Origin of the sequence: Bradyrhizobium sp. 33ap4 (assembly GCF_032654765.1) — a bacterium.
Lineage (GTDB): Bacteria > Pseudomonadota > Alphaproteobacteria > Rhizobiales > Xanthobacteraceae > Bradyrhizobium > Bradyrhizobium australafricanum.
The window spans coordinates 1-115,343 of the sequence record NZ_JAUMTJ010000010.1; the positions used below are offsets into that span (position 1 = coordinate 1).

The 115,343-nt window shown below is 64.7% G+C and carries 89 protein-coding genes, 2 tRNA genes and 3 pseudogenes (1 of these 94 running past the window's edge); 44 read left to right on the forward strand and 50 right to left on the reverse strand.

Features of this window, described 5'->3' with window-relative positions:
- Window positions 1–345: 345 nt before the first annotated feature.
- Window positions 346–1,209, reverse strand: coding sequence for an alpha/beta hydrolase (locus tag Q2M23_RS09795; protein WP_316395429.1), 864 nt, complete (start codon window positions 1,207–1,209; stop codon window positions 346–348).
- Window positions 1,210–1,422: 213 nt separating this feature from the next.
- On the opposite strand from Q2M23_RS09795, the gene Q2M23_RS09800 reads away from it, so the two are divergent.
- Together Q2M23_RS09800 and Q2M23_RS43975 are read left to right on the forward strand one after the other, a co-directional pair.
- Window positions 1,423–1,512, forward strand: a tRNA-Ser gene (locus tag Q2M23_RS09800).
- A 96-nt stretch (window positions 1,513–1,608) separates the two neighbouring features.
- A pseudogene (locus tag Q2M23_RS43975) lies at window positions 1,609–1,911 on the forward strand (GNAT family N-acetyltransferase); the annotation flags it as partial.
- A gap of 66 nt (window positions 1,912–1,977) precedes the next feature.
- Here the strand turns inward: Q2M23_RS43975 and Q2M23_RS09805 are convergent.
- The 5 genes from Q2M23_RS09805 to Q2M23_RS09825 form a co-directional block, all read right to left on the reverse strand.
- Window positions 1,978–2,655, reverse strand: a complete 678-nt coding sequence (locus Q2M23_RS09805) for a hypothetical protein (protein WP_229191612.1) — start codon at window positions 2,653–2,655, stop codon at window positions 1,978–1,980.
- A gap of 112 nt (window positions 2,656–2,767) precedes the next feature.
- Window positions 2,768–2,968, reverse strand: a complete 201-nt coding sequence (locus Q2M23_RS09810; protein WP_057020971.1) for a hypothetical protein — start codon at window positions 2,966–2,968, stop codon at window positions 2,768–2,770.
- Between the two features lie 191 nt (window positions 2,969–3,159).
- Window positions 3,160–3,744 carry a protein-S-isoprenylcysteine O-methyltransferase gene (locus tag Q2M23_RS09815; RefSeq protein ID WP_057020970.1) on the reverse strand — a complete coding sequence of 195 codons (585 nt, stop codon included), beginning with the start codon at window positions 3,742–3,744 and terminating at the stop codon, window positions 3,160–3,162.
- Window positions 3,745–3,988: 244 nt separating this feature from the next.
- Window positions 3,989–4,528 (reverse strand): SGNH/GDSL hydrolase family protein, encoded by a 540-nt coding sequence (locus Q2M23_RS09820; RefSeq protein ID WP_229191613.1) that lies wholly within the window; start codon window positions 4,526–4,528, stop codon window positions 3,989–3,991.
- A 125-nt stretch (window positions 4,529–4,653) separates the two neighbouring features.
- Window positions 4,654–5,367 carry a thioesterase domain-containing protein gene (locus Q2M23_RS09825; protein ID WP_229191614.1) on the reverse strand — a complete coding sequence of 238 codons (714 nt, stop codon included), beginning with the start codon at window positions 5,365–5,367 and terminating at the stop codon, window positions 4,654–4,656.
- A 383-nt stretch (window positions 5,368–5,750) separates the two neighbouring features.
- On the opposite strand from Q2M23_RS09825, the gene Q2M23_RS09830 reads away from it, so the two are divergent.
- Window positions 5,751–6,980 (forward strand): hypothetical protein, encoded by a 1,230-nt coding sequence (locus Q2M23_RS09830; protein ID WP_057020899.1) that lies wholly within the window; start codon window positions 5,751–5,753, stop codon window positions 6,978–6,980.
- Window positions 6,981–7,102: 122 nt separating this feature from the next.
- Here Q2M23_RS09830 and Q2M23_RS09835 read toward each other — a convergent pair whose 3' ends face one another.
- The 4 genes from Q2M23_RS09835 to Q2M23_RS09850 form a co-directional block, all read right to left on the reverse strand.
- Window positions 7,103–7,741, reverse strand: a complete 639-nt coding sequence (locus tag Q2M23_RS09835; protein WP_229191624.1) for a flavodoxin family protein — start codon at window positions 7,739–7,741, stop codon at window positions 7,103–7,105.
- 865 nt (window positions 7,742–8,606) lie between these two features.
- Window positions 8,607–10,196: an ABC-F family ATP-binding cassette domain-containing protein gene (locus tag Q2M23_RS09840; RefSeq protein ID WP_316395430.1), complete on the reverse strand. Its 1,590-nt coding sequence runs from the start codon at window positions 10,194–10,196 to the stop codon at window positions 8,607–8,609.
- A 132-nt stretch (window positions 10,197–10,328) separates the two neighbouring features.
- Window positions 10,329–11,648, reverse strand: a complete 1,320-nt coding sequence (locus Q2M23_RS09845; RefSeq protein ID WP_316395431.1) for an Hsp70 family protein — start codon at window positions 11,646–11,648, stop codon at window positions 10,329–10,331.
- 245 nt (window positions 11,649–11,893) lie between these two features.
- Entirely contained in the window at window positions 11,894–14,269 is a 2,376-nt protein-coding gene (locus Q2M23_RS09850) for a glucose/quinate/shikimate family membrane-bound PQQ-dependent dehydrogenase (RefSeq protein ID WP_316395432.1), read from the reverse strand.
- Window positions 14,270–14,608: 339 nt separating this feature from the next.
- On the opposite strand from Q2M23_RS09850, the gene Q2M23_RS09855 reads away from it, so the two are divergent.
- Window positions 14,609–15,358, forward strand: a complete 750-nt coding sequence (locus tag Q2M23_RS09855; RefSeq protein WP_057020895.1) for a class I SAM-dependent methyltransferase — start codon at window positions 14,609–14,611, stop codon at window positions 15,356–15,358.
- Between the two features lie 6 nt (window positions 15,359–15,364).
- On the opposite strand, the gene Q2M23_RS09860 is transcribed toward Q2M23_RS09855, so the two are convergent.
- Entirely contained in the window at window positions 15,365–15,853 is a 489-nt protein-coding gene (locus Q2M23_RS09860) for an SRPBCC family protein (RefSeq protein WP_229191618.1), read from the reverse strand.
- A gap of 7 nt (window positions 15,854–15,860) precedes the next feature.
- Window positions 15,861–16,817 carry a LysR family transcriptional regulator gene (locus Q2M23_RS09865; RefSeq protein WP_076834588.1) on the reverse strand — a complete coding sequence of 319 codons (957 nt, stop codon included), beginning with the start codon at window positions 16,815–16,817 and terminating at the stop codon, window positions 15,861–15,863.
- Window positions 16,818–16,918: 101 nt separating this feature from the next.
- Here Q2M23_RS09865 and Q2M23_RS09870 point away from each other — a divergent pair, with 101 nt between their 5' ends.
- Both Q2M23_RS09870 and Q2M23_RS09875 read left to right on the forward strand, forming a co-directional pair.
- On the forward strand, window positions 16,919–18,100 hold the full coding sequence (locus tag Q2M23_RS09870; protein ID WP_028343803.1) for an MFS transporter: 1,182 nt from the start codon (window positions 16,919–16,921) through the stop codon (window positions 18,098–18,100).
- A 22-nt stretch (window positions 18,101–18,122) separates the two neighbouring features.
- Entirely contained in the window at window positions 18,123–19,157 is a 1,035-nt protein-coding gene (locus Q2M23_RS09875) for an aldo/keto reductase (protein ID WP_316395433.1), read from the forward strand.
- A gap of 19 nt (window positions 19,158–19,176) precedes the next feature.
- On the opposite strand, the gene Q2M23_RS09880 is transcribed toward Q2M23_RS09875, so the two are convergent.
- Complete coding sequence (locus Q2M23_RS09880; RefSeq protein WP_316395434.1) at window positions 19,177–20,079, reverse strand: AraC family transcriptional regulator; 903 nt, start codon at window positions 20,077–20,079, stop codon at window positions 19,177–19,179.
- 302 nt (window positions 20,080–20,381) lie between these two features.
- Between Q2M23_RS09880 and Q2M23_RS09885 the strand changes: the two genes are divergently transcribed.
- Together Q2M23_RS09885 and Q2M23_RS09890 are read left to right on the forward strand one after the other, a co-directional pair.
- The gene (locus Q2M23_RS09885; protein WP_316395435.1) at window positions 20,382–22,022 is read left to right on the forward strand and encodes an NAD(P)/FAD-dependent oxidoreductase; all 1,641 of its coding nucleotides are present in this window, start codon (window positions 20,382–20,384) and stop codon (window positions 22,020–22,022) included.
- A gap of 89 nt (window positions 22,023–22,111) precedes the next feature.
- Window positions 22,112–23,305: a serine hydrolase domain-containing protein gene (locus tag Q2M23_RS09890; RefSeq protein ID WP_316395436.1), complete on the forward strand. Its 1,194-nt coding sequence runs from the start codon at window positions 22,112–22,114 to the stop codon at window positions 23,303–23,305.
- Between the two features lie 27 nt (window positions 23,306–23,332).
- On the opposite strand, the gene Q2M23_RS09895 is transcribed toward Q2M23_RS09890, so the two are convergent.
- Both Q2M23_RS09895 and Q2M23_RS09900 read right to left on the reverse strand, forming a co-directional pair.
- Window positions 23,333–24,466 carry a threonine synthase gene (locus tag Q2M23_RS09895; RefSeq protein WP_316395437.1) on the reverse strand — a complete coding sequence of 378 codons (1,134 nt, stop codon included), beginning with the start codon at window positions 24,464–24,466 and terminating at the stop codon, window positions 23,333–23,335.
- A gap of 38 nt (window positions 24,467–24,504) precedes the next feature.
- Window positions 24,505–26,553: pseudogene (locus Q2M23_RS09900) on the reverse strand (acetoacetate--CoA ligase); the annotation flags it as partial.
- Window positions 26,554–26,733: 180 nt separating this feature from the next.
- Here Q2M23_RS09900 and Q2M23_RS09905 point away from each other — a divergent pair.
- Complete coding sequence (locus Q2M23_RS09905; protein ID WP_316395438.1) at window positions 26,734–27,735, forward strand: glycoside hydrolase family 3 N-terminal domain-containing protein; 1,002 nt, start codon at window positions 26,734–26,736, stop codon at window positions 27,733–27,735.
- Window positions 27,736–28,111: 376 nt separating this feature from the next.
- Here Q2M23_RS09905 and Q2M23_RS09910 read toward each other — a convergent pair whose 3' ends face one another.
- Window positions 28,112–28,507: a hypothetical protein gene (locus Q2M23_RS09910; protein WP_371852191.1), complete on the reverse strand. Its 396-nt coding sequence runs from the start codon at window positions 28,505–28,507 to the stop codon at window positions 28,112–28,114.
- A 585-nt stretch (window positions 28,508–29,092) separates the two neighbouring features.
- On the opposite strand from Q2M23_RS09910, the gene Q2M23_RS09915 reads away from it, so the two are divergent.
- The gene (locus Q2M23_RS09915) at window positions 29,093–29,695 is read left to right on the forward strand and encodes a response regulator transcription factor (RefSeq protein ID WP_316395439.1); all 603 of its coding nucleotides are present in this window, start codon (window positions 29,093–29,095) and stop codon (window positions 29,693–29,695) included.
- Window positions 29,696–29,830: 135 nt separating this feature from the next.
- Here the strand turns inward: Q2M23_RS09915 and Q2M23_RS09920 are convergent, their stop codons facing one another.
- The 3 genes from Q2M23_RS09920 to Q2M23_RS09930 form a co-directional block, all read right to left on the reverse strand.
- On the reverse strand, window positions 29,831–30,079 hold the full coding sequence (locus tag Q2M23_RS09920; RefSeq protein WP_253588544.1) for a hypothetical protein: 249 nt from the start codon (window positions 30,077–30,079) through the stop codon (window positions 29,831–29,833).
- A 156-nt stretch (window positions 30,080–30,235) separates the two neighbouring features.
- On the reverse strand, window positions 30,236–30,955 hold the full coding sequence (locus Q2M23_RS09925) for a Crp/Fnr family transcriptional regulator (RefSeq protein WP_057020884.1): 720 nt from the start codon (window positions 30,953–30,955) through the stop codon (window positions 30,236–30,238).
- Window positions 30,956–31,143: 188 nt separating this feature from the next.
- Window positions 31,144–31,857 (reverse strand): Crp/Fnr family transcriptional regulator, encoded by a 714-nt coding sequence (locus tag Q2M23_RS09930; RefSeq protein WP_316395440.1) that lies wholly within the window; start codon window positions 31,855–31,857, stop codon window positions 31,144–31,146.
- A gap of 550 nt (window positions 31,858–32,407) precedes the next feature.
- On the opposite strand from Q2M23_RS09930, the gene Q2M23_RS09935 reads away from it, so the two are divergent.
- The 6 genes from Q2M23_RS09935 to Q2M23_RS09960 all read left to right on the forward strand — a co-directional run bounded on the left by Q2M23_RS09935 (window position 32,408) and on the right by Q2M23_RS09960 (window position 39,199).
- Window positions 32,408–33,931 (forward strand): flagellin, encoded by a 1,524-nt coding sequence (locus tag Q2M23_RS09935; RefSeq protein WP_076834571.1) that lies wholly within the window; start codon window positions 32,408–32,410, stop codon window positions 33,929–33,931.
- Between the two features lie 390 nt (window positions 33,932–34,321).
- Window positions 34,322–37,054, forward strand: coding sequence for a hybrid sensor histidine kinase/response regulator (locus Q2M23_RS09940; RefSeq protein ID WP_316395441.1), 2,733 nt, complete (start codon window positions 34,322–34,324; stop codon window positions 37,052–37,054).
- Window positions 37,055–37,076: 22 nt separating this feature from the next.
- A complete protein-coding gene (locus tag Q2M23_RS09945; protein WP_253588546.1) occupies window positions 37,077–37,550 on the forward strand; it encodes a chemotaxis protein CheW in 474 nt (157 codons plus the stop codon).
- A 43-nt stretch (window positions 37,551–37,593) separates the two neighbouring features.
- Window positions 37,594–37,983 (forward strand): PleD family two-component system response regulator, encoded by a 390-nt coding sequence (locus Q2M23_RS09950; RefSeq protein ID WP_018269419.1) that lies wholly within the window; start codon window positions 37,594–37,596, stop codon window positions 37,981–37,983.
- A 37-nt stretch (window positions 37,984–38,020) separates the two neighbouring features.
- The gene (locus Q2M23_RS09955; RefSeq protein WP_076834729.1) at window positions 38,021–38,878 is read left to right on the forward strand and encodes a CheR family methyltransferase; all 858 of its coding nucleotides are present in this window, start codon (window positions 38,021–38,023) and stop codon (window positions 38,876–38,878) included.
- 3 nt (window positions 38,879–38,881) lie between these two features.
- Window positions 38,882–39,199 carry a pilus assembly protein PilZ gene (locus Q2M23_RS09960; protein WP_076834731.1) on the forward strand — a complete coding sequence of 106 codons (318 nt, stop codon included), beginning with the start codon at window positions 38,882–38,884 and terminating at the stop codon, window positions 39,197–39,199.
- A 138-nt stretch (window positions 39,200–39,337) separates the two neighbouring features.
- Here the strand turns inward: Q2M23_RS09960 and Q2M23_RS09965 are convergent, their stop codons facing one another.
- Entirely contained in the window at window positions 39,338–39,646 is a 309-nt protein-coding gene (locus Q2M23_RS09965; protein ID WP_316395442.1) for a hypothetical protein, read from the reverse strand.
- 154 nt (window positions 39,647–39,800) lie between these two features.
- On the opposite strand from Q2M23_RS09965, the gene Q2M23_RS09970 reads away from it, so the two are divergent.
- From Q2M23_RS09970 to Q2M23_RS09980, 3 genes are all read left to right on the forward strand, one after another.
- Window positions 39,801–40,433 carry a response regulator transcription factor gene (locus Q2M23_RS09970; RefSeq protein WP_018269422.1) on the forward strand — a complete coding sequence of 211 codons (633 nt, stop codon included), beginning with the start codon at window positions 39,801–39,803 and terminating at the stop codon, window positions 40,431–40,433.
- Window positions 40,434–40,608: 175 nt separating this feature from the next.
- The gene (gene araD / locus Q2M23_RS09975) at window positions 40,609–42,348 is read left to right on the forward strand and encodes an L-arabinonate dehydratase (protein ID WP_316395443.1); all 1,740 of its coding nucleotides are present in this window, start codon (window positions 40,609–40,611) and stop codon (window positions 42,346–42,348) included.
- A gap of 104 nt (window positions 42,349–42,452) precedes the next feature.
- Window positions 42,453–43,172 (forward strand): ribonuclease activity regulator RraA, encoded by a 720-nt coding sequence (locus Q2M23_RS09980; RefSeq protein WP_316395445.1) that lies wholly within the window; start codon window positions 42,453–42,455, stop codon window positions 43,170–43,172.
- 224 nt (window positions 43,173–43,396) lie between these two features.
- Here the strand turns inward: Q2M23_RS09980 and Q2M23_RS09985 are convergent, their stop codons facing one another.
- From Q2M23_RS09985 to Q2M23_RS10020, 8 genes are all read right to left on the reverse strand, one after another.
- Complete coding sequence (locus tag Q2M23_RS09985; RefSeq protein WP_316395446.1) at window positions 43,397–45,505, reverse strand: S9 family peptidase; 2,109 nt, start codon at window positions 45,503–45,505, stop codon at window positions 43,397–43,399.
- Window positions 45,506–45,697: 192 nt separating this feature from the next.
- Complete coding sequence (locus tag Q2M23_RS09990) at window positions 45,698–47,413, reverse strand: ABC transporter permease (RefSeq protein ID WP_057021084.1); 1,716 nt, start codon at window positions 47,411–47,413, stop codon at window positions 45,698–45,700.
- 215 nt (window positions 47,414–47,628) lie between these two features.
- Window positions 47,629–48,693 (reverse strand): ABC transporter substrate-binding protein, encoded by a 1,065-nt coding sequence (locus Q2M23_RS09995; protein ID WP_316395447.1) that lies wholly within the window; start codon window positions 48,691–48,693, stop codon window positions 47,629–47,631.
- A 22-nt stretch (window positions 48,694–48,715) separates the two neighbouring features.
- A complete protein-coding gene (locus Q2M23_RS10000; RefSeq protein WP_316395491.1) occupies window positions 48,716–49,768 on the reverse strand; it encodes an ABC transporter ATP-binding protein in 1,053 nt (350 codons plus the stop codon).
- Window positions 49,769–50,088: 320 nt separating this feature from the next.
- Complete coding sequence (locus Q2M23_RS10005; protein ID WP_316395448.1) at window positions 50,089–51,273, reverse strand: pyridoxal-phosphate-dependent aminotransferase family protein; 1,185 nt, start codon at window positions 51,271–51,273, stop codon at window positions 50,089–50,091.
- Between the two features lie 131 nt (window positions 51,274–51,404).
- The gene (locus Q2M23_RS10010) at window positions 51,405–52,238 is read right to left on the reverse strand and encodes an LssY C-terminal domain-containing protein (RefSeq protein WP_076834750.1); all 834 of its coding nucleotides are present in this window, start codon (window positions 52,236–52,238) and stop codon (window positions 51,405–51,407) included.
- Window positions 52,239–52,396: 158 nt separating this feature from the next.
- Complete coding sequence (locus Q2M23_RS10015; protein ID WP_016845489.1) at window positions 52,397–53,122, reverse strand: thermonuclease family protein; 726 nt, start codon at window positions 53,120–53,122, stop codon at window positions 52,397–52,399.
- Window positions 53,123–53,594: 472 nt separating this feature from the next.
- The gene (locus Q2M23_RS10020; protein ID WP_316395492.1) at window positions 53,595–55,322 is read right to left on the reverse strand and encodes a hypothetical protein; all 1,728 of its coding nucleotides are present in this window, start codon (window positions 55,320–55,322) and stop codon (window positions 53,595–53,597) included.
- Between the two features lie 372 nt (window positions 55,323–55,694).
- Between Q2M23_RS10020 and Q2M23_RS10025 the strand changes: the two genes are divergently transcribed.
- A complete protein-coding gene (locus Q2M23_RS10025; protein ID WP_316395449.1) occupies window positions 55,695–56,546 on the forward strand; it encodes a caspase family protein in 852 nt (283 codons plus the stop codon).
- A gap of 212 nt (window positions 56,547–56,758) precedes the next feature.
- Here Q2M23_RS10025 and Q2M23_RS10030 read toward each other — a convergent pair whose 3' ends face one another.
- From Q2M23_RS10030 to Q2M23_RS10045, 4 genes are all read right to left on the reverse strand, one after another.
- The gene (locus Q2M23_RS10030; RefSeq protein WP_316395450.1) at window positions 56,759–57,637 is read right to left on the reverse strand and encodes an efflux RND transporter periplasmic adaptor subunit; all 879 of its coding nucleotides are present in this window, start codon (window positions 57,635–57,637) and stop codon (window positions 56,759–56,761) included.
- A gap of 7 nt (window positions 57,638–57,644) precedes the next feature.
- On the reverse strand, window positions 57,645–58,538 hold the full coding sequence (locus Q2M23_RS10035; RefSeq protein WP_316395451.1) for an alpha/beta fold hydrolase: 894 nt from the start codon (window positions 58,536–58,538) through the stop codon (window positions 57,645–57,647).
- A 377-nt stretch (window positions 58,539–58,915) separates the two neighbouring features.
- Entirely contained in the window at window positions 58,916–61,354 is a 2,439-nt protein-coding gene (locus Q2M23_RS10040) for an adenylate/guanylate cyclase domain-containing protein (RefSeq protein WP_316395452.1), read from the reverse strand.
- A gap of 129 nt (window positions 61,355–61,483) precedes the next feature.
- Window positions 61,484–63,535, reverse strand: a complete 2,052-nt coding sequence (locus Q2M23_RS10045; RefSeq protein ID WP_316395453.1) for an AsmA family protein — start codon at window positions 63,533–63,535, stop codon at window positions 61,484–61,486.
- A gap of 211 nt (window positions 63,536–63,746) precedes the next feature.
- Here Q2M23_RS10045 and Q2M23_RS10050 point away from each other — a divergent pair, with 211 nt between their 5' ends.
- Complete coding sequence (locus Q2M23_RS10050; RefSeq protein WP_057021095.1) at window positions 63,747–64,421, forward strand: Crp/Fnr family transcriptional regulator; 675 nt, start codon at window positions 63,747–63,749, stop codon at window positions 64,419–64,421.
- Between the two features lie 244 nt (window positions 64,422–64,665).
- On the opposite strand, the gene Q2M23_RS10055 is transcribed toward Q2M23_RS10050, so the two are convergent.
- The gene (locus Q2M23_RS10055) at window positions 64,666–65,526 is read right to left on the reverse strand and encodes an AraC family transcriptional regulator (protein WP_028335183.1); all 861 of its coding nucleotides are present in this window, start codon (window positions 65,524–65,526) and stop codon (window positions 64,666–64,668) included.
- 185 nt (window positions 65,527–65,711) lie between these two features.
- Here Q2M23_RS10055 and Q2M23_RS10060 point away from each other — a divergent pair, with 185 nt between their 5' ends.
- The 6 genes from Q2M23_RS10060 (at window position 65,712) to Q2M23_RS10085 (ending at window position 72,846) form a co-directional block, all read left to right on the forward strand.
- Entirely contained in the window at window positions 65,712–67,289 is a 1,578-nt protein-coding gene (locus Q2M23_RS10060) for an ABC transporter substrate-binding protein (protein WP_168859148.1), read from the forward strand.
- Complete coding sequence (locus tag Q2M23_RS10065; RefSeq protein WP_168859147.1) at window positions 67,286–68,287, forward strand: ABC transporter permease; 1,002 nt, start codon at window positions 67,286–67,288, stop codon at window positions 68,285–68,287. Before Q2M23_RS10060 ends, Q2M23_RS10065 begins: the two co-directional genes overlap by 4 nt.
- A complete protein-coding gene (locus tag Q2M23_RS10070) occupies window positions 68,287–69,120 on the forward strand; it encodes an ABC transporter permease (RefSeq protein ID WP_057021099.1) in 834 nt (277 codons plus the stop codon). Before Q2M23_RS10065 ends, Q2M23_RS10070 begins: the two co-directional genes overlap by 1 nt.
- Window positions 69,117–70,805, forward strand: coding sequence for an ABC transporter ATP-binding protein (locus tag Q2M23_RS10075; RefSeq protein WP_316395454.1), 1,689 nt, complete (start codon window positions 69,117–69,119; stop codon window positions 70,803–70,805). Before Q2M23_RS10070 ends, Q2M23_RS10075 begins: the two co-directional genes overlap by 4 nt.
- Window positions 70,802–72,103, forward strand: a complete 1,302-nt coding sequence (locus Q2M23_RS10080; protein ID WP_316395455.1) for an ArgE/DapE family deacylase — start codon at window positions 70,802–70,804, stop codon at window positions 72,101–72,103. The genes Q2M23_RS10075 and Q2M23_RS10080 overlap by 4 nt, the downstream gene beginning before the upstream one ends.
- Before the next feature lie 107 nt (window positions 72,104–72,210).
- The gene (locus Q2M23_RS10085) at window positions 72,211–72,846 is read left to right on the forward strand and encodes a pyridoxamine 5'-phosphate oxidase family protein (RefSeq protein WP_076834761.1); all 636 of its coding nucleotides are present in this window, start codon (window positions 72,211–72,213) and stop codon (window positions 72,844–72,846) included.
- Between the two features lie 417 nt (window positions 72,847–73,263).
- Here the strand turns inward: Q2M23_RS10085 and Q2M23_RS10090 are convergent, their stop codons facing one another.
- The 4 genes from Q2M23_RS10090 to Q2M23_RS10105 all read right to left on the reverse strand — a co-directional run bounded on the left by Q2M23_RS10090 (window position 73,264) and on the right by Q2M23_RS10105 (window position 79,946).
- Window positions 73,264–76,416, reverse strand: a complete 3,153-nt coding sequence (locus Q2M23_RS10090) for an efflux RND transporter permease subunit (protein ID WP_057021104.1) — start codon at window positions 76,414–76,416, stop codon at window positions 73,264–73,266.
- Window positions 76,417–76,429: 13 nt separating this feature from the next.
- Complete coding sequence (locus Q2M23_RS10095) at window positions 76,430–77,347, reverse strand: efflux RND transporter periplasmic adaptor subunit (protein WP_028335192.1); 918 nt, start codon at window positions 77,345–77,347, stop codon at window positions 76,430–76,432.
- A 249-nt stretch (window positions 77,348–77,596) separates the two neighbouring features.
- Window positions 77,597–78,247, reverse strand: a complete 651-nt coding sequence (locus Q2M23_RS10100) for an OmpA family protein (protein WP_316395456.1) — start codon at window positions 78,245–78,247, stop codon at window positions 77,597–77,599.
- A 139-nt stretch (window positions 78,248–78,386) separates the two neighbouring features.
- Window positions 78,387–79,946: a caspase family protein gene (locus Q2M23_RS10105; RefSeq protein WP_316395457.1), complete on the reverse strand. Its 1,560-nt coding sequence runs from the start codon at window positions 79,944–79,946 to the stop codon at window positions 78,387–78,389.
- Window positions 79,947–80,333: 387 nt separating this feature from the next.
- On the opposite strand from Q2M23_RS10105, the gene Q2M23_RS10110 reads away from it, so the two are divergent.
- Entirely contained in the window at window positions 80,334–81,140 is an 807-nt protein-coding gene (locus Q2M23_RS10110; protein WP_016843242.1) for an N-acyl homoserine lactonase family protein, read from the forward strand.
- Window positions 81,094–82,095 (forward strand): NAD(P)-dependent oxidoreductase, encoded by a 1,002-nt coding sequence (locus Q2M23_RS10115; protein ID WP_274612942.1) that lies wholly within the window; start codon window positions 81,094–81,096, stop codon window positions 82,093–82,095. Before Q2M23_RS10110 ends, Q2M23_RS10115 begins: the two co-directional genes overlap by 47 nt.
- Window positions 82,096–82,358: 263 nt before the next feature.
- Here Q2M23_RS10115 and Q2M23_RS10120 read toward each other — a convergent pair whose 3' ends face one another.
- Window positions 82,359–82,919: a MarR family winged helix-turn-helix transcriptional regulator gene (locus tag Q2M23_RS10120; RefSeq protein WP_375167041.1), complete on the reverse strand. Its 561-nt coding sequence runs from the start codon at window positions 82,917–82,919 to the stop codon at window positions 82,359–82,361.
- A 169-nt stretch (window positions 82,920–83,088) separates the two neighbouring features.
- On the opposite strand from Q2M23_RS10120, the gene Q2M23_RS10125 reads away from it, so the two are divergent.
- The 5 genes from Q2M23_RS10125 to fahA all read left to right on the forward strand — a co-directional run bounded on the left by Q2M23_RS10125 (window position 83,089) and on the right by fahA (window position 88,886).
- On the forward strand, window positions 83,089–84,717 hold the full coding sequence (locus Q2M23_RS10125; protein ID WP_316395458.1) for an FAD-dependent oxidoreductase: 1,629 nt from the start codon (window positions 83,089–83,091) through the stop codon (window positions 84,715–84,717).
- A gap of 9 nt (window positions 84,718–84,726) precedes the next feature.
- Window positions 84,727–84,954 carry a DUF2783 domain-containing protein gene (locus Q2M23_RS10130; protein WP_225643236.1) on the forward strand — a complete coding sequence of 76 codons (228 nt, stop codon included), beginning with the start codon at window positions 84,727–84,729 and terminating at the stop codon, window positions 84,952–84,954.
- Between the two features lie 231 nt (window positions 84,955–85,185).
- Window positions 85,186–86,139: an MBL fold metallo-hydrolase gene (locus tag Q2M23_RS10135; RefSeq protein WP_168859354.1), complete on the forward strand. Its 954-nt coding sequence runs from the start codon at window positions 85,186–85,188 to the stop codon at window positions 86,137–86,139.
- A 2-nt stretch (window positions 86,140–86,141) separates the two neighbouring features.
- Complete coding sequence (gene hmgA, locus Q2M23_RS10140; RefSeq protein ID WP_057021113.1) at window positions 86,142–87,488, forward strand: homogentisate 1,2-dioxygenase; 1,347 nt, start codon at window positions 86,142–86,144, stop codon at window positions 87,486–87,488.
- 126 nt (window positions 87,489–87,614) lie between these two features.
- A complete protein-coding gene (gene fahA, locus Q2M23_RS10145) occupies window positions 87,615–88,886 on the forward strand; it encodes a fumarylacetoacetase (RefSeq protein ID WP_316395459.1) in 1,272 nt (423 codons plus the stop codon).
- Between the two features lie 99 nt (window positions 88,887–88,985).
- Here fahA and Q2M23_RS10150 read toward each other — a convergent pair whose 3' ends face one another.
- Both Q2M23_RS10150 and Q2M23_RS10155 read right to left on the reverse strand, forming a co-directional pair.
- Window positions 88,986–89,297 (reverse strand): DUF1272 domain-containing protein, encoded by a 312-nt coding sequence (locus Q2M23_RS10150; protein WP_253605318.1) that lies wholly within the window; start codon window positions 89,295–89,297, stop codon window positions 88,986–88,988.
- An 81-nt stretch (window positions 89,298–89,378) separates the two neighbouring features.
- Window positions 89,379–89,855 (reverse strand): Lrp/AsnC family transcriptional regulator, encoded by a 477-nt coding sequence (locus Q2M23_RS10155; RefSeq protein ID WP_050384067.1) that lies wholly within the window; start codon window positions 89,853–89,855, stop codon window positions 89,379–89,381.
- A gap of 123 nt (window positions 89,856–89,978) precedes the next feature.
- Here Q2M23_RS10155 and hppD point away from each other — a divergent pair, with 123 nt between their 5' ends.
- Window positions 89,979–91,097 (forward strand): 4-hydroxyphenylpyruvate dioxygenase, encoded by a 1,119-nt coding sequence (gene hppD / locus Q2M23_RS10160; RefSeq protein ID WP_316395460.1) that lies wholly within the window; start codon window positions 89,979–89,981, stop codon window positions 91,095–91,097.
- Between the two features lie 196 nt (window positions 91,098–91,293).
- On the opposite strand, the gene Q2M23_RS10165 is transcribed toward hppD, so the two are convergent.
- From Q2M23_RS10165 to Q2M23_RS10180, 4 genes are all read right to left on the reverse strand, one after another.
- Window positions 91,294–92,406 (reverse strand): CaiB/BaiF CoA-transferase family protein, encoded by a 1,113-nt coding sequence (locus tag Q2M23_RS10165; RefSeq protein ID WP_316395461.1) that lies wholly within the window; start codon window positions 92,404–92,406, stop codon window positions 91,294–91,296.
- Window positions 92,407–92,639: 233 nt separating this feature from the next.
- Window positions 92,640–93,440 (reverse strand): xanthine dehydrogenase family protein subunit M, encoded by an 801-nt coding sequence (locus Q2M23_RS10170; protein ID WP_316395462.1) that lies wholly within the window; start codon window positions 93,438–93,440, stop codon window positions 92,640–92,642.
- 13 nt (window positions 93,441–93,453) lie between these two features.
- Window positions 93,454–95,793: a xanthine dehydrogenase family protein molybdopterin-binding subunit gene (locus tag Q2M23_RS10175; RefSeq protein ID WP_057021119.1), complete on the reverse strand. Its 2,340-nt coding sequence runs from the start codon at window positions 95,791–95,793 to the stop codon at window positions 93,454–93,456.
- A 90-nt stretch (window positions 95,794–95,883) separates the two neighbouring features.
- A complete protein-coding gene (locus tag Q2M23_RS10180) occupies window positions 95,884–96,369 on the reverse strand; it encodes a (2Fe-2S)-binding protein (protein WP_028335209.1) in 486 nt (161 codons plus the stop codon).
- A gap of 404 nt (window positions 96,370–96,773) precedes the next feature.
- Here Q2M23_RS10180 and Q2M23_RS10185 point away from each other — a divergent pair, with 404 nt between their 5' ends.
- The 4 genes from Q2M23_RS10185 to Q2M23_RS10200 all read left to right on the forward strand — a co-directional run bounded on the left by Q2M23_RS10185 (window position 96,774) and on the right by Q2M23_RS10200 (window position 101,562).
- The gene (locus Q2M23_RS10185) at window positions 96,774–98,489 is read left to right on the forward strand and encodes a PQQ-dependent methanol/ethanol family dehydrogenase (RefSeq protein WP_057021120.1); all 1,716 of its coding nucleotides are present in this window, start codon (window positions 96,774–96,776) and stop codon (window positions 98,487–98,489) included.
- A 27-nt stretch (window positions 98,490–98,516) separates the two neighbouring features.
- On the forward strand, window positions 98,517–99,725 hold the full coding sequence (locus Q2M23_RS10190) for a c-type cytochrome (protein WP_316395493.1): 1,209 nt from the start codon (window positions 98,517–98,519) through the stop codon (window positions 99,723–99,725).
- 135 nt (window positions 99,726–99,860) lie between these two features.
- Complete coding sequence (locus Q2M23_RS10195; protein WP_016843264.1) at window positions 99,861–100,541, forward strand: response regulator; 681 nt, start codon at window positions 99,861–99,863, stop codon at window positions 100,539–100,541.
- Between the two features lie 280 nt (window positions 100,542–100,821).
- Window positions 100,822–101,562, forward strand: coding sequence for a response regulator transcription factor (locus Q2M23_RS10200; protein ID WP_316395463.1), 741 nt, complete (start codon window positions 100,822–100,824; stop codon window positions 101,560–101,562).
- Between the two features lie 105 nt (window positions 101,563–101,667).
- Here Q2M23_RS10200 and Q2M23_RS10205 read toward each other — a convergent pair whose 3' ends face one another.
- Together Q2M23_RS10205 and Q2M23_RS10210 are read right to left on the reverse strand one after the other, a co-directional pair.
- Window positions 101,668–103,041: a hybrid sensor histidine kinase/response regulator gene (locus Q2M23_RS10205; RefSeq protein WP_057021124.1), complete on the reverse strand. Its 1,374-nt coding sequence runs from the start codon at window positions 103,039–103,041 to the stop codon at window positions 101,668–101,670.
- Window positions 103,038–104,210, reverse strand: coding sequence for an FIST N-terminal domain-containing protein (locus Q2M23_RS10210; RefSeq protein ID WP_316395464.1), 1,173 nt, complete (start codon window positions 104,208–104,210; stop codon window positions 103,038–103,040). Before Q2M23_RS10210 ends, Q2M23_RS10205 begins: the two co-directional genes overlap by 4 nt.
- 466 nt (window positions 104,211–104,676) lie before the next feature.
- Between Q2M23_RS10210 and Q2M23_RS10215 the strand changes: the two genes are divergently transcribed.
- The gene (locus tag Q2M23_RS10215; protein ID WP_057021126.1) at window positions 104,677–106,710 is read left to right on the forward strand and encodes a methyl-accepting chemotaxis protein; all 2,034 of its coding nucleotides are present in this window, start codon (window positions 104,677–104,679) and stop codon (window positions 106,708–106,710) included.
- A 170-nt stretch (window positions 106,711–106,880) separates the two neighbouring features.
- Here the strand turns inward: Q2M23_RS10215 and Q2M23_RS10220 are convergent.
- Window positions 106,881–107,741: pseudogene (locus Q2M23_RS10220) on the reverse strand (IS30 family transposase); the annotation flags it as partial.
- Window positions 107,742–107,911: 170 nt separating this feature from the next.
- Window positions 107,912–108,280 (reverse strand): DUF3175 domain-containing protein, encoded by a 369-nt coding sequence (locus tag Q2M23_RS10225; RefSeq protein ID WP_168859275.1) that lies wholly within the window; start codon window positions 108,278–108,280, stop codon window positions 107,912–107,914.
- Between the two features lie 184 nt (window positions 108,281–108,464).
- Between Q2M23_RS10225 and Q2M23_RS10230 the strand changes: the two genes are divergently transcribed.
- The 4 genes from Q2M23_RS10230 to Q2M23_RS10245 all read left to right on the forward strand — a co-directional run bounded on the left by Q2M23_RS10230 (window position 108,465) and on the right by Q2M23_RS10245 (window position 113,084).
- Window positions 108,465–109,955 (forward strand): MFS transporter, encoded by a 1,491-nt coding sequence (locus tag Q2M23_RS10230; protein ID WP_316395465.1) that lies wholly within the window; start codon window positions 108,465–108,467, stop codon window positions 109,953–109,955.
- A 3-nt stretch (window positions 109,956–109,958) separates the two neighbouring features.
- Window positions 109,959–110,792 carry a trehalose-phosphatase gene (gene otsB / locus Q2M23_RS10235; protein WP_410469707.1) on the forward strand — a complete coding sequence of 278 codons (834 nt, stop codon included), beginning with the start codon at window positions 109,959–109,961 and terminating at the stop codon, window positions 110,790–110,792.
- A 202-nt stretch (window positions 110,793–110,994) separates the two neighbouring features.
- Window positions 110,995–112,446 (forward strand): trehalose-6-phosphate synthase, encoded by a 1,452-nt coding sequence (locus Q2M23_RS10240; protein ID WP_057021128.1) that lies wholly within the window; start codon window positions 110,995–110,997, stop codon window positions 112,444–112,446.
- Window positions 112,447–112,994: 548 nt separating this feature from the next.
- Window positions 112,995–113,084 (forward strand) — tRNA-Ser (locus Q2M23_RS10245).
- Between the two features lie 154 nt (window positions 113,085–113,238).
- Here the strand turns inward: Q2M23_RS10245 and Q2M23_RS10250 are convergent.
- A complete protein-coding gene (locus Q2M23_RS10250) occupies window positions 113,239–114,498 on the reverse strand; it encodes an arsenic transporter (RefSeq protein ID WP_253588572.1) in 1,260 nt (419 codons plus the stop codon).
- On the reverse strand, window positions 114,498–115,343 hold the 3' portion of the coding sequence (locus Q2M23_RS10255) for an MFS transporter (protein WP_316395466.1). The gene runs 438 nt beyond the window's last position; 846 of the gene's 1,284 nt are visible here — the last part of the coding sequence; its start codon lies beyond the right edge, outside the window; it ends in the stop codon at window positions 114,498–114,500. The genes Q2M23_RS10250 and Q2M23_RS10255 overlap by 1 nt, the downstream gene beginning before the upstream one ends.

The following is a 115,343-nucleotide window of genomic DNA, read 5'->3' on the forward strand; positions in this document are numbered from 1 at the left end:
GTACAGAAGCAAGTGCCCGGCGAGTGGATGACGCGAAAAGGGATTGACTAACCAAGGCCCGTTACAGAAGCCCGGATGCAGCCAACGGGTCGCGCGAATGCGCGCCCGATGACAGGCTCCGCGAAATCCGGGGCACCTCCATCCGCAGATCCAGCGGCCGCGGATTACGCACGGTAAGGTTGATCGGTTAGGTTAAGATCGGGTTCGCGTTGCCGTTTCGACGTCGGTCGCTACCGTGGACCGTGTCGCTCCCGCCGACCGGCGAAGCCGCACTTCCCGGCCAGCAATATTAAGAAGCGGCACGGGACCGCCAGTTTTTGTCGCGTCCTGGCGGTCCCACCACTTCTACTTCCAATTGATCCGCCCGAAGAAGCCGGCGATCTCGGCGGCCGCGCGGTCGGGGTCCTCGCGATGCGGGAAATGCCCGACATCGGGAAACATCCCAAGGTCCAGATTGGAGAAGGTCTCGCCTAATCGGTCGGTCCAGGCATAGGGAAACAGCGGATCGTGCTCGGCCCAGCGAATGCAGGTCGGAACAGTGATCGGCGGCAGCGCCGGGGCTTCGCCCTGCATCATCTTCACGCGCGCCGCATGCGACGCGCGATAATGCGCAAAGCCGCCGGCGAGATTGCCGGGCTTGAAGAAGTTGTCGGCGAAGGCCTCGATCACGTCGTCGAACGCAGCCTTGCGGTGCGACCAGTTGTGCAGGAAATGGCCGATATAGCTGCGGCAGCTGTCTCTGTTGGCGCCGACCAGCGCCGGCGCCATCTCCATCTGGTGGAACGACTGGTACCAGATGTGGTTCAGCCGGTCGGGCGCGGCCATCCGCGGCCCGATGCCGGGATAGACGAAATCGAAGAAAAACAATCCGGCGATGCGCTCGGGCGCCTTGCGGGCGAGGGGCTGCATCACGGCGCCACCGACGTCGTGGCCAACCACGCCGGCCTTGTCGATCCCGAGCGCGTCCAGCAGCGCCAGCATGTCGTCGGTATGCTGATCGGGGCCATAGGGGCCTTCGGGCTTGTCGCTGTCGCCGAAGCCGCGCAGGTCGGGGGCGATCAGGGTGTAGCGGCCGGCGAGCCGCGGCATGACAGGCTTCCAGGTCAGCCAGAACTCCGGCCAGCCGTGCAACAGCAGCAGCGGCTTGCCTGTCCCGGTCCGCGCGACGTGGAACGCCGCGCCATTGGCTCGAATCGTCACATGCTCCATGGCCCGCTCCTGCTCCGGCTGGTTCGCTCGCGCGCCGATCGAGCCAGAACCGTTCTGCTAGCGCTTTGTTTCCGCGCGCTTTCTCCGGCCGTCCTGGTGCTTTGGTGGCGCGAGGCACGGGTGACGGAAATATTATTGCAGCGCCTTGTCTGTCCCGCCATCCTCGCCTAGAACACGCCCCGACCGCGGGTGGCGCAAATCACCCGGGCCATCGGAGAGGTGGCAGAGTGGTTGAATGCACCGCACTCGAAATGCGGCATAGGTGCAAGCCTATCGGGGGTTCGAATCCCTCCCTCTCCGCCACCCTTCGCCCTGCCGGGCTTCGAGTGGCAGGCCACCCTGCCTAGCGGGCTCCGCTGCGCGCTGACATTCCACACGATCACGACCGCTCGCCTGACGCTGCGTCCGCAGGCGATTGACGAGTTCGCCGCCGATCAGGCGTTCCTGGCCTCGCTCCGATCGGCCGGAATGGGCGGCTCGATCGATGTGCGCGCGGCGTGGGGGATGTTTTGCAACGACCTAGCGTGCTGGCGCTTGTTCGGTCATGGCGCGTTGATGATTGAGGTCACGGCTTCGAAGCAGTGCGTCGGCCAGGTCGGCATCAACCATGGGCCGCTGTTTCCGGAGCAGGAGCTTGGCTGGCTGCTCTATGACGGACAGGGCTACGCCACCGAGGCGGCGCTTGCCTTGCGCAACCGGACCTTTGCGGCAGCCGCGATCCGCTACAGCCTCGACCTCCCGGTATTTCGAACAGCCTTAGCGGGAAAACTAGCGATCCGAATCAGCCAACTGCGCCGTTTGGCGCCCGCCGTTCAACTCTCTCAACTGATTTACGTATTCCTCAGGCTTCAACAAATGGAATGGCGCCTTCAGGCCCATGAAGTTGGCGATGCGACCAATAAAGGCCGTGCAATTGGTCGTTTCCGCATTCCAAACAGGCGAGGTCGCCTGGAGGTGCTTGATGTACGCAAAGACCTTCTTCGCGTCGGCCTCGCTCAAGTACACGCGATAGCTGGCCGTCAGATACTGCTCGTCAAGGTCGCCGTAGCTCGCTCCGGTCTCGGAGGGCACCCAAGTAAGATGTCCGAGCACATAAGGCAGGACATCGCCCGCCGGGTGCAGCCCGGCGACTTCGACCTGCTTCTCGCTTGTCTTGCCGTACCAAACAAACGCATGCCCATAAGAAGCCGCCGTGCGGGCACGAAAGTCGACGTAGTACGGCCCTTTGGCCGAGGACCTTCGAACCGGCTTCGCGGCTGCTCCGGAAGCGGGACCGCTTGAACCCGCGACGGCCGTTGCCACAACCGACCTCGTCGACGGCTTACGCGGCTTGTCCTGCCGCAGCGGCGCTTGATCCGTTTGCGCAGCCAATTGCTGCGCATGACCGATGCCGGCTCCCAAAGTCACGGAAGCCACAATGACACCAATTCCGGCAAGCAGCCACAAGCCGCCCCGTGTCCGATTGGATTCTGGCACGTTCAAGCCCTCACAAGGGTAGTCGGCCCCAAGCAGCGCCTTCAGCAAAACTAAAGCGTGCGCTGACTGAGCGATCCTCGAGCTAACCCTTCGTCACGATCGGAGCAGGAGCTTTTCCAACCGGGTACTTACCGACGGGGTACTTGCCAACCGGATACTTGCCGATCGGCATCTTGCCAACCGGAGCCGTAGCAGTAACCGGCTGCGGATGAGGAAGATCTGCCGCGCTGGCGGCAGCCACAAAACCAAACGTCGCAACTCCAGCAACCAGGAACTTCAACATCGTGATCTCCGAGATGGGTAGCGTGAACATGAACAGCCTACCCTCTAAAGGCCATGGCGTAATTAACGCTGTAGCAAAGCTGGCGCTTGCGCGGTCATTTCCTTGCCGAGTGTGACAAAAACGGCACGGCATTATTGCTTTGTGTGAGTATCCGGACGTGAGTTCGGCGAGAGGAGTCTCTTGTGGCCGGCTCAGAACAGCCTCGGTAAAAGGCGTCCGGTCCGGGCCATATATTCGCGATACTCGTCGCCGAAGGCTTCCAGCATCATCTGCTCTTCTCGGGCAACTCGCCCGAAAAACAAGGTTCCAAATCCGATCAGGCCTGCGAAACCGGCCACCCAGTTCGGAAGGAGCAATGCCTGAGCAGCAGCCCAAAGCCAGAATGCAGTATACATAGGATGGCGAACTGTCCGATAAATACCGTCTGTGATCAGGCGATGATTTTCCCGCACGTCGAGGCTTAAGGACCAATTCCGACCAAGAGCTCGGTGGGTCAGCCGGAACATGACCAGCGCCGCAACCGCGACGAAAACACCCAGCCAGGCTTGAGCTGGCCGGAAAGCGTATGATGCGAAATGAGGCATGGCCGTTGCGATGTAGACGAGCGGCACAATGCCAAGACCCGTGAGCGATATCAGCAGCAGGGTGTTTTCGCGCGAGCCTCGGGCGCTTCTCGCGACCTTTTCACGGCGAGCACGACGCGCGTGTCTGTAGCGGATGAGATACCAACCGACCGCCATCATCACGAACACGAACTTGGCAATACCGGGCGTCATCATGGACCACGCGCTTGTTTCGCTGGCGCGCCATCTTCGCCGATCATCGAAAGGGTAGCATCCTTGGCGAGCGTCTGAGATCTGACAGAAGCACGTCCACAGACCGGCATGAACCAATCATACAGGGCTTGCGGGTCGTTTCCACCGATTAGTTGGCAGTCCGACAGGTGGATCCTGGGTGGATGCGTCGCCCGGTTCGCTCTATCGAACCGGATAGCACAATGCCGGCATGGCAAGGCTTTTTCTATCTCGCGCGCGGCGGAGGCACGGTGGCTCTCCGGTCTATCTCCAACACTCGCGGGAGCAATTGCGACGCTATGAAAGCATGCCCGGCAGCCGTGAGGTGAATAAGATCGAAAGCGTAATACTGCGGAGGAATCTCTTCGTCGTACAAAATGACTTTGATGGCGCGATCACGGAGCCGTCGCTCCATCGCCGCGATGTTGGCCGCCCGCTGCTCCTTCGTGACAAGGAAGCGCCTATCGTTGCCTCCAGGCTGCAAGATGACGATGTCGGTTCCCTTTGGCACGTCGCTATCAATGCGCTTCAACATGCCGGCGGTGGTGTCAAAGGGAACTCCGGCATTGGCGACGGTCGCATTGACGCCCTTCTCCCTCAGCAGGGCTTCTAGCTTGGCCGGGTAAGCGCCTTGCCTCCCAACGTACCAGCCTTGGGTGTTGCTTGCGCCGACTGCCACGATATGAATCGGCTTTGTGAAGGCTGCACACACGGCCGCCACGCAACAAATGGCGATGGCGGCTGAGAGTTTTCTAAATGGCGTCACTGACTGTCTCCCGGCCTAAAGTGCCAAGCAAAAACAACACCGACACCGGGCTCCTGCAGGGACCTAATCTAAAGCCTCACATCTTGCGTCAACGCCAACTTCAAACTGTCCTTTTGGACGGTATGCTAAGAGTTGGTCGAAGCTCGGGCTGCAGATGAAACCGGGTTCGAAGGACTCTGATTTCTTCGTGGGCGCGCGACAGCCGATCCGATTGCCCTGATCTTTCGTAGAACCATGCTATGCAACGCCGTGTCTTTATCGATGTTGAAGTGAGTGACGTTTGCATTACGAACATAGAAATTCGTCAGCTCGCCGCGGAAGCCGGGTCCGCGACCTATTCTAACGCCTTCATTTTTGTACAGATTTAGAACGCGCCCTACGTTGGCCGATGCCATATGCGACGATGTTCCGTCGAATGGGACGACCAAAGCAACCGGCACGCCCATTTGGCCAAGGTGCTCTGCCATCGACATCACGGCATCTGCACCAAGAGAGTGCCCCACCAGTATGATAGGCCCGCGCTGGCCTGCCCTATATCTTACGATGATTTCGTCGGCGACGCTTCTCCATTGAGTGTGATTTGCGACAGCCGCGACAACGCCAGCCGCCTGCAACTGAGCGGCAAGGTCGTCCATGCCCAAAGAAAAGACGTTCAACAATCCGCGGAATAAATAAACGTGCGCCGCAGAAGAGTGCAGTCGAGCGGGCGAATTTGTCGATCTAAGCGCCACCGCCGTTCCGGGCTTCGCCTGAGCCCCATTGTTCAAAAGCAGACTGCTTGCCAAAAGAATCGTCAAGCTGGCGCACATCAGCGCCGTGCTGCAACGCAATCTCTCCATTGTCAGAATCCCCGCCACCTCAGGTCGAGACGCATTAAATCAGACTTACGAATCGTGACAATCCTGAACGGCTTCGAAAAACGCGTTGAGGCGCGCAATTGGCTCGCTGTCGCGGATTTGCCACACGAAGAAAGCGATCGTGCCGCGACCGTCAGGACCCTCTACTGTCAGTGACTCCGGCGCCCTGCGCTTTTTTGCTCAAAGCCAAACTCAACGAGTGCCACCCCGCGGACGAAGTGGTAATTTTACAAGCCGAGATCCGCATCATCCATGTCAGGTTCGCCAAGGGCTGCGGTCAACGAGGAGCAGCGCCAAAGTGTCCATGCATTTCCGTCTTACAGAATGAACGCCGATCAATATCTTTACAGAATTCGAGCTGCTGGATGATTCGACGACGGCACGTCTTTCACATTGGTGGTTACGATCCAATCACCCCCGAAGAGCAGGTCGAGCGCTTGCGGCGCTCGCTCTCGAGCTTCCAAAAGATTTGGGGCGCTTCTTCACGGCTGTCGGAGATATCGAACACGTCTGCAATTAGTGCTTCATGCAGCCTGGAAGCATGGGGGCCAAACTGGAAAACTCACGTCACCTTCGAAATACTCCGCTGGGATGATCTCATTCGGTGCGATTCGAAAGCCGGCTTCGTGTCTCGTCTCGTTCAATCCTTGAAAGCGCTATTCGACTTCATCGTGACGGGAACAATATTTAGATATGCGATCGCGAGCTGGAAGTACGCTGTCTTTTTCATCTTTCCATATTGCTGCTTGCTATTGATCGCATTTTGCAGCCTCGGGCTGTCATATCTGGTGATCAGGCTCATACACGCTACATTTTGGATCGAATTACTGCTTGGACTTTCTTTGTCGCTTGCCATCTTCGTCGGCGCGATGCTCTGGATCGGACCAAAGCGTAGGATAAATCACATTCTCGATGATGCCATTTTCTCCCACCAATTTCTTTACGGGCAGAAGAACAAACTTGACGAGCGGCTCGGCGCTTTTGCGAACCTGATATCAAGAACGGTTCGGGCCGCAGAAGTTGATGAAGTTCTGATTGTTGGCCACTCCCTCGGCGCAGCGCTCACAATTGCGGCGGTGGCGCGCGCGCTGACATCGGATCCTCCGCTCGAAACGTGTGGACCCAAACTATGCGTTCTCACGGTGGGCGCTACCATTCCTAAATTCGCGCTGCATCCGATGGGCGGCCAAATACGGAAAGCGGCGCAACTTGTGGCCGGAACGTCTGCGATAGGCTGGGTCGAATACCAGGCTCGAGATGACGCAATCAGCTTCTATCGCTTCGACCCCGTCACTCTGAAACGTGTCAGTCGAGACCATTCAGGTGGCCACCCAAGGATTCGGCGCGTCCAAATACATTCAATGATAAGTCCAATCCGCTTCAGACGTCATCGATTCGATTTTATGCAGATTCACTATCAGTTTCTAATGGGAAACGATCAACGTTCGGCTTACGACTATTGCATGATTACTTGCGGTCCGCTCGATTTCGACGTTTCGACTTCACCGTGCGGAGCGGTTGGCCTGTTCGACGCGGACGGTTCGGTGATGACGACCAAAGTTGATGATCGGCTGGATCCGTCATGCCGAGAATAGACGCGAGCCAGCGCAGCCAGGCGTCGTGCACGCGACCGAGCCCAGCATCCGATAGGCTAGCCGGATCAGGCGCGGACGCAGCTCGGCGAAGATTTCGGCCGCCGACGCTTCGGCTGCATCGTTCATGACGCTGCCCGAACGGGCACCGAGGCCGTGTCACGGCCGCGTACAAACTGAAGTGCCGTCTTTGCCACCCGCTGTCCCAGGTGACCGGCGGTTGCGAGATCGGATCCCGGCGGCGCGGTGTCCGCGCCCTCGTCGGTGTTCGATTGCGCGCCGGCTCCCAGCCAAAATCCCAGCCTGTTCGGATCGGCTTCCGATCCCGATGCGGAGTTGTTCCCTGGGGGCAGATCGAGATTGACCCAATGCATCCCATGCTGCGCGGCGAACAATGCAAGCTGGATCGATGTGGACAGCTTGTCGCCGGCGTGTGCCCCCGAATTGGTGAAGCCTGCCGCGAGCTTGTCTTTCCAGCGATAGCCTTTGGACATCACCGCGCGTGAAGTTGCTTCCTGAAAGGCTTTGAAGGCCGCGGAGGCGGCGCCCATGTAAGTGGGCGTGCCGAAGATCAGCGCTTCCGCATCCATCAGCCGATCCCAGTTCTGTTCCACGTTCTCGACGGGCACCAGAAGCGCCTCTGCGCCATCGATATCCTGGACGCCGGACCTGACGGCCTCCGCCTGCCGCCGGGTATGGCCGTAGGCGCTATGATAGACGATTGCGATCAGGGTGCGACCGCCGCCGGTTCCGAGTGTGTGCATGCTGTCCTCTGCTGCTGCCCTTGCAGAAGCCAAGACAAGACAGCGCGTCGAAACGTGACATGCCCTGCGAACTTTCGTCCGGAGGATGTTGCTCCAATTGACCGCCACGCAGGCCGGGAGCGGCGGCCGCCGGCTCCTTTGCATGGGGTTGTTTTCGATATTTTGGCGGGAGCCGCGGTCGCGTCGGGGGCGATCGACCTCGCCGAAGGTTGACCCCGACAATCCCATCCATCATCACCGGGTGTCGGCAGCGAGGTCGAACCTCGCGCGGTCGCGCCGGTAACCTTAATTTTTCCTTTCGATTGTCGATAAAGTTTTATCGATTATCCTCGTGGCCATTGAGCGGTGTGACGAACCGCACGATGAGCGGCAACAGCCGAGTGGCTGGACGACCGCTCTGAAATCGAAGGGTGGGCAGAGCGCAGTGCCAGCCACCTTTCGGGCTGTCCGGCGGCGGCCGGCGGGGCAAATCAATTTTGAAGTGCTTTTGATTGCCAGGTTGCGGCGCATATCGCTCCGTATGAAGCCTTTCAATTGGGATGTTCCAAGATGACGCTCGCGCATGTCTTGATCGCGGTCGGTGGCGGCTTTGTGCTGCTGGCTGGCTTCGTCGCATTTGCCCTTTGGAGAAACGCGCTTCATTCGACGGCGCGGATTTAGCAACAGACCAGATTCAGCTCCGACGGCCTCGCGCTTGGGGACAAGCGAGGCTGGCGGGATGGCCGCACCGCCGCGCGGCCTGACAGCCGAGCACCGCGCCTTACGACCTACCCCAAGGCGACGCGTGCTCGGCTGTTCACTTTCCTGACCAATCTTCGTCGTTCGAAACATTGATTGCGCAATGGCAATTGCTCCGCTCTCCGCGTCACCTCCACGACGCGAGATCCAGTCTGCGCGTGATCGCGATGGCCTCGAGGAAGGCCTCATCGTGGCTGACGACCAGCAGCGCGCCGTCATAGGCGCGCAAGCCGGCCTCGACCGCTTCCATGGATTCGATATCCAGGTGATTGGTCGGCTCGTCGAGGATCAGGAAAGGCGGCGGCCTCACGCCGCCCAGCACACAGGCAAGACCGGCGCGAAGCAACTGGCCGCCGGAGAGGCTCGCAACGGGCTGCAGCGCGGCATCGGCGCGGAACATGAATCGCGCCAGCGCCGCGCGACAGGCGTTCTCGCCGGCATCCGGATTGATGCGCCGGAAATTGTCCAGGATGGAGGCCGAGGCATCGAGCAGGCTGACCGCCTGATCGAACATCGCGAACCGGGTCATCACCTCGACGGTGCCGCGCGCCGCGGTCAGGTCGCCACCGACGAGCTTGAGCAGCGTCGTCTTGCCGGCACCGTTGGGGCCAGTGATCGCGACGCGCTCCGGACCCGACATGGAGAAGGTGACGTCACGCAGGATCGGCGCTTCCGTGCCGTAGCCGACATCGGCCGCGTCGATCCGCAGCACCATCCTGCTCGCCGGCAGATGCGTCGAGGGCAGCTGCACCGCGAACGGTTGCAGCACCTCGATGCGTTGCCGCGCCGCGGTGGCAAGTTCGAGCGCTTGCGTCCGCCGTCGTTCGGCGAGGCGGGCGTTCTCGCCGCCGCTGTCCTCGCTGCGGTCCTTGCGCAGCCCGGCGGCGATGCGCGGCAGATCGCCCTTGGCGCGCTTCCTTGCACCCGCGCCGTCCTTGCGCGCCTTCCGTTCGTTGGCTTCTCTTGTGTTACGGTCGATCTCGGCGACGCGCTTCTCGGCATCGGCCAGATCGTGTCGTGCTGCCGACAGCTCGATGGCCTTGCGTGCGCGATACTGGCTCCAATTGCCGCCGTACCGCCTGGCTTCCAGCGATGTCAGTTCGACGATCGCATCCATCGTCTCCAGCAGTTCGCGGTCGTGGCTGACGATGATGGCGCCTTGCCGCCAGTCGGCGAGCAGGTCGATCACCGCCTTGCGTCCCGCGCGGTCGAGATTGTTGGTCGGCTCATCCAGCAGCAGAAAGTCGGGTTGCGCGAAGGTCAGGGCGGCGAGGCACGCCCGGGTGGCCTGGCCGCCGGACAGCGCTGCCAGCGGCGCGTCGAGTGCATCGCTCAGTCCGACGCGCTCGAGCGCGGCCGCGATGCGCGTATCGAGCGTCCAGTCGACGTCGGCAATCTCCTCGGAGCTCGCAAGGCCCTGTTCGGCACGACGTAGCGCGGCCAATGCGCGGCGCGCGTCGAACAGGTCGACGACGCGTTCATCCGGCTTTAGCTGAACCGTCTGATGCAGCATCCCGACGCGTCCCTGAACCGAGACCGTGCCGGATTGCGGCGTGCGCACCCTCGCGATGAGGCCGAGCAGCGTCGTCTTGCCGACGCCGTTCCTGCCGACAAGGCCGGTGCGTTCAGGTCCGAAATTCAGATCGACATTGGAAAGGAGAACCCGGCCGTCAGGCGCGGACAGGGTCAGGTGAGAAAGCGCGATCGATGCAGGCATGAATATCCCCGAGGGCAAGGCTGATGGGCGTTGCTGTCAGGGTGAAATCCATGGCCGTCGGCATCCTCGTGGATTGATGATTGGCGTGATGTAGTCGTCTATTGAGCCGGGATCAAGGCGCGAAGCAAGCCGTCACGCGGCCTCGGCGAAGGTCCAGCGGTCTGGATCGGGCGTGTGGCCGATCAAAGCGAGGCCGTAGGCGATCGATTCGAATTGATCCGCCGAAGTCAGCCGTGCCGCGCCGAAGCGCTCGGCGAACAGCCGCTGCACGGCCGGCACGAACGAGGTGCCGCCGGTCAAAAACACCTTCTCGACGTCGCGCGCGGTGATGCTCGACTTGGCCAGCGCCTCGTCCACCGTCGCGCCGAGCCGCTCGATGTCGTCGGCGATCCAGGATTCGAAATCGTCGCGCGTCACGGTGGCGCCGATATCGATGCCTTCGCGGGCGAAGCGGAAATCGACGCGGTCGCGGCTCGACAGCGCGACCTTGGTGTCGGACACGGCGCGATAAAGCGCGAAGCCGAGATCGTGGTCGACGATGGTGATGAAATCGTGCAGCGGCGCCGGATCGAGCGCGGTGCGCGCGAGCTGCTGCAATTCGCGCAAATCGCCATTGCCCCGCATCATCGCGAGCTGATGCCAGCGGGCAAGGCTCGAATAATAGTGATTGGGGATCGGCAGCACTTTGTCGAACGAGCGGTAGCTGGTGCCCTTGCCGAGTCGCGGCGAGACGATGTGGTCGACGATGCGGTAATCGAAGGTGTCGCCGGCGATGCCGATGCCGGCATGGCCCAGCGGTTCGGCGCGCAGCACGCCGCCCTTGCGCGAGAACCGCATCACGGAGAAGTCGCTGGTGCCGCCGCCGAAATCGGCGACCAGCACGGTGGCATCGTGGTCCAGTGTGCGCGCGAAGGAGAACGCCGCGCCGACCGGCTCGTAGACATAGCGCGCATGGCCGGCGCCGAGCCGCTCGAATGCGGCGCGGTAGCGCTGCATCGCGAGCTCGTCATTGGGATTGCCGCCGGCAAATTTCACCGGACGGCCGACCATGATGGTCGGCGCGCCGAGATCGAATCCTTCGCCGGCATGGCGCGTCAGCGTGCGCAGGAACGCCGCGAGCAGGTCCTCGAACTTGTAGCGTTGCCGGAAGATCTGGGTGGTGTTGAAGGCCGAGCTTGCCGCGAACGTCTTGAACGACTGGATGAAGCGATGGATCGTGCGTCCCTCGAGGAACTGCTCGATCGCCCACGGGCCGCCCTCGGCGCGCGGATGCAGGCCCGCGCCCGGCCGCTCCTCCCAGAAGCACAGCGCAGACACATAGACGCTATGCGTGCGGCCGCCGTGGTCGAAGCGAACAGCCTCGACGCGGCCATCGCCGTCGGACAGCGCGACCACGGTGTTGCTGGTCCCAAAATCGACGCCAATCGAGACGGCGGGCGGGGCGCTCGACATGTCATGCTCGGATTGTCTGTGAAAGGGGGCGGACCTTTAGCGGCTTTGGCCGGATTTGCCAACCCGTCTGGACGCTATCCAGCTGGGCCAGTTCCACCTCCCCTTGGAAAGGGGAGGTCGCTTTGCTCGCCAGAGCAAAGCGGGTGGGGATCCGCGCCCTCCGCAGAGAGCATTGCCTGCGGCTACCCCCATCCCGACCTTCCCCCTTTCAGGGGGAAGGAAGATGACGGCCTCAATGACGCGGCTCAATCCTTCAACGCGTAGGCGATGACGTAGTCGCCGCGTTTGGTGCCGAACGAGCCGTGGCCGCCGGCCGCGGTGACGACGTATTGCTTGCCGCCAGCCTCGTAGCTCATCGGCGTCGATTGGGCGCCGGCCGGCAGGCGATCCTCCCAGAGCACCTTGCCGTTGCGCACATCGTAGGCCCGGATCGTGTACTCATAGGTCCCGGTGTAGAACGCAACGCCGCCGGCGGTGGTGATCGGCCCGCCCAGCATCGGCACGCCCATCTTGAATGGAAGCGGCAGCGGCGTGGTGTCCCGGATCGTGCCGTTGGGATGCTGCCAGACGATCTTCATCGTCTTCAGGTCGATCGCGGCCATCGAGCCCCATGGCGGCCGGTAGCACGGCACGGAGAGCGGCGAGAGGAAGCTCGAGATGCCGACGCCGAACGGCGTGCCGTACATCGGCTGCACCCCGACCTCGCTGCCGACCGGTTTCTCGGCCGTCGGCGCCGGAGGATTGAGCGGACCGCGCGGAATGAGCGTGGAGGCGAACGGCAACGACATCGGATTGGCGATGGCGATCTGCCTGACAGGATCGACCGCGATGCCGCCCCATTCGAACATGCCGAGATTGCCCGGGAAGACCAGCGTACCCTGCAACGAGGGCGGCGTGAAGGTGCCTTCGTAGCGCAAGCGGTGGAACATGATCCGGCACAGCAACTGGTCGAAGATCGTGCCGCCCCACATGTCGGCGCCGGTCAGCTTCGCCTCCGGGCGGAAGGTCAGTTCGGAAAACGGCTGGGTCGCTGCAGAGCGGTCGCCGGGCGCGGGCCCTTGCGGCACCGCGCGTTCCGGCGCCGGCACGATCAGCTCGCCGGTCCTGCGGTCGAGCACGAAGATGTTGCCCACCTTGGTCGGCTGGATCAGCGCGGGAACGACGCCCTTGGCCGTCGTCACATCGACCAAGCTCGGTTGCGAGGGAACGTCCATGTCCCAGAGATCATGATGCACGGTCTGGTACGACCAGACGCGCTTGCCGGTGTTGACGTCAAGCGCGACGATGGCGCTGGAATAGCGCTCGACCAGCGCATCGCGATTGCCGCCCCAGATGTCAGGTCCGTTGTTGCCGGTCGGGATGTAGACCAGATTCAATTTCGGATCGAACGAGGCCGTGATCCAGGAATTCGGCGACCCGTTGGTGTAATGACGCGTCGGCGACGGCAATGCGTTCTCGTCCGCCGCGCCGGAATCCCAGGCCCAAACCAGCTTGCCGGTATAGACATCGAAGCCGCGGATCACGCCCGACGGCACCTCGATCGCATAATTGTCGATCACCGCGGCGGCCACGACCAGGATCTTGTCGCTGACGACCGGCGGCGACGTCGGCTCGAAGAAGCCGGCGGTCTTGATTCCCATCCCTTGCTGCAGGTCGAGGATGCCGTGATCGGCGAAACCATCGCAGAGCTTGCCGCTGTCGGCATCGAGCGCGATCATGCGGCCGTCATTGACGGGCAGGAAGATCCGCCGCGGGCATTCGGCCGGCGCCGGATTGCCGCCAGAGTCGACGGCGCCCTGCGCGGTTTCGTGATAGGAGACGCCGCGGCAAGTCATGTGCTGGAACGTCTTGTTGTGCACGAGCTTGGGGTCGTAGCGCCAGCGCTCCGTGCCGGTCTTGGCGTCGAGCGCAAACAGCACCTGGTGCTGCGAGCAGAGATAGAGCGTATCGCGCACCTTGATCGGGGTGACCTCGAAGGTGGTCTCCCCGGAATCCTCTGGTGTCTTCACGTCGCCGGTGCGGAAGGTCCAGGCGACCTTGAGGTTGCCGACATTGTCAGGCGTGATCTGCTTCAGCGGCGAATAGCGCTGTCCGAACTGCGTGCGTCCATAGGCGCGCCAGTCGCCGTCCGGCTGCGGGTCGGCTTCGCTTTGCGGCACGGCAGAGCCGGACTCGGCAATCGTGCCGTTGATGTCGTGATAGCTGGACAGCAGCCCGGCGATGAGCACCGCCGCAGCAGCGACGACGCCGATCCAGAGTGGCGCCGTCGCGCGCATGTAAGGCACCGGCCCGCTTCGTGTCAGGGCACGAACGATCACCGGCGTAAGCAGCCAAAGCGCCATGGGGAAGATGATGTCGCCACGCGCCGCGAGCGGCCACCAGTCGAACCGCAGCTCATAGACGGCCCACGCCAGCGTGCCGAGCAGCACGATCGCAAACAGCCAGAGCGCCTGATGGCGCCGCGCCAGCAACAGCGCAGCCGTGGCGAGAATGCCGACGCCGAGGACAATGTAGAAGGGCGATCCACCTAGTGCGGCGAGCCAAATGCCCCCGCCCGCGAGGACCAGGCCGATCAGGGCGTAGACGATAGCCGTGATGAAGACTGCCCTGGATCGCTGCATGGTCGCTCCGGTGCGGGGGAGGGATCGGGCTTGTCCCGCACAAGCGCGACAGACCGCGTCCGCCATCGCGGACTGTCGTTCAGCCAACCGCAACTTGCAACCTGGAACTGCGATGTTGATGTGCCACAAGCGCGTAAGGTTGCTATGCGAAACCCGCCGAAGCAAATCATTCAAAATGCGCGCATCTTCAACGGGGAGCAGTGGAGCTGCGGGGCTGACGCAAAGGTGAGAGAATTCAGCGAATTTTGAATCGACGCGCTCTTCCAGTCCTGTGCAGGCGCTGCTCTATACCGTTCCGCGGATCGCACCGCGGATGGTTGGCGCGCAGGAGAAGCAACAATGACACTGAACCCCACTGCCGAGAATTATCGTGTCGCGGTCGCCGCCTACGAGGCGGGCCGGCCGAGCTACCCTGCGGAGATCGTCGCCGCGCTGCCGCTTGCGGCCGCGCGCTGCGTCGTTGACCTCGGTGCCGGAACCGGCAAGTTCACCCGCCTGCTGCTGCAGCATTTGCCCGCGGCTGCGCGCCTGATCGCGGTCGAGCCCGTCGCCGAGATGTCGGCCAGGCTGGCCAGGGAAGCCGGGGTGGAGGTCATCAACACGCGCGCCGATGCGATCAATCTTGATACCGGCAGCGTCGACCTCGTCACCTGCGCCCAGGCGTTCCACTGGTTCGACAACGAGGCGTCGGTGGCCGAGATCGCGCGACTGCTGCATCCCGGCGGGACGCTTGCGCTGGTCTGGAACAACAGGGACGACCGCACGCCGTGGGTCGACGCGTTGTCCGTCATGATCGAGGGTTATGCGGGCGACACGCCCCGGCAACGGACCGGACGCTGGCGCTGGATCCTGAAGGACCCGCGCTTCGTGCTTGAGAGGGAAATCGTGCAGGACCATCCGCACCGGATGAAGCGACAGGACGTCTTCGAGCGCATCGCATCGACGAGCTATGTCGCCAATTTGCCCGATGCGGAGAAGGCGATCCTGCGCGACAAGACCGACAATATCCTGCGCGAAGCCGGTCTCGGCGACGCCGACGAAGTGGTGTTTCCCTATGTCACGCAGCTCTTCTTGCTGAAGCGGGCATAGACCGCGCTATTGCGCGGCACGTCCTTGCTCGACCGCCTGCTTCAGGCGCGGCAGCGTCATGCGCCAGTAGAAGGCAACGTGTTTGGCGCCTGAGTCAGGCCCGATTTCCCAGCCGCTTCCGCGGCGGATCGGCGAAGGCGGCACCTGCTGGGTGACGGTCAGCACCGTTTCGCCGCCGTCAGGCACGAGCGTCATCGTGATCGTTGCATAGGATTGCGGAACATCCGGCAGGCCGGAGACCTGCGACCAATAGGAGTATTCGAGCCGCATCGGCGGCTCGATATGGAGGACGCGGCCCCTGTCGCGATAGCGCTTTGTGCCGATCTCCGCCTCGATCTCGATCGGCGCGCCGATCCGCCAATCGGTCCTGAAATGCGCGTTGCGCCATCTCTCGCCCGCTTTGGAGTCCATGATCGCGTCCCACACCTGCCTTGGCTCGGCAGCGATGCGGATCGTTTCGGTGACGGACTGAAAGGCCGGGGGCTCGTGCGTCATCGAATGCTCACTTGTCGCCCACGACCTTCCATTTTCCATCGGCGCCGCGCCGCAGCGAGGGATCGCCGATGCGGATGTGTTGCGCAAGAAAATCGATGAAAGCGCGGACCCGTGCCGGCAGCGGGCCGGCATGGCCGACATAGACCGCGTGGATGTCCTCGCGGTCGCCGGGATTGAGATTTTGCAGCACCGGCACCAGGCGCCCGGCCTCGATATCGGGGCCGATGTGAAACAGCGCCAATCGTCCGAGCCCGATACCGCCGAGCGTGAGCTGGCGCGCGGCTTCGCCGTCACTGACGCGGGCAACCGGCGGCGGCAGCGCTTCTTCGATCCGTTCAGCGCGGCGAAACGGCCAGCCGCGGATGCTGCGTGGAAAGGTCCAGCCGATGCCGCGATGGTCGGCGAGGTCGGCCGGCGTCTTCGGCGTGCCGAAGCGGGCGAGGTAGGACGGCGCGGCGGCCACCACCATGCGGCTGGTGCCGAGCTTGCGTGCGATCAGCCGGGAGGCGCCGAGCGGGCCGACCCGGATCGCGACATCAGCGCGCGCCTGCATCAGATCGACCAGCGTGTCGGTCAGCACGATGTCGAGCGTGATATCGGGATGTTCGCGCATGAAGCGCGGCAGCAGCGGCATCACATGCAGCATGCCGAACGGGATGTTGCTGTTCACGGTGAGATGGCCGCGCGGCACGCATGAGGCGGCCTCGCGTTCGGCCTCGTCGATATCGGCGAGGATGCGCTGGGCGCGCTGATAGAAGGCCTGGCCTTCCTCGGTGAGCTGCAGCTTGCGCGTGGTGCGGTTGACCAGCCGCGTGCCGAGCCGGGTCTCGAGCCGCGAGACCAGCTTGCTGACGCCGGACGGTGTCTGGCGCAGGCTGTTCGCGGCAGCCGTGAAGCCGCCGAGATCGACGACGCGGACGAATACGTCCATCTCGCCGGAGCGGTTGGTATCTGTGCGGGCCATCTTGAATTCAAGTCACAAATGATTGGATTGCGGTCATTCTAATCCTTCCCCGCCCGGACCGCTATCTCGCTTTGCGGAATCCTTTTTGTCCGGAGCGACACATGCCTGCTGCAGTCCTTGCCTTGACCGCCGGTGCCTTTGGTATCGGCACCACCGAATTCCTCATCATGGGACTGCTGCTGCAAGTCGCCGCCGACATGCAGGTATCCGTATCCGCGGCTGGCCTGCTGATCTCCGGCTATGCGCTCGGCGTATTCGTCGGCGCGCCGATCCTGACGCTGGCAACACGGCGGATGCCGCGCAAGGCGGTTTTGCTGGCGCTGATGGCGATCTTCACGCTCGGCAACGCAGCGTGTGCGCTGGCGCCGAGCTACGGGCTCTTGATGGCGGCACGCATTCTCACCTCGCTGGCGCACGGCACCTTCTTCGGCGTCGGCTCCGTGGTGGCGACAAGCCTCGTCCCGGAAGACAAGCGCGCGTCGGCGATCGCCACGATGTTCATCGGGCTCACGGTTGCGACCCTGCTCGGCGTGCCCTTCGGCGCCTGGTTCGGGCTGATGCTCGGCTGGCGCGCGGCGTTCTGGGCGGTGGCCGCGATCGGCGTGATTGCGTTCATCGTGCTGGCGGTGCTGGTCCCCGGCCATGTCGGCGCCAACGACAAGCCCGCGCCGCTGCGCGAGGAACTCGCCGTGCTCGGCCGCCCGCAGGTCCTGCTCGGACTGGCGATGACGGTGTTCGGCTTCGGCGGGCTGTTCGCGGTCTTCACCTATGTGCAGCCGATCCTGACGCGGCTCACCGGATTCTCCGACGCCGCGGTGTCGCCGATCCTGCTGGTGTTCGGTGCCGGCCTTGCGATCGGCAACGTCGCCGGCGGACGGCTCGCCGACAAGGGACTTGCGCGGGCGCTGCTGGTGTCGCTCGGCGGCCTCGCCGCCGTGCTCGTCGCGCTGACGGCGGTCGTCTCGATCAAGGCATTGGCGGTCGTGCTGCTGTTCATTCTCGGCATCGCCGCGTTCGCGACCGTCGCGCCGCTGCAGCTCCGCGTGCTCGAAGCCGCCGGCGTCGAAGGGCGGACGCTGGCCTCCAGCCTGAACATCGCGGCGTTCAATCTCGGCAACGCGCTCGGCGCCTGGGCCGGCGGCGTCACCATCGATCGCGGCCTCGGCCTCGGCGCGCTGCCGCTGGTGGCCGCCGTCATCACTGCAATCGGCCTGCTGCTCGCGCTGTGGAGCCTGCGCCTCGATCGGCCGATCGCGCTCGCCGCGCAGTGCCCGGCGGAATGAATCGGATCAAGGGAGCATGACCATGGAATACCGCAATCTCGGTGCATCCGGCCTGAAGGTCCCCGTGCTTAGCTTCGGCACCGGCACCTTCGGTGGCCAGGGGCCGCTGTTCTCGGCCTGGGGCCGCAGCGACGCCAGCGAGGCGCGCGGGTTGATCGACATCTGCCTCGAGGCCGGCGTCAATTTGTTCGACACCGCCGATGTCTATTCAAACGGCGCGTCGGAGGAGATCCTCGGCGCCGCGATCAAGGGCCGCCGCGACAAGGTGTTGATCTCGACCAAGACCGGCCTGCCGATGGGCGACGGCCCGCTCGATGCCGGTACGTCGCGATATCGCCTGGTCGCCGCGGTCGACGCCGCGCTGCGCCGGCTCAACACCGACTATATCGACCTGCTGCAGCTTCATGCTTTCGATGCCTTCACGCCGGTCGATGAGGTGCTGTCGACGCTCGACGCGCTGGTGCGCGCCGGCAAGCTGCGCTATGTCGGCGCCTCGAATTTCTCCGGCTGGCATCTGATGAAATCGCTCGGTGTCGCCGAGCGGCACGGCTGGCCGCGCTACGTGGCGCACCAGGTCTATTATTCGCTGGTCGGTCGCGACTATGAATCCGAGCTGATGCCGCTCGCGCTTGACCAGGGCGTCGGCGCGCTGGTCTGGAGCCCGCTCGGCTGGGGCCGTCTCACCGGCAAGATCAGGCGCGGGCAGCCATTGCCGACCAACAGCCGCCTGCACGAGACCGCGCAGTTCGGGCCGCCGGTCGACGACGAGAAGCTTTACGCGATCGTCGACGCGCTGGACGTGGTAGCCACGGAGACCGGCCGCAGCGTGCCGCAGATCGCGATTGCCTGGCTGCTGACGCGGCCGAGCGTCTCGTCCGTAATCATTGGCGCCCGCGATGAGGCGCAGTTGCGCGACAATCTCGGCGCGGTCGGATGGTCGCTCTCGCCGGACCAGATCGCGCGTCTCGATCGCGCGAGCGCGGTGATGCCGGCCTATCCCTACTATCCCTACCGAATCCAGGAAGGCTTCGCGCGCCTCAATCCGCAGCCAGTGTGAGTCCGTCGCAGACTCGGTCTCATGCCTGGACGGTGTGCTCGCAGACCTGCCGGCGGTATTCCGCCGGCGTCACGTTCATGTGCTGCCGGAACACGCGATTGAGGTGGCTTTGATCTGCGAAGCCGGCGAGCAGCGCGATCTCCTTCAGCGCGACGCGGTCCTTGCGCAGATGCTGGCACGCATGCTCCACCTTGCGCCGCAGGACATAGGCATGCGGCCGCATGCCGTAATGCACGCGGAATTTGCGGGCGAACTGGACCGGCGTGCAATTGCAGATGTTCGCGAGCTCCTCCAGCGTGATGTTCCGGAAGATGTTCTGCTCGATATAGTCCTCGATCAGCCGGGCATGCGCCGGGCGGAAGCGTCCTTGCGCGCAGGGCATCTTGAACTCGATCGCCGCATATTTCCGCAGGATGTGCACGCTCGCCTGCAGCGCCAGCGCATCATAGCAGAGGCGTCCGCCGGGACCGCCCGCGGCGACTTCCTGGACCATTTGATCGTTGATCCAGGTCAGCATTGGGTCTTCGACCTTGAGCAGGTCGTGAATCTCGATCGTTTCGGCGTCGCGGTCGAAGGCATCGCTCGCGGTCTTCGTCATGAGGGCAGGAGAGATGTAGAAATGGCTGACCTCAATGTCGTTGTTCCAATGCCAGCTTGACGGCTCTGCGCGCGTCATGAGCGACGTGACGCCGCGACCGACTTGATCCTGCTTCCACGCGCCGGTGACGCGGCGGTTCATCGACGTCACGCCGTCGCGATAGAGCACCAGGAGGAAGTTTGCCGACGGCGGGACCCAGATGTCCGACGGCGCATAGCGGAAAATTCGCAGCCGGAAATCACTTCTCCCGACCGCCAAACTATCCAGCTTCATCTCGCCGGGAGCGTAGCGCGGCAGCTCCTCGACCGTGATCAACTGGCCCATCGCGTGAGCCTCCTCCCTGGGATTGGTGGCGCGGTTGACCGCTTGTTCTTGGCCGGACGGCTGAGCGCAGAATAGGCCGCTTTCGCCATTTGCCAAGCCGACCAACGGCCGGTGCTCGATTGCACGGTCGCGTTCCAGAGATTGTCGGTTTCATCCAAGCCGCGCGGCCGAACGGCCCGTAGCCTGCTCTGCGTTTCGGCGACAACGCGAACGGCCGAAACCCAAATTGACGCAACGCACCATCATCCGGCGACACCGCGGGTGGGAAGGTGCGTGCGAGAAGCCAGACACAGGAGGAAACCATGACCGAGACCGTCACAAGGTCGAATGGAAGCAATGGTGCGCATGCAACGACCAAGCTCGACGCCGTGGTCGTCGGCGCCGGCGTCGCCGGTCTCTATCAATTGTTCCGCCTGCGTGAGCAGGGACTGAGCGTGAAGGCGATCGATGCCGGGTCTGGCGTCGGCGGCACCTGGTATTGGAACCGCTATCCCGGGGCACGCTTCGATTCCGAAGGCCACACCTATCAGTACCTGTTCTCCGAGGAGCTCTACAAAGGCTGGAGCTGGAGCGAGCGATTCCCGGGCCAGCCGGAAATCGAGCGCTGGCTGAACTACGTCGCCGACCGCCTCGACCTCAGGAAGGACATTCAATTCGGCACCACGGTGAAGAGCGCGCATTTCGATGAGGCGACACAACGCTGGCTGGTCGCGACCGACCAGGGCGACGTGATCGACACCCAGTTCCTCGTCACCTGCTGCGGCATGCTCTCGGCCCCGCACGTGTCCTTCCCGGGACAGGAGATGTTCAAGGGCAAGCTGTTCCACACCGCGCGCTGGCCCAAGGGGCCGATCGAGCTCGCCGGCAAACGCGTCGGCGTGGTCGGCAACGGCGCGACCGGAATCCAGGTGATCCAGTCGATCGCCGGTGAGGTAGGCCATCTCAAGGTGTTCATCCGCACCCCGCAATACATCATCCCGATGAAGAACCCGAAATGGGATGCGTCGGACGCCGAGGCCTACAAGTCGAAGTTCAAGTTCCTCACCGAGCGGCTGCCGAAGACGTTCACCGGCTTCGAATTCGACTTCGAGCATGCCTGGGCCGACCTGACGCCGCAGCAGCGCCGCCAGGTGATCGAGGATTGCTGGAACGACGGATCCCTGAAACTGTGGGTTTCGTCCTTCGCCGAACTGTTCTTCGACGAAGCCGTCAACGCCGAGATCACCGAATTCGTGCGCGAGAAGATGCGCGAGCGGATCAAGGACCCCAAGCTGTGCGAACAGCTGATTCCTGCCGATTACGGTTTTGGCACGCACCGGGTGCCGCTGGAATCCAATTTCCTCGAGGCTTTCCACCGGCCCAATGTCGAGATCGTCAGCGTCAAGAACAATCCGATCGCCCGCATCACGCCTGAGGGCATCCAGACCGCCGACGGCACGGTGCACGAGTTCGACGTCATCATCCTGGCGACCGGCTTCGACGCCGGAACGGGAGCGCTGACGCGGATCGACATCCGCGGCCGCGACGGGCGATCGCTGAAGGACGATTGGGGCAGGGACATCCGCACCACGATGGGCTTGCAGGTCCATGGCTATCCGAATCTGTTCACAACGGCGGTGCCGCTCGCGCCCTCGGCCGCACTCTGCAACATGACCACCTGCCTGCAGCAGCAGGTGGAGTGGATTGCCGACTGCATCAGATATTTGCGCGGCAAGAACCTGAACGTCATCGAGCCGACCAGGGATACCGAGGATCAGTGGGTGGCGCATCACGATGAGACCGCCAACGCAACGCTGATCGCCAAGACCAACTCCTGGTACCTGGGCTCCAATGTCGAGGGCAAGCCGCGCCGGGTGCTGTCCTATTGCGGCGGTGTCGGCACCTATCGCCAGAAATGCGATGAGGTCGCCGCGAGCGGCTATCGCGGTTTTGCCACGCAGTAGGGCTGACCGCATTTCGACCGCGTAGCCGGATGGAGCGAAGCGTAATCCGGGCTGCGCGGGTCAACATCACAAAACACAGGAGGAAGACAATGAGCACGAATTTCGGTGCAGCCGCCGATGCAATCCTTGACGGCGTCGTGACTTCAAACCCGCGCGTTCCCGGCGTCGTTGCGATGGTGACCGACCGCCATCGCAACATCTATGAAGGTGCCGCCGGCAAGCGCCGCCTCGACCAGCCCGCCGATATGACGGCCGATAGCGTGTTCGCGATCTTCTCGACCACCAAGGCGATCACCGGGACGGCCGTCCTGCAGCTCGTCGAGGAAGGCAAGCTCGATCTCGACGCACCCGCCAGGACCTACGCGCCCGACATCGGCAAGCTCCAGGTGATCGAGGGTTTTGACGACAAGGGCGAGCCGCGGCTGCGTCCGCCGAAGCGCGACATCACCACCCGCATGCTGATGGTCCACAGCGCGGGTTTGAGCTACGACTTCATCAATCACACCTATAACCGGCTGGCGCAAGAGAAGGGGCAGCCCAGCGTCATCACGGCATCCAAGGCTTCGCTGATGACGCCGCTGCTGTTCGATCCAGGCGAGCGCTGGGAATACGGCACCAACATGGATTGGTGCGGCCAGATCGTCGAGGCCATCGCCGGCAGGCGGCTCGGCGAGGTCTTCAGGACGCGGATCTTCGAGCCGCTCGGGATCATGGACACGACGTTCGAGCTCACCGACGCGATGCGTCGCAAGCTCGCCGGCATCCACGCCCGCAACGCCGACGGCTCACTCACGCCGATGGATTTCGAGCTGCCGGCCAATCCCGAGATCCACATGGGCGGCCACGGGCTTTACGGCACGATCGGCGACTACATGCGATTCATCCGGATGTGGCTGAACGACGGCGCCGGCGAGCATGGGCGGGTCCTGAAGGCGGAGACCGTGCGGATGGCGGAGAAGAACCATCTCGGCAACAACAAGGTCACCGCGATCACCGGCGTGATCACCTCGCTCGCCAACGACGCCGAGTTCTTCCCCGGTCAGTCGAAATCCTGGGCGCTGAGCTTCATGATCAATGAGGAGCAGGCTCCGACCGGCCGCCCCGCCGGCGCGCTCGGCTGGGCTGGGCTGGCCAATTTGTTCTACTGGATCGATCGGCAGAACGGTTTTGGCGGATACTGGGCGACGCAGATCCTGCCGTTTGGCGATCCGACGTCCTTTATCGGCTACATCAATTTCGAGACCGCGTTCTACGAATCCCTGAGGCTGCGCAAGGCGGGATAGGGACAGCCAATCGGAGCGTGCTAAAGGCTAGCTCGCTCCGAGCAGCTCCGTGATCAGCCCCGCCGCCTTGATCCCGGTGCCGCTGATGATGACGACGGTGCGCTCCGCCGGCCGGATCGCGCCGCGCGCCTTCAGGACATCGAGCGCGGCGGCGGCCGAGGCCGAGGTCGGCTCGACGAACAGCCCGGTCTGCGCCAACCGCTTCAACGCGGCGACGATGCCGTCTTCGGAAATTGCGACGGTGCCGCCGCCGCTCTCCTTCAGCGCCGCGATCATCTGCTTCAGCCGCAGCGGATGCTTGATCGCGGTGCCCTCGGCGATGGTCTTGCGGACCGCGCGATCGACCGGCGTGTCGACGCCGGCGGCGAAGCTGGCATCGACCGGCGAGCAGTTGAGCGGCTGTGCCGCGAACAGGCGCGGCAGGCGCGCGATCTGCCCGGCCGCCAGCAGCTCGTTGAAGCCGATATAGCAGCCGAGCAGGCTGCTGCCGGCGCCGACCGGCATGATGACGTTGTCCGGCGCGGTGAAGCCGAAATCTTCCCAGATCTCATAGGCCAGCGACTTGGTGCCCTGCAGGAAGAACGGTTGCCAGTTGTGGCTGGAGTAGAAGATCTGCTTCGACTGGCGGATCGCCTCTGCCTCGGATTCCTCGCGCGGGCCTTCGATCAGCTGCACCTCGGCACCGAAGGCGTGCATCTGCGCCACCTTCATCGGCGACGTCGTCGCCGGCGCAAGGATCCTGACCCGCATGCCGCCGGCCGCGCCATAGGCCGAGACCGACGCGCCGCCATTGCCGGAAGAGTCCTCCAGCACCGCATCGACGCCGAGCTGGCGCAGGAACGACAGCATCACCGTGGTACCGCGATCCTTGAAGCTTGCGGTCGGATTGAACCATTCGAGCTTGAAATGCGGCCGCAGATCATCCCACGCCTTCTCGACGGCTGGCGTGCAGCCTTCGCCCATCGTGATCGGCCGCCTGATCTCGACCGGCAGCGCCGCGCGGTAGCGCCACAGCGACCGCGTCGTGCGATCGATGTCGTCGCGGGAGATGCCCGGCAGCGGCGTTATCAGGAGCGGCTTGCCTTCGTCGGAGCACCAGCGCGGGATATCCAGCGGATAGAGCTTTCCGTTGAGCGGGTCGATGTAGCTGGGTGAAGGCATGTCGTGAAATCCCAAACGCGAGTGGCATTCAGCGGCCGTTACGCCGCGCCGGCCTGCCTGCTCAGATAACTCTTTGCAAAATCGAGATACCAGTCGAGGCATCCTGGATTGGCCATCGCATCGCGATTGATGATCTTCTCGACGGGGTGGCCGAGCAGTAGCTTCTTGACCGGCAGCTCCTGCTTTTTGCCGGACAGCGTGCGCGGAATCTCCGCCACCACGAAGATATCGTTGGGCAGGAAGCGGCGCGACAGCCCGGCCTCGACCGCCTTGTTGATCTTGGCCTTCATTGCGGCGTCGAGCGCAATGCCCTCGCGCAGCACCACGAACAGCGGCATGTAGCTGTCGCGGCCGAGATATTCGAGGTCGACGACCATCGAATCCAGCACCTCCGGCAGCGCCTCGATCGCGGAATAGAGCTCGCTGGTGCCCATCCGCAAGCCATGGCGGTTGATGGTGGCGTCGCTGCGGCCATAGATCACGCAGGAGCCGTCGGGGTCGATCTTGAGCCAGTCGCCATGCCGCCACACCGGGCCGCGGCCACTTCCGTCGAAATTGTCGGGGTAGGTCTCGAAATAGCTGGAAAGGTAGCGTGCGTTGCCGGGATCGTTCCAGAAGCGCAGCGGCATCGAGGGCAGCGGCTCGGTGCAGACGAGCTCGCCGACCTCGTCGATCACCGCGTGGCCCTGCTCGTCGAACGCTTCCACCGCGCAGCCGAGCAGGCGGCATTGCATGATGCCCGGCGTCTGCGGCAATTCGCGATTGCCGCCGATGAAGGCGCCGGCGAAATCGGTGCCGCCGGAAATATTGGCCCACCACATATCGGCCTGCGCGGCATTGCCGTAGTGCTTCGCGAGCGCGGCGAAGCGCTCGTTGAACCAGGCCTGGGTGTCGGCGCTGAGCGGCGAGCCGGTCGAGCCGAGCGTGCGCAGGCCGGAGAGGTCGCCGACGGCAGCGAGATCGATTTCCGCCTTGGTGCAATTGGCAAAGAACGCCGCCCCTGCGCCGAAGAAGGTGGCCTTGGCGTCGGCGACGAAGCGCCACAGCGTGGTCCAGTCGGGCTTGTCCTTGGTGCCGCCGGGACTGCCGTCGAAAATGCAGCAGGTCGTGCCGTTGAGCAGGCCGTTGGCCTGGCAATTCCACATGATCCAGCCGGTCGAAGAGTACCAGTGGAAGCGTTCGCCGAACGAGTTTGGCTGATAGCTGCAGCCGATGTCGTTGTGCAGGGTCGAGAGCGGCAGCGCCACGACGATGATGCCGCCATGGCTGTGCAGGATCGGTTTCGGCAATCCGGTGGTGCCTGAGGAATAGACGATCCAGAGCGGATGATCGAACGGCAGCCATTCCGGCTCGAAGGCGTCGATCTCCGCACTCCGGCCCGCGAGGATCGCTGACAATCGCGTCTCGGACGGCGCGGCGTCGCTGTGCAGGATGACATGCTGCACGGTCGGCAGCGCGCGCCGCAATTCCTCGATCACACCTTGCCGGTCGTGGCGGCGGCCGGCATAGGTCACGGCGTCGCAGGCGATCAGCACCTTCGGCTCGATCTGCTTGAAGCGATCGATCACCGCGGGTGCCGCCATGTCAGGCGCGCAGACGCTCCAGACCGCGCCCAGGCTCGCGGTCGCGAGGAACGCGATGATCGTCTCGGGAATGTTCGGCAAGTAGGCGGCGACGCGATCGCCGGCGCGCACGCCGTTGGCCTTCAGATGCAGCGCCAGCGCTGCCGATTTGCGCTGCAGCTCGGGCCAGCTCGTCTCCGAGAGCTTGCCGTCCTCGCCGCTCGAGATCAGGGCCGGCAGGCCTGCGGCATGCGCCGGCGCGACATGGCGGAAGACCTGGCGCGCGTAGTTCACCGAAGCGCCGGGAAACCACACCGCGCCCGGCATCTTGCGCTCGGCCAGCACCGCCGAATGCGGCGTCGGCGAGCGCAGGTCGAAATAATCCCACACGCTCTGCCAGAAGGCGTCGATATCGGTGACCGACCAGCGCCGCATCGCCTCGAAATCCGCAAATTCAAGGCCGCGCGTCTGCTTCAGCCATTGGCGGTAAAGAGCCATTTGCGGGACGTAAGCTGCTGTCATGGGCGGTTTCCGAAAGTCCTTGTGTCGTGGCGGGCGACCGAGGCCCGCCGGCGTGTCTTAACATAGTGATGCGAGCACGGGGAACGCAGTCGAGCAGCAAGCTGCGTCATATTCTTACCGCCGCCGCAGCGTGCTATTCCATCGGGTGCGGCTGATTCCATGCGGCAACTGAATCGAGCGGCCATGTCCGTCGGCGAACTCTTCATTCTCGGCTTTTACGGCAAGGTCGTTCCGCCCTGGCTGAAGGAATTTGCCGCGCAGTTCGGGCTCGGCGGGGTAATCCTGTTCGACTATTCCTGCCGGACCCGGCAGTATGACAACAACATCGCCTCGCCCGCGCAGGTGCAGTCGCTCTGCGCCGAGATCGCGGCGCTGCCGTCGCGGCCGCTGGTCTTCATCGACCAGGAGGGCGGCCTGGTGCGCCGGCTCAAGGACAGCTGCGGTTTTCAGCCGCTGCCGAGCGCGAAGGAGTTCAACCTGCTCGCGCGCGCGGAAAAGCAGACGGTGCTGGCCGCAAGCTACGGCGAGCTGCGCCGGCTCGGCATCCGCTACAATTTCGCGCCTGTCATCGACGTCGACTACAATCCCGACAATCCCAACATCGGCAGGATCAAGCGGTCCTATTCGCCCGATATCGGTGAGGTCGAGGCCAATGCCCGGCTGGTCGACGCTGCGGCGCGGCAGGCGGGAGTAGGCCTCTGCCTGAAGCATTTTCCGGGCATCGGCGGTGCAAGCGTCGATTCGCACCTGGAGTTCATGGACATTTCCGATGCGCTGCGTCCCGAGCAGGAGGAGCTGTTCTACGCGTTGGCGCCGCGCACCTATGGCGATGCGGTGCTGGTCAGCCACGCCATTGTCCGGCAGTGGGACGCGCAGCGTCCGATGACATTGTCATCGGCCGGGCTCGGCCGGCTTCGCCGTCGTCTGCCCGAGACGCTGCTGATCACCGACGACATGCAGATGCAGGGGCTGCAGAAGGCGCTCGGCACAAGCGCGGCCAGCCTGCAGTCGATCGCCGCCGGCATGGACATGATCTGCATCGGCAACAATCTGTTCGACCAGGAGCAGGGGATGGCCGGCATCGCCGCGGCGGTCGCGGGTGCGGTGCAGGATGGATCACTTGATCAGGCCGCGGTGCGGCGATCCATTGCGCGCGTGCAAAAGCGCAAGGCGCTGTTCGCCTGACGGCGTTGAACCAAATTTTGCGTCGGGCGACCACAAGGTGTGGAACCAAATTTCATTGCCGCGATTTAACAATGACGCTCATCGGGGCTGACAACCATGAAGATGCTCAAGCGTCTCTTCCGATTGACCTGGCTACGTCGGGCCGCACGCAAACCAGCCGATTTTCCGCCTGCCTCCATCGATCCTGACGAATTCAGCCGCCTGCTTTGCAGCGGGCGCGCCGAGGATTTGCGGACACTGGCAAAGCGATTGAGCCAGCGCTCGCGGGCTCACGCATAGGCGGTGGATCGGATCCAATCGCCAGCCCGGTCTTCGGCCAAAACCGGCAAGTCCGGCGCGCGGCCGTGACTCCCGGCATCGGTCTCGATGCGACCGGCTACTGCTTTGCTTTTTCATGATTGCCGATCCCGACCGCCTTGTAGTCGTAGGTCGGGTAGAACTCCGTGTGGTAGGCGCCCCAGGCGCTGTTCTCGATGACGCGGTTGACCTCGCGCAGCCGCGACGCCGGCAACCGCAGCGTCACCACCTGGCCGATCCCCATCATCACGTACCAGCTGACGACCTCGACACCCTCGGGCGGAAACGCCTTGTAGAAGCCCTGCCGCTCAAGCTGGGCATTGAGCTCACCGAGCGGTCGTGACTGATCATGCTTGAAGAAGATGGTGAGCATGACCGCGGTGTCGGGCGTCGGCGTTGCATCGCTGGTCGGCGGGGTCTGGGCCTGCGCGCCTGCGCTAAGCAGCAGTGCCGCGGCGAGCGCCGCAATCGTCATCAAGGAAATCCAGGATCCGTTCCGCCCTCGCTTCATGGCCGCGCCCTTATTGCTGATCGAGAGGCGGCGATCATCGCGACGCCTGCCGGGGCTGTAAATTGACATTCGCCTGATCCGGTGCCTGCCCGACGCTTCTCGGTTGATGTGAACCGTCTCATAGGTGCGCGCGCCCGCGTGCGGTATGCCGGGGCCATCCCGATGCCCAGAGGGATGATCGATGACGACCCGGCGAATGGCGTATTGGTGGTTCAGGTTCGTTCTTTCGGGGCGGTTCCTGCAGAAATTCCTTCGGCTCCGGCGCCCTTGAGGCGATGCCGGGCCGCTTTTTTCAATCCGGAACCAAGGGGCCGGAAACGGCTGGTCGAACCGTCAATGCCGGGCCGCGCATCCCGCCGGTGGCCACCTCGCTTACCCGTCCCGTAAGAATACTGTAATTCGACTCAAATATGCGAGATTCGTTGCCAAATCAGCGGTAACCTGCGCCTGCTTGGCAGGTCGGGGACCGAGGTCACAGTTGCGTCACCCGTAGTTCTACGGAGCCCCATGTTAACGCGGCCACAAGTTCACCTTTGGTAAACCATACTTATGACGCAACATGACAACCGAGCCGAGGCGCGCCTTCCGGCATGGACGGGTGGAACCGCGACGCTCGAGCCGCAGTCGCTTGACACTCAGGGACCCGCAGGGCCGCGGCCGCAGGCGGACGCCGGTGCCGCGATCGTCCGGCAGTTCAATGGGCCGGTGACGGCGCTGCTGCTCTATATGAACGAACTCAAGCAGCACAGTCAGCAATTCGCGCACGCGCCCGGCAACGGCGTCTATCTGCGGCAGGTGATCGAGAACGCGCTCGAGCAGACCGAGCGCGTGTCCGCGATGCTGAAGCAGATTTCCGACCTCTATCCCAATGCCGTCCCGGCCGCAGACCTCAGGCCGCCGGGCGACGACAAGCCGGCAGGCTCCCGGCCGCCGGATGTCGTGTTCGCACCGGAAGCCGGCCGCAAGCCATTGACCAAGCGCGAGCGTGAAGTGCTAAGCCTGATCAGCGACGGCTATTCCAACAAGCAGGGTGCGCTGCGGATGAACATCAGCCCGCGCACGTTCGAGAGCCATCGCGCCGAGGCGATGCGCAAGCTCGGGGCGCGCAACACCGCCGACCTCGTCCGCAAGGCCTTGCTGCATTCGGCATAGAGCGTTTTCAAGCGAAGTGGTTCGCGCAAAGAAGACGCGTCAAAACTGAAAACCAGAGCCCCGTTCCGATTCCATCGGAATGGGGCTCTGAGCGGTGTTCGGTTCGTTAGGACCCGGTTCTCAGAAATCGTCTTTTCAGAAATCGTCTTCCGCGGCGAAGCACAGGCGCGGTGCGAGCCGCGCGGCCGTCGCGGATGCCTTCGGTTCATCCGGAACGATCGTGACCACCCATGCCGCGGTCGCGCCAGACCTGCTTTCGACGATCGCGCGCACGCGTCCCGTGACGGTCGCGCCGGCCGACCGTATGGTGGCGGTCCGGCCGTTGAACTGGGCCATGCGGAAGCGCCGGGCTTCCTTCCGGTCGGTCGTCTGGTACGTGAACATCGGCTCCCCCGTGCGTCCACGTGAATGTGAGGAAACAGCGTTATCCGACGATGAAAATCGCACGCCGTAGAAGTACGGCTTGCACAGCGGTCAGAGCGCTTTTGAGCGAAGCGGGTGCCGGCTTGCGCGAAGAAGACGCGGCAAAAACAACAAACTCTAACGGCCGACTTCCTGACAATTCAGCAGTCCGGCATATTGCGCCTTGACCGCGGCGTAGCATTCGCACGCCGTCTTGATCAGCCCATCCGCGTTGGTGATCTCGATGTGCCCGCGGCTGTAGTGGATGAAATTGGCCTGTTGCAGGGTATGCGCGACCAGCGACACGCTGTTGCGGCGCGCGCCGATCATCTGCGCCATCGCCTCCTGCGTCAGGACGATCTTGTTGCTGCCGGAGAGATCGCGCGTGTGCAGCAGGCATCGCGCCAGCCGTGACTCCACGGTGTGCGCGGCGTTGCAGCCGGCGGTCTGCTGGATCTGGGCATAGACGGCGAGCCCGTGCCGGATCAATCTCGCGCGAAGCGTCGGGCTCTGGCCGGCAGCTGCGCGCAACGGCTCCAGTTCCACGGTCGAGGCGACGCCGGGCACCAGCACCGTGGCGTTGTTGAGGACAGGCCCTTCGACGAGCGGGGCGAATGCGCCATAGATGCTGTCGCGGCCGACCATCGCGACCTGCACGCGCTCGCCTCTAGCCAGCTTGACCACCAGCGAGATCACGCCCTTGTGCGGCATGTATGTCCGCTTGAGCATCTCGTCGGTCTCGACCAGGACCGAATCGGCCGCGAGGTCGACCGTCCGCAGATGCGGCCGAATCAATTCGAAATCGCTCGCCGAGAGCGACGCCAGGAATCCGTTGGGTGATCGAGGAACCGTTTCCAAAGCAACCTCCAGCCTGCCGGCAAAGCTTGTCTCTGGGCCCAGGGCTGACGTGCGGCTGGACGTCCTTGCAACCTATTCTGGCACGCCAGGGTTCCAATGGAAACATGTCTTGGTTCCAATAGGAATAGACCTATCGCCGCACATTCGGGTTGTCTGCTCGATCGCAGTTGGGGCTGGCGGCGCGCCAGTCAGTCTTCCGGCCCGATCAATTGTTCGGCGTGCGCCTTGACCGTCGTATAGCATTCACACGCCGCCTTCCGCAGGCCGTCGATATCGGTGATCTCGATATGACCGCGGCTGTAACGCAGGATGCCGGCCTGCTGAAACCCATGTGCGACAATCGAAACCGCATTGCGCCGGACGCCGATCATCTGCGCCAGCATCTCCTGGGTTAGCGGCAACGCCTCGCTGCCGCACAGATCGCGTGCGCGCAGCAGCCATCGTGACAGCCGTGCCTCCACCGGATGCGAAACATTGCAGGCGACGGATTGTTGCGTCTGCGCCATCAGCGCCTGCTCATAGAGCGCGACCAGGGTCCGGAAATCCGCGCTGCGATTTGCTGCCTCGCGGAAATCCTCCGCCCGCATCATCGAGGCTGAGCCTGGCACCACGACAATCGCATCGGCAAGCAGCGGCCGCTCGTGCAGGGCGGCAGACGCGCCCACGACGCCGTCGCGACCGACGGTTGCAATCTCGACAGATTGCCCGTCGGACAGATTGATCATCATCGAGACCACGCCGCTATGCGGAAAATAAACCCGCTGCACCGGCGCGCCGGCATCGGCGAGCGCCGTTTCCTTGGTCAGGTCGACGGTTTCCAGGAGAGGATGAAGTTGTTGCGCGTACTCCGTGGGGGGAAGTGCTTGCAACAGACGATTGGGCGGACGCGATACCGCGGACATTGCTGCTCCTGCCGAGGGCGGGAGCACTACGGTCTCGCATCACCTACTCTTGGCGTGTGGAAGGACTGCGAACATAGCTTGCCTGTCCAATTGCACAAGGGTTGTGGTGTTGAAACTATACCCTCTGGAGGGCAGACGGCGTGGCCGCCGCCGGGACCGGTGATCGACGTCGATCCGCGCGGCGCGAGATCCCAGCGCGACTTTGTCTCTCATTTATTGATTTCCATTAACTCTGTTCCTCGCTGGACTTTGCATCGTGGTGACCTGCAACGCCGGCTATCGACGCGCCGGGCCTGCCGCGCCGGGATGTCGCAAGTCCTGCACATGCGCAGGAAATTCACGGCCATGACGTCGGTCCGGCGCCGACCGCGCGCTGCCGCGGCCAGCCATCGCGCCGGCCGCCCGTCGAATCACCGGCAAGGCCGTCCTGGGTATTTGTACGGACCAGCCCTTTAACGAACGGGTAGCGCGGACGGACCAGTGTGACGTGGGTCGCCGTGCGAAATTTACGGCGTCGCGTCAATCGTGTTCATCCAGAAGGGTATCCAGTATGTCCGGCATCGTTCTTTCGGCATCGGTCCGTCAAAACCTGCTTTCGCTGCAGTCGACCGCTGACCTGCTCGCCACCACGCAGAACCGCTTGTCCACCGGCAAGAAGGTCAACACTGCTCTCGACAATCCGACCAACTTCTTCACGGCGCAGTCGCTCGACAACCGCGCCAGCGACATCAACAACCTCCTGGACGGTATCGGCAACGGCGTGCAGGTGCTGCAGGCCGCCAACACCGGCATCACCTCGCTGCAGAAGCTGGTCGACAGCGCCAAGTCGGTCGCCAACCAGGCCCTGCAGGCCGCCGTCGGCTATTCCGCGAAGTCGTCGGTGACGACCGCCGCGATCCCCGGCGCGACCGCCGACAACCTGCTCGGCACCGCGACCCCGACCAATGCGACCCTCACCAGCACCGCCGCCTATACCGGCATCGACCTCACCGCGGCCGGCGCGAACCTGACGTTCCAGATCAACAGCCAGACTGTGACCTTGAACTCGGGCACGAACTACTCCGCCACCCAGGTTCGCGATGCGATCAACACGCAGGTCGGCGCCAGCGCCAAGGTCGCCGCCTCGATCGACGGCACCGGCAAGCTGGTCCTGACCAGCACCAACACCGCCGGCACCGGCGACACGCTCACCGTCGGTACGTTCAGCTCGGGCGACGCGACGCAGCTCGGCCTCCCGGCCGGTGCTACGGCAACCGCAACCGGCACGGCTGGCGCGAGCCCGCTGGACACCCTCACGCTGACCATCGGCGCAACCGGCAACGGCACTGCGACCAACATCACCTTCGGCACCGGTGCCGGCAAGGTGAAGTCCCTCAACGACCTGAACGCCGCGCTGGCGGCCAACAACCTGCAGGCCTCGCTCAGTGCGGCCGGTGCGCTCACCATCAGCACCACCAACGATGCCGCTTCGGCGACCATCGGCACGATTGGCGGCACGGCGGCCGGCGCCGGCAAGCTGTTCAACGGCCTTGCGGGCAGCGCTCCGGTGCAGGACCCGACTGCGCTGGCGAACCGCGCCAACCTGGTCAACCAGTACAACAACATCCTGGACCAGATCACCACGACCGCCCAGGACGCGTCGTACAACGGCATCAACCTGCTCAATGGCGATCAGCTCAAGCTGACCTTCAACGAGACGGGCTCCTCGACGCTGAAGATCCAGGGCGTGACCTTCGACGCCACCGGCCTCAACCTCACCAAGCTGACCGCCGGCACGGACTTCGTGGACAACGCTTCGGCCAACGCGACGCTGAAGACGCTGAACAGCGCGAGCGGCCTGCTGCGCACCCAGGCTTCGACCCTTGGTTCGAACCTGTCGATCGTGCAGATCCGCCAGGACTTCTCGAAGAACCTGATCAACGTGCTGCAGACCGGCTCGTCCAACCTGACGCTGGCAGACACCAACGAGGAAGCGGCCAACAGCCAGGCGCTGTCGACCCGCCAGTCGATCGCGGTGTCCGCGCTGGCGCTGGCCAACCAGTCGCAGCAGAGCGTGCTGCAGCTGCTCCGCTAAGCGTAGCCGCGACAGGCATCGACTATCGAGGCGGCGGAGGAAACTCCGCCGCCTTTTCTTTGGCTGCGCTTAGCCATCCCGCCGGGTTCAACCAATGAGCGATCGCGTTCGGATGCAGGCGGTCGTCATGTCGCGAACGTTTTGCCAGACTTAGCGGTCCTCAATTCCAATTAGTTCAAATTGCGATGACCGGTGGAACGGCCTCTTTCCCGTTCGGGTGGTAAGGGGCCTGTCCTTGTGAGACTGGCCGTGATGTCGTGATGCGTCGTCGAACTGCTGAAGGGCTTCATCGTCCGTATTTGCACGGACGGCAAAATTAACGTCGCCGTGAAGCCGGCCAAGTTATCGATGCAAGGCGAGCGTTCCGTAGCACCTTGAGGGGACCTATCCATGGACGATCTGTTGCGCGAGTTCCTGACGGAGAGCAGCGAGAGCCTGGATACGGTCGACAACCAGCTGGTGCAGTTCGAGCAGGATCCGAACAACGCGAAGATCCTGGATAACATCTTCCGGCTGGTGCACACCATCAAGGGCACCTGCGGCTTCCTCGGGCTGCCGCGGCTCGAGGCGCTGGCGCATGCCGGCGAGACCTTGATGGGCAAATTCCGCGACGGCATGCCGGTGACGGCGGAAGCCGTGACGCTGATCCTGTCCTCGATCGACCGCATCAAGGAGATCCTTGCAGGGCTCGAGGCGACCGAGGCCGAGCCCGAGGGCAACGACCGTGACCTGATCGATCAGCTGGAAGCGATGGTCGAGCACGGCATGGCGGCGATGTCCGATTCGACGCAGTCGATGGCGGTTGCTGCTGAAGAAGAGGTGCCGGTCGTCGAAGCTCCGTCCGTGCAGGCGGCAATGACCGAAGGCGCGCTGGTGGTGCAGACGCTGGAGCGTCCGCTGCGTCCGGGCGAGGTCTCGCTCGACGAGCTCGAGCGCGCCTTCCGCGAGACCGAGACCGAAGTCGCCGCACCGGCGCCGGTCGTGAAGCCTGCACCTGCTGCCGCCGCCGAGCCGGCTGAGGCTGCGAAGAAGCCGGCCCGCAAGGCCGCCGGTGAGGATGTCCAGGAAGGCGACAAGATCGCCAACCAGTCGATCCGGGTCAATGTCGACACCCTCGAACACCTCATGACCATGGTCTCCGAGCTGGTGCTGACCCGCAACCAGCTGCTGGAGATCTCCCGCCGCAACGAGGACACCGAGTTCAAGGTGCCCTTGCAGCGGCTCTCCAACGTCACCGCCGAGCTGCAGGAAGGCGTCATGAAGACGCGCATGCAGCCGATCGGCAATGCCTGGCAGAAGCTGCCGCGCATCGTCCGCGATCTCTCCGGCGAGCTCGGCAAGCAGATCGAGCTCGAGATGCACGGTGCCGACACCGAGCTCGACCGCCAGGTGCTCGACCTGATCAAGGATCCGCTGACGCACATGGTGCGCAACTCCGCCGATCACGGGCTCGAGACCACCGCCGAGCGCCTCGCAGCCGGCAAGCCGGAGCAGGGCACCATTCGCCTCTCCGCCTATCACGAGGGCGGCCACATCATCATCTGCATCGCCGACAATGGCCGCGGGCTCAACACCGAGCGGATCAAGGCCAAGGCGCTCCAAAACGGTCTCGTCACCGAGGCCGAGCTCGAGAAGATGACCGAGGCCCAGATCCACAAGTTCATCTTCGCGCCGGGCTTCTCGACCGCCGCGCAAGTGACTTCGGTGTCCGGCCGCGGCGTCGGCATGGACGTGGTGCGCACCAATATCGACCAGATCGGCGGCACCATCGACATCAAGAGCGTGGCCGGCGAGGGCGCCTCGGTCACCATCAAGATCCCGCTGACCTTGGCGATCGTCTCCGCTTTGATCGTGGAAGCCGGCGGCGACCGCTTTGCGATTCCTCAATTGTCTGTCGTCGAGCTGGTGCGGGCCCGCGCCAACTCCGAGCACCGCATCGAGCGGATCAAGGACACCGCAGTCTTGCGCCTGCGCAACAAGCTGCTGCCGCTGATCCACCTCAAGAAGCTCTTGAAGATCGACGACGGCGCGACGACTACGGATGCCGAGAATGGCTTCATCGTGGTCACTCAGGTGGGCAGCCAGACCTTCGGCATCGTGGTCGACGGCGTGTTCCACACCGAGGAGATCGTGGTCAAGCCGATGTCGACCAAGCTGCGGCACATCGACATGTTCTCCGGCAACACCATCCTTGGCGATGGCGCCGTCATCATGATCATCGACCCCAACGGGATTGCAAAAGCCCTCGGCGCGTCCGGCTCCTCGGCCCATGACCTCGCCGACGACAATGCGAACGCCCACGCCGCAAGCGGCGAGCAGCTGACCTCGCTGTTGGTGTTCCGCGCCGGCTCCTCGCAGCCCAAGGCGGTGCCGCTCGGCCTCGTCACCCGGCTGGAGGAGATCGCAACCGACAAGATCGAGCTCTCGAACGGCCGCTACATGGTGCAGTACCGCGAGCAGCTGATGCCGCTGGTGCAGATGGCCGGCGTCGAGGTGCAGTCGCAGGGCTCGCAGCCGATCCTGGTGTTCGCCGACGACGGCCGCTCGATGGGGCTCGTGGTCGACGAGATCATCGACATCGTCGAGGAGCGGCTCAACATCGAGGTTGCGGGTTCGCAGGACGGCATTTTGGGCTCGGCCGTGATCAAGGGCCAGGCCACCGAGGTGATCGACGTCGGCCACTTCCTGCCGATGGCGTTCGCCGACTGGTTCTCGCGCAAGGAGATGCGGCCGTCGGCCTCGGCGCAGTCGGTGCTGCTGGTCGATGACTCAGCCTTCTTCCGCAACATGCTGGCGCCGGTCTTGAAGGCCGCCGGCTACAAGGTCAGGACCGCGGGCGGCGCGCAGGAGGGGCTCGCCGCGCTGCGTTCGGGACAGAGCTTCGACGTCGTGCTGACCGACATCGAGATGCCCGAGATGAACGGCTTTGAGTTCGCCGAGAACATCCGAAGCGACCACAATCTGATCGGGCTGCCGATCATCGCGCTGTCGGCGATGGTGTCGCCGGCGGCGATCGAGCGCGGCCGGCAGGCCGGCTTCCACGACTATGTCGCCAAGTTTGATCGTCCCGGGCTGATCGCGGCGCTGAAAGAGCAGACCGCCGAACTGCGCCGCGCGGCCTGACACGGGATAAGGACAGGGATCGATGACCAGCAAGACCGAGACCAGCGAAGGCGCGATGGCCGAATACGTCACCGCCGTGATCGGCGGGCAGCTGTTCGGCCTGCCGATCTCGCGGGTGCAGGACGTGTTCATGCCGGAGCGGCTGACGCGGGTGCCGCTGGCCTCCAGCGAGATCGCCGGCGTGCTCAATCTGCGCGGACGTATCGTCACCGTGGTCGACATGCGCGCCCGGCTCGGGCTGCCGAAGGCCGACGACGGTAAGCCTCCGATGGCGGTCGGCGTCGACCAGCGCGGCGAATCCTACGGCCTGTTGATCGACCAGATCGGCGAGGTGCTGCGGCTCTCCGAAAACAGCCGCGAGGACAACCCGGTCAACCTCGATCCCCGCATGGCCAAGCTCGCCGGCGGCGTCCACCGCCTCGACGGCCAGCTCATGGTCGTCCTCGATATCGATCGCGTGCTCGAACTGGTGCCCAAAACAGCTGCTGCAGCGTAACACTCCACCGCGGAGACGGTGGATTCCACAAGGAGGCCAACACATGAAGACATGTCTCGTCGTCGACGATTCCGGCGTGGTGCGAAAGATCGCGCGCCGCATTCTGGAAGGAATGGAGTTCACGGTCATCGAGGCCGAGGACGGCGCGGTCGCGCTCGAAGCCTGCAAGCGCGCGCTGCCGGATGCCGTGCTGCTCGACTGGAACATGCCTGTGATGGACGGTTTCGAATTCCTCGTGCAGCTCCGCCGCATGCCCGGCGGCGATCAGCCCAAGGTCGTGTTCTGCACCACCGAGAACGGCATCGACCACATCTCGCGGGCGCTGCATGCCGGCGCCAACGAATACATCATGAAGCCGTTCGACAAGGACATCGTGATCGCGAAATTCCAGGAAGTGGGCCTGCTGGCGCTCGACGCGTCGGCCGAAGCCTGACACCCAGTTTCACCATTCAGTCCCTTGTGAGGCTCCCGTGACGCCCCCCGACTACGAGTATCTGCGTAAGCTCCTGAAGGACCAGTCCGGTCTCGATCTGTCCGCGGACAAGCAATATCTGATCGAGAGCCGCCTGCTTCCGCTGGCGCGCAAAAGCGGCCTGTCCGGCATTCCCGACCTTGTCGCCAAGATCAAGGCGGGCTCGTCCACGCACACCGTCCAAGTGGTCGAGGCCATGACCACCAACGAGACGTTCTTCTTCCGCGACAAGGTGCCGTTCGAGCACTTCCGCGACACCATCATGCCGGAGGTGCTGAAGGCACGCGCCGCGCGCCGCAGCGTCCGGATCTGGTGCGCCGCCGGCTCGACCGGCCAGGAGCCCTATTCGCTGGCGATGTGCCTGAAGGAAATGGGCGCGGCGCTTGCCGGATGGCGCGTCGAGATCATCGCGACCGATCTGTCGCAGGAGGTGTTGGAGAAGTCGAAGGCCGGCATTTACAGCCAGTTCGAGGTGCAGCGCGGGCTGCCGATCCAGATGCTGGTCAAGTACTTCAAGCAGTCGGGTGAATTCTGGCAGGTCAATCCCGAGTTGCGCGCGATGGTCCAGCACCGCCAGCTCAATCTGCTGCACGATTTCTCCCAGCTCGGCACGTTCGACGTGATCTTCTGCCGCAACGTGCTGATCTATTTCGATCAGGACACCAAGATCAGCATCTTCAACCGTCTCGCCCGGTTGATGGAGGCCGACGGCTTCCTGGTGCTGGGCGCCGCCGAAACCGTGGTCGGCCTGACCGACACGTTCAAGCCGATTCCCGAGCGGCGCGGCCTGTACCGGCCGAGCGGGGTGCGGGCCGGGCTCGCCATGCCGAAGCCTGCCATGGCGGTCGGATATTGAGCGATGACCGAGGACGGCAAATCCATTGAGCGGGTCACCTTCAGCCGGGGTGTCGATGTCTGCATCATGGCCATCGACGGCACCTGGCGGCGCGACTGCCAGCTCAATGCCATCTCCGACACCGATGCCTCGCTGACCGTCGAAGGTTCCATTCAGGGGCTCAACCTGAAGGAGTTTTTCCTCCTGCTGTCCTCGACCGGACTTGCCTATCGCCGTTGCGAACTGGTCCGCGTCAACGGCACCGAAATGGACGTCAGTTTCCTCAAGGGCAAGCCGAGCAAACGCCGATCGGCCGCGGACGAAGAGCGGGCCAGGGCCTGACGTCAAGAAGGCCTATCCGACCGGGCGGGCAAGGCCCGCGGCCAATCCGGACGATGCGTGGAACGGATCGTCGCCTGATGGGTTGGGCGTCGTCGGGACAATCGAGGTGATTGGGCCGAACCCGTCGGTGGCGGCGGGTCAGTTCAGCAGACGCGCTGCTGCCCCGGAATCGCGCAGGCGGTCGAGCGTCGTGCCGAGGCCGGCATCGCATGTCTTCAGGGCGGTGGATGCTGTGAGATAGCGCGGGGTAACGTCGTCGAGAACGACGGTGTCGACGTCGGCCTGCCGCGCGGCCAGCACGGCCTCGCGCGCGCTCGCCGCTTCGATCAGCCGCAGGCTCGCCTGGACATGGCCAATCAGCGCGACCAGGTCCGTCACGATCAGACCGTAGGGATCATGGCCCTCGTCCAAGCGCGCTGCAACGCGGTCCGACGCTGCATTTTCCATGCATGTTTCTCCACTGCCCCCCACTTTTAGGGAACGCGGTGCTACTTGTGCGTTAAGCGGACGTCCCGTACAAATACGGGTCCATTGATCGAGATGGTCGAGTTAGTTCTTGTGCGGTCAGGGCAGCACGCTTCACCACTGATGGACGATGCATATGGTTGAAAATGGCGCTCCGCGCGGGGAAATCTTTGTAGTCGACGACGATCCTGCCGTTCGCGAGACGCTTTCAGTGGTCCTGTCGACCGCTGGTTACAAGGTGATCTGCTTTGCGGACGGCGCGGCGTTGCTCGCGGTGGCGCGCAGCAGGACGCCAGCCTGCATCCTGCTCGACGTGCATATCCCCGGCAAATCCGGCCTCGATATCCTGAGAGAGCTGCATGGCGAGGATTATCCGGCGCCGATCTTCATGATCTCCGGTCAGGGTGACATCGCGATGGCGGTCAGCGCCATCAAGAACGGCGCGCTCGACTTCATCGAGAAGCCGTTCCGCGGCAACGAGATCGTGAGCCGTCTGAACGAGGCGATCGACGCCTACACCAGGCGCCAGGCCGAGACCTCCGCGTCGCGGATCGCCGCGCTGCACTTCCCGGGTCGCGAGCCGCTGACCCGCCGCGAGCGCGAGGTGCTCGAGCAGTTCACCGCGGGCGCCTCCAACAAGGAAGCCGGGCGCCACCTCGGGATCAGTCCGCGCACGATCGAGGATCACCGCGCCAACATCATGAAGAAGCTCGGCGCGCGCAACGCCGCCGATCTGGTCCGCATCGTGATGACGGCGCAGCAAAAATAACCTAGGGCCGGTTTACGTTCCGATTGCCACATTGCGGAGCGTGTGCGGCGCACGTTCAGCGAACGGCACGTCTGCGCCGGGGGCGGGACGACATGTCAGAAAATCGAGTATATGCCTGACGCAGGGCAAGCGCGCCGGAACCGCGCGCGTGCGAGCAATGTCGAGACCCATGGCGATGACGAAGAAGAACAAGACCCCGGATCAATTGCGCAGCGCGCGCTGGTTTGCGCCCGATGATTTGCGCGCCTTCGGCCACAGGTCGCGGGCAATGCAGATGGGTTACGCGCCGGAGGAGTGGCGCGACCGCCCGGTGATCGCGATCATCAACACCTGGTCGGATGCGCAGCCCTGCCACATGCATTTCAAGAGCCGGGTCGACGACGTCAAGCGCGGCGTGCTGATGGCCGGCGGTTTTCCGCTCGAGCTGCCGGCGCTGTCGCTGTCGGAATCGCTGTTGAAGCCGACCACGATGCTCTACCGCAACATGCTGGCGATGGACGCCGAGGAACTGCTGCGCGGCCATCCGGTCGACGGCGTGGTACTGATGGGCGGCTGCGACAAGACCACGCCCGGCCTGCTGCTCGGGGCCACCAGCATGAACCTGCCGGCGATCTACCTGCCTGCCGGACCGATGCTGCGCGGCAACTGGAAGGGCCGCACGCTGGGCTCCGGCTCGGACGCCTGGAAATACTGGGACGAGCGCCGCGCCGGCAAGATCTCCGACAGGGACTGGGTCGACATGGAGGCCGGCATCGCCCGAAGCTACGGCACCTGCATGACCATGGGCACGGCCTCGACGATGACCGCGATCGCGGAGGCCATCGGCATGACGCTGCCGGGCGCCTCGTCGATCCCCGCGGCCGACGCCAACCACATCCGCATGAGTTCGGAGGCCGGCCGTCGCATCGTCGAGATGGTGTGGGAGGATCTTACGCCGCAGAAGATCCAGACCCGCAAGGCCTTCGAGAACGCGATCACGGTCGCGATGGCGATGGGCTGTTCGACCAACGCCATCATTCACCTGATCGCGCAGGCGCGCCGCGCCGGCCAGGACATTTCGCTGGACGATTTCGAGATCGCGAGCCGCAAGGTTCCTGTGATCGCCAATGTGCGGCCGAGCGGCGACCTCTATCTGATGGAGGATTTCTTCTATGCCGGCGGGCTGCCCGGCCTGATGAACCGCATCAAGCCGCATCTGCATCTCGACTGCATGACCGTGTCAGGCAGGACGCTTGGCGAGAACATCGATGGCGCCGAGGTGCACAATGACGACGTCATCCGCACCGTCGACAACCCGATCTACAAGGAGGGCGCACTCGCGGTGTTGAAGGGCAATCTCGCGCCCGATGGCTGCGTCATCAAGCCAAGCGCCTGCGATCCGCGTTTCCTCAAGCACACCGGGCCTGCGCTGGTGTTCGACGACTATCCGTCGATGAAGAAGGCGGTCGATGATCCCGATCTCGACGTCACGGCCGATCACGTGCTGATCCTGCGCAATGCCGGTCCGCAGGGCGGGCCGGGCATGCCGGAATGGGGCATGCTGCCGATCCCGACCAAGCTGGTGAAGCAGGGCGTGCGCGACATGGTGCGGCTGTCGGACGCGCGGATGAGCGGCACCAGCTACGGCGCCTGCATCCTGCACGTCTCGCCGGAATCCTATATCGGCGGCCCGCTGGCGCTGGTGAGGAACGGCGACCGCATCACGCTCGACGTCGCCGCGCGCACCATCAATCTCGATGTGCCGGAGGCGGAGCTGGCCAGGCGCCGCGCCGAATGGAAACAGCCCGAGCAGCGCTTCGAGCGCGGCTATGGCTGGATGTTCTCGAAGCACATCAAGCAGGCCAATGAGGGCTGCGACTTCGATTTCCTCGAGACCGGCTTTGGCAAGCCGGTCGGCGAGCCGTCGATTTATTGATCACTGTCGTTCCGGGGCGATGCGCAGCATCGAACCCGGAACCTCGAGATTCCGGGTTCGGTCGCTGTAGCGCCCGCCCCGGAATGACAATCGGAAAAATCATCATGTCAAAACTCAGCGACACCACCCGCAACAAGCTGAAATCCGTCTCCACCGCGACAGTCGCGACCGCGCTGTTCAAGCGCGGTTTCCGCATCCAGATGATCCAGGATGTTCATCCCCTGGGCCCGGATCAGCCGACCATGGTCGGCGAGGCCTTCACGCTGCGCTACATGCCGGCGCGCGAGGACCTCAACAAGATCGAGGTGTTCCGCGATCGCGCGCATCCGCAGCGCAAGGCGATCGAGGAGTGCCCCGTGGGCGCGGTGCTGGTGATGGACAGCCGCAAGGATGCGCGCGCCGCGTCGGCCGGCGCGATCCTGGTGACGCGGCTGATGAAGCGTGGCTGCGCCGGCGTTGTCACCGACGGCGGCTTCCGGGATTCGGCCGAGATCGCGCGGCTCGGCTTCCCGGCCTTTCATCATCGCCCGAGCGCGCCGACCAACCTCACGCTGCACCAGGCGATCGAGATCAACGTTCCGATCGGCTGCGGCGATGCGCCGGTGTTTCCCGGCGACGTCGTCCTTGGCGACAGCGACGGCGCCATCGTGATCCCGGCGCATCTCGCCGACGAGATCGCCGACGAGACCTTCGAGATGACCGCGTTCGAGGATTTCGTCACCGAGCAGGTCCAGAACGGTCGCGGCATCTTCGGGCTCTATCCTGCGACCGACGAACAGACGCTGAAGGATTTCGCGACGTGGCGGAAGGCGAAGGGGCGGTAGCGCCTCACTCTCCGCCGTCGTCCTTGATAAGCGATCGCCATACATCCCGCCGTCGTCCCGGCGAAAGCAGGGACCCATAACCACAGGGAGGAGTTTGGCGAAGACTGGCAGTTGCGTTGTGTGCCGTGGTACTGTGACTGCCTTGCTCGATAGATCACGCGGTATGGTTCCCGGCCTTCGCCGGGACGACGATGGGGAGGGGACCGCGCAAGCCAACCGGCACCCTACACCTCAGCCTTGTCAGCCATCCCGACCGCCCACAGCGCGAACGCGTAGACGATCGCGACCTCGTCGAGGCGGTTGAAGCGGCCGGACGCGCCGCCGTGGCCGGCGCCCATGTTGGTGCGCAGCAGCACCGGGCCGCCGCCGCGCATGGTGGCGCGCAGCCGCGCGATCCATTTCGCCGGCTCCCAATAGGTGACGCGCGGATCGGTGAGCCCGCCCATCGCCAGGATCGCCGGATAGTCCTTGGCCGCGACATTGTCGTAGGGCGAATAGGACAGGATGGTGCGGAAATCCTTCTCGCTCTCGATCGGATTGCCCCATTCCGGCCATTCCGGCGGCGTCAGCGGCAGCGTGTCGTCGAGCATGGTGTTGAGCACATCGACGAATGGCACTTCGGCGACGATACCGGCGAACAGCTCGCCGGCGCGGTTGGCGACCGCGCCCATCAGCATGCCGCCCGCCGAGCCGCCATGGCCGACGATGCGCTTCTCACCGGTATATTTCGCCTCGATCAGCGCCCGCCCGGCGGCGGCGAAATCGTCGAACGTGTTGGTCTTCTTCTCGCGCTTGCCGTCGAGATACCAGCCCCAGCCCTTGTCGGCGCCGCCGCGGATATGCGCAATCGCATACACAAAGCCGCGGTCGACCAGCGACAGCCGGTTGGCGGCAAACGACGCCGGCATCGCCATGCCGTAGGAGCCGTAGCCATACAGCAAAAGCGGCGCCTTGCCGTCACGAACGAAATCCTTGCGATGCAGGATCGAGACCGGCACTTGCGCGCCGTCATGCGAGGTCGCCATGATGCGCGTGGTGACGTAGTCGGCCGGGTTGTGGCCGGACGGAATCTCCTGACGCTTGCGTAAGCTCCGCGTCCGCGTCGCCATGTCGTAGTCATAGACTTCCGACGGCGTCGTCATCGACGAATAGGCAAACCGCAGGTTGGCGGTGTCGAACTCGTAGCCGCCCATGGTGTCAAGCGAATAGGCCGCCTCGTCGAAGGCGATCGCGTGCTCTTCGCCGCTGTTGAGGTCGCGGATGATAATCGCCGGCAGCGCATTGGCACGCTCCAGCCGCACCATGTGGCCGGCATAGAGCTCGACGTCGAGCACATAGACGCCTTCGCGATACGGGATCAGGTCGCGCCAGTTGCTGCGCTCGGGTGCGGTGAGCGGCGCGGTGACGACCTTGAAGTCGATGGCGTCGTCGGCGTTGGTGAGGATGAACAGCTCGTCGCCGCGGTCGGCGATCGAATATTGTACGCCTTCCTCGCGTGTCGCGACCAGCCGCGGCGGCGCGTCGGGACTGGAGAGATCGATCAGCCGCTGTTCCGAGGTCTCATGGTCGCCGCCCGCGATCACGCAGAAGCGGCCGCTCGCGCTCTCGTGCAGGTGGGTGAACCAGCCGGAATCCTGCTCCTCATAGATCAGGGTGTCGTCGGCCTGTTTGGTGCCGAGCTTGTGCCGCCACACCTGCATCGGCCGGTGATTGTCGTCGAGCTTGACGTAGAAGAAGCTTTTGGAATCCGCGGCCCAGACCACGCCGCCGTCGGTCTCCTCGACGAGGTCGTCGAGATCACCGCCGGTGGCCCAGTCGCGCACCCGGATCGAGAAATATTCGGAGCCCTTGGTGTCGGCGCTCCAGGCGTGCAGGCGGTGATCGTTGGAATGCCGGCTGCCGCCGAACTTGAAATATTTGTGGTCCTTCGCCAGCGCGTCGCCGTCGAGCACGACATGGGCGTCGCCGCCGTCGCGCGGCGTGCGGCAGTACAGCTCGTGCTGGCCGCCCTCGCGGAACTTGCGGAAATAGGCGAACGGGCCGTCCGGCGACGGCACGCTGGAATCGTCCTCCTTGATCCGCCCGCGCATCTCCTTGACCAGCCGCTTCTGCAACACGTCGGTATGGCCGAGCAGGCTCTCGGTGTAACCGTTCTCGGCTTCGAGATAGGTCCGGATGTCGGGATCTAGGATCGAGGGATCGCGCAGCACCTCCTGCCATTTCGGATCCTTGATCCACGCATAGTCGTCGGTCACCGTGATGCCGTGGGTGGTGAAGGAATGCGGCCGGCGCGGCGCGACCGGGGGCGATGTTGTGGTGGCGGATTTGGTCACACGATCCTCATGGTGCGGGGTTCCGCTCTATATCGGGATGAATGTGGCGATTGCCAGATGGGGCGGGCGATTGGACGTCCTCACTGTCCCCGTCATTGCGAGGAGCGAAGCGACGACGCAATCCATGGCTCCGCGTATGCGGACCGATGGATTGCTTCGCTTCGCTCGCAATGACCGTGGGGACAGGGCGAACTACCCGTTCCGCAGCCGCGCGCCGGCATTGCCGCCGGACATCGGAATCCGGTTCACCGCCAGCACCACGGCGAAGGTGATCACCAGCATCGCGATGCCGAGCACCGCGATCGCGGCGAGGTCGCCGCCTTCGTTGAGGTCGTAGATCAGGACCGAGAGCACCTTGGTCTGCGAGGTGAACAGCACGATCGCCGCCGACAGTTCCCGCATCACGCCGATGAAGATGAAGCACCAGGTCGCGATCACGCCGGTGCGCAACAGCGGCGCGGTGATCTGGCGCAGCGCCTGCAGCCGGGTCGCGCCGAGGATGCGGCTTGCCTCCTCGAGCTCGGGATGGATCGTCGCGAACGCCGCCTGCAATTGCTGATAGGCGGACGGCAAATTGATGGTGAGGAACGCCAGCAGCAGGATCCACAGCGTGCCGTAGAGCACGAAGGGCGGCCGCGTGTAGCTCAGGAACAGGCCGACGCCGAGCACGATGCCGGGGACCGCGACCGGCGCGGTGGCGAGGAAGCCGAGCACGCGGTGGCCCGCGATCACCTTGCGCGTCGTGACATAGGCGATGACGAGCGCGAGGATGGTGCCGATCGTCGCGGTCGCGGTGCCGAGGATCACGGTGTTCTTGAGCGCGAGCTGGGTCGACGACAGCTCGGTGAACACGAAGACGATGTTGTGCAGCGTCGCCGTCGATGGCGTCACCAGCGTGGTCGCGTTCGGCGAGAACGCGGCGTTGAGCAGCGCGAGGTAAGGCAGGAACACCGGGTTGAGCAGCACCAAGAGGCAGAAGCCGAGCGCGGCCCAGCGCCAGCCGCGCAATTCGACCCGGCGCGGGGCGCCATATTTGCCGCCGATCACCGAATAGCCGCGGCGGCCGAGCAGCGCCTTCTGGCCCTGCAGCAGCAGGATGGTCAGCACCAGCAGCGGCACCGCGGCGGCGGCCGCGAGCTCGAGCTTCGGCGGATACTGGAACAGACTCCAGATCTTGGTCGTCATGGTGTGGAAGCCGGCCGGCAGCGCCAGGATCGCCGGCGAGCCGAACAGCGTCATCGCCTGCAGGAACGCGATCAGGGCGCCCGCGACCAGCGCGGGCAGCGCGAGCGGGATCGTCACCCGCCGCGCAGTGGTCCAGGCATTGCCGCCGAGGATCGCGGAGGCGTCCTCGAGCTCGCCCGGCATGGTGTCGAGCGCATTGGCCACCAGCACGAACACGAACGGGAACGTGTAGCAGGAGATCACGAAGATGATCCCGGTCATCGAATAGATGTTGAACAGCGCGTCGGCATCTTCGCCGGCGAACAGCCGGTAGAGCTGGTTCAACAGCCCGGAATTCGGCGCAGCCAGCAGTTCCCAGGCGACCGCGCCGAGAAACGGCGGCGTCACGAACGAGGCCGTCACCAGCGCGCGGATGGTCTGCCGCCCCGGCATGTCGGTGCGCGACACCAGCCAGCTGATCGGCGCCGCGACGACGCAGCAGATCAGCGCCGACGTGGTCGCGATGATCGCAGTCGTCAGCAGCGGATCGAGGAAATCCGGGTTGCTGAACAGCGTGACGAAGTTTTGCAGCGTCGGATGCCGGCTCTTGTCGGTGAAGGCAAACACCGCGAGCCACGACAGCGGCAGCAGGATCAGCAGGATGAGCAGCGCCGCGAACAGCCACAGCACGGGGCGTGTCCAGTCGATGCGGGGCTTTGCGGCGGGGGAGGCGGTTGTTGTCATGTTGGCACGCTGCAAGCTGTTTCGACTCCCTCGCCCCGCTCTTGCGGGGTCGAGACAAGCGAAGCTTGCTCTTGGAGGGGTGGGGTGAGGGGCTGCCTCCGCAGACACCGAATGCGCGGAGAGTCCCCCTCACCCGCCGCGCATCTTGCGATGCGCGTCGGCCTCTCCCCGCAAGCGGGGCGAGGCAAGGAAGTGTGCACCGCGCCCTTCATCGCTCAAACCCTGAACAAGCGCGCATAGCGCGTCTTGATTTCTTCGGTCATCGCTTCCACCCCCGCCGGATCCTCTTTCATCAGCTTGATTTCGGAAAGCTTGCGCCGGCCGGCCTTCGGCTGCACCTGGGCGTGCAGCGAATATTGGCCGGTGAAGTCGACGAAGAATTGCTGGGTCTCGCGGGTGTGCAGCCAGGCCTGGAACAGCTTTGCGGCGTTCGGATGCGGCGCACCGGCGAAGATGCCGGTGGGACCCGAGATCGTCGGCGTGCCTTCGGTCGGATAGACCGGCTCGACCGGCTGTCCGGCTTCCTTCAAGAGCACGATGCCATATTCATTGCCGTCGGCCATCACGGCGCGCTCGCCGAGCGAGAGCTTCTTCGGCGGGTCGGTCGAGGACTGCACCTGCATCACGCGCTGTTTTGCGAGCTTTTCGAGGTAAGGCCAGCCGAGCTCGCGCACGATCTGGAATGTGGTGGTCATGATGGTGCCGCTATAGGCCGGATGGCCCTTCACCATCTTGCCCACCCATTTCGGGTCGAGCAGGTCGGCAAAGCTCTTCGGCGCGTTCTCCGCCTTCACCAGATTGGTGTTGTAGGCGATCGACGACAGCCACAGCCGCGTGGTCACGGCCATGCCGTCGGGGTCGCGGTAATTGTCGGGAAAATGCTTCGCGACGTCTTCGGGCACGAACGGCATCAGCCAACCACTCTTCTTCCAGGGGATGAAATGCGAGGCATCGGCGCTGTTGACGACGTCGGCGGCCTGGATGTTGGAATCGAATTCCTGCGCCACGCGCTGAAACAGCCGCTCCGAGCCTGAGCGTTCGATCTGCACGGTGATGCCGGGATAGGCGGCCTCGAACGCCTTGCCGAGCTTTTCGCCGACCGGCAGGTCCATCGACGAATAGAACACGAGCTTGCCGTCCTTGGTCGCGGCGGCGACGAGATCGGGCGTGATCGCGACCGGCTCGGGCGCGGCGGCGCGTACCGGTGACGCGAACACCTTGCCGACCGCAAGCGCCGCAGAGCCTTTCAGGACGCCGCGTCTGGAAATCGGCTTCGGCATCGGCTCGCTCCGTTTCTTGTTGTCATCGGCTCAGCGCCCGGCAGCGCGCGGGCGGCAGGGTCAGCCAGACCTCGCTGCCCTTCTCGACCGCGGTTTCGGTCGGCGTCGTCACCCGCAGCGCCGTGCCGTCAGCGGTTTCCACCATGTAGTCGCGGTTCATGCCGAGATAGACCTGCCGCGTTACGATGGCTTTGAGCGTGTTCTGCGCCGCCGCGGGCGGTTGCGTCGCGAGCTGGATTTCGTGCTGGCGGATCGCGACCGGCGCACTCTGGCCGGCCGTCAGCGTGGCGCCGACCACCTCGATCGTTGCGCCGGCGAACTCCACGTGGTTCGCATCGCGCGCGGTGCCCTTGATCACATTGGCGGCGCCGATGAAGCGCGCGACGAATTCGGATTCCGGCCGCGCATAGATGTCCTCAGGCGCGCCGAGCTGGTCGATCTTGCCGGCATTCATCACCGCGATCAGATCGGCGGTCGTCATCGCCTCGGACTGGTCGTGGGTGACATAGACCGTGGTGTAGCGATATTCGTCGTGCAGGCGGCGGATCTCGAATCGCATCTCCTCGCGCAGATTGGCGTCGAGATTCGACAGCGGCTCGTCGAGCAGCAGCGTCTCGGGGCCGACGATCAGCGCGCGCGCCAGCGCGACGCGTTGCTGCTGGCCGCCGGAGAGCTCGCCCGGATAGCGCTGCGCCAGTGGTTCCAGCTTGGTGGTGGCCAGGATCGCGGCGAGCTTCTTGGCGATGGTGTCGCGATCCATTTTGCGCAAGCGCAGGCCGTAGACGATGTTCTCCGCCACCGTCATATGCGGCCACAGCGCGTAGCTCTGGAAGATCATCGACATGTTGCGCTGCTCGGGCGGCAGCGTGCGCGCCTTCGATGACACCACGCGCTCGCCGACGCGGATCTCGCCGTCGGATGGTTCGAGGAACCCGGCGATCAGCCGCAGCGTGGTGGTCTTGCCGCAGCCGGACGGCCCAAGCAGGCAGACCAGCTGGCCATGATCGATCGTGAGCGAAACATCATCAACCGCGACAAACGATCCAAACCGCTTGACCAGGCCGCGCAATTCCACCGATGCCAAGCGGTCCCTCCATTTTGTTGTGTCGCAGGGATCCGTGCCCGGCTGTTGCCGGCAGTAAAGCGGAAAATGATGGCGACGAAAAGTGCTCGTGCCCCGTCAAAAAGTCGTGGCACCTCTTCGTTGCGTTATTCCCCGACCACTCTTCCGTCATCCTGAGGTGCGAGCGGAGCGAGCCTCGAAGGATCGACGGCCCGGCTACTTCCGCGCACTCCGATTCGATCACGGCGGGAGCGCGGCCGTCGATCCCTTCGAGACGCCCGCCTTTGGCGGGCTCCTCAGGATGACGGGTTAAAGCCTCAGACCGCCTCGGCCTACGCCTTCACGTTCTCGCCGAGCCACTGGATGGCCGCGTCGGCGCCGGCCTTGCCGTGCGGGATGTTCAGCGCTGTCAGCGCGACCTCGACGACGCCGAGGGTGCCGAGGATCATCGGGGCGTTGACGTGGCCCATATGCGCGATGCGGAAGGCCTGGCCCTGCAAATCGCCGATGCCGGTGCCGAGCACCACGCCGCATTTCTCCTTGGCGTAGCGCTGGATCGCGGCGGGGTCGGCGCCCTTCACGGTCACCGTCGTCACGGTGTTGGAACGCTCGGCGGGCTCAGTGATGTTGAAGCCGAGCACCTGTCCTTCGCCCCAGACCGCGACCGCGCGGCGCACCGCTTCACCGAGCAGCCGATGCCGCAGATGCGCATTCTCCAGGCCTTCGGCGTGCAGCATGTTGATCGCCTCGCGCAGCGCGAACAGCAGATGCACCGGCGCGGTGCCGGCATATTTGCGGTAGTGCTCGCTGCCCTCGCGCTCGGTCCAGTCCCAATAGGGCGTGCGCAGATCGGCCTTCTTGTGGGCGTCCCAGGCGCGGTCATTGGCGGCGACGAAGCCGAGGCCGGGCGGCGTCATCAGGCCCTTCTGCGAGCCACTCATCGCGACGTCGACATACCATTTGTCCATCTCGAACGGCATGCAGCCGAGCGAGGCCACGGTGTCGACCATGAACAATGCAGGATGGCCGGCGGCCTTGATCGCCCTGCCGATCGCCTCGATGTCGTTATAGGCGCCGGACGCGGTGTCGACCTGCACCACGAGGATCGCCTTGATCGTGTGCTCCTTGTCGCGCCGCAGCCGCTCCTCGACCTCGGCCGGACGGATCGCGCGGCGCCAGTCGCCCTTCAGCACTTCGACCTCGGCGCCCATCGCGGCCGCAGCCTGGCCCCAGCCGATCGCGAAACGCCCGCTCTCCAGCACCAGCACCTTGTCGCCGCGCGACAGCACGTTGGAGAGCGTCGCCTCCCAGGCGCCGTGGCCGTTGGAGATGTAGATGTAGGACTTGCCCTGGGTGACGAACAGCTTCGAGAGGTCGCGCAGCAGGCTCTCAGTCAGTTCGACCATCTCGTTGGAGTAGATGTCGAGCGCCGGGCGGTGCATTGCCTGCAGCACCTGATCGGGCATCGTGGTGGGCCCGGGGATGGCCAGAAATTCCCGGCCCGCGCGAACGGTCATCGTCCTGTTCCTTTTGGATAAAGCGCGCAAATTATGCGTGTGAGGGGTCAAGCGCGGAGACTATTCCATCGCGGCTTCGATTGCGAGCAGGACGAAGCAATCCAGCGTTTCCAAAACCGCGGGACACAATGCTATTTGCCGATCGATTCGACGACCGCGCGCCAGATCTGGTCCTTCAACTCGGTCGCGGCGGGGCTCGGGAGCTGCTCGACGGTGCCGTTGTTCTTGCGGCAGGCCTCGACCAGCCGCAGCACCCAGATTTCGCCGTCGGTGTAATAGGGATCGCCGCCGCCATTGCGGCCGTTGAAGGTCGGGCCGATGCCGGTGACCTGATATTTCGCGGTGACCATGCCGGCGGACTCGAGGTCAGTGGCGAGCAGCGCGCGTTCGGCGTCGAGGTCGGCCGCGATGTGATGCGTCACCGCGCCGGTGTAGTGGCTGACGCCGACGCTGCGGTCGAGCGTCGCAGCGCCCAGCCACACCGGACGTTTCTCCTCGCCCTGGTCGAGCACCCTCCAGAACCGGACATGGTTGCGGCGGTCCGCGCTCGATCCGACCGGCCGCTCGAAGGCGAGATCCTCGCGGCGGTCGAGATAGAACAGGTTGCTCACCGGCGCATCCTTGTAGGGACGATCGAGCAGCACGCTGCCCACGATCTCGATCGAGGATTTCAGCGTCACCGGATCGGCCGGAAACCAGCCGGCCTCGTGCATCGCGCAGACCACATCCTTGGTGTCGCCGATCAGCCCGACATTCATCGGATCGCCGGGAATGCCCTGCGCGGTGCGCGTCACCATCGGCAGATTGGCGAGGCCCTTCTGATGCTCGTAATGCGTCCACAGTGCCGGCAGCAGCAGATAGGCTGCGATCAGGTAGATCGCCAGGACGAGCAGCAATGCCATCTGCGCTTGCCTGAGGCGGCTGCGCCGGCGCACGGAAGGCGGATCGATCTCGACATCGGTCATGCCGTGGTCCTTCACCTCTCCCGCTTGCGGGGGTCGAGACGAGCGAAGCTCGCTCTTAGGTCGGATTGCATCGAAGATGCAATCCGGATGGGGGCTTTCTCCTCATAAAGAGCGTCGCAAGCGGCGCCGATGAGGCTACAACTCAATCGCACTTCCGACTAGCGCCGCGTCTCGCGGCAGCCGGCGGCCTCGGCTTCCTCGACCGAGCAGAACCAGCGCGTGCCCTTGCTGATCTTCATTTCGATCTTGGCGTACCAGCGGCTGGTCCGCTGATGAAAGATGCATTCGCCGGAGCGGTTGACGTTGCCCTTGATGGTGCAGTCGGGTGACGGCGCCACCGGGCCGGAGGCCGAGGCGAGCAGGATCGCGTTGGCGCCGTCGGGCGGCTTCACCGCGCCGAGCACGGTGGTCTTCTTGTTGCGCACCCGCCAGTCCCACGGCGCGATGAAGGCGCCCTGCCACATCCCGGCTTTTGCCTCACGCGCGGCCTTCTCGTCGGCTTCGTAGTCATGCGAGGCGCGGGTGTAGGCCAGCGCCCAGCCGCTCGCGACCAGCCATTTCTGGATGTCCTCGCCGTCGACCTCGCAGCGCGCGATGGTGCGGCCGCGACGATCGACCGAGCGGGCGTGGCAGGTCCAGCTCTTGCTGCCGGCATGCTTGATCAGCTCGTCGCGCGCCGCGACGCCGCAGGTCCAGCGCTCGCCTTTGGTGTTGAGGCAGAGCTGGTCGGTCGACGGCGCGTCGACGCCTGCGAGCCGGATGCGGACGCTGCCGATCATGAGCTGGTCGCCGTCGCGGATCTTCGGCACGCCGGTGATGTCGGCGGCGACAGCCAGCGTCGGCAGCGAGAGCAGCAGGCCCGCGGTGAGCAGCGTCTTGAACATCGGCGTTCCCGGCCAGGTTCTTATCGTTCAAATGGCTTTTAGCGTGCAGTGGTCAGTGCCCAACGATTGTGCGGGCAATTGGGCAACCGTGCCAGTGCTGTTGCGTTTCCGCCAGTTTCAACTTCGCGTCATCCCCGATGTCCGCCATCCTCCCCTGGAGGGGGAGGATCGGGTCGCATGAAGCGCAGCGCAATGCGAGCCGAGGTGGGGTGAAGGTCTGTCCACTTGAGCAGTGCCCGTGTTGAGAGATCACCCCACCCCATATCGCATCTTGCTTCGCGCGACGCGATACGACCCTCCCCCTCCAGGGGAGGGTGAAGTCCCGCAGCCCGGATGAGTAGAGCGCAGCGTCATCGGGTATCAACGAGGCGTTGGTCTTTATCCGTAGCCCGGATGAAGCTCCGCGCAATCCGGGAATCTTTGTCGGCGGGCAACACCCCGGATTACGCTGCGCTCCATCCGGGTTACGAAACTACACCGCGGCCATTCGTCGCTTCGCCAGCGCCAGCGCCATCAGCACGAACGCCGAGGTCACCTCCGGCCCGCCGACCAGGATGCGGGTCGGCGTCTTCATCTTATTCCACTCATAGGCCCGGTAGGGCCCCTTGCGGCCGCCCTCGCCGAGGCCCTGCACGATGCAGTGCAGCGCCGGCGTGAAGGTCGAGATCTCGGCGCCGAGATGCGCCAGCGCCATCAGCGCCAGCGCGGCGTCGAACGGGTTCATGTCGTGGGCGATCAGCTCGTGCGTGACATAGCCGAGCACGCGGGCGCGGATCAGCGCGAACACGTTGCCGGGATCGATGATGCGTTGCGCCGCCAGCGGCAGCGCGACGAAGGCGGCATAGCAGCGGCCGAAATAGGCCGAATAGAGTTCGGGCAGATAATAGATGTGCGAGCGCGGATTTTTGAACGCGCCGCTTTCGACCAGATTTTTCTGGAAGGCGATGACGCGATGCACGGTCTCCAGCCGCTGCGGCGTCTCGATGATCTGCCAGCGGGCGAGGTTGCGGAACGAGACCTCGAGGATGTCGAGGTTCAGCGTCGGATCGAGGTCGTTGCCATAGGGCCGCTCGCCGGCGAGATTGTCGATCCAGGTGACGACGCCGCCCTCGTAATCAAGATGATCGTTGAGCGGCACGGTGACGCGCGGCTCGTTGGCGCCCGATCGCACCTGGTAGCCGCGGTAGAAGTCGAGCAGCGGCTGCTGCAGGATCGGGTCGTCGGAGCCGGCCTGGGTCGCGGCCGAGAACGAGCACGCCGTGGTGTCGCAGTCCGGCACATAGATGCCGAAGCCGAGATCCTGCTTGATCTGGGCGAAGAAGCGCGAGAAGCGCGGATGCCGGCCCGGCGCCAGCGCGGTGATGACCTTCACCGTCGAGCCGTCATGCGACGGCACCTCCTCGGCGCTGGTCTTGAGGCAGAAGTCCACCATGTCGGCGATCGCGCGCCGCGCGGTAACAGCTTCATCCGGCGAGGCAAGCCCGGTCTCGACGAAGCCGAGCAGCGCCTCGGTGAAGAAGGCGTCGTAATAGGCCGAGCGGTGGCGGATCTGCACCGGCTCCCACATCGGCTCGGCGATGCCGCGCCAGGCCGGGTTGATCAGCGCGCGCGCCGGCGAATGCGCGATGAAGATCCGCGCCAGATTGAACAGCAAGGTCGAGTTCTTGTAGCCGCGCGCGTTCAGCCCGGTCAGCGCCATCAGCAGCTCGCGCCCGCCGACGTCGGGGTCGCCGATCAGGTTGAAGGCGGCATAGGTCGGGATGAAGCCGTTCCTGCCGAACGAGCGCAACAGATGCGCGCCGGTCAGGCGGATCACGCGGTCGATCTCGGCGATCTCCGGCGGGCGGCCAGGTGCGGTCGCGGCGGGCGGTGCCGGATGGCGCACACCGATACCGTCCATCAATACTGCGACGGGCGTGCCGATCGCGGCCCAGTCCGGCGTCTCGACGTCGCGCGCCGCGGTGAGCGCCGCGCGCAGGCCGGAGAGGCGGTCGGGATCGTTGAGCGCGGGCAGGCCGGTGCGGCGGAGCAGCGCGCGCAGCGGCGGATTGCCGAGCGCGGTCCGGTAGAATTTTCCGAGATGGGCATCGCCGCCGCGATAGGCCTGCAGCACGGGGTCGCAGACATCGTACAGCGACGGGCCGTCCTTCTTGACAGTCAGCGACCGGCACACCGCGCCTGCGATCTCGTGAAGGCCCAAGAAGCTCAAACAATCCCCTTTCCCGAGGAACCGGTTAACGCCGCCGCCCGACGGAGTTTCCTGTCGCTCTGCCCCAAACTCGCAAGCCTTTGGAAAGCTACATGAATCCCTGAAGAATACAAATGTGACAGAGATCACGTAACGGGATCTTAACGGCGTCAATGGCCTCTGCCGGGCGGCGGCATGCGGCAATTCGGGTTGCCCCGAGCGGCCGTCCGGGTTAAAGGAGCGTTTGTTGCGGCGCCGCAAATTGAGTTCAATTCAACGGCACACACACCTCAACCCCATTAAACCTGAACGTCTTTGACGCGACTAACTGGCGCGATCTTCGCTTGAGCGCCATCGGGATAAGAATTGGGACTTAGGAACGCTATGGACCTTAGGCAGCTTCGCATTTCCCGCCGCACCATCGCCGTCTGCGTGGCGGTGGCCGGCACGGTGTCGCTGGCGATTGGCGCCCATGCCGCGCTCAACAAGCGCACCCTCGATGTCGCTAAGGGTGGCGACAAGATCGCCCCCACCGAGCTGACCGGCAGCATTCCGGCAGGCACGTCCCGCCTCGCGCTGATCATCGGCAACGGCCATTATCCGGACGCCGCGGCGCCGCTGGCCCAGCCGATCAACGATGCCCGCACCCTGTCGTCGGCGCTGCGCCGCGAGGGCTTTGACGTCGACGTGGTCGAGGATGCGACCAAGGACGACATGTTCCGCGCGGTCGAGCGCATGAAGGCCAAGATCCGCCCCGACACCGTCGTGATGCTGTTCTTCGGCGGCTACGGCGTGCAGGTCGGCCGCGAGAGCTACATGATCCCGGTCGATGCCACGATCTGGAAGGAAGTCGACGTCAAGCGCACCGGCGTCAGCGTCGAGTCCGTGCTCGATGCGATGAAGGAGCGCGGCGCCAAGGCCAAGCTCGTCGTGCTCGACGCCTCGCGCCGCAATCCCTATGAGCGCCGCTTCCGCGCGTTCTCGCACGGCCTCGCCCCGATCAGCCCGCCGGAGAACACCATCGTGCTGAGCTCGGCAACGCCGGGCAAGGTCGCCGACGATAGCAAGGCGCCGAACAGCGTGCTGGTCTCCGAGCTGCTCAACAACCTCAACGCCCAGGCCGGCGCCGAAAGCGCCTTCAACAAGACCCGCGTCGCGATCTCGCGCGCCAGCGAAGGCGAGCAGGTGCCGAGCGTGTCGTCCTCGCTGCTGGAAGACATCAAGCTCGGCGGCTGAGCCCGACTCTTTCCCCACGTCGTCCCGGCGAAAGCCGGGACCCATAACCATAGCGCCGCATTGTTGAAGTGCACTGTGGCTACAGCTCTTCAGACAATTCACATTGGTGGTTATGGGTCCCGGGTCGCGCGGAGCCTGTCATCGGGCGGCGCTTTGCGCCGACCCGTTGGCTTGCCCGGGACGACACTGTCAGTGTGGCGTCGCCTACACCCCTATTTCGCATCCGCACTCGCACCCACCGGCCGCACCGGATCGCCCTCGCGCAGCAGTGCGCCGGCGCGGGCGACGACGATGTCGCCTTCCTGGATGCCGTCGCGGATCTCGACCTGGCCCGCCGACATCAATCCGGTCTCCACCCGCCGCGTCTCGACGCGGCCGCCGCGCACCACCTGCACCACGGTGCCGGCGGTGGAATAGAGGATCGCGGTCAGCGGCACCGCGACGCCGCAGCTCTGCCCGGTCTTGATCTGGGCGCGGCCGGACGAATTCACCAGCAGCCGCTTGTTCGCGCCGATGCCGATGAACACCTGGCCGAGCTGGCTGTTCGGCTCGACCGTCGGCGCGATCCGCCGCACCTTGCCATCGAGATCGCCGGCGCCGAGGACCTTGAGCTGCGCCGTCTGCTCGGTCTTCAGCTTGGCGATGTCGCGGGTCGGCACCATGCCGACCAGATCGTACTCGCTCTTGGCGATGATCGAGAACAGCGCGTCCTTGCCCGAGGCCGGGCTGCCTACAATCGCCGACGACGCGGAGATCGTGCCCGCCACCGGCGCCGTGACGTTGACCGAGTTGGCCCCATCGGTCAGCTTCGCAAGCACTTGGCCGGCGGTGACGGTGTCGCCGGGATCGACCATCACCTCCGCCACCTTCAAGCCGAAGCGCTCGGGCCGGATCTGCTGCTCATCGCGCGGCAGCACGATGCCCGAGACCTCGACGATATTGCCGAAGCAGAATTTCGAGGCCTTCAGCACAGTCACCGCCGCGCCCTTCGGCACGGCGTCGGCCTCGCCCGCGGCAAGCGTGGGAGAGGCCGCGAGCACGAGCAGCGCGGAGGCGGCAAGGGCTGGGGCGCGCGTGCGAGGCAAAATCATTGGCAAACTATTCCCAAAATGAGGGCCTCCTGAATACCAGATGCCGCCGGGCCGAACCAGCCGCCTGCGCTGCCTCGGCCGGCCCCGCATCCGCCGCCAGCTCCAGCTTCGCCAACTCCTGGGCGCGCCAGATATGCCGCAGGATCTCCGGGTTGACCCGATCGGCATGCGTCACCGGCAGCATGTGGCCGGCACCCGGCAGATGCCGCAGCTCGGCGCCATCGATCAGCGCGGCGAGTTTGGCGACAATACGCTGCGTCACACAGGGCGACAGCCCGCCCGAGATCAGCAGCGTCGGCACCTTCAAGGCACGCGCGGCTTCCGCCACGGCGTCGAGGTCGAGCGCGGCGCTGAAATCGCAAGGCAGCTTGTCGGCCTGCTCGATCATCCGCAGCCGCCCGCTCGGCGAGAACTGCTCGCGCGGCCCGGAGCCGGCCCAGAACGCGGTGAACGCCTCGACCGCCTCCATCACGGCGCCATCGACAATATCCCTTGAGACGATCTGCGCGATCCGCGCGAAGCGGTCGTACAGCCGCGCATCGGCAGGCGTGTCTCTGAGCAACGTAGGCAGGACGGGCTCGATCAGCGTAAGGCTGCGGATGTACTGCGCATAAGGCGTTGCCGTCGCCAGCCGAAACGCGATCGCCCCGCCATAGGAATGCCCGATCAGATGGAACGGCCCGTCGGCCCTGGTGAGCCAGGGCTCGAGCCGCGCAATCTCGCCATCCAGCGTCCGCGGCCAGTCGCGCCCGACGGCGGCAACGCCATAGCCGGAAATATCCGGCGCCATGAACCGGTCGCCGCCGAGCGCGGCCGCAAGCTTGGTCCATTGCCGTCCCGACCCCAGCGAGCAATGCAGCGCCACCACCGACGCCGTGTGCGTCCCATCCAAACCCGTCATCAAACCCATCCTGCTTGTTCTTGTTATCGCCGGACGCGCGTTCGCACGCGCCCGTCATGACGCGAGCGATGCGGGGGAGGGGTTATTCCTGGGACGGGTGGGAGGTGGTGGTGATCGTGATTGCGGAGGCAGTCAGATTCACCGGATGTTGATTTGAGGCTCGTGGCAATCGGCGCCCGGCCTTCCCTGCGCCCTCTCCTGTGTGAGGCTGGATTGATCGCATGACTCGGGCGCGATCGCGTCGCGAGGATGCGGGCGTGTGCTTCTCCCCTCGGGTCTATCCCTTGGCTGTTTGATAGTTGAATCAGAAACGGGGCCGCATATTCAGTGTCGTCCCGGCTTTCGCCGGGACGACGTGGGAGGGAGCCGTGTCTTGCCTATTCCGCCGCCGCTTCCGCTGATGGCTCGCCCTTCCAGCTCAGGATCTCCGCCGCCAGGATGGGATGATTGAATCCCTTCAGCACGAGGTCATCGATGGCGCGACCTTCGACGAAGGGCTCGACCATGCCGTAGACGCGGCGGCTTACCACGATCTGGCCGGCCTTGGCCTCGCCGCACAGGCGGGAGGCGAGGTTGGTGACGCTGCCGATCGCGGCATATTCCAGCCGCTGCTCGAAGCCGACCTGGCCGAGCGTGGCATAGCCGAGCGCAATGCCGATGCCGAAGCCGAGACTGTGCCCGCGGTTGCGCCACTTCTCGGTCAGCGGGCCGACCGTGTCGCGCATCTCCACCGCCATCTTCACGGCGCGCGCAGTGTGGTCCGCGAGCTGGATCGGCGCGTTGAACAGGATCATCACGCCGTCGCCGGCATATTTGTCGAGGGTGCCTTCATACTTGAAGATCAGCTTGCCGAGCGCGGCGTGATATTCGCGCAGCACGTTCATCGCCTCTTCCGGCTCGGTTGCCTCGGTGAAGGCGGTGAAGCCGCGCAGATCGCAGAACACCACGGTGACCTCGCGGCGGTGGCTGTCGAGCAGGCCCTCGGGATTGTCCGACGAGGCGATCAGCTGCGCCACCTGCGGCGCCAGGAAGCGCTCGAGCCGGCGGACGCGCTCGAGCTCGCCGAGCTGGGTCTCGACCCGCTGCTCCAGCGACTTGTTCCAGTCCTTGAGCGCTTCGGTCTGCTCGCGCAACTTGTCGGCCTGCTCGCGCACGGTGGCGTTGGCCTCTTCCAGCGCGTGGCTCTTCTGGTCCACCTCGGTGAACAGCCGCGCATTGCGCATCGCCAGCACCGCCTGGTGCGCAAAGGTCTTCATCAGGCCGATCAGGCTCGCCGGGAAGTCGCCGGCCGCCTTGCGCAGCACCACCAGCGCGCCGAGCACGCCCTGCTGATCGACCAGCGGCACCACGAGCACCGAGTGGAAGCCGGCGCCGACCACGACATCGCGCAGCGGATGATTTGGCTGGTCGGTGAGATCCGGGAACGCCAGCGGCTCGCCCTTCGCGGCGGCTTCGCCGAGCGGGCTGCTGTTCGCCGCATCGATCGCGCGATGATGGCCTTCGGTCGCAGCGTCGATGCCGATCGATTGCGTCAGGTTAAAGCTGCGTTGCGCGGCGTCATAGCCATAGATCAGCACGGCGTCGGCATGGGTGATCTCGAGCGCGCGGGCGCCGACCGTCGGCAGCACCGCATTGAGGTCGAGCGAGGACGCCACCGCGCGGCCGACCTCCTCCAGCACCTTCAGCTCGTTGATCGATTGCGCGAGGTCGCGGGTGCGCTCCTTCACCTTGGCCTCGAGGTCGGAATAGGTCTCGGCAAGCTGGGTGGCCATGCTGTTGAACTGGCCGGCGAGCTCCTCCAGCTCATCGGATGTCTTCACCTCGATGCGATGGCCGAAATCGCCGGCGCCGAGGCGCCGCGCGCCGGTGCGCAGCGCGGTGATCGGCTCCAGCATGCGGCGCGCCAGGATCGTGCCGGCGATGATCGCGACCACGAGGCCGAGCGCGATCAGAAGCGCGATGCGCACCAGCTGGTCGCGGATCGGCGACAGCGCCTGCGCGGTCGGCTGCTCATAGAACACGTGCCAGCCGAGGTTCGGCGCGGCCGTTGCTGTCGTCAGCACCGCGTTGCCGTCGACAACCTCGCCGGAGACGATCGGCCTGCCGCTAGGCGACAGCACCGCGGCGACCTGCGGCAGCGCGGCGAGGTCCTTGCCGACCTCCGGACCCTTCGACGAGCTCGCCAGCACGCGGCCCTTGCCGTCGACGACATAGGCATGAGCGAGGCGGCCGACCTGGGAGTCGCCGAAATAGTCATTGAGGAAGCGCAGGTCGATCTCGGCCATGGTGACGCCGGCATTGAAGCCGGAATGCTGCTCGCCGATCGACATGAACGGCCGCCCGTCGCGAAAATACGCCGGCGCGTAGGCGGTGCCGCGGGCGATGGTCTCGGTGAATCTGACATCGCGGGAGAAGTCGGCGTTGGAGTTCACGGTGGTGGTCTGGCGCGACAGCCGCAGCAGCTCGCGGCCCTGGCCGCTGATCAGGCTGAGCTGACTCACCGCCGGCACCTGGCCGAGCAACTGCGCGTAGTCGGCGCGGCGCAGCTCGATCGTGTTGGAGGAGGCGCGGGTGACCCAGGAGATTTGCCGCTCGAGGTCGGAGATCGCCTGCTCGATGCGCTTGGCGGTGGCGTCCGCCTTCTCGCTCATCGCGTCCGTCAGCGTGCCCTTGATGCCGCGGTAGCTGATCCAGGTCTCGAGCGCGCCGTTGACCGCCAGCACGAACACGACGAGGCCAACCAGCGCGAGGACATATTTGGCGAACAGGCCGCCGCGCAGGAACCAGTTCTTGCCCTTGTCCGTAGCCGCGTTCATCCAGCCTCGTCCGGCCCCCAATCGGGTGCGCCGCATGATCCGCCGCTATTTAGCACGGATCGGCGGGGCGGGGCCGCCGCTCGGGCCGCATGGTTATCCCTTCATATCGGCGGGGGATATCCGGGAATATCAGCGATTGAACAGCTGACGCAGCACGTCCTTCATCGCCGGACTGTCGTGCTGCTCGGCGGTCTCGCCGGGCGGAGGGGGCGGTGGCGGCGGGGCCTGGTCGGGGGCCGGCGGCGCGGGCTGGCTCAGGTCGCGGCTCGGGCGCGATGCGTTGCTCTGGTTGAGGGTGGAAAGGCCCTGCTGCAGCAAATTGCCGATGGTGTCGCCAAGCCGCCCGCCGAGCGGGTTGCTCTGGCCGGCGCCGCCGCCCTGGCCGCTGCTGCCGGGCTGCGCGCCGCCGCCCTGCACGCCGTTGAGCAGATTGGTCAGCCCGTTGATGCCCTGACTCAGCCCTTGGCCGTTCGCCCCGAACAGGCCCTTGCCCATCTCCTTGAGCTTGGCATAGGCCGCCTGCGGATTGTCGAGCATGCCCTGCATCTCCGGATAGATCCGCGGCGATACCCAGGGTCCCTCAAGCATCACGGGGATGCCGAGGCCGACCGGATTGCCGGCGCGGCCCTGGCCTTCGGTGGTCATCACGAGCTGCGGCTCGACGCGGAACCCGATCTGGCGGGTGTTGAGGTCGATGGTGCCGACCCCGGTCATCTTCACCAGCGGGCCGATCAGGTTGAGATCAGTGGTGACGGCTTGGCCCTTGTCGACCTTGAACGAGGCCGAGAGCTGGCTGAGATCGGTCGACAGCTCTTGGCTCTCCTGCCAGCCCGACAACGTGCTGGTGGTGAGGTTGCGGATCATCTGCGCCACGTTGAGGCCGAGGATCTTGCCGTCCTGGAACACGACGAAGGCGGTGCCGGCGAGATTGCCGACGATGGCGCGCTCGCTGCTGCCTTGCGAGGTCAGCGCGATCTTGGCCTGCATCTTGCCGTCGAGCTTGTCGAACTCGGCGAGGCTCTTCAGCACCGGCAGCGCGCGCGCGCCGGCGAGGTCGAGCCGCAGCGCGTAGGTTGGATTCGGAGCTCGCGCGTCGATGGTGACGTCGCCATCGGCGGTGCCCTCATAGGCGCCGAGACTGGCGAACCGGCCCTTCAGCACGCCGCTGTCGATGGACGCATCGATTGCCGCCTGCGTGAAGCGGCCGTCGCCGATCACGAGCTCCGCCGCCGAGATGCGCGCCTGTGCGTCGACATAGTTGAGCCCGGCAAGATCGACCGACGCGTTGCTCCACGTATTCGTACCCAGCGGCTGCGTGGAGCCGGCCTGCCCCGGCGGCATCGCGATCGCAATGTGCTGGAAGTCGAGATCGAGCTTCACCAGCGGCTTGTTGCTGGCGAAATCGACCGAGGCCCAGCCGGTGAAGCCGCCGTCGCCGAGCGTGCCGGAGACGCCGTTGAACATCACCACCGTGCCGTTCAGCCGCGCTTCCGCATTCGCCTTGATCGCCGCGGGCAACAGGCCGGGCGCATCGATGCTGAATTCGGCCGGCACGCTCTGACGCTCCAGCGGTGCTTGCGGCGCGGTGGCGCGGATCTCGAATTTCAGCGGCTTGTCGTCGGCGCGTGCGTCACCCGTGACGACGATCTTGCGGTCGTCGCCGATGGTCGCGTCCGCATCGAGCGTCTCGATCCGGCTCTCGATCCGGTCGCGCACATTGGCGAAGACGATGGTACCGCCGCTGACGCTGACATGCCGGATCGTGATGCCGCCGCCGTCGGACGCGGAGGATTTCGCCGGCGGATTGTGGTCGCGGGTGCGCTCGCGCTGCAGCGGCAGGTTGATCACCGGCTTGACGATCGAAAGGTCGGTGATGTCGGGTCGGCCCGACCACAGGCTCGACAGCGTCATCTCGGCCTCGACGCTGCTTGCCGCGAACCGGTTGTTGACGTCGCGTCCGCGCGGGTCCTGCAGCACGACGTCGCTCAGCGTCAGATTGATCTTCGGCCAAAGGCCGATCTTGGCGCCGCCCTTGATGGTGAGCTTGTAGCCGGTCTCGCGCTCGACCCGATCGGTGATGGTCGATGTGAGGAACGAGGACGGGATCCCGACCACGGCCACCAATGCGATGATCACGATCACGGCAGCGATGGCGGCCCCGGCGAATTTCAGTGCTCTCATGTCGCTGTTCCAGGCCGGGCAAGCGGGGTTCCGTTGCAGAAAGTCGCGGCCGATCAAACGAGTTTATCCCGCAAGCAGGATCTGGCTCCAATGACCGGAAAAATAATCCGTTACCGCATGAACTTATGTGACCTCTCCCACACTCTTATGAGGGTGATTTTTGCTAACCGGGCGTCAGGGGACTGCTCGGAAGGATTTGGAAGGCAGTACAATGAGCAAACAGGCCGAATTTGCGGTCATTCTGAAGATGAATCCGATGTTCGCCGATCTCGGTGCGGACGAGTTGCAGCGGCTTTCCGGCCTCTGCCACACCCAGCAACTCGCGACCGGTGAGGTGCTGTTCCAGAAAGGCGATCCCGGCGATGCCCTGTTTGGGGTCCGCCGCGGCCAGATTCGGATCGAGACCGGTGCTTCCGACGGCAGCCGGCTCACACTGAACTTCATGGGATCCGGCGACCTGTTCGGCGAAGTCGCCGTGCTCGACGGTCAGGACCGCACCGCGGATGCGACCGCGGGCGAGCCCAGCGAACTATTCGTGTTGCGGCGGCAGGATTTCCTCGGCTTCCTCGAGCGCGAGCCGAAGGTTGCGGTCAGGCTGATCGAATTGCTGTGCCAGCGAATTCGTTGGCAGAGCGAGCGGATGGAAGAATCCGTGCTGCAGCCTTTGCCGGTCCGCCTCGCACGGCGGCTGTGCGCGCTGGCCGAGGATTTCGGTTCCGAGGTGCACATCTCGCAGGAACAGCTCGGCATCTTCGTCGGCGCCGCGCGCGAAAGCGTCAACCGGCAGCTGCAGACCTGGCGCAAGGACGGCATCGTCGACCTGCAACGCGGCCGGATCATGCTGCACAACATGACCAAGCTGACCGCGGTCGCCCGCAACGACTAGAGCGGACTGCATGCAACGCGCGCGGGAAGATTCAATTCTCTCGCGTGCTTTGCTTGCGGATGTTGACGCACTCCTGCCTAAAAGACGTGCTTGCATGATGAGGCCGGTACCGCTTTCATCCGGCCGCCGGTCCTTGGGGTGACACCCAGCCTTGCTGGCCTCACGCCATCCACCTGCAAACCCCTGCGGTCTCTCCCGTTGACCGCAGGGGTTTTGCATTTCGATAGATGCGTGACGCGAGCGCCTACCGCATCACCACTTCGGGATCGGCCCAGCGCAGATACTGGCGCGGCGCGGCGCCGAGCTCGCGCTTGAACATCGCGGCGAAAGCGCTCGGACTTTCATAGCCGACGTCGAGCGCAACGCAGGTGACGGCCTCGCCGGCGCCGAGCCGCGCCAGCGCTTCGAGCAGCCGCACCCGCTGGCGCCAGGCCGCAAAGCTCTGGCCGGTCTCACGCCGGAACAGACGCGTCAGCGTCCGCCGGCTGAGCTGGCAGCGATCGGCCCATTCGTCGAGCGTGAGATCGGAACTCGGATCGACCAGCACGGCTTCGCAGATCGCGGCGAGCCGCGGATCGGGCGGCACCTGCACATGCAGCGACACTTCCGGCATCCTGCCGATCTCGTCGAGCAGGAAATCGACCAGCCTGCCGTCGCGCCCTTCCGGATCGTAACGGGTCGGCATGTGCACCGCTTCTTCCATCAACGCCTCGACCAGCGCGGAGACTTTGATCAGGCGGCATGTCGCCGGAGCATTCCTGATGCGGTCAGGCGTGACATAGATGGTCTGGATCTCGACCTCGCCCCATGCCCGCGACTGGTGCGCGACGCCGGCCGGAATCCACAGGCCGTGGCCGGGCGGCACGACGAAATGGCCGCGCTCGGTCATCATCGAGGTCACGCCCGCGGTCTGCAGGATGAATTGATCGCGTCGGTGCGCGTGCCGCGCGCTGGTGCTTTCGTTCGGATAGGAGGCCGCCATCGCCGCGAGCGGCCGTTCGACCTGTTGCAGCTGTCCGGCATAGTGCGCGGCGGCTGCGGGACCCGATTGCTTGCGGCAAACGCGCAAGCCGGTGGTGTCATTTCGTCGCGCTGCGACTTTCAAGTGTCGTGAGCTCCTGATCGATCGTCGTTTTCGCAGGGTGCTCATGCATCTTCCGGGCCACTTGGCCCGATCGCGATGGTTGTTGTCCCCCTTCAGGTAGCGCGGGATATGGCGTTTGGCAACAATGCCTCACCCCGCGGCATTCGCCGAAATCGAATGTGCGAGCGCGGAGACGGAGAGGTCCGATGAACAGACGCGAATTCACCAAGGCAATGCTGGCCTGCGGTGCAGCCATCCCGTTCGGCATCACGCGGGCGGCGGGCCAGACCCGCGGTGGGACGCTCAACACCATCATCCAGCCCGAGCCGCCGGTCCTGGTGACCGCGCTGAACCAGCAGCAGCCGACCTTGACGCTCGGCGGCAAGATTTACGAAGGCCTGCTGAAATACGGCGCCGATCTCAAGCCGATGCCGGGCATGGCGCAGTCCTGGGAGATCTCGCCCGACGGCCTGACCTATACGTTCAAGCTGTTTCCGGGCATCACCTTCCACGACGGCAAGCCGATGACCTCGGAGGACGTGGTCTTCAGCTGCATGAAGCTGCTGGTGGAGACGCATCCGCGCGCACGGCAAAATTTCGCCCGCGTGGCGTCGGCGGAGGCGCCCGATCCGCTCACCGTCGTGTTCAAATTGAAGCAGCCGTTCGCGCCCTTCATCGGCTGCTTCGATTGCACGTCTGCACCGATCGTACCCAAGCACATCTATGACGGCACCGACTACCGCAAGAACCCGGAGAACGACAAGGCGATCGGCACCGGCCCCTTCAAGCTGAAGGAATGGGTGCGCGGCTCGCATGTTCATCTCGTCCGCCACGACGGCTACTATCAGAAGGACCAGCCCTATCTCGACGAGATCGTCTACCGCGTGATTCCGGATGCGGCCTCGCGCGCGCTGGCGCTCGAGAACGGCACGGTGCAGCTCGTGCAATGGTCCGACGTCGAATTCTATGACGTGCAGCGCTTCAAGGCGCAGAAGAACCTCGAATTCACCACCAGGGGCTACGAGTATTTCGCGCCGCATCAGTGGCTCGAAATGAACAACCGCATCGCGCCGATGAACGACAAGCGGTTCCGGCAGGCGGTGATGCACCTGATCGATCGCGAGGCGTTCAGCAAGCGGGTCTATTTCGGCAATGCCAAGGTGGCGACCGGGCCGATCTCCTCGAAGACGCGGTTCTACGATCCGAACGTGAAGCGCTACGAGTTCTCGGTCGACAAGGCCAAGGCCCTGCTCGACGACATGGGATTGAAGCCTGGCGCCAACGGCAAGCGGGCCGAGATCAAGTACATCGTGCCGCCCTATGGCGAAGTCTATCAGCGCTCCGGTGAGTTCTTCCGCCAGAGCTTCGCGCGGGTCGGCATCGATCTCGTGCTTGTCGGCACCGACATGGCGGGCTGGGCCGAAAAGGTCGGCAACTGGGACTATGAGATGACCCAGAATCTGCTCTACCAGCTCGGCGATCCCGCGCTCGGCGTTGCCCGCACCTACGTCTCGTCGAACATCAAGAAGGGCATCCTGTTCTCCAACACGCAGGGCTATTCGAATCCCGAAGTCGACAAATTGTTCGAGGAGGCCGCGGTGACGCTCGACGAGGCCAAGCGCCAGGAGCTCTACAGCAAGGTCCAGCAGATCCTGGTCGAGGATGTGCCGGTGGCCTGGACGCTCGAGATCGAATATCCCATCATCTACGACAAGGCGTTCAAGAACATCGTGACGACGGGCATCGGCTCGCACGAAACCTTCGGGTCGGTCTACAAATCGTGACCCGGCTCGGCAGCGCCGCGGCGATCGGACTTCAGGCGGTCAGCCGCATCGCCCAGCTCGTCGCCGTGATCCTCGTCATCGCGACGTTCAACTTCGTGCTGGTGCGCGCCGCGCCCGGCGATCCGGCCCAGGTCATGGCCGGGCAATCCGGCGCGTCCGATCCAAAACTGCTCGACGACCTGCGCAAGGAATATGGCCTCGACAAGCCATATTTCGTGCAGCTCGTGAGCCACCTCGGCCGCGTCATCAGGCTCGACCTCGGCTATTCCTATCGCCAGCGTCGTCCGGTCGTTGATCTGATCCTCGAACGGCTGCCGGCGACGCTGCTGCTGACCGTCACGGCGTTTTGCCTCGCGCTCCTGATCGGCACCGCGCTCGGCGCGCTGGCCGGGCTCGCGGCCGGCAGCGTGCTCGACACGGTGTTCACCGTGCTCTCGCTCGTGCTCTACGCGACGCCGGTGTTCTGGCTCGGCCTGATGCTGGTGCTGGTGTTCTCGGTGACGCTCGGCTGGTTGCCGCCGTTCGGTTACGAGACCATCAACGTCCAGCTCTCGCCGGTCGAGCATGCGCTCGACATCATGAAACACATGATCATGCCGGTCACGTCGCTGGCGGCGATCTATCTGGCGATCTATGCGCGGCTGATGCGATCCTCGATCATCGAGGTCGCGCAGCAGGATTTCATCAAGACCGCGCGCGCCAAGGGCTTGTCCGGAACGCGCATCGTGGTCGGCCACATGCTGCGCAATGCGCTGGTGCCGGTCGTCACCGTCGCCGGCATGCAGGCCGGCGCGCTGGTCGGCGGCGCTGTGGTGATCGAGACGGTGTTTGCCTGGCCGGGCCTTGGCCGCTTGACCTTCGAGGCACTGTTGCAGCGCGACTATCCGGTCCTGCTCGGCATCTTCCTGATCCTCTCGATCGTCGTGATCGCGCTCAACCTGCTCACCGACCTGGTCTACCGGTTGATTGATCCCCGCATGACCACGGGAGCGGCGTGATGGACACGGTGCGCGCCTTCCTGCGTCATCCGAGCGGAATGATCGGCCTCGTCCTGCTGCTCGTCGTTGTTGTCGTCGCGATCGTTGCGCCGATCGCGTTTCCGGTCTCGCCCTGGGAGATGGTCGGCGCGCCGTTCACGCCGCCCGGCGAGGACGGATTATGGCTCGGCGGCGATACGCTCGGCCGCGACGTCGCCGCCGGCGTCGCCTATGGCGCACGCGTGTCGCTCCTGATCGGCATCGCCTCAGCGCTCGCGGCGATGGCGATCGGCGTCGTGATCGGCGCGATCTCAGGCTATTTCGGCGGCAAGGTCGATCTGGTGCTGATGCGGATGACGGAATTGTTCCAGACCATTCCAGCCTTCGTGCTGGCCATCCTGCTGGTCGCGACCTTCAATCCGTCGCTGCTCACGATCATCCTGACCATCGGCGCGGTGAGCTGGCCGCCGCTGGCGCGGCTCACGCGCGCCGAATTCCTCCGTCTGCGGCACCGCGAATTCGTCGAGGCCGCGCTGTGCCAGGGCGAACGCACCTGGCGCATCGTGCTCGGCCATATCCTGCCGAACGCGATCTCGCCGATCCTGGTGGTGACGTCGCTGACGGTTGCCACTGCGATCCTGCTGGAAAGCGCGCTGTCCTTCATGGGGCTCGGCGATCCCAATCTGATGTCGTGGGGCTTCATGATCGGCGCGGGCCGCACCGTGATCCGGAACGCGTGGTGGATGAGCGTGTTTCCCGGCCTCGCCATCCTCGTCACCGTGCTGGCGATCAACCTGTTCGGCGAGGGACTGTCTGATGTCCTCAACCCGCGCGTCTCGAGGCGCCGCTCATGAGCGAAGCCATGCAGTCCGGTGCGCCTGTTCTTGCCGTCGATGGTCTCTCGATCGCGCTCCCCGAGGGCGGTGATCGGCCCTTCGCGGTCGAGAACGTCTCCTTTGAGATCAAGCCAAACGAAGTGGTTTGCCTGGTCGGTGAGTCCGGCTCCGGCAAGTCGATGATCGCGCATGCGGTGCTGTCGCTGTTGCCGCGGGGCGTCGACATCGCGTCCGGCGCCGTGGCGGTCGCAGGGCAGGATCCGTCGAAGCTCGACGGCCGCGCTCTCCGCAAGCTGCGCGGCGGCAACGCCGCGATGATCTTTCAGGAGCCGTTGTCTTCGCTCAATCCGCTGAAGCGCGTCGGCAGGCAGATCGAGGAGATGATCCTGGCGCACCAGCGGCCTGCGCCCTCGGCGACCGAACTCCGCGAGCGGGTGCTGACGCTGCTGACCCAGGTCGGACTGCCGAATCCGCAGCTGCTGGAAAAGAGCTACCCGTTTGAGCTTTCCGGTGGCCAGCGCCAGCGCGTGATGATCGCGATGGCGATGGCCAACCGCCCCGAGCTCCTGATCGCAGACGAGCCGACGACCGCGCTCGATGTCACGACCCAGCGCCAGATCCTGCGCCTGATTGACGATCTCCGGCGCGAGCGCGGCATGGGCGTGCTGCTGATCACCCATGATTTCGGCGTTGTCGCCGACGTTGCCGATCGCGTCGTGGTGCTGCGCCATGGCAAGGTGGTCGAGCAGGGCACGGCCAGCGAGGTGCTTCGCAATCCGCAGGCCGCCTACACGCGCGAACTGATCGACGCGGTTCCGAAGGCGCGCCTCGCCGACATCCACGAGGCCATCCTGCGTCCCGAGCCGCTGCTCGAGGTCATCGGCCTGCAAAAGACCTTTCGGGTCAAGCGCGGCTGGCTGCAGCCGCCACGCGAGGTGACCGCCGCTGATGGCATCTCACTGACGCTGCACGAGGGCGAGACGCTTGCGGTGGTCGGTGAATCCGGTTCCGGCAAGTCGACGCTCGGGCGCATGATCATGCGGCTCACCGAACCTGACGCCGGCGCCATCCGCTTTGGCGGCGCGGATCTCCGGCAGCTGCGCGGCGAGGCGTTGCGCCAGGCGCGGCGCCAGCTCCAGATCGTGTTCCAGGATCCGTTTGCCAGTCTCGATCCGCGCCAGAAGGTCGGCGATGCCATCGCGCGCGGACCGATGGCCTATGAGACGTCGCGGGCCGAGGCGATGGCCCAGGCGAACAAGCTCCTGGTGCGGGTCGGCCTGTCGGCGACCGCCGCCGATCGCTACCCGCACGAGTTCTCGGGCGGCCAGCGCCAGCGCATCTGCATCGCGCGGGCGCTGGCGCTGAAGCCGCGGGTTCTGATCGCCGACGAGGCGGTGTCGGCGCTGGACGTCTCGGTGCAGGCCCAGGTGCTGGCGCTGCTCGCCGAGCTGCGCCAGGAGATGCGGCTTGCGATGATCTTCATTACACACGATTTGCGGATCGCCGCCGAGATCGCCGACCGCGTCATCGTCCTGCAAAAGGGGCGTATCGTCGAGGAAGGCACCACCGCCGAAGTGTTCACCGCGCCGCGCCAGGCCTACACTCGCGATCTGCTCGACGCGGTTCCCGGGCGCGATTTCTTCGACCAGCCGGGCTTTGCGGCCGTGGCCGTTACACGCCCCACAGCAAGGATCAATTCATGACCGACAGCCGTTCAGTTCCCCTTCCGGCCGGCGCGCGCGAGCGCATCGAGGCGGCTGTCGACGCCGCCTTCGAGCAGCAGCTCGCGACCACGATCGCCTTCTCGTCGATTCCCAGCACGCGCGGCCAGGAAGGTCCGTGCCAGGACATGTTCGCGAAGCTGCTGCGCGAGCGCGGCTATGAGGTCGACGACTGGGTCATCAATCAGGACGAGCTGAAGACCTTGCCCGGCTACGGACCGGTCGAGACCGATTTTTCCCGCGCGCGGACCGTCGTCGGCACCTATCGGCCGGCGCGCGAGGAGGGGCGTTCGCTGATCCTTCAGGGGCATTGCGACGTGGTGCCGGTCGGGCCGCTCGACATGTGGGAGCGGCCGCCGTTCCAGCCGGTGGTCGAGGACGGCTGGCTCTATGGCCGCGGCACCGGCGACATGAAGTCGGGCACCATTGCCGCGCTCTACGCGCTCGATGCGGTGAAGGCCGCGGGCTTTGCGCCGAAGGGCCGCATCCATCTGCAATCCGTGATCGAGGAGGAGAGCACCGGTCTCGGCGCGCTCTCGACGTTGCAGCGAGGTTACCGTGCCGATGCCTGCCTGCTGCCGGAGCCGACCGAGGAACGGCTGATGCGAGCCCAGGTCGGCGTGATCTGGTTTCGCCTGAAGGTTCGCGGAATCCCGGTCCATGTTGCGCGCGCCGGCACCGGCTCCAACGCTATCCGCGCCGCCTATCATCTGATCGGCCATCTCGACACGCTCGAGGCGGAGTGGAACGAACGTGCCAAGTCGCATCGCCATTTCGGCGCGGTGCATCACCCGCTCAACTTCAATCCCGGCATCATCAAGGGCGGCGATTGGGCCTCCAGCGTGCCGGCGTGGTGCGACGTCGATTGCCGGATCGGAATCCTGCCGGGATGGAAAATCGCCGACTGCCAGGCCGAGATCGTCGAGTGCGTGACCAAGGCTGCCAGGGCCCATCCGTTCCTCGCCAACAATCCGCCAGAGATCGTCTGGTCCGGCTTCCTGTCGCCGGGCTATGAAGCGACCGAGGTGCAGGAGAGCGAGGCGGTCCTCGGCTCGGTCTACGAGCATGTGTTCGGGCGCAAGCTGACGGATTTTCCCTCGACCGCGCTGACGGATGCGCGCTTCTATGGCCTGGATTATGGTGTTCCCGCATTCTGCTTCGGCGCCAGGATGGAGAACGCGCACGGCTTCAATGAACGGGTCCAGCTCGATTCGCTGAAGAAGGTGACCAAGGCCTACGCCCTCTTCGTCGCGAGCTGGTGCGGGATCGACGCGGTATAGAGCATGATCCGGAAAAGTGCGAAGCGGTGTTCCCTCGCGACAAACGCGGAGCGTTTGCGCGGAGATCATGCTCAACGAATTGAGACAAACCAAACGGGAGGTTCGCTATGGGTGACCAGAGTGCGGGCGGCAAGCCGCCGGTCAAATCGCACGAGGATCTTCGTGCGCATTTCGGGCAATTGAGCCCGCTCGCCGAGAAAAAGGTGCTCTATCATCTCGACAAGTTCTGCCGCGACTTCATCGCGCTGTCGCCGTTCCTCGTCATCGCTTCCAGCGACGGCAAGGGTCATGCCGACGCCAGCCCGCGCGGCGATGCGCCGGGCTTCGTCTCCGTGCTCGACGACAAGACGCTGCTGATCCCGGATCGGCGCGGCAACAACCGGGTCGATACGTTCGGCAATATCATCGCGTCGCCCGGGATCGGGCTGATCTTCATGGTGCCCGGCATCAACGAAACGCTGCGCGTCAACGGGCGGGCCGAAATCTCGCAGGAGGCGGATCTGTTGACGCCGCTGACGGTGCAGAACGTCACGCCGATCATCGGGCTCAAGGTGCATGTCGATGAGACCTACTTCCACTGCGGCAAGGCACTAATGCGCTCGAAGCTCTGGAATCCCGCCGCGCAAGTCGAGCGCCACAGCTTTCCGACGCTCGGCCGGATCATCGCCGAGCAGACCGCCGCGATCGAGGTCGAAGTCGCCGAGAAGGCGATGGAAGAGGCCTATCGGACGCGGCTGTATTAGAACTTGAGATCACCCGCATGCGCAGGCGATGACACCGCCTGGTGTAACGCCCTGAATCGATATCCTTCCTTACCGTCGTCCCTGCGAAAGCAGGGACCCATAACCACAGCTGCCAATCGTTGGGCGATGCTGGAACGACGAGTCGCTGCAACAAGGTCCGCCGCGGCGTATGGGTCCCTGCTCCCGTGCGCAATTGCGCACCAGGCAGGGACGACGTGTTGGAGGAGTCGTAGACTCACACCACGATTTCGGAATAATGGAAAAATATCGCTGATTTGCCCGACGTGTCAAGTCGCCGTGTCGGATTCGCCGTGTCGGATTCCGGCCGCCGTCGGCTCCTTTGCATGGGGTTGTTTTCGATATTTTGGAGTACGTCATCTCGTACGGGTCGCACCGCTGGCGAGGCGCGGCCTCAGCTCATTCCGCGGCGGGCGAGATCATGTTCGGCGGGCCGGGCGGGCGCTTGGTGTCGTCGGACTGGTGCTCGTTCGGGGTCAGCTCGTGGTCGGCATGCGAGACCACGAGCCGCTTGCCGAAGCGCCAGATCAGGCCGCCGACATCATCCATCACCATGAACATCGCCGGCACGAACACCAGCGACAGCGCGGTCGAGAAGATCAGGCCGCCGATCACTGCGAGCGCCATCGGCGAGCGGAATTCGCCGCCGGCGCCGAACGCAAGCGCTGACGGCATCATGCCGGCGGCCATCGCGATCGTGGTCATCACGATCGGGCGGGCGCGCTTCATGCCGGCGTCGATCATGGCTTCCTCGCGCGCCTTGCCGTCGCGGATCGCCTCCACCGCGAACTCCACCAGCATGATGGCGTTCTTGGTGACGATGCCCATCAGCATCAGGATGCCGATCCACACCGGCGTGGTGAGCTGCTTGCCGGTCAACAGCAGTGCGCCGATCGCGCCGCCGATCGAGAGCGGCAGCGAGAACAGGATGGTGATCGGCTGCAGGAAGGTGCCGAACAGCAGCACCAGCACGGCATAGACCATCATCAGGCCGGCGGTGATCGCGGTGGCGAAACCGTCGGACAGCTCGGCGAGGCTCTCGGCGTCGCCGGACGGGCTGACCCGCACGCCCTTCGGCAGGGTCTTCATGACCGGCAGGTCGTAGATCAGCTTGGTGGCGTCGCCGAGCGCGGCATTGCCGACAAGGTCGGCGGCGACGGTGGCCTGCCGCTCGCGGTCGTAGCGGTTGATGCTGGTCGGGCCCTGGTCGAGCTGGATGTCGGCGACGACGGAGAGCGGCACGCCGCCGCGCTCGCCCCGCTGGCCGAGCGGCACCCGCAGCTGCTCCAGCATCTGCAGGTCGCTGCGCGCATTGTCCTCGAGCTGGACGCGGATCGGCACCTGGCGGTCGCCGGCGTCGAACTTCGCCAGCGCCGGGCCGACGTCGCCGATGGTGGCGACGCGAATGGTCTGCGACAGGCTTTCGGTCGAGACGCCGAGCCGGGCCGCGAGCTCGGCGCGCGGGCGGATGCGCAGCTCGGGCCGGTCGAGCGCGGTCTCCGAGATCACGTTGGCGATGATCGGAATCCGCTTCATCTGCGTCGCGAGTTCGCTGGCCACGTTGTTGACGATGTTGCTGTCGGTACCGGTGACGACCAGCGAGATCGCGCGCAGGCCGTTCTCGTCGAGGAACCAGAACCTGATATCCGGGACGTTATCGAGCTCCTTGCCGATCGACAGTTCGAGCTCACGCTGGGTGATCTTGCGGTCGGCCTTCGGCGTGTAGTTGATGATCAGCGCGGCGCGGCGCACCTCCTGCAGGCCCGGCGGCACCCGGCCGCCATCGACGAACACGCTTCGTACCTCGGGCCGCTTGCGCAGCCGCGCCACGATCTCCTCGGTGACCTTCTCGGTGTAGGCAAGCTGCGAGCCGGGCGGCAGCTCCATCGCGAGCAGCGAGCGCGCGGTGTCCTGCGCCGGCAGGAAGCCCTGCGGCAGCAGCGTGATGCTCCAGATCGACGCGGCGAAGATCGCAAAGCCGATCAGCACGGTGACGAAGTAATGCTTCACCGACCAGGTGACGAGGCTGTGATAGCCGCGCAGGATCGGGCCGGGCGGCGGATCGTCGTGGTCATGATGCTTGAGGAAATAGGCGGCCAGCATCGGCGTAACGAAGCGCGCGGCGAGCAGCGAGAAGAACACCTGCACCGACACGGTGATGCCGAACTGCTTGAAGAACTGCCCGGCAATGCCTGACATGAAGCTCGCCGGCGCGAAGATCGCGATGATGGTGAGCGAGATCGCGATCACCGCAAGGCCGATCTCGTCGGCCGCTTCGAGGGCGGCACGATAGGGCGTCTTGCCCATCCGCATGTGGCGGACGATGTTCTCGATCTCGACGATGGCATCGTCGACCAGGATGCCGGTCGACAGCGTGATGGCGAGGAAGGAGACGAGGTTGAGCGAGAAGCCGAGCAGATCCATCGCCCAGAATGCCGGGAAGATCGACAGCGGCAGCGAGACCGCCGCGATGATCGTGGCGCGCATGTCGCGCAGGAACAGCAGCACGATGATCACGGCGAGGATCGCGCCCTCGAACAGGGTCGAGATCGCGGCCTCGTAATTGCCCTTGGTGAACTCGACCGAGGTGTCGATCAGCTTCAGGTCGACATCGGGATAGGCCACCTTCAGCGCGTCGATCCGCTTCTGCACCGCGGCCGCGACGACGACGTCGCTGGCGCCCTTGGAGCGCTTGATGCCGAGCGCGACAACCGGCTCGCCGTTGAAGCGGGCGAAGGTGCGCCGGTCGGCGATGGTGTCGGTGACGGTGCCGAGATCGTCGAGCCGGATCTCGCCGCCGCCGAACAGCGGGATCATGGTGCCGGCGAGCTCGTTCAGCGTCTTGGCGCCGGCCAGCGTGCGGATCGCCTGGTCGTTCTTGCCGATCTCGGCGCGGCCGCCGGCGACGTCGACATTGGTGCCGCGCAGGATCTGGCTGACATTGACCGCGGTGAGCCCCACCGCCTGGAGCTTGTCGGGATCGAGCGAGACCAGGATCTCGCGCTCGACACCGCCGATGCGCTCGACCTGGGCGACGCCGCGCACGCCCTGCAGGGCGCGCTTGACCACGTCGTCGACGAAATAGGACAGCTGCTCCGGCGTCTTGCCGGGCGAGATCGCAGCATAGGTCACGATCGGCAGGCCGATCACGTCGACGCGCTGGATCAACGGCTCGGTGACATTCTGCGGCAGATTGGCGCGCACGCGCGTCACCGCATCCTTGACGTCGTTGAGCGCGCGGTCGGTGTTGGTCTCCAGCGCGAACTGGATCGTGGTCACCGACAGGCCGTCGGTGATCGAGGAGGAGATGTGGCGCACGCCCTCGACGCCGGAGACGCCGTCCTCGATGGTCTTGGTGACCTGCGATTCAAGTTCCGACGGCGCGGCGCCGAATTGCGAGACCGCGACCGAGATCACCGGAATGTCGGCGCTCGGCAGCCGCGTCACCGCAAGCTTGGTGAAGGAGACCCAGCCCAGCACGAGCAGGATGATCGAGAAGACGATCGAGGGAAGCGGGTTCCGGATCGACCATGCCGAGATGTTCAAAGCCATTAGCGTGCCCGAATTACCGTGATCGTGTGCGATCGAGTTCGTCGGCGAACATGGTCTTGATCTGGTCGCCGTCATGCAGCGAGGTGCCAGCGTCGGCCACGACGATTTCGCCGACGTCGAGGCCTTCAAGGATTTCGGTCGAGGTGTCGGAGGTCAGCCCGACGCGCACCCTGCGGGTCTCGACGGTGTTGCCCTTCACGACCTGCAGGGTCAGGCGGTCGATCGCGGTACGCGGCACCGCGACGCCGCAGGAGCGCTTGGCGTCGATATTGGCACGCGCGAACATGCCGACCTTCAGCGTCGGATTGTTGTTGATGGTGATGCGGACGTGCCCGAGCTGGGTGGTGCGGTCGATCTGCGGCGAGATTTGGCGGACCTTGCCGACCATGTCGGGCGCATCGTCGCGGCTGATCCGCACATTGGCGCCGGGATTGAGCTTCAGGAGCTGGAAGCCCGGCACCTCGGCGTCGAGTTCGATCTCGTTGTTGATCGAGATCTTGAACATCGGAGGCGCCTGCGGCGAGGCCGGCGCGCCGGGCGCGGTGCGCACTTCGGTGACGAGGCCGGCCGCCGGCGCCCGCAGCACAAGCGGCTTGGCATTGGCCTGTGCGGCCTGCTGCGGCGGCGGGGTCAGCCGCGCCAGTTCCTGGTTCTCGGTGACGGTGTCGCCCTCGCGGACCAGCACGTCGGTGACCTTGGAGCCGTCCTGGTCGACATTCACCTGCGCCTCGCGGCGCGGCACGATGAAGCCGGTGACGCGGACCATGTCGGAGAAGCAGGCATTGGTCGACTTCGTCACCACGACCAGCGCCTGGCCCGGCGTCTCCTTCTCCTCCGGATGGGAGCGGTGCTCGAACGCGTAATAGGCGATCGCGAGGGCGAGGAAGAACACCGTGCCGAGCGCAGGCTTGAGGTATTGGGAAAAATTCATCGCCTGATCAATCCAGAGCTTGGCGCGTCATCGGTGTTGGTCGAAGTCTCATCACGCTCGCTATCGTATTGCCTGGGCATTCGGAAGGCCGGTGCCATTGTTCCGGATCATGCCCTAACGTCATGTGAGGCGGGTCACCTGTTATGCCACATTGGGGCTCGGCCCAAACAGCATTGGCCCTAAAGCAAATGCGCCCCGCCGGGGTGCGGGACGCATTGTAGCCTCAAAAAGGGGCCACGCCACCGCCCATCACTTGGCGGCGGTGGCCTTGTTTTCCATGTTCACGACCTGCACGCGCCGGTTCACCTCCGCCATCGGGTGGCTCGGGTCCTTCAGCTTGCTCTTGCCATAGCCGACGGTGACGAGATCGGTGCCGTTGATGCCGTATTTGTCGACGAGATAGCGCTTGATGGCGTCGGCACGGCGTTCCGAGAGGCCCTGATTGTAGTCCTCACCGCCGGCGGCGTCGGTGTGGCCGGCGACCACGAAGGTTAAGCCCTTCAGGTCCTGATTGGTCAAGGCGCGGCCGAGCGCCTGCACCGACGGCAGCGACTTGGCGCTGATATCGGCGGAGTTGTAGTCGAAGTTGATCTCGAGATCGATCTTGGGCTTGTCCTGGACGATGGTCGCGATTTCCTCGCGTTCCGCCGAGGACAGCGAGCGGGTGGCGCGGCCACGGACGCTCTGCACGAATTTGGCCTGGTCGGCATTCAGCTCCGGCGAGGTGGTCTGCGGGCCGGCCGAAAGGCCGCGGGTCAGCGGCTTCTTGTCGGGCGTCAGCGCCTTGATGATCTGGTCTTCGGTGACGTCGCCGGCATGGGCGACGGCCATGCCGAACGACAGCGCGGCGCCAACGGTCATGATTGAAACGATCGCGGCCTTTGCCGACGGCTTGAACATTTCGGTCCCTCCTGCGCAAGCTGGCGCGGTTCCAACGACTATTCAGATTGATTGCCGGCATCGCTGCCCGGCTCGCACCCTCTGATTAGTCGCTCAATTCCGTCAGCGGTTCGCGCCGCGGGCAGACCTTCGTCCATTGTCACTGCACGCCGTAGTCGGCGAATTCCTTGACGATGTTCGGGTCCATCGCCTTGGCGTTGGCGATGTCGAGATCGCCCTCCGCGACCGCGCCGTTGCGCTGCTTGGCGAGCCCGCGCCCGTATAGCGACGAGGTCAGCCGCGGGTTGATCTTCAGCGCGGCGTCGAAATCGGCGATCGCGTTCTTGTTCTGCCCGCCCTTCAGGTTCATCAGCCCGCGGCTGTCGAGCGCATCGACGAAGTTCGGGCGCAGCCGCAGCGCCTCGTTGCAGTCCTTCAGCGCCGCCTGCAGGTCGCCGATCACGGTGCGGACCCAGCAGCGGTTGTTATAGGCCTCGACATCCTTCGGGTTCAGTCGCAGCGAATTGGTGAAGTCCTTCACCGCGAGGTCGTAGGCCCCCTTGCTGGCATAGACCTGGCCGCGGCGATACAGCGCCGCTGCGTCGTCGGGATTCTTGTCCAGCTTTTCGCTCAGGCCCTTGATCGTCGGATCATCGGCGAGCACAGGCGAATTGCTCGGCGCCGGCGTGGGCTGGATCACCACCGGCGGCGGAGCCGCGGGCGGCGGCAGGGCGATCTCGGGCGCCTTGGGCTGGGGTGGCGGTGCAGTCGGCGCTGCCGCAATCGGAGGCGTCGGCGGCGCCGGTGATGGTGTCGGCGCTGTTGCCGCTGGTGGCGTCGGGGTCGCCGCGGGCGGTGTCGGCGTTGCTGCGGGCGGAGCCGGCGGAGGCGCGACTGGCGGTGCCGCTGCCACTTCCGGTGACGGCGACGCGGCGGTTGCCGGCGCGGCGTTCGACGGCCCGGCCGTGCCGGCCGAAATGAACGAGAAATCCTCGGCCAGTGACGACGAGATCCACGGCACCTGTTCCTGCCGCGAGGCGCGGGTGACGCCGACGCGGGTGCGGTTCAGCGTTTCCTCGGCCATCAGGTCGGGGGTGCGGATCTCCTTCAGGAGTTCCCGCACGAACAGGCTGTGGTCGCTGCCATTGTCGGAGACGACAGACGACAGCGCGGCCGAATACATCACCAATGTACCGTTCGGGGCGATCACCGGGGCGAGCCCTGCCGAAAAGCTGCGGAAGCGCCGCTCGAACGGGTTGCGCCGCGAGGCGTCGATCAAGGCGATCTTCACACCGGCGCCACGGCTGTTGATTTCCCCGAGCACGGTCTCGAGGCTGAAGCCGTCGCGCCGAACGTCGGCCTCGGCCCAGATCTGCGCATCGATCGGGATCATGTAGCTCTGCCGGTTCGACTGGATACCGTAACCGGAGAAGAAGATCAGGGCGACCGAGCCCGGCTTGATCTTGCCGTAGAGCCGGTCGAAGGCGCGACGCATGCCGTCGCCGGTCAGGTTCTCGCCGACCTCGACGGTGAAGCCGTCGCGCTTGAGCTCGTCGGCGACGTCACGGGCGTCGTTGACCGGCTCCTTCAGCGGTGCGTCGGCGTCGGGATATTTGGCGTTGCCGATGACCAGCGCGAAACGGTCGCCGGCGGCAAAGGACAAAGTGGGCGCCGCGATTGAAAAAATCAGCGTGGCGAGCAAGGCAAGGCGGATTTTCATAATCGCAGCAAATCCAGATCGCGGCATTCCAGTGAAACGGCGCCGCTTCCAGCCTGCGCCTCGGGAACCTTACTCTAGCGAAAATCCATTATCAAACCACGGCCAAACCCCGTCAACGGCTTGCGGCAGCATCGTTTATCGCGGTGATGCCAGCCAGACCGCAGTGCAGCAGCATGCGGTCATGGCGGCCATCCTCATCCGGCACGGTGCTGGTTCCTGCGGGCCGATAACGTGCCTGCACTCACGAAGGCTGTCGCCACCCTGTCATGCGCTCGTCGCACGCCGCGCGGTTTGACCTTTGCGCGAGGCGATGGCTTTGTGTTCGGGACGGCAGGCTATTCAAAGACAAGCCGTTCAAAACAGGCCTTGCAAACAAGAGCGAAACCGATGGGAAACGCCTACGAGATCTACGCCCTGCGCTATGCGACGATGTCGCCGCGCACGCCCCACCTCAACTTCCTGGTGCCCGATCCGCACGATACCACCGCGCAGGACCTGGATTATTTCGTCTGGCTGATCCGTGGCCATGGCCGCGACATCCTGGTCGACACCGGCTTCAACGCCGAGGAGGCTAAGGCGCGCGCCCGCAAGCTGACGCTCAACCCGGTCGACGCGCTGGCCGGCTTCGGCGTCAGTGCCGATAGCATCAAGGATGTCGTCGTCACTCACCTGCATTACGACCACGCCGGCAATCTCGATCGCTTCCCGAACGCCAAATTCCATCTGCAGGAACGCGAGATGAGCTACGCGACCGGCCGCTGCATGTGCAACGGCATGCTGCGCCATCCGTTCTCCATCGAGCACGTCACGCAGATGGTGCGCCACGTCTATGGCGAGCGCGTCACCTTCCACTCCGGCGACGGCGAGATCGCACCCGGCGTCACCGTGCATCGCGTCGGCGGCCATTCCGACGGCCTGCAAGTGGTGCGCATCGAGACCGCGCGCGGCCCGGTCGTGCTGGCGTCGGACGCCGCGCATTATTATGCGAACCTGCACAAGCGCAGCCCGTTCCCGATCGTCTACAATGTCGGCGACATGGCGCAGGGCTGGGAGACCGTCGAGCGGCTCGCCGGTCATCCGGACCGCTTCATTCCCGGTCACGATCCGATCGTCAGCGAGATCTATCCGCGCGCCAGCGACAAGGTCGATGCGTTCGCGCTGCATCTGGCGCCGTCGCGATCGTTCGCGAAATAGCCTCGCCGATTGGGCGAGGCTCGTCTGCAACACGTCAAGAAACGTCAAAAGAAGCGATATGACTGACACCAAGACGACTGACACCAAGACTCTCGGGTTCATCGGCCTCGGCGTGATGGGTGAGCCGATTTGCCGCAACCTGGTCAAGAAGAGCGGCAAGCGCGTTGTCGTGTTCGACCTCTCGGCCGAACCGCTGCAGCGGTTGCGCGCCGACGGTGCCGAGGTTGCCGCGTCGGTCGCCGACGTCATCAAGCAGAGCGATGTGCTGTTCCTCTGCTTGCCGAGCGCCAGGCACGTGCGCGCGGTGTTCGAAGGCGACGGCATCTTGAAGAACACGAGAAGCGGCCAGATCGTGGTCGATCTCGGCACGTCTTCAGTCAGCCAGACCCGCGATTTCGCCGCGCAGTTGCAGGCCAAGGGCGCGGCGTGGGTCGACGCACCGATCGCGCGCACGCGGCAGGCGGCGCAGGACGGCACGCTCAGCGTGATGGTCGGCGCGGTGCCCGCGCTTTATGCCGCGATCGAGCCCTTGATCCGCTGCTTCGCCACCGATGTCACCAATTGCGGTGACGTCGGCGCCGGGCAGGTGACCAAGATCCTCAACAACATGGTGCTGTTCGAGACCGTGAACGCGCTGGCCGAGGCTGTCGCGGTGGCGAAGCATAACGGCGTCGATCCGAAGCTGCTGCTGGAAACCTTGTCGAAGGGCTCGGCCGACAGCTTTGCGCTGCGCAACCATGGCATGAAGGCGATCGTGCCCGGCGTGTTTCCCGAGCGCGCATTCTCGACCGAATATGCGCTGAAGGATCTGTCCTACGCGCTGGAGCTCGCCGCCGATGCGGGCATCAAGATCCGCGGCGCGGAGCTGATCGGCACGGTGCTTCAGGAAGCGATCGACAAGGGATCGAAGGACAATTATTTTCCGGTGATCGCGACACATATCGACAGGGCGTAACGGCACCGTCATTGCGAGGAGCGTAGCGACGAAGCAATCCATCGTCCCGCATGCTCGGATGCATGGATTGCTTCGCTTCGCTCGCAATGACGGTGGAAGGAGCCGCACAAGATTCCATCACCGTCACCCCCGCGCAAAGGCTTCGCCTTTGTCGCTGGAGGAGCGCGCTCTTGCGCGCGTCTCGAAGGGTCGACGGCCACCAGCCGGGCCGTGCATCCTTCGAGACGCGCTGCGCGCTCCTCAGGATGACGGGTTGAGTGAGCCTAATACACGTCCTTGGCGTCGGCCTCTTCGCTGGTCTGCACCAGTTCGAGGCTGTTCTCGACCTTGCCGAGCAAGCGGCCGAGGTCGCGGCGTTCCTGTGCGGAGAGGCAGGACAAGATCTCCTGTTCCTTGCGCAGCAGGCGCGGGATCAGTTCCTCGTAGAGCGCCTGGCCCGTTTTGGTCAGTCGCAGGCGGAATTCCCGGCGGTCGTCGGCGTTCTCGACGCGCTCGACGATCTCGCGCTCCATCAGCGCCGACACCGCGCGGCTGATGGTGGATTTATGGGTGCGCGTGCAGTGCGCGATGTACTGCGCGCTGCAGGGATCGCTGCGGAAGCCGAGCGTTGCGAGCACGCGCCACTCCGGAATGTCGAGGCCGTAGCGCGCCTGATATTCGCTCGACAGCGCCGAGGACACCTCGGCCGCCAGCCGGTTCAGGCGGAACGGCATGAAATGGAAGAGATCGAGGCGCTTCTTGGTCGGCGCGATAGTGTCGCGCAGCTCCGCTTCCACGGCACTGCGCGGCCGGGCTGGAGGCTGGCTTGCAGAGGTCCGTGCCAAAAATCCCTCCAATTTGAGTTGACGGCAGCCCCGACTGGGGGTTTAAGATAGTTGCAAGTGAGACTAATTTAGCAAGGTCGCGGCCGGCTCGCAAGGTCCCGGTCGCACGCCGGTCACACAGAACCGCAGCCAGAGGCCGCGGCGCAAGGGAAACATCCAGGGTCACGCAATGGCATACGCCAACACGGCACAGGCCAAAACCCAGTTCGGCTATCGCCGTCATCCCGACCAGGAGCGCTCGGGCGCCAATGTCGCGGAGCATCCCGTCGTCGTGGTCGGCGCCGGGCCGGTGGGATTGTCGCTCGCGATCGATCTCGCGCAGCGCGGCCAGCGCGTGGTGCTGCTCGACGATGCCGACCGGATCGGCGAAGGCTCGCGCGCGATCTGCTTCTCGAAGCGCTCGCTTGAGTTCTGGGATCGCCTCGGCGTCGGCGACCGCATGGTCGAGAAAGGCGTGGTGTGGAGCGTCGGCAAGATCTTCCACGGCGCCTCGCAGCTCTACCAGTTCAATTTGCTTCCCGAGGAAGGCCACAAGCGGCCCGCCTTCATCAACCTGCAGCAGTTCTACGCCGAGGCCTATCTGGTCGACCGGGTCGGGCAACTGCCTGAAATCGACCTACGCTGGCGCAACAAGGTGATCGCGCTGGAGAGCCGCAACGATGGCGTTGCGCTGACCATCGCAACCCCTGACGGCTCCTACCAGGTGCACGCGACCTTCGTGGTCGCCTGCGATGGTGCTCGTTCCTCGCTGCGGCAGATGGTCGGCGCGGAGTTCGCGGGCCAGGTGTTCGAGGACCAGTTCCTGATCGCCGACGTCAAGATGACGGCGGCGTTCCCGACCGAGCGCTGGTTCTGGTTCGATCCGCCGTTCCATGCCGGACGCTCGGCGCTGCTGCACAAGCAGCCGGACGACATCTGGCGGATCGATCTGCAGCTCAACCCGGATGCCGATCCGGTGGCCGAGAAGCAGCCCGAGAATGTCCGGCCGCGGATCGAGCGCATGCTCGGCCATGACAAGTTCGAGTTCGAATGGATCTCGCTCTACAAGTTCCAGTGTCGCCGGATGGCCAAGTTCATCCACGGCCGGGTGATCTTTGCCGGGGATTCCGCCCATCAGGTCTCGCCGTTCGGCGCGCGCGGCGCCAATTCCGGGCTCGAGGACGCCGAGAATTTGGCGTGGAAGCTCGACCGCGTGCTGCGCCGGCTGTCGCCGGAGGGCTTGCTGGAGAGCTATCACATCGAGCGCAGCGCGGCTGCGGACGAGAACATCCGCGAGTCGACCCGCTCGACCGACTTCATGGCGCCGGTGACACGGCAGGAGGCGCGGCTGCGCCAGGCGGTGCTGTCGCTCGCCAAGGATACCGAGTTCGGCAAGCGCATGGTCAATGGCGGGCGGCTGTCGGTGCCGTCGGTCTACGATACGCCGCTGTCGAGCGGCGATCGCGATGATTGGCGCGGCGGCCCGCGGCCCGGCGCCTCGATGCCGGATGCTCCGGTGACGGAGCAGGGCGGAGGTTCCACCTATCTGACCGATGTTTTCATCAGACAGGGAACGCGCTTCACGCTGCTGGAGTTTGGCAATGGCGCGGCTGCCGATGTGCCCGATGGCGTCGGCAGCATCCGAGTCGGCGGCGAGGATGGGCTGGTCGACGCGCAGGGCCTTGCCGGCAAGCGCTACGATGCCGAGCCCGGCACCGCCTATCTGCTGCGGCCGGACGGCTATGTCGCGGCACGCTTCCGCAACGCGGCGCGGCCGGTACTTGATGCGGCGCTGGCGCGCGCAGCCGGCCTGAACTGAGGAGCAGTCATGGCGCTGTCGACCGGTTCGAATTTCGCAAAGCCCGACGACGCCTTCCGCGCCATCGTCGAGGCCCATCGCGGCCTCACCGAGGCGCAGAGCGCCGATCTCGATGCTGCGCTGGTTCTGGTGCTCGCCAACCATATCGGTGATCTCGACGTGCTGCGCGAGGCGATCGCGCTGGCGAAGCGGCGGATGCTGGACGCCAGCCAGCAGCAACAACAGCAACAGCAATAGTTACGAGCTGAATCAGGATGGATCTTTATCAAGTCGCGCAGCAGCCTCCGCCTCACCTCGCCCCGCTTGCGGGGAGAGGTCGGAACGCATCGTCAGATGCGTTCCGGGTGAGGGGGAGCTTCCGCAGACACATCTGTCGCCGTGTATGCGGAGACAGCCCCTCACCCCAACCCTCTCCCCGTAAGAACGGGGAGAGGGGGCGAATGCTCTTGAACGGACAGGATTGAACTGATGGCCAAAGGTTTCGCATCGACCACGGATCTCTCGGAGAAGAAGGTCACCTTCTCCGAGATCGGCACCGATCTCTATGCCTTCACTGCCGAGGGCGATCCCAACACCGCCGTGATCGTCGGCGACGACGGCTGCCTGGTGTTCGACGCGCAGGCGACGCCGGCGATGGCCAACAAGGTGATCGAGCGGGTCAAGACCGTCACCGACAAGCCGATCAAATATGTCGTGCTGTCGCACTATCATGCGGTGCGCGTGCTCGGCGCCTCCGCCTATCACGCGCAAGGCATCGTCGCCTCGCAGGAGACCTATCGCCTGATCGAGGAGCGCGGCCAGCAGGATTGGGATTCCGAATATGGCCGCTTCCCGCGCCTGTTCCAGGATGCGGCAAGCATTCCCGGCCTGACCTGGCCGACGCTGACCTTCGAAGGCGAGATGTCGATCTATCTCGGCAAGCGCGAGGTGCGGCTGATGCAGCTCGGCGCCGGCCATACCTCGGGCGACATCGTCGCCTGGGTGCCGGATGCCGAGGTGATGTTCTCCGGCGATCTGATCGAATATCACTCGGCGTGCTATTGCGGCGATGCGCATTTGCGCGAATGGCCGACGACCTTGAACGAGATCCGCGCCTTCAATCCGAAGGCGATCGCGCCGGGCCGTGGCGATGCGCTGAAGGGCCTCGCCACCGGGCGCGATGCGATCGCGATGACCCGCGATTTCGTCACCACGCTCTACGGCGCGGCCGAATCATCCGTCGCCAAGGGCCGCAGCCTGAAGGAATCGATGGCGGCAACGCGCGAGGTGATGGATCCGAAGTTCTCGAGCTTTGCGATCTACGAGCACTGCCTGCCGTTCAACGTTTCGCGCGCCTATGACGAGGCGTCGGGGATCGACGATCCCGTGATCTGGACCGACAAGCGCGACCAGGAAATGTGGGCCGCCCTGCAAGGAGGATAGCGATGAACATCAATACCTCGCCTGATCAGATCGTCCGCAGCTCAGGGCAAGTCACCCCGGGCTACATGTCCGGCTTCGGCAACAGCTTTGAGACCGAGGCCTTGCCCGGCGCGCTGCCGATGGGGCGCAATTCGCCGCAGCGCTGCGCCTATGGGCTTTATGCCGAGCAATTGTCCGGCTCGCCGTTCACGGCGCCACGCGGCACCAACGAGCGCTCGTGGCTCTATCGCATCCGCCCGTCGGTGCGGCACTCCGGCCGCTTCGCCAAGGCAGATAGCGGGCTGTGGCGCACCGCGCCGTGCCACGAATACGACATGCCGATCGCACAGTTGCGCTGGGACCCCGCGCCGATCCCGAAGGAGGACATGACCTTCCTGCAGGGCGTGCAGACCATGACCACGGCGGGTGATGCCAACACCCAGGCCGGCATGGCCGCACACATCTATCTCATCACCAAATCGATGGTCGATCAGCATTTCTACAATGCCGATGGCGAGATGATGTTCGTGCTGCAGCAGGGCAATCTGCGTTTCGTCACCGAGTTCGGCCGGATCGACGCCGAGCCGGGCGAGATCGTGGTGATCCCGCGCGGCGTCAAATTCCGCGTCGAAATTCCCGGCGGCCCGGCGCGCGGCTATCTCTGCGAGAATTACGGCGGCGCGTTCACGCTGCCGGAGCGCGGCCCGATCGGCGCCAACTGCCTCGCCAATTCACGCGACTTCCTGACGCCGGTCGCGAGCTACGAGGACAAGGACACCCCGACCGAGCTCTACGTCAAATGGGGCGGCTCGCTGTTCAAGACCACGCTGCCGCATTCGCCGATCGACGTGGTCGCCTGGCACGGCAATTACGCGCCCTACAAATACGATCTGCGTACCTTCTCGCCGGTCGGCGCGATCGCCTTCGATCATCCCGATCCCTCGATCTTCACGGTGCTGACCTCGCCGTCGGAGACCGCGGGCACCGCGAATATCGACTTCGTGATCTTCCCGGAGCGCTGGATGGTGGCCGACAACACCTTCCGTCCGCCGTGGTACCACATGAACATCATGTCGGAGTTCATGGGGCTGATCTACGGCGTCTACGACGCCAAGCCGCAGGGCTTTGTGCCGGGCGGCATCAGTTTGCACAATTGCATGTTGCCGCACGGTCCCGACCGCGAAGCCTTCGAGCACGCCAGCAACAGCGAGCTGAAGCCGGTCAAGCTGACCGGCACGATGGCCTTCATGTTCGAGACCCGGTTCCCGCAGCGCGTGACCGAACATGCGGCGAAATCGTCGACGCTGCAGGACGATTACTCGGATTGCTGGAAGGGCTTGGAGAAGAAGTTCGACCCGAACAAGCCGTGAGTTTGTGTCCCTCGTCATCGCCGGGCTTGACCCGGCGATCCATCGCGCTTTCCGAAGATGGATGCCCGGGTCAAGCCCGGGCATGACGACTTTCTGAGCATGACGACTTTCTGATTGGAGGAATCAGTGACCCACCCCAACGACCCAAAGCTCCGCTCCTTCATCGACGTCGCCCCGACCTCCGACTTCCCGATCCAGAACCTGCCCTATGGTGTGTTCTCGTCGAAGGATGGCCTTGCGCCGCGCGTCGGTGTTGCGATCGGCGATTATGTGCTCGACCTGTGGGAGCTCGAGCAGGACTCGCGGCTCGATGTCGGGCTGCTCGGCGTGTTCTCGCAGCCGTCGCTCAACGCCTTCATGGCGCTCGGGCCGAAAGTGTGGTCGGCGACGCGGGCGCGGATCAGCGAGCTGCTCCGCTCGGATCATCCGGAGCTGCGCGACAACAGGGAATTGCGGGCGCGGGCGCTGGTGCCGATGGCCGACGTCAGGCTGCACATGCCGTTTGCGGTTTCGGGCTATACCGATTTCTATTCGTCGAAGGAGCACGCCACCAATGTCGGCGTCATGTTCCGCGGCAAGGACAATGCGCTGCAGCCGAACTGGCTGCATATGCCGATCGGCTACAACGGCCGCGCCTCGACGGTGGTCGTGTCGGGCAGCAAAGTGCGCCGCCCCCGCGGCCAGCTGAAGCCGCCGACCGCTGAGGTGCCGAGCTTCGGCGCCTGCAAGCGGCTCGACTTCGAGCTCGAGATGGGCGTGGTGGTCGGCCGGGCCTCGCCGATGGGCGAGATGCTGACGGAGAAGCAGGCCGAGGAGATGATCTTCGGCTTCGTCATCCTCAACGACTGGAGCGCGCGCGACATCCAGCAGTGGGAGTATGTGCCGCTCGGCCCGTTCCAGGCCAAGGCGTTCGCGACCTCGATCAGCCCGTGGGTGGTGACGCGCGAGGCGCTCGAGCCGTTCCGCATGCAGGGCCCGGCGCAGCAGCCGGAGCCGCTGGCGTATCTCAAGCAGACCCAGCCGAACAATTACGACATGCAGCTCGACGTCGCGCTGCGCGCCGGTGCAATGAACGAGGCGAAGACAATCTGCAGCACCAACTTCAAATACATGTACTGGTCGTCGGTGCAGCAGCTCGTGCACCATGCCTCGAGCGGCTGCGCGATGAATGTCGGCGATCTCCTCGGCAGCGGCACGATCTCCGGCCCCGAGAAGCACCAGCGCGGCAGTCTCCTGGAAATCAGCTGGAACGGCACCGAGCCGGTCGAACTTGCCAGCGGCGTGACGCGGTCGTTCCTGGAGGACGGCGATTCGCTCGTGATGCGCGGCTGGTGCCAGGGCGACGGCTATCGCGTCGGCTTCGGCGAGGTCGAAGGCACGATCGTCGCGACGGAGTAGGTCGCGCTGTCATTCCGGGGCGATGCGTAGCATCGAGCCCGGAATCTCGAGATTCCGGGTATGGTCCTTCGGACCATCCCGGAATGACGGGTGGGCCAGCTACCGTTCCTCGGGCCTGACATCCCTCAAGCGCGCCGTATTCGCGGCGACGTCCTCGAGGCTGTACTTCAAATGCACCCGCTTGTCCGACGGCGGCTGGTTGACCGTGCAGACACCCGGCCGCCACGGCTTGGCCGGGCGGATCGGCCGCGGCGCAAAGCCGCCGCCGCAGTTCGGGCAGACATTGCCGAGCCTGGTCTCGGCGCAATCCGCACAGAACGTGCATTCATAGGAGCAAATCCGCGCGTCGATGGCGCTGGGTGGCAGGTCCTTGTCGCAATATTCGCAGTTCGGTCGCAGCTGCAGCGCCATGGTTCGTCTCTCTTGCCGTTGTCGGAATGATCGCAAGCCAAGCCGCAAAAGCGAATGGCGGATTTCCCTCGATTCGAGCCATCACGCCTGTAGCGACTTCAGCGGCAGCCTGGTGCTCTCCTTTAGCCGGTCGAGCACGATCGAGGAGCGCACATGGGCCACGCTCTGGTGCGGCATCAGCACGTTGTTGACGATGTCGGACAGGCTCTTGAGGTCGCGCAACATCACCTTGAGCACGTAGTCGGCATCCCCGGTCAGCGCATAGGCCTCCTGGATATCATCGACCCGGTTGACCAGCTCGCGAAACCGCTTGGCGTTGTCGGGCGAGTGGGTCGCCAGCGTGATGTGGATGAAGGCGATCAGGCCGAAGCCGAGCGCCTCGCCGGCGAGGTCGGCGTGGTAGCCGGCGATGACCTTCTCCTCCTCCAGCCGCATCCGCCGCCGCGAACATTGCGATGCCGACAGCCCGACGAGGTCGGCCAGCTGCTGGTTGGTCAGCCGGCCGTCGTCCTGCAGGGCGGCGAGCATTTTCAGGTCGAAGGCGTCCACTTCAGGCATGCGTCAAATGTCCATTTCGTGCACGGATCGTGCGCAAATCTAGCAAAATGGGACCGATTTTGCACGCACGTTGTGCAGCAAATGACGGAAACTGATTCCCAGACAAATCAGGGAGTTGCCGCCATGGGTCCGTTTCCGCACGATGCGCCGCCGGCCGAAATCAGCACTGAGAACCCGATGGGCACCGACGGCTTCGAGTTCGTCGAATATGCCCATCCGAATCCGGCGGAGCTGCACGCGCTTTTCAAGCTGATGGGCTTCGTCGCGGTCGCCCGCCACCGGACCAAGCAGATCACGGTCTATCGCCAGGGCGACATCAACTATCTCGTCAATGAGGAGCCGGGCAGCCACGGCTTCAACTTCGTCGCCGCGCACGGTCCCTGCGCCCCGTCGATGGCATTCCGTGTGGTCGACGCCAAGCATGCCTATGAGCGCGCGCTCGCGCTCGGCGCGGAGCCGGCGGATGTCTCGCCCGCAGCGAAGACGCTCGATGTGCCCGCGATCAGGGGGATCGGCGGCAGCCTGCTTTATTTCGTCGACCGCTACGGCGCCAAGGGCTCGGCCTATGATGCCGAGTTCGAATGGCTCGGGGCCGTCAACCCGCGCCCGGCCGGGTCGGGGCTTTATTACATCGATCACCTCACCCATAACGTCCATCGCGGCCGGATGGATGTCTGGACCGGCTTCTATGCAAAACTGTTCAACTTTCGTCAGATCCGTTTCTTCGACATCGAGGGCCGCGCATCCGGCCTGTTCTCCCGTGCGCTGACCAGTCCGGACGGCAAGATCCGGATTCCGATCAACGAGGACGCCGGCGATTCCGGTCAGATCGAGGAATATCTCAACGTCTACCGCGGCGAGGGCATCCAGCACATCGCCTGCGGCGCGCGCGACATCCACGCGACCGTCGAGAGGTTGCGCGCCGACGGCCTGCCGTTCATGCCGTCGCCGCCCGATACCTATTTCGAGCGGATCGACGCCCGCCTGCCCAAGCATGGCGAGGACGTCGCCCGGCTCAGGACCAACGGCATCCTGATCGACGGCGAGGGCGTGGTCGACGGCGGCCAGACCAAGGTGTTGCTGCAGATCTTCTCGGCCAACGCGATCGGACCGATCTTCTTCGAGTTCATCCAGCGCAAGGGCGACGATGGCTTCGGCGAAGGCAACTTCAAGGCGCTGTTCGAATCGATCGAGGAAGACCAGATCCGCCGCGGCGTGCTGAAGGTCGATCACGCGGCGTGAGCCATGGCGCGCCGCGCCAGCGCACAGCAAAGGGTGTCGTCCCGGCCTCGTGCGCAATTGCGCACGGGAGCCGGGACTCATACCGCGGAATCTATCGCGTGTGCCGGGTAGTAGTCCCGCGGAAAAAGCCGCGCGCCACAACCGCGTGTCGTGGTTATCCGGCTCGCGCTTCGCTTGGCCGGGACGACAACGAGATTTACTTCGCTGCTTTCCAAGCCGCCGTCACATCCCCGATATTCGCCAGCTCCGGCTCGCGGATCGCGGACGGCGTGCGCGAGAAGCGCGGCGCGGGGGCAGGCTGGGTGACGCCGTGGCGTTCGACGAACACCTGGCGCGCGGCCATGTGCGGATGCTTGGGCGCTTCCTCCATGGTCAGAATCGGCGCGAAGCAGATGTCGGTGCCTTCCATGATCTGGCACCAGTCCGCGCGCGACCTGCTCTTGAACACCTGGGTCAGCTTCTCCTTCAGCGCCGGCCAGGCCTTGCGGTCCATCTGCGCGTCGAAGTCGGCGTCGGTCAGGTCGGCATGCTTGCGCAGCAGCGCGTAGAATTGCGGCTCGATCGAGCCGATCGAGATGAAGTTGCCGCAGGAGCATTCGTAGACGCCGTAGAAATGCGCGCCGCCGTCCAGGAAATTCTGGTCGCGGCCGCCGCTCCAGCGGCCCTGCGCGGCCATGTCGTAGAACATCGACATCAGCGAGGCCGCGCCGTCGCACATCGCGGTATCGACCACCTGGCCCTTGCCGGACTTCTGCGCTTCCAGCAGCGCGGCGAGCACGCCGACCACGAGGTAGAGCGCGCCGCCGCCGAAATCGCCGACCAGGTTGAGCGGCGGCACCGGCTTCTCCTTGGTGCCGATCGCAGCCAGCGCGCCCGTGATCGAGATGTAGTTGATGTCGTGGCCGGCGGCATTCGCCAGCGGGCCTTCCTGGCCCCAGCCGGTCATGCGGCCATAGACCAGTCTTGGATTGCGCGCGAGCACGACATCCGGGCCGAGGCCGAGGCGCTCCATCACGCCGGGACGAAAGCCCTCGATCAGCGCGTCGGCGTGGCCGAGCAGGTCGAGCACTTCAGCAATCGCCGCCTTGTTCTTGAGGTCGAGCTCGATGACCTTGCGGCCGCGGGTTGCGACCGCCTTCAGATTCTTGCCGGCGCCGACCCGATCGAGCGTGATGACCTCGGCGCCCATGTCGGCGAGCAGCATGCAGGCGAACGGGCCGGGACCGATGCCGGCGAATTCGACGATGCGGAAGCCGGCGAGCGGGCCCGAGGTGCGGGCGGCGGTCTGGGAGGCAGGTTTATCGAGCACGTTGTTCTTCCGTTGGTTGCGGGGCGCTAGGCGGCTGAGATGTCGCGGCTGGCTTGGTGCCGAACTTCATGCGTTCTCCCAGCCGTCCGTGGGACGGTATTTTTAATTAGCTGATTAGCTAAATTGTCTCGCCTAAAGCCGGATGTGGCAAGCACCTTTTGTCCTGTGCCGCCGGTAAAAACGCGAACGGCGCGCATCGCTGCGCGCCGTTCTGGACTTGTGTTTAGGCGCTATCAGCCCGCGGCCGCGACCGCCCGCTGTCCCATCACCTTGATCAAGTTGGCGCGGTAGTCGGCCGAGCCGTGGATGTCAGCGAGCAGGCCGCTCGCCGGGATATTGACGCTGTCGAGCGCCGAGGCCGCCCAGTTCGCCTTCAGCGCCTGCTCGATCGGCGCGACCCGCATGACGCCGCTCTGCGACGCGCCGGTGGCGGTGGCGCGGACGTCGCCCGACTTGGTCTTGGCGACGAACACGCCGGTCAGTGCGAAGCGCGAGGCCGGGTTCGGGAATTTCGCGTAGCCCGCCTTGGCCGGGATCGGGAACGACACGGCGGTGATGATCTCGCCATCCTCGAGCGCCGTCGTGAACAGGCCCTTGAAGAAATCATCCGCCGCGATCGACCGCTTGTTGGTCTTGACCGTCGCGCCGAGCGCCAGCACCGCCGCCGGATAATCCGCCGCCGGGTCGTTGTTGGCGAGCGAGCCGCCGATCGTGCCGCGATAGCGCACGGCGGGATCGCCGATCATCGACGCCAGATTGGCGAGCGCCGGGATCGCCTTCTGCACCGCATCGTTTTGCGCCACATCGTAATGCGGAGTCGCGGCCCTGATGGTGACGGTGTCGCCCGACACCTCGATGCCGATCATCTCCTGCACCTTGGACAGGTCGATCACGTCGGAAGGCGCGGCAAGACGCTGCTTCATCACCGGAAGCAGGGTTTGTCCGCCGGCGAGGAATTTTGATTCCGCGCCTTTGGCGAAGGTTGCGGCGGCGTCAGCGACCGAGGAAGCGCGGTGATAATTTGTCTCGTACATGGCTCTTCCTCCCTCAACCGTGAATGGCATGCCAGACGCGATCGGGCGTCGCCGGCATTTCCAGCTTGTTGTTGCCGATGGCGTCCGTGATCGCGTTGATCACGGCAGCCGAGGCGCCGATCGCGCCGGCTTCGCCGCAGCCCTTGACGCCGAGCGGGTTGCCCGGACACAGCGTCGTGGTGTGGGAGAGCTGGAACGAGGGCAGGTCGTCGGCCCGCGGCATGGTGTAGTCCATGAAGGACGCGGTCATGAGCTGACCGGTGCCGTCATAGACCACACCTTCGAACAGTGCCTGGCCGATGCCCTGCGCAAGGCCGCCATGGACCTGGCCCTCGACGATCATCGGGTTGATCAGCCGGCCGAAATCGTCGGCTGCGACGAAGTTGACGAAGGAGGTCTTGCCGGTGCCGGGATCGACCTCGAGTTCGCAGATATAGGCGCCGGCCGGGAAGGTGAAGTTGGTCGGGTCGTAGAACGCCGTCTCCTTCAGGCCGGGCTCCATGCCATCGGGCAAATTATGCGCGGTGTAGGCGGCGAGCGCGACCATCGGCAGCGCGATCGACTTGTCGGTGCCGGTGACCTTGAACTCGCCGTTCTCGATCACGATGTCGCTCTCGGATGCCTCGAGCGCATGCGCGGCGATCTTCTTGGCCTTGGCCTCGACCTTCTCCATCGCCTTCACGATCGCCGTACCGCCGACCGCGAGCGAGCGCGAGCCGTAGGTGCCCATGCCGAACTGCACCTTGTCGGTGTCGCCATGGACGATCGAGACCTGGCTGATCGGCACGCCGAGCCGCTCCGCGATGATCTGGCAGAACGTCGTTTCGTGACCCTGGCCGTGGCTGTGCGAACCGGTGAGCACCTCGATGGTGCCGACCGGGTTGACGCGGATCTCCGCCGACTCCCACAGGCCGACGCCGGCGCCGAGACTGCCGACCGCCTTCGACGGCGCGATGCCGCAGGCCTCGATGTAGCAGGAGATGCCGATGCCGCGCAGCTTGCCGTCGGCTTTCGCCTTGGCCTTGCGGGCCGGGAAGCCGGCATAGTCGATCGCCTTCATCGCAGCATCGATCGAGGCGTGGAAGTCGCCGATATCATACGCCATGATTACAGGCGTCTGATACGGGAACTGGGTGATGAAGTTCTTCTTGCGCAGCTCGGTCGGATCGACCTTCAACTGCCGCGCCGCCGTCTCCATCATGCGCTCGATCAGAAAACTGGCCTCGGGGCGGCCGGCGCCGCGGTAGGCGTCGACCGGCGTGGTGTTGGTGTAGACGCCGATCACCTCGGCATAGATCGCCGGAATCACGTACTGGCCCGACAGCAGCGTCGCGTAGAGATAGGTCGGCACCGCCGAGGAGAACAGCGACATATAGGCGCCGAAATTGGCGTGGGTCTTCACCCGCAGGCCAAGGATCTTGTTGTCCTTGTCGAACGCCAACTCCGCCTTCGAGACATGGTCGCGGCCATGCGCGTCGGTGAGGAAGGCTTCCGAACGGTCGCCGGTCCACTTCACCGGGCGGCCCACCTTCTTCGAGGCCCACAGAGCCACCATCTCTTCGGGATAGATGTAGATCTTGGAGCCGAAGCCGCCGCCGACGTCGGGCGCGATCACGCGCAGCTTGTGCTCGGGCGCGATGTTGTAGAACGCCGACAGCACGAGGCGGGCGACGTGCGGGTTCTGCGACGTCGTGTAGAGCGTGTAGTGCTCTTCGGCCTGGTCGTAATGCGCGATCGCGGCGCGCGGCTCCATCGCGTTCGGCACCAGGCGGTTATTGGTGAGGTCGAGCGTCACCACATTGGCCGCCTTGCTGAAGGCATCCTTGACCGCGGCTTCGTCGCCGAGATGCCAGTCATATACGATGTTGCCGGGAGCTTCGGGATGAAGCTGCGCGGCGCCCGGCTTGATCGCGGCCTTGATGTCAGGCACCGCGGGAAGTTCTTCGTAATCGACGACGACCGCTTCGGCGGCGTCCCTGGCCTGGTTCTTGGTCTCGGCGATCACGACCGCGACGGCCTGCCCGACAAAGCGCACGGTCTCCGGCGCCATCGCCGGCCACGCGCCCATTTTCATCGGTGAGCCGTCCTTCGAGGTGATGGCCCAGCCGCAGATCAAATTGCCGACCTTGTCGTCGACGATCTGCTGTCCGGTCAGCACCGCGATCACGCCGGGCATCTTCATGGCCTCGGCGGAATCGATGCCCTTGACCTTGGCATGGGCATGCGGGCTGCGGATGAAGTGAGCGTAGCTCATGCCGACCATTTTGACGTCGTCGACGTAACGTCCTTGTCCGGTGATGAACCGGCGATCTTCCTTGCGCACGACACGTGCGCCAATTCCTTCAACACCCATTGTCTAGTCCTCCCGACCGGAGATTCGATTTGCCGCCGTTTCCATCGAGACCGGCGGTGGTGAGCTTGATCGTGTGCGGTGCGTGGCGCGCTATTCGGCGGCCTGCGCAACCTTCATGCGGCCGGCTGCGTCGAGCACCGCCTTGACGATGTTGTGGTAGCCGGTGCAGCGGCAGATGTTGCCTTCGAGTTCGTGGCGAACCGTTTCCTCGTCGAGCTTGCCGCCATGGCGGTGCACGATGTCGACAGCGGACATGATCATGCCGGGGGTGCAATAGCCGCACTGCAGGCCGTGATTGTCGCGGAACGCCGCCTGCATCGGGTGCAGCTCGTCGCCTTTGGCGAGGCCTTCGATCGTGGTGACGTTGCAGCCCGCGGCCTGGCCGGCCAGCATGGTGCAGGATTTGACCGCCCGTCCATCGACATGGACGACGCAGGCGCCGCATTGGCTGGTATCGCAGCCGACATGGGTGCCGGTGAGGTTCAGGTTTTCGCGCAAGAGGTGCACGAGGAGGGTTCGGTCCTCAACGTCGACCGAGACCGCCTTGCCGTTTACCGTCAGTTTGACTGTAGACACGCGTTTCTCCCAATAGCTTCGTTATGGGCCCAGTAGACCACGCTTCATGTGGGTCGTAACCGCGATCAAAGTCGTAGTCGCGGCCCTGTCATGAAGGCGCCGGGCAGTGCCTGCGATCCTAGCAGGCGGCCGTTCAATGGGCAATTTGCAAGCAGCCGGCGGCGTGCTCCGGCGCGACGAAATTGCCCGGCAGCGCAAGCGGTTTTCGGCAAACTGACGGTGCTCGCCGCACGCCAAAATCGTCGCCGCGATCGCTACTACCTTCCGCCTATAACGACGCAAAAGCGTTGCTGTCATTTTCATCGCCGACGCAGCGACGGAAGATCGCTGGTTCACGAAATTGGGTCGAGAGACGCGCTCGCGATGCACCCATCGCGGCAACGAAACCATATTGGAGGAAGCCAATGAAGCTGAGGAGCAGGATTTTCTTTGCCGGCGTGTCGCTGGTCGCCATGGTGCTGGCAGGCATTGGTGCGTCGAAAGCCAATGATTCCGTCGTGAAGGCGGCATCCGATCCCAACGGATGGGCAATTGCCGGCCACGATTACGGCAATACGCGTTTCAGCCCGTTGAAGCAGATCAACTCCGAGAATGCCGGCAAGCTGCAGCTGGTCTACTCGCTGTCGCTGGCTTCGCTCCGCTCCAACGAGTCGTCGCCGGTTGTGATCGGCAAGAACCTGTATGTGTCGACCTCGTGGGGTCCGAAATACGTCTATGCGATCGATGCCGCGACCGGCGCGCGCAAATGGACCTGGCAGCCCGATATTCCGGATGACGTGCTTCAATACGCCTGCTGCGACGTCAACAATCGCGGCGTGTCCTATGCTGACGGCAAGATCTTCGTCGGCCGGCTCGACGGCAAGCTGACCGCGCTCGACGCCGAGACCGGCAAGGAGCTCTGGACCTCGACGGTCGTCGACTACAAGCAGGGCTCGGTCATCACCTCGCCGCCGCTCGTCGTCCGCGACAAGGTCATCACCGGCTTCGGCGGCGGCGAATATGGCGTCCGCGGCGCCTTGCAGGCGTTCTCGCTCAAGGACGGCAAGCTGCTCTGGCAGACCTACACGGTGCCGGCGCCGGGCGAACCCGGCAGCGACACCTGGAAGGGCGACACCGGGCTGCACGGCGGCGGCGCCGCCTGGCTGGTCGGCTCCTACGATGCCAAGTCCGACACGGTCTACTGGGGTACCAGCAATCCGGGGCCGTGGAATACCGCGGTGCGCTCCACCGGCGACGGCAATTTCGGCAAGCTGACCAACCTTTACACGGCCTCGACGCTGGCGATCGATCCCAACACCGGCAAGATCAAGTGGCACATCCAGGGCACGCCGGCTGACGCCTGGGACTATGATGGCGTCAACGAGCTGCTGCTCGCCGACCTCAAGATCAAGGGTACCGAGACGCCCGTGCTGATGAAGGCGGACCGCAACGGCTTCTTCTTCGTGGCCAACCGCGAGACCGGCAAGATGATCTCCGCGGAGAAATACGTCTTCGCCAACTGGGCCAAGAAGTGGGACATCAACACGATGCGGGCGGAAGAGGATCCGGACAAGCGTCCGGGCCCGGGCCATCCCGCCAAGGACATCTGCCCGAACCTGATCGGCGGCAAGAACTGGCAGCCGATGTCGTTCAACCCGCAGACCGGCCTCGTCTACATCCCGAGCAACAATGTGTGCATGGACTGGTCGGTCTCTGACGTGAACTACAAGCGCGGCGTGTTCTATCTTGGCGCCGAATTCCCGACCAAGCCGGGCCCCGGCGGCTTCCTCGGCGAGCTCGTAGCCTGGGATCCGATCGCCAACAAGAAGGTGTGGAGCATCAAGGAAGACCTGCCCTTCAACGGCGGCACGCTGACGACCGGCGGCAATTTGGTGTTCTCCGGCAACCTGCATGGCGACTTCCGCGCCATCGATGCCAAGAACGGCAAGGTGCTGTGGAGCAAGAACCTCGGCAGCGGCATCGGTGCAGGTCCAGTGACCTATTCGGTCGACGGCAAGCAGTATGTCGCGATCGTGGTCGGACGCACCGCGGCGCTGCCGGCCTTCCTCGGTGACATCGGCAAGAAGATGGTCGCCGCGGCGCCCGAAGGCGGCTCGCTGTTCGTGTTCGCCCTGCAGTAAACGATCGTCTAGGAGGCAGCATTGTCCGTGTCCTGCATCGCCCGAAACGAACTGCGCACCCCCTCGCGCAACACGCGGTTGGAACATGCAATCCGGACCGTGCTGCTCTCCGCCCTGCTCATGGTGCCGGCCCTGGCGGCCGGCGCCGACGAGACAAAGCCGCCGCTGCGGCTCTGCGCCGACCCGACCAACCTGCCTTTCTCGAGCGACGACCCGGGCAAGCCCGGCCTCTATCTCGAGATCGGCCAGGCGGTGGCGCAGAAGCTCGGCCGCACGGTGAGCACCAACTGGTACAAGTCCTATTTCGGCAAGCGCACGGTGCGGGAGACGCTGCTCAGCAAGCAGTGCGACGCCATGGTCGGCCTGCCTTTGATCGACGATTTCATGGGCCCGGCGGTGATCTTCTCGAAGCCGATCGCCCATGAGGGCTATGCGCTGGTCGGCAGCAAGGACCGCAAGCTTGCCGGCGTCGACGACCTCAGGGGATTGCGGGTTGCGGTGCAGTATCAATCGACGCCGCAGAACCTGCTCGCGCTGCGCGACGACGTCCAGAAGGTGACCGTGCTCAGCCCGGAGGAGGGCATGGCGGCGCTCGAACAGGGCAAGGCCGACATCGCCTTCATCTGGGCGCCGGTGGCGGGCTGGCTCAACAAGACCAGCTTCGGCGACAAATATCAGATCGTGTCCACCGAGGGCGACGGCCTGCTCTGGGCGACCGCGATCGGTTTCGCCAAGGCGTCCGGCGCGCTGCGCGATGAAGTCGACGGCGTGCTGCCGGCGCTGCAGCCGGAGATTGCCGCCCTGTTTGCCAAATATGGCGTGCCGAACGGCGCACCGGTGAAGTTCGGCGAGGCCGACCGCGCGACGACGTCGTCCGTCGGCGCCAGCGAGCCCGTCACGGTCGGGCAGGCCGCGGCCGCGGCGGCCGAGAGACCGGTTCAGACCGCCGCGACCGCCGGCGACGCCAAGGGGGATGCCACCGCCGGGCGGGAGGTCTTTAACGGAACCTGCGCGCATTGCCACGGCCCGGACGCGGTGCAGGCCGAGCGAAAGATCGATCTCAGGCTGCTCAAGAAGCGCTATGCTGACGACATGGAATCGACATTCTGGAAGACGGTCCATGACGGGCGGCCGGCCAAGGGCATGCCGGCCTGGAAGGACGTCTTCAACGACGACGAGCTCAGAAACGTATATGTCTATCTGCAGAGCGTGCAGGATACCGGCGGATCGAACTAGAAGCTGCGGTTCGCAAGAGGAGCGTTTTCGAGCGAAGTGGATACCGGTTCGCGTGAAGAAAACGCGTCAGAACATGAATCGAGAGCCCCGTTCCGATCCAATCGGAACGGAGGCTTGGGCAGTGCGAGGGTCCTCATGATGGGGTTCCTGATCATCGACGATCACCCCCTGTTCGGGGAGGCGCTTGGCAACGCCATCCGCATCTCGCATCCCGATGCCCGGATCTATGAGGCCACCTCGATCAAGGGGGCCCTTGGCATCCTCGCCAGCGAGCCGAATATCGACCTGGCGCTGCTCGATCTGCTGCTGCCCGACGTGGTCGGCTTCTCCGGCTTCCAGAAGATCAGGGATCGCTATCCGCGGCTGCCGATCGCCATCGTCTCGAGCGAGGAGGACAAGCACACCATCCGCGAGGCGCTCGAGATGGGCGCGGTCGGCTATCTGCCGAAGTCGACCTCGCTCGGCGAGCTCTCGCAGGCGATCGCGCGCGTGCTGAGCGGCTCGGTCTCGGCGCCGCGGGATTTCGTCGCGGTCGGTGCGCTGGAACAGTCCGAGACGGCGCGGACGCTGCGCGAACGCATTCAGAAGCTGACGCCGCAGCAGATCCGGGTGCTCCATCTGATCATCCGCGGCCTGCAGAACCGCGAGATCGCCGCCGAGCTCAAGCTCGCGGAATCCACCGTGAAGGCGCATGTCACCGAGATCCTGCGCAAGCTGAAGCTGTTCAGCCGCAACAAGGCGATCATCGAGCTCGGCAAGATTCCGCTTCCGGTCCCGGAGGCCTGTTCGGGCGCAAAGGCGGAGAAGGCGCCCTAGTGTGCTGAATGCGAAGTTCGTGCGATTTCGCGGCAGCCACTTTCACGAACTTCGCATTGATAAAGCACACTAGAATCATAAGTTTGCTAGTGTCCTTATCGAATCCGAAGTTCGCTCCGAAGGTGCGGCAAATGATGCGAACTTCGGATTCGGGACACTAGCCGTGCTGCACTGCGAGGCGGGCGCATTGGAAATCCTGCCTATAGGCTGCCATCCGGCTTTGAGATAACGTCGTGCGCACAATGGCTGTTATGAGCATCCGAGGGAGGACGGCGCAGCATTGACCACGACCGCGCCCCTGGCGGACGAGCCGCCGCTCGGCAAGGCGGGTACGCCTCGACTGCTGATTGTCGAGGATCACCCGCTGTTCCGTGCCGCCCTGATCGGCGTGATCGGGGCCGAGTTTCCCGATGCCGAGGTGCTGCAGGCGACGTCGATCGACGGTGCGCTGGATGTGATCGCGGCGCGCGACGGGCTCGATCTGATCCTGCTCGATCTGTCGATGCCCGGCACCACGGGCCTGCTCGGCGCCTACCGGGTGCGTGCCGCCGCGCCGCGCAGCGCGCTTGTGATCGTGTCGGCGCATGACGATCCCCGGATCGTCGGCGGCGCGATCTCGCTCGGGATTTCCGGCTACATCCCGAAGTCGACGCCGAAGCTCGAGCTGGCGCGGCTGTTGCGCGGCATTCTCGAAGGCGCGGTGTGCCTGCCGCCGCGCTTTCGCGATACCGCCGCCGCCCGGAAGGCCCAGGCCGAGGCGCGCGAGCTGGTGCAGCAGCTCGGCCAGTTCACCGCGCAGCAGCTTCGCGTGCTCGACATGATCTGCCGCGGCCTGCAGAACAAGCACATCGCCTATGAGCTCGATATCTCGGTCACCACCGTGAAGGTGCATGTCTCGGAGATCCTGCGCAAGCTCGGCGTGCGCAGCCGCACCGAGGCCATCATCGCGCTGTCGAAGCTGGACTTCGGCAAGCACGACCACGCGCCGGTGACGGCCTCGCGGTCGTCGCATGGCGCCTAGAGCCTTTCCCGTTTCGATGGAATCGCAACGGGAAAGGCTCCAGGTTCTTGTCTGACGCGTTTTCTTCACGCGAACCGGTATCCACTTCGCTCGAAAACGCTCTGCTCATAACCGCGCGCCCGACTGCTCCGCCGCCAGCAGGAACGACAGCAGCGAGCGCATCTCGGCGGGCTTGATCGGCTTCTTCAACAGCTCATGGCCGAAGGCCGATACGTCGGAGGCGGCCTTGGCCGAGTAGTCGGCGGTCACGATGATCGCCGGTACCTTGGCGTTGATCGCGCCGCGGATGACATCGACGGCCTGAATGCCGGTCTCGCCATTGTCGAGATGCAGATCGGCGATGATGGCGTCGGGAATGCCGTCGAGCGCGTGGATGCGCTCGAGCGCCTCGGTCTTGGAGATCGTCACCGCGACGTCGCAGCCCCATTTCTCCAGCAAATGGGCGAGCCCCTCGGCGCTCGAGAGGTCGTTCTCGATCAGCAGGATCTTGGCGCCCTCCATGCCGCCATAGCGATAGTCGACGCTGGCCTGTTCGCGCACCGGGATCGCAACCGGATCCAGCGTGCGGGGCACGGTGACCGAGAACACCGAGCCTTTGCCGGCGCGCGAGCTCAGCCTGATGTCATGGCCGAGCAGGTCGGCAAACCGGCGCACGATCGAGAGACCAAGCCCGATGCCGGCCTTGTCGCCGGCGCTGGTTTCGCCGCGCTGAAACTCGACGAAGATGGCTTCGCGCTGCGCTTCAGGAATGCCCGGCCCGGTGTCGTGCACCTCGATGCAGATGTCATCGCCCCTGGCACGGCATCCCATCAGCACGCTGCCGCGCTGGGTGTAGCGCAGCGCATTGGCGACGAGGTTTTGCAGGATCCGTCGCAGCATCAGCGGATCGGAGCGAACGACCGCGGACGACGGCATGATCCGGAAACCGAGATTGCGCTTGGCGGCGGTCGCGACAAATTCCTGCTCCAGCGGCTCGAACAGCGAGGCGATCGCGATCGGCCCGAATTCGGGCCTGAGCACGCCCGCATCGAGCTTGGAGATGTCGAGCAGCGTCCGCAGCATGTCCTCGAGCGTCGCCAGCGAACGATCGATCTGATCGGTAAGCGCGACGCTCTTGGACTCGGTTGCCATCTCGGTCAGCGCGGACAGCGTCAGCCGCGCCGCATTCAGCGGCTGCAACAGATCGTGCGTGACCGAGACGAGCACGGATGATTTCAAGGAGCTCGCCGCTTCGGCCTGCTGCTTGGCCTGCAGCAGGCGACCATTGGTTTTCTCCAGCGATTGCAGCGCCTGCTTGAGCTGTTGGGTGCGGTCGCGCACCTGCTGATCCAGCGCGATCGCGGTCTCGAACAGCGAGAAGGCGTTGAGCTGCTGATCGGTCGAGCGTTCGACGCGCGACATCAGCGCCGCGTTGATCTTGCGCAGCTTCTCGGCCTCGCGTTCGAGCGCCGCAATTCGCGTGGTCTTGGTATCCGTCATTGCGGCGCGAGTGCCCGCTTGCCGATGGCGATGCCGGTCAGCGTCTGGTTGACATGCATGGAGCGATACTGCTCGCCATAGGTCTGAAAGCCAATCACTTTGTTGCGGCGATAGAGCTCCGACATCTCCCGCGACAGCTGGCGCTGCTCGACGTCGAGCCGGCGCAGCACGCATTCGAAGCCGATGAACATCGAGACCTCGCCGAGATCCTCGGTCAGCTCCTTGAGCAGGCGGCTCGTCACGTCGATCGGGTCGCGCTCGCGCGCCACCGTCAGCACCATGCCCTCGTCGATGGCGCAGAAGAATTGCAGCGATCCGTCCGGGTTGGTGCGCTGGATCGACCGCGCGTAATAGGCGCCGCCGACGCGAACCAGCACGGGATGCGCGGCGAACGAGAACAATTCGAGCTTGCTATCGCTGAGGCCGACGGCGCGGGAATATTCCCGCGCGGCCGGCTCGGCATTCAATTCCTTGACGATCCGGTGCTCGATGTCGGCCTCGGTCACCACCATCTTGGTCGAGGTCGGTTCGAAGTGGTCGCACTTGAACAGGCGGAACGGCAGCCGGGTCCGGATCAGGATCAGGACCGCGGCATCGGTAAAGGCTTCGCCGCCATGGAAGACCCACGATTTCTCGAAGCGCAGGCCGTCGCCGGCGGAGCCGCCGACCACCGGGATGTCGCCGAGCGACGCATAGATCGCCGACATGATGGTCTCCTCACGCTGGCACATGCCGTCGATGAAGAGCAGCCCGAAGGAATCATGGGTGTGATCGCAATGCTCGGTGCGTTGCGCGAATTCGTGCTGCAATTCGGTGCAGATCGAGCGGCCGTGATCGACCCGAAATGTCGAAAGGTCGAACAGCGGCCGGGCCGCGATGACGAAATCGGCCGCGTTGAAGCCCATCGCGACGACGCTGTCCTCGTCCCAACCGCCGGGCGACAATTCGCCGGCCGTGGTGCAGCCGAAGATCGGTACGTCGGGCATCCGGCTGGACAGTTCGGCAATGAATGTCTGCGGCTCGTAGACCGGTGACACGAACACCACGAGCATCGCGAGATCAGCCGCCGCCAATTGGCGCGCGATCTCGTCGGCTGCTTCCCGCGGCCCGTTGGTCTTTGCCTGCACCACGACGATACTGTCGGCGGTGCCACCGTTCTGCTTCGCCAAAGGCGCTCTCCCTGACCAGAATTTTTTGCTTTTCTTGGCGCGGCCGATTGAACCCGCGCGGGTCGTGAGGGCATCCGGACCATGCCGCGATGGCTGGCGTTCCGGCTTGCCCGCGGCTTTCAGGTCGTGAGGGGAAATGCCATTGGCCGGGCTATTGCGCCGGCAGCTACGCTCGCCGCAAGCGCCAATGGCGCCGGTCGACGCGATGACATGGGACACCTCCCGATGTGTGTTCTCCTGGCCCGGGCAGGGACAGGATTTGATCGGTTCTAAACTATCGGGCCGGACCTGCGCGTCAATCACCTTACCCACCCGCCTAGCCCGACCAAGGTAGTATCGCGCCGGGCCCGGCGGCCGCTGCCCATTTACCGGGCCTTATCGATTCTGCCTTAGTTTTGCGCTCCGGGGTCTGGGGCGGGTTGCTGCCGGACCTCGCGTGGTTTTCAGAATGAAGACGGGGGTTGGAATGCCGGGGCTGAAGCGATCGTTGTCGATCAGGATCCCAACCCTCAGATTTCGCGCCAAGATCATGCTCGGCTTTGCCGTCACGCTGGCGCTTTCGGCAGCCACCATGGGCTTTGCCTATATGGGCTTCGAGCGGGTCTCCGCCGGCGTCGGCTCCTATCGCCAGAGCGTCGCGGAAGCCGATCTGGCCCGCAACATCGATCGCGAATTGATCTCCTACCGTTCGCTGGCGCGCTACTTCGTTGCGACCGGCAAGGAGGACGACGCCAAGGCCGCGCTCGCCGCCGAGGGCAGCCTGAAGGATGCCATCATGGCGTCGATGAAGGGCACCACCAACCCGGCCCGGCTCGAGCAGATCACCAAGCTGGAGCGCGAATTCCGCGCCTTCACCAAGATCTTCGCCGAGATCGTCCGCATCAAGAACGACAGCGCACAGACCGCGCAGAACAAGCTGACCCGCAGCGCGACCTCGATGCGCTACAAGCTCGACGATCTCCCGAGCAACGCCGATGATTCCGAGCTGCAGTCGATCCAGTTCGGCGCCAAGAAGGTGGCCGACCAACTCCAGTCGATCACCGGGGCCGTCAATACCTTCGTCGTCAACGGCGACAAGACGGTCGCTTCGAGCGCGCTCGCCCGGCTGAAATTCGCCGACAATCTCGTGAAGGCGATCACCTCGAATAACGAGCGGATCACCCAGAGCGTGAAGGACATCACCGCGCTGCTCGAAGAGTACCGCGAGGCGCTCGCCAAGCTGATCGCGAACGCGAAGTCGATCGACGAACTAACCGTCGAGATGACGGAGTCCGCGGCCGCCATCAGCCAGGGCGCGGCGGCGATGAAGTCCGATCTGCTCGCCGACCAGAAGCGGCTTGAAAACGAATCGCACACCATGATCGGCGAGACCGAGCAGCTGATCCTGATGCTCGCCGCCGGCAGCTTCGTGCTCGGGCTGGTCTGGGCGTTCCTGCTGGGCAAGGGTATTTCGCGACCGATCGCGGCGATGTGTGCGGCGATGCGCGAGCTCGCGGCGGGCAATTTCGACGTTGTGCTGCCGGGCCTCGGCCGCCGCGACGAACTCGGCGAGATGGCCGGCGCCGTGGAGGAATTCAAGGTCCAGGCGATCGCCAAGGCCGAACGCGATGCCGCGACCCAGGAAGCACAGAACAAGGCAAGTGCGACCGCGCGGCGCAATGAGCTGATTCGTTTTGCCGACGAATTCGAATCCGCGGTCGGCTCGATCGTCTCCAACGTGTCGGCCTCAGCCGTGCAGCTCGAATCCGCGGCCGGTACGCTGACCCGGACGGCGGAGACCACGCAGAACCTGTCGAGCCAGGTCGCCGGCGCCTCGGAGGAAGCCTCCAGCAACATGCAATCGGTCGCCTCCGCAACCGAGGAGCTGTCGGCGTCCGTCGACGAGATCGGCCGTCGCGCCAAGGAGTCGAGCCAGATCGCGGATTCCGCCGTGCGTCAGGCCGAGCAGACCGACGCGCGGATCGGCAAGCTCTCGCGCGCTGCGCAGGAGATCGGCGACGTCGTCAAGCTGATCACGGCGATCGCCGAGCAGACCAATCTGCTGGCGCTGAACGCCACCATCGAGGCCGCGCGCGCCGGCGATGCCGGCCGCGGCTTCGCGGTGGTTGCGGCCGAGGTGAAGTCGCTGGCGAGCCAGACCGCCAGGGCCACCGACGAGATCTCCACCCATATCTCGGGCATGCAGGCGGCGACGCAGGAATCGGTCGCCGCTATCAAGGAGATCGGCGGCACTATCGGGCAGATCTCCGGCATCGCGACCAACATCGCAAGCTCGGTCGAGCAGCAGAGCGCGGCAACGCAGGAGATCGCGCGCAGCGTGCAGAACGTCGCGCAGGGCACACAGGAAGCGGCGTCCAGCGTCACCCAGGTGAATCGCGGCGCCACCGAGACCGGAGCTGCTTCCGAAGAGGTGCTGAATTCAGCCCGCTCGCTGTCGGTCGAGAGCTCGCGGCTGCGCGAGGAGCTCGACCGCTTTATGGCCAATATCCGCGCGGCATAAGGCGCGCGCGGATCTATCCATCGTCGTCCTGGCGAAAGCCAGGAGGTGGATTCACATTCGAAGTGCAACACTTGAGCAAAGGACTCGGCAGGCGTGCGGTAGTCAAGGCATTTGCGCGGGGTGTTGTTGTAGGCGGCGATGAACTGGCGGAATCTGGCGGTCGAGAGGGTTACGAGATCCGTCTTGCGGGGAATAAAGCGGCGCATCCTGCCGATGGCGTTCTCGATGCCACCCTTCTGCCAGGGGGCATGGGGATCGCAGAAGAAGGTCGCGATCGAGAGGCGGTGCAGCGCCAGGTGACCGGCGAACTCGGTGCCGTTGTCGAAGGTAACGCTCTGGCGCAGCTCTTGTGGAAGGGGCGCGAAGAAGCCCACGAGATGGCGGGCGACACCGCGCGCGACCTTGCTGGCAAGGCGGATGCCGAGCAGCAGCCGCGAGGTGCGCTCATGCACGGTCAGCACGGCCTGACCGTATTTCGAGAACATCATCAGGTCGGCCTCCCAGTGTCCGGGCACGCTGCGGTCGGCCGCTTCGAGCGGCCGATTTGCCAAGGATACACGGCCTTCGATGAAGCTTGCGGGGCTGCCGCCCCGCTTGCCGCGGCAGCCGCGCTTGCTCTTGGCGCGCGGCAGATAGCGCCGCCAGTTGAAGTCCGTGGTGCGCCTGAGTTGGCGATAGATGAAGCGGTAGATGGTCTCGTGGGAGATCACCTTGCGCCCGTACTCGCGGGCCAGCCGGCCAGCGACCTGCTCGGGCGACCAGCCGCGGCGAAGGCGTTGCAACACCGCGCGGCGCAGGCCGGGCTCCCGTTCGAGGCGTCCGCCCGTCCAGCGCCGCGCTCGCATCTGGTGCTGGGCATAGCTCGGCTTGTAGCCGACCTGGCTCCCCCGATTGCGCCTCAGTTCCCGAGAGATCGTTGATGGCGAGCGATCCAGAGCTGCCGCGATTTGCCGGACCGAGCTGCCATTGGCCGATAGGCAGGCAATCTCGCATCGGTCGTCCAGAGAGAGCTGCTTGTAAGTCCGCCCCATGGCAACACCTCCTCAAGGAAGTGTTGCACTTCGTTTGTGAACTCAGGGGACCCATAATCACCACTCACTATGTTTTAAGTGCAACTCGCCGCGTGCCCTTTTGTTGGGCCGCGGCGTATGGGTCCTGGCTTTCGCCGGGACGACGCTGTTTGGTTGGCGAGATGATGCGATTAATCTCGTCCGAACTGGTGCTTCAACTCGACCTTGGCGCGCTCCAGCCGCGACCGCTCGGTCTTCGGCAGCGTCTTGCCGGCGCGGTTGATATAGAAGGTCAGCATCGAGAGCGCGGAACGATAGGCGCCGCTCTTGCGGCGCGCGCTGTGCTCGGCGGACCGCTTCAGCGATGATGCGATCTTCTTCGCGCTGGTCTGCTTGAACACGCCGCGCTCGAGGTCGAGCGCATCGCTCTCCTTGGTCACCCGCTGCGACCAGCGCTTCGCCGTCCTCTTGCTTGCGCCACGCCTGCGACGCGTCGCGCTCGTGGACCGTGCCGGTGATGTCCTTGCCGTCTTGCGCGTTGCTTTCTTGTGTGCGGCCATCGATGCCTCCGTGTCTTTTGAGCCGAGAACAGATCGCCGCGACCGCGGTTCCTATGCCGCATTGCGGGAACCCTCGCCGGCCTGCCGCGTTGACACCGCGTGGCGGGCACTCCGTTTGCCGCAATTCCGGGTGAGTGAACCTTGGAGCAGATCGTTCCGGGGTTTTTCTCATTGGTCGATTCTGATGACAGTGCAGCCGACACAATTGAGTTCCGCGACGACGCAACAGGCCGTGGCTCCGGTCACGCCGGACGATGACCGCATCATCGAGACCTCGATTCCGGTCCGGCTCGACAATCTCAGCTGGAGCCGCTTTCACACCCGCGTCGTGCTGGCGCTCGGCATCACCTGGATCCTCGACGGGCTGGAAGTGACGCTCGCGGGTGCATTGTCGGGCGCGCTGAAGGACAGCCCGACGATGAGCTTCTCCAACGCCGATGTCGGTCTTGCCAGCAGCGCGTATCTCGCCGGCGCCGTGCTCGGTGCGCTGGGCTTCGGCTGGCTCACCGACCGGATCGGGCGCAAGAAGCTGTTCTTCATCACGCTCGCGCTTTATCTGTCGGCGACCGCCGCGACCGCGCTGTCGTGGAATGTCGCGAGCTACGCGCTGTTTCGCTTTCTCACCGGTGCCGGCATCGGCGGCGAATACACCGCGATCAACTCGACCATCCAGGAACTGGTGCCGGCGCGCTATCGCGGCTGGACCGATCTCGTCATCAACGGCAGCTTCTGGATCGGGGCGGCGATCGGTGCGCTGAGCGCCATCATCCTGCTCGACCCCGCGTTCCTTGCGCCGGACCACGGCTGGCGGATCGCCTATTTCACCGGCGCGGTGCTCGGCCTCGTCGTGCTGCTGATGCGGATGTGGATCCCGGAGAGCCCGCGCTGGCTGATGATTCACGGGCGTCCCGAGGAGGCCCACAAGATCGTGGCCGACATCGAGACCTCCGTGCTCGGCCACGAGCAGTCGAGCGCAGACTTCGAGAAGATCAGGCTGCGGATGCGCGATCACACGCCGCTCCGCGAGGTCGCGGTGACGCTGTTCTCCACCTACCGGCAGCGCTCGCTGGTCGGGCTCACGCTGATGGCCGCGCAGGCGTTCTTCTACAATGCGATCTTCTTCACCTTCGCATTGATCCTGACCGACTTCTTCGGTGTCGCCGCCAGCAATGTCGGCTGGTACATCCTCCCCTTCGCCGCCGGCAACTTCCTCGGGCCGCTGCTGCTCGGCCGCCTGTTCGATACGCTCGGCCGCCGCACCATGATCGCGCTGACCTATGGCATCTCGGGCGTGCTGCTGGCGCTGTCCGGCTATCTGTTCTCGATCGGCGTGCTCAGCGCGCAGACCCAGACCATCGCCTGGATGGTGATCTTCTTCTTTGCCTCGCCGGCCGCGAGCGCCGCCTATCTTACCGTCAGCGAGACGTTTCCGCTGGAGGTCCGCGCGCTCGCGATCGCCGCCTTCTATGCGATCGGCACCGGCATTGGCGGCGTGATTGGACCGGCGCTGTTCGGCGTGCTGATCGACACCGGATCGCGCAACAGCGTCTTCGCCGGCTACCTGCTGGGGTCGGCGCTCATGATGGTCGCCGCAGCGGTCGCATGGCGCTATGCCGTCGCGGCCGAGCGGAAATCGCTCGAATCTGTCGCGCGACCACTGGCATGTGTGGAGTAGACTATGACGAAACATGACGTGGCCGAGATGCCCATGGATGATGACATCGCCCCTGACGCCAAGACGGACAGCGTGCCGACGCCGGCGTCGCTGATTCCGCCGCTCCGCCAGGCCGCGGTGCTGCTTGACATCGACGGCACCCTGCTCGATTTCGCGCCGACGCCGCGCGAGGTCTGGGTGCCGCCGGAACTGTCGACCACGCTGAAGCAGCTGCATGAGCGCACCCATGGCGCGCTGGCGCTGGTCAGCGGCCGCTCCCTCAATGACATCGACCTGATCTTCGCGCCGGAAGTGTTTCCTGCGATCGGCGGCCACGGCGCCGAGATGCGGCTGCAGCCGGACAGCGAGGCGGTCGCCGCACACGCGCCGCCGCTCGACAAGGAGTTGAAGCGCCGTCTTGCCGCGATCGCAAAGCTCAGCCCCGGCATTCTGCTCGAGGACAAGGGCTATTCGCTGGCGCTGCACTACCGGCTGGCGCCGCAGGCGGAGAAGGCGATCTATGAAGCGGTGTCGCTGATCCGCGCCGAGTTGCCGAATGCGCCGATCGAGGTGCTGCCGGGCAAGAGCGTCTGCGAGATCAAGCATTCCGGCTTCACCAAGGCGACCGGCGTGCTCGAGCTGATGACGCATGAGCCGTTCAAGGGGCGGCGTCCGTTCTTCATCGGCGACGACGTCACCGACGAGACCGTGTTCGCGATCATGCCCGATTTCGACGGTCTAGCGTTCTCCGTCGGCCGTCGCGCAACCGGCGTCGCCGGACATTTCGACGGACCGAGCGATGTGCGCGAATTCCTCGCGCATCTGCTCGACGTTGATAGGGACGTCAGCCTGTCCTAACCGAAACGCATTCATCGCAGCCGAATCGAATACGGTGCTTTTGCGTCGTGGCGTCAACCTCGCGCGTAATTTTCTTTTCGCGAGTTCCCGCGAGTTCCGTGCGTGTTCGCCAGAATTTGGTTTCAATTGGGAGATTCCTTGATCAGGAACCATCTTGATGAATGGTTGTTAATACGCGAGTTGACCAACAGGAGGGGACCTGGTGAACCTCGTCGTCGTATCGAACCGCGTCTCGCGCGGAAAACCCAATGAACCCATGACGGGGGGGCTGGCTGCGGCATTGTTGCCGGTGGTGGAAAAGACAGGGGCAATATGGGTTGGTTCCAGCGGACGCGTCCGCGACGGGAACCTGAAGGAACCTTTCGCAGAGGTCGAAGCGCTCGGGGCGGGCGCGCTGGCGATGCTCGATCTGCCGGCCGCGCACTATGGCGGCTATTACGAAGGCTTTGCCAATTCGGCGCTGTGGCCCGCGATGCATTCGCGCGCCGATCTGATTCGTGCGTCTCGCGAGGACTACGCGAGCTATCGCGAAGTGAACGCGTTCATGGCGCGCGCGTTGCTGCGCTTCCGCAAGCCGGATTCCGTGTTCTGGGTCCAGGACTATCATTTCCTCGCGCTCGGCGCCGAGCTGCGCGATCTCGGCGTCACGCAGCCGATCGGCTTCTTCCTGCACACGCCATGGCCGGCGCGCGCGGTAATCGCGGGCGTGCCCAATCATCGCGAACTGATCGAGGCGATGCTGTCCTATGACCTGATCGGCTTCCAGACCGATGAGGACTGCGAGAACTTCCTGAGCTATGTGCAGCACGATCTCGACTTCGAGGTGCGCGACGGCGTGATCAATTCGTCGTTCGGCCGCACCCGCGCCGCGGTGTTTCCGATCGGCATCGATCCGGGCAAGTTCGCGCAGCAGGCGACCAAGGCGATGACGCATCCCGACGTGACGCGGCTGCGGCGCAGCCTCAATGGCGAGAAGCTCGCGATCGGCGTCGACCGGCTCGACTACTCCAAGGGCCTCGTCAACCGCATCAAGGCGTTCGACAAGATGTGGACGCTGCATCCGAACCTGAAACGTTCGGTGTCGCTGCTGCAGATCGCAACGCCCTCGCGAGGCGCGATCGAAGCCTACGGCAATCTGCAGAGCGAGGTGGCGAAGCTCGTTACCGACGTCAACGGCGTGCATGGCGAGGTCGACTGGACGCCGATCCGCTACCTCAACAAGGGCTTTGGCCAGGGCGTGCTCGCAGGCCTTTACCGCACCGCGCAGGTCGGCGTCGTGACGCCGCTGCAGGACGGCATGAACCTCGTCGCCAAGGAATATGTCGCCGCGCAAAACCCGGCGGACCCCGGCGTGCTGGTGCTGTCGAAATTCGCCGGTGCGGCGAACGAGCTCGACGCCGCGCTGCTGGTCAATCCGCACGATATCGACGGCATGGCGCGCACCTTGGCGACGGCCCTCGCGATGCCGCTGACCGAGCGGCGGATGCGCTGGGAAGCCATGATGGAGAAGCTCAACAGCGGCACCATCCAGCAATGGTTCGCCGACTTCATCGAGGCGCTGCAGGATACGCACAATGCGGGAAACGCGGCGCTGCCGGAGCCACCAACCCTGTGGCCGCGCCGCACGGCGGATTTTGCCGCGCGCTATCACTGAGCGAGCATGACGATGCAGGGTGGGTGCGTTGGTTCGCCCATCCGCGGTGCTGTCGTCCCTGCCTAGTGCGCAATTGGGCACGGGAGCAGGGACCCATACGCCGCGGTGGATGTTGTGAACGGGGCTCGTCGTAGCAGCATCGCGCAATAATCGGCACTTGTGGTTATGGGTCCCTCTTTCGCTGGGACGGCACTGAGTGTGTTGCGCGGTCAGTGGTCATAACCTCGCATGCTCGCGACGGGGCTCCCGAAGGCGAGAACCCGGCATCCATTCTTCCACGAGTGAGGCGGCCCAATAGATTCCCGGCTCTCGCCTGCGGCGAACCCCCGGAATGACGAAACGGCGGGTTGATCGCATGCACTCATTGATTTGCGCCGGTCCCTGACCGACCGCCGGCCAAAATCGCGCGCGGCCGCGCGCAAGGCCGCGGCGCGCGGCCGCCATCGTTATCAATTTACCCAATGTTTTCAATCTGTTGTGGAAATTTCGCGCTCCCGGCCTGCGCTCCCTTGCAAAATCCGCCTCAGCCCTTCAAGAGAGGGCCTCCCGGAGAGATGGCCGAGTGGCTTAAGGCGCACGCTTGGAAAGCGTGTGTGCGGGAAACCGTACCGTGGGTTCGAATCCCACTCTCTCCGCCATTTCCACGATTTAGTGCGCCAAGCCGCGATCTTCTACGATTTTGTGCGACCGGCGGCGCGTATGCAGCGCTTACACAACATGCGCGGCCCCGCCAAGAGAAGTTGAGCCCTCTTGGAGCTCCCCCGTTTCTGGCAATCGAAGCCGCAACCGCTCTTATGAGGCAGACAGCGAGAGCGCAAGCAGCGAAAGTACCAATGCCGGCGGCATGACCACAATGCCGAGTTGCAGAAAGCGAAGCGCGCCAACATGCTCACCCTCGCGCCGCAGCGCGATCAGCCACAGGATCGTGGCGAGTGAACCGGTGACTGACAGGTTGGGTCCGAGGTCGACGCCGATCAGGATTGCGCCGGTGACGTGATGCGACGCCTGCGCGGCTTGCGTGGTCGTCGCCGCGATCAGACCCATCGGCAGATTGTTGATGAGGTTCGAGGCGATCGCCGTGATGACGCCGGCGCCCCATGAGGTTGCGTGCGGCGATCGCGCGGCGGTTCGCTCGAGCTCTTCCGCGAGTGCCGGCAGCACGCCGGTGCGATTGAGGCCCTCGACCAGGATGAACAGTCCGGCGACGAGAGGAAGGACCGACCATGAGATATCGCGCGCGATCGATAGCGGCGATGTGCGGCCGAGCAGGAGCACGATCACGGTCACCATCGCCCCGCAGGCAAATGTCGGGATTCCAAGATCCAGACCCAACGCCGATGTGGCGAGCAGGACCGCCGCCGTCGCGCCGATGCCGGCGGCGACGATCGCGGCACTTCTGGCAAGCACGGCCGGCTCTCCGTCGCGCACATCGACACTACCCGACAGGCTGTTCCGCAGGCTGAGCCGGAGCATGATGAAGGTCGCTGCAATCGCCACGATCGAGGGCAGCAGGAAGTAGTGCAGCCACTGCGGCAGCGTCGGCATCCGCGCGCCGAACAACACGAGGTTGGCCGGATTAGAGATCGGCAGCACGAAGCTGGCGGCGTTGGCGATGAACGCACAGACGAAAAGATACGGCAGCGGCTCGACCTTCGCGGCACGGGTCGCGGCGTAGACCGCGGGCGTCAGCACGACGGCGGTGGCGTCGTTCGACAGGAAAATGGTGACCAGCGTACCGACCGCATAGACGATCGAAAACAACCGCGACGCTGAGTTGCGCGAATGCTTGACGGCGAGTTCGGCGAACCAATCGAACAAGCCCTCTTTCCGAGCGACCTCGGCCAGCAGCATCATGCCGATCAAAAAGAAGTAGACGTCCGTTCCCTTGCCTGCCGCCGCGACGGCGTCTCGCCACGGCAACAGGTCGAAGGCGATCAGCAGGACGGCGCCGGTCACTGCCCAGATGTATTCCGGCAGATTCCAGGGGCGCGCAATGACGCCCAAGGTCGCAAGACCGGCGATTCCCCAGGTCGCGGCGTTGTGAGTGAACATCAGGCGACACTCGCGGCGCTTGAAACCATTGCATCCGATGCGTGCCCGGGCTTTGTCGCACAAGCAGGCTTCAACAACGGCGCGAAGACGCTCCACAGCGCGACTGAGACCGTGGCGCTGCCACCGAGAATGAGAAACATCGGCCCATACCCGAACTCCTGTGCGATCCAGCCACCGATCGCAGGGCTGAGCGAGGCACCGATGTTTTGGACCGTCATGACCGCGCCATGGCCGGCATTGATCCGCCCGGTCCCGTCGAGAATCCGCGCGACGAGGCCGGGCACTGCCACGCTCTGCAATCCCGCGCCGACGCCGTCAAGAATCTGTACCGGATAAACGCCCCAGCTGTTCAGGAGCCACGCCGCGATGAGGCTCCGGACCGGCAAGGCGATGAAGGACACCAGCATGACCAGCCAGTAGCCCTCCCTTTCGGCCATCCGCATCGCAACCAGCGAGGTCAGGATCATGGTGCCCTGGGCGATGACGATGGTCATCGCGACGAAGCTCGCGGGGTCGGCCTGCTTGTCGGCCACGACCGCCAGGCCGTACAGCGGGAGCATCGCCGCATTGCCGAGGTGGAAGAACAGCAGAGTTGCGGCGAGGATCAGCAATGGCTTCGATTCGATCAGCACTTGCAACCCGCTCGCGCGCTTGTCGTCCGTGCTCTCGCGTTCGAGCCCGCGGGCTGCGTCGTCGTCGATGGACGCGCTCGGGATCATCATAACGGAAGCGATCGAGAGAACACCGAAGACCGCCGCGAGCCAGAACACCGCGGTGAAGCCGTACACCCAGCCGACGAATCCGGACAGCCCGGCGCCGACCATGTTGCCGGCGTGGTTGAAGGC

Coding starts and splice junctions, on each gene's coding strand:
- Q2M23_RS09795 (WP_316395429.1), bottom strand. CDS start 1,209: ATGGAGCATGTGACGATTCGAGCCAATGGCGCGGCGTTCCACGTCGCG.
- Q2M23_RS09810 (WP_057020971.1), bottom strand. CDS start 2,968: ATGTTGAAGTTCCTGGTTGCTGGAGTTGCGACGTTTGGTTTTGTGGCT.
- Q2M23_RS09815 (WP_057020970.1), bottom strand. CDS start 3,744: ATGACGCCCGGTATTGCCAAGTTCGTGTTCGTGATGATGGCGGTCGGT.
- Q2M23_RS09825 (WP_229191614.1), bottom strand. CDS start 5,367: ATGGAGAGATTGCGTTGCAGCACGGCGCTGATGTGCGCCAGCTTGACG.
- Q2M23_RS09830 (WP_057020899.1), top strand. CDS start 5,751: ATGATTCGACGACGGCACGTCTTTCACATTGGTGGTTACGATCCAATC.
- Q2M23_RS09835 (WP_229191624.1), bottom strand. CDS start 7,741: ATGCACACACTCGGAACCGGCGGCGGTCGCACCCTGATCGCAATCGTC.
- Q2M23_RS09840 (WP_316395430.1), bottom strand. CDS start 10,196: ATGCCTGCATCGATCGCGCTTTCTCACCTGACCCTGTCCGCGCCTGAC.
- Q2M23_RS09845 (WP_316395431.1), bottom strand. CDS start 11,648: ATGTCGAGCGCCCCGCCCGCCGTCTCGATTGGCGTCGATTTTGGGACC.
- Q2M23_RS09850 (WP_316395432.1), bottom strand. CDS start 14,269: ATGCAGCGATCCAGGGCAGTCTTCATCACGGCTATCGTCTACGCCCTG.
- Q2M23_RS09855 (WP_057020895.1), top strand. CDS start 14,609: ATGACACTGAACCCCACTGCCGAGAATTATCGTGTCGCGGTCGCCGCC.
- Q2M23_RS09860 (WP_229191618.1), bottom strand. CDS start 15,853: ATGACGCACGAGCCCCCGGCCTTTCAGTCCGTCACCGAAACGATCCGC.
- Q2M23_RS09865 (WP_076834588.1), bottom strand. CDS start 16,817: ATGGCCCGCACAGATACCAACCGCTCCGGCGAGATGGACGTATTCGTC.
- Q2M23_RS09870 (WP_028343803.1), top strand. CDS start 16,919: ATGCCTGCTGCAGTCCTTGCCTTGACCGCCGGTGCCTTTGGTATCGGC.
- Q2M23_RS09875 (WP_316395433.1), top strand. CDS start 18,123: ATGGAATACCGCAATCTCGGTGCATCCGGCCTGAAGGTCCCCGTGCTT.
- Q2M23_RS09880 (WP_316395434.1), bottom strand. CDS start 20,079: ATGGGCCAGTTGATCACGGTCGAGGAGCTGCCGCGCTACGCTCCCGGC.
- Q2M23_RS09885 (WP_316395435.1), top strand. CDS start 20,382: ATGACCGAGACCGTCACAAGGTCGAATGGAAGCAATGGTGCGCATGCA.
- Q2M23_RS09890 (WP_316395436.1), top strand. CDS start 22,112: ATGAGCACGAATTTCGGTGCAGCCGCCGATGCAATCCTTGACGGCGTC.
- Q2M23_RS09895 (WP_316395437.1), bottom strand. CDS start 24,466: ATGCCTTCACCCAGCTACATCGACCCGCTCAACGGAAAGCTCTATCCG.
- Q2M23_RS09905 (WP_316395438.1), top strand. CDS start 26,734: ATGTCCGTCGGCGAACTCTTCATTCTCGGCTTTTACGGCAAGGTCGTT.
- Q2M23_RS09910 (WP_371852191.1), bottom strand. CDS start 28,507: ATGACGATTGCGGCGCTCGCCGCGGCACTGCTGCTTAGCGCAGGCGCG.
- Q2M23_RS09915 (WP_316395439.1), top strand. CDS start 29,093: ATGACGCAACATGACAACCGAGCCGAGGCGCGCCTTCCGGCATGGACG.
- Q2M23_RS09920 (WP_253588544.1), bottom strand. CDS start 30,079: ATGTTCACGTACCAGACGACCGACCGGAAGGAAGCCCGGCGCTTCCGC.
- Q2M23_RS09930 (WP_316395440.1), bottom strand. CDS start 31,857: ATGTCCGCGGTATCGCGTCCGCCCAATCGTCTGTTGCAAGCACTTCCC.
- Q2M23_RS09935 (WP_076834571.1), top strand. CDS start 32,408: ATGTCCGGCATCGTTCTTTCGGCATCGGTCCGTCAAAACCTGCTTTCG.
- Q2M23_RS09940 (WP_316395441.1), top strand. CDS start 34,322: ATGGACGATCTGTTGCGCGAGTTCCTGACGGAGAGCAGCGAGAGCCTG.
- Q2M23_RS09945 (WP_253588546.1), top strand. CDS start 37,077: ATGACCAGCAAGACCGAGACCAGCGAAGGCGCGATGGCCGAATACGTC.
- Q2M23_RS09950 (WP_018269419.1), top strand. CDS start 37,594: ATGAAGACATGTCTCGTCGTCGACGATTCCGGCGTGGTGCGAAAGATC.
- Q2M23_RS09960 (WP_076834731.1), top strand. CDS start 38,882: ATGACCGAGGACGGCAAATCCATTGAGCGGGTCACCTTCAGCCGGGGT.
- Q2M23_RS09965 (WP_316395442.1), bottom strand. CDS start 39,646: ATGGAAAATGCAGCGTCGGACCGCGTTGCAGCGCGCTTGGACGAGGGC.
- Q2M23_RS09970 (WP_018269422.1), top strand. CDS start 39,801: ATGGTTGAAAATGGCGCTCCGCGCGGGGAAATCTTTGTAGTCGACGAC.
- araD (WP_316395443.1), top strand. CDS start 40,609: ATGACGAAGAAGAACAAGACCCCGGATCAATTGCGCAGCGCGCGCTGG.
- Q2M23_RS09980 (WP_316395445.1), top strand. CDS start 42,453: ATGTCAAAACTCAGCGACACCACCCGCAACAAGCTGAAATCCGTCTCC.
- Q2M23_RS09990 (WP_057021084.1), bottom strand. CDS start 47,413: ATGACAACAACCGCCTCCCCCGCCGCAAAGCCCCGCATCGACTGGACA.
- Q2M23_RS09995 (WP_316395447.1), bottom strand. CDS start 48,693: ATGCCGAAGCCGATTTCCAGACGCGGCGTCCTGAAAGGCTCTGCGGCG.
- Q2M23_RS10005 (WP_316395448.1), bottom strand. CDS start 51,273: ATGACCGTTCGCGCGGGCCGGGAATTTCTGGCCATCCCCGGGCCCACC.
- Q2M23_RS10010 (WP_076834750.1), bottom strand. CDS start 52,238: ATGACCGATGTCGAGATCGATCCGCCTTCCGTGCGCCGGCGCAGCCGC.
- Q2M23_RS10015 (WP_016845489.1), bottom strand. CDS start 53,122: ATGTTCAAGACGCTGCTCACCGCGGGCCTGCTGCTCTCGCTGCCGACG.
- Q2M23_RS10025 (WP_316395449.1), top strand. CDS start 55,695: ATGGACCTTAGGCAGCTTCGCATTTCCCGCCGCACCATCGCCGTCTGC.
- Q2M23_RS10030 (WP_316395450.1), bottom strand. CDS start 57,637: ATGATTTTGCCTCGCACGCGCGCCCCAGCCCTTGCCGCCTCCGCGCTG.
- Q2M23_RS10035 (WP_316395451.1), bottom strand. CDS start 58,538: ATGACGGGTTTGGATGGGACGCACACGGCGTCGGTGGTGGCGCTGCAT.
- Q2M23_RS10040 (WP_316395452.1), bottom strand. CDS start 61,354: ATGAACGCGGCTACGGACAAGGGCAAGAACTGGTTCCTGCGCGGCGGC.
- Q2M23_RS10045 (WP_316395453.1), bottom strand. CDS start 63,535: ATGAGAGCACTGAAATTCGCCGGGGCCGCCATCGCTGCCGTGATCGTG.
- Q2M23_RS10050 (WP_057021095.1), top strand. CDS start 63,747: ATGAGCAAACAGGCCGAATTTGCGGTCATTCTGAAGATGAATCCGATG.
- Q2M23_RS10060 (WP_168859148.1), top strand. CDS start 65,712: ATGAACAGACGCGAATTCACCAAGGCAATGCTGGCCTGCGGTGCAGCC.
- Q2M23_RS10070 (WP_057021099.1), top strand. CDS start 68,287: ATGGACACGGTGCGCGCCTTCCTGCGTCATCCGAGCGGAATGATCGGC.
- Q2M23_RS10075 (WP_316395454.1), top strand. CDS start 69,117: ATGAGCGAAGCCATGCAGTCCGGTGCGCCTGTTCTTGCCGTCGATGGT.
- Q2M23_RS10080 (WP_316395455.1), top strand. CDS start 70,802: ATGACCGACAGCCGTTCAGTTCCCCTTCCGGCCGGCGCGCGCGAGCGC.
- Q2M23_RS10085 (WP_076834761.1), top strand. CDS start 72,211: ATGGGTGACCAGAGTGCGGGCGGCAAGCCGCCGGTCAAATCGCACGAG.
- Q2M23_RS10090 (WP_057021104.1), bottom strand. CDS start 76,416: ATGGCTTTGAACATCTCGGCATGGTCGATCCGGAACCCGCTTCCCTCG.
- Q2M23_RS10095 (WP_028335192.1), bottom strand. CDS start 77,347: ATGAATTTTTCCCAATACCTCAAGCCTGCGCTCGGCACGGTGTTCTTC.
- Q2M23_RS10100 (WP_316395456.1), bottom strand. CDS start 78,247: ATGTTCAAGCCGTCGGCAAAGGCCGCGATCGTTTCAATCATGACCGTT.
- Q2M23_RS10105 (WP_316395457.1), bottom strand. CDS start 79,946: ATGAAAATCCGCCTTGCCTTGCTCGCCACGCTGATTTTTTCAATCGCG.
- Q2M23_RS10110 (WP_016843242.1), top strand. CDS start 80,334: ATGGGAAACGCCTACGAGATCTACGCCCTGCGCTATGCGACGATGTCG.
- Q2M23_RS10115 (WP_274612942.1), top strand. CDS start 81,094: ATGCGTTCGCGCTGCATCTGGCGCCGTCGCGATCGTTCGCGAAATAGC.
- Q2M23_RS10125 (WP_316395458.1), top strand. CDS start 83,089: ATGGCATACGCCAACACGGCACAGGCCAAAACCCAGTTCGGCTATCGC.
- Q2M23_RS10130 (WP_225643236.1), top strand. CDS start 84,727: ATGGCGCTGTCGACCGGTTCGAATTTCGCAAAGCCCGACGACGCCTTC.
- Q2M23_RS10135 (WP_168859354.1), top strand. CDS start 85,186: ATGGCCAAAGGTTTCGCATCGACCACGGATCTCTCGGAGAAGAAGGTC.
- hmgA (WP_057021113.1), top strand. CDS start 86,142: ATGAACATCAATACCTCGCCTGATCAGATCGTCCGCAGCTCAGGGCAA.
- Q2M23_RS10150 (WP_253605318.1), bottom strand. CDS start 89,297: ATGGCGCTGCAGCTGCGACCGAACTGCGAATATTGCGACAAGGACCTG.
- Q2M23_RS10155 (WP_050384067.1), bottom strand. CDS start 89,855: ATGCCTGAAGTGGACGCCTTCGACCTGAAAATGCTCGCCGCCCTGCAG.
- hppD (WP_316395460.1), top strand. CDS start 89,979: ATGGGTCCGTTTCCGCACGATGCGCCGCCGGCCGAAATCAGCACTGAG.
- Q2M23_RS10170 (WP_316395462.1), bottom strand. CDS start 93,440: ATGTACGAGACAAATTATCACCGCGCTTCCTCGGTCGCTGACGCCGCC.
- Q2M23_RS10175 (WP_057021119.1), bottom strand. CDS start 95,793: ATGGGTGTTGAAGGAATTGGCGCACGTGTCGTGCGCAAGGAAGATCGC.
- Q2M23_RS10185 (WP_057021120.1), top strand. CDS start 96,774: ATGAAGCTGAGGAGCAGGATTTTCTTTGCCGGCGTGTCGCTGGTCGCC.
- Q2M23_RS10195 (WP_016843264.1), top strand. CDS start 99,861: ATGATGGGGTTCCTGATCATCGACGATCACCCCCTGTTCGGGGAGGCG.
- Q2M23_RS10205 (WP_057021124.1), bottom strand. CDS start 103,041: ATGACGGATACCAAGACCACGCGAATTGCGGCGCTCGAACGCGAGGCC.
- Q2M23_RS10215 (WP_057021126.1), top strand. CDS start 104,677: ATGCCGGGGCTGAAGCGATCGTTGTCGATCAGGATCCCAACCCTCAGA.
- Q2M23_RS10225 (WP_168859275.1), bottom strand. CDS start 108,280: ATGGCCGCACACAAGAAAGCAACGCGCAAGACGGCAAGGACATCACCG.
- Q2M23_RS10230 (WP_316395465.1), top strand. CDS start 108,465: ATGACAGTGCAGCCGACACAATTGAGTTCCGCGACGACGCAACAGGCC.
- otsB (WP_410469707.1), top strand. CDS start 109,959: ATGACGAAACATGACGTGGCCGAGATGCCCATGGATGATGACATCGCC.
- Q2M23_RS10250 (WP_253588572.1), bottom strand. CDS start 114,498: ATGTTCACTCACAACGCCGCGACCTGGGGAATCGCCGGTCTTGCGACC.